Below are 111872 nucleotides of genomic sequence, written 5' to 3'. Positions count from 1 at the left end.
TTGGAGTTGTTCGATTTCGTGGTGGGATGTGATTCCGGCTTTGGCGGCAAGCCCGCGCCGGGGCAGTTGCTGGCGTTTGTCGATCAATGCGGTTTGACGCCGGGGCGGGTTGCCATGGTGGGCGATAGTTTGCATGATCTGGATGCGGGCCGTGCGGCGGGGATGCATGCAGTTGCCGTGTTGACCGGGATAGCTCTGCGCGCCGATCTGGAGGCCCATGCCGACGTGGTTTTGACCGATATCAGCGAATTGGCGGCTTGGATTGACGCTTTGGCGGCGGTCTAACCGAGGCGCCGGATAAAAACGACACATTTACGTCGGGAACGTGGTGCGCTAAGGCACTGCGTTTCGTTCATCTTAGGCACCAGCAGCGGCCACGGTTGTGGTTGCAGGAATGGAGACGCCAGATGAGCGATGACGCAAGCCGCAAACGCATTCGTGCCGGGGGTCGGGCGGGCAACAAAAGCCGGGCGGGCTCGGCGGTGATTGACCAGATGCCGTGGCGGATTCCGGTGAATAATGATCGCCCGATTGAGCCGTTGGACGCCGATGGTGTGCAGGCGGTGCATAAAGCGACGATGCGGATTTTGAAGGAAATCGGCATCGAGTTTCTGAACCCGGAAGCGGTGGCTTATCTCAAGCAGGCTGGCTGCGTGGTGAATGGCACCAACGTCAAGATGGACGAAGATTTCGTCATGGAGATGCTTTCGCATGCGCCGGAAAGCTTCACCATCACGCCGCGTAATCCGGAGCGTGAGCTGATCATGGGCGGCAAGCATATGCTGTTTGTGAATGTGTCTTCTCCGCCCAATGCCTGGGATCTGGAGCGTGGCAAGCGGACTGGCGACTTTGAGACGTTCAAGGAATTCATGAAACTGACGCAGTATTTCAACTGCATCCATGTCGCGGGCGGCTATCCGGTGGAGCCGGTGGATATTCATGCCTCGGTGCGGCATCTGGACTGTTTGTATGAAAAGCTGACGCTGACCGATAAGGTGGTGCACGCTTATTCGCTGGGAGCCGAGCGGGTTGAGGATGTGATGGAGATGGTCCGCATCGCGGGCGGTCTTTCGCACGACGAATTCGACGCCAAGCCGCGGATGTATACCAACATCAACTCGGTCTCGCCGTTGCAGCATGATTATCCGATGCTGGATGGCGCGATGCGGTTGGCCAAACGCGGGCAACCCGTTGTGATCACGCCGTTTACCTTGGCGGGGGCGATGGCACCTGTCACCATGTCGGGGGCGGTGTCGCTGTCTTTGGCGGAAGGTTTGGCCGGGGTGGCCTTGCTGCAATATATCAATCCGGGCTGCCCGGTGGCGTTGGGGACGTTCACCTCGAACGTCGATATGAAATCGGGGGCGCCGGCGTTTGGTACGCCGGAATATATGCGCGCGACGCAGATGACCGGGCAGTTGGTGCGGTTTTATGGGCTTCCGCTGCGCTCGTCTGGCACCTGTGCGGCCAACGTGCCGGATGGGCAGGCGATGTGGGAAACCTCCAACAGCCTGTGGGCGGCGGTGCAAAGCCGCACCAACATGGTCTATCACGCGGCGGGTTGGTTGGAGGGCGGGCTGATCGCAAGTCCCGAGAAGTTCATCATGGACTGTGAAGTGTTGCAGATGATCCAGCGCTATTTTGAGGATGCGGTGGTGGCGGTGACGCCGGATGATCTGGCGTTTGACGCGATCAAGGCGGTTGGCCCCGGCGGGCATTACTTTGGTTGCCAGCACACGCAAGACCGCTACGCCACGGCGTTTTATGCGCCGATCGTGTCGGATTGGCGGAATTATGAAGCGTGGCAGCAGGATGGTTCGATCTGGACGGTGGAGCGCGCGCATCGGATCTACAAACAGATCATCGCGGAATTTGAAGCACCCGAGATGAACGGCAATGATCAGGAAGCGCTGCGGCAGTTTGTGGCCAAGCGCAAGCAAGAGGGTGGCGCACCGACCGATTTCTGATTGCTGGTAAGGGGTTAGGATGGGCCTGTGCGGATTTCCGCGCGGGCCGTTTTGCGTTTTTGGCGTGTGCTTGTGCCGGGGTGGCAAATCGGGGAAGCTCGGCGCAAGCCTTCGGGCATTTGGCAATTATTAATGCCCTGCGCTTACAGTCGGGGAGAATCATTTGCGAGTATCCCGATGCACGGCCTGATCAACCGCTCGATCCAGTGTTTTCTGCGCGACACCTATGGGGCGGCCAGCTGGTCTGCGATTGCGCGCATGGCGGGGCTCGGCTTTGACAATTTTGAACCGCTGCTGATCTATGACACGGCGCTGACCGAAAGCGTGATTGACGCCGCCGCCCGACATTTGCAGCGGCCCCGTGAGACGGTGTTAGAGGATTTGGGCACTTATCTGGTGTCGCATCCCAATCTTGAGGCGCTGCGCCGGCTGTTGCGCTTTGGCGGGGTGAGTTTTCAGGATTTCCTGCACTCGATGGAAGATTTGCCGGAACACGGCCGCTTGGGTCTGCCCGACCTGGAGGTGCCGGAATTCACCCTGATGGATCAGGGCGAGGGGCGGTTTTTGCTGCATGTCTCGCGGCTGATTGAGGGCGTGGGGCATGTGACGGTGGGGCTTTTGCGGGCGATGGCGGATGATTATGGCGCGCTGGTGGTGTTGGATCATGTGGGCGTTGAGGCGGGGCGTGAGGTGGTGGCGGTGCATCTGCTTGACCATGCTTTTGCCGAGGGGCGGCGGTTTGAACTCGCCATGCCGGAGGCTTAGGTGATGCCGGGGGTTGCGTTAAACAAGGCGGCGCTGTCGCGAATGATGCTGATGCATGTTGGGCTGAACGCGGCGGGCAAAATCAACTCGATAGGGCCGACCTTGGTCAAGCTGATTGAGGGGCCGCTGCCGTTGGGGGTGGGGTTTCTGAAAGTGTTTTCGGTGCGCCGACCTGCCGGGATCACCTCGATGGAGGATCTGCGGGCGCGGGCCGGGGTGCGGTTGCATGTCGATCTGCGCGGCAAGGGCGATACGTTTCGTGGGCTGGCGATGCCAACGAGTGATGGCGGGATGCTGCTGAATCTGTCGTTTGGCATCCGGTTGATTGAGGCGGTGCGGCAACATGCGCTGACCGATGCGGATTTTGCCGCGACCGATATGGCGGTGGAAATGCTGTATCTGGTCGAGGTCAAGCAGGCGGTGATGACCGAGTTGCGGCGGCTGAACCTGAGCCTTTTGGGCGCGAAGGCGACGGCGGAGGAACAGGCGCTGACCGACACGCTGACGGGCTTGCGCAACCGGCGGGCGCTGGAAGTGTCGCTGCCCGCGCTGATCGGGCAGGGCGTGGCGTTTGGCTTGATGCATATTGATCTGGATTACTTCAAACAGGTCAACGACAGCCTGGGACATGCAGCGGGGGATGAGGTGCTGCGCGAGGTGGCGAAAGCGCTGGTGGTGGAAACACGGGCGTCGGACATGGTGGCACGGGTGGGCGGCGATGAATTTGTCGTGCTGCTGCCGGGGCTGTCGGACTCGGTGCGCTTGAAGCAGATTGCGCGGCGGATCATTGAACGCTTGACGCAACCGATTGATTTTGAAGGATCTCCATGCCGGATTTCGGCCTCGATTGGGTTGACGATTTCGACACTATATGATCCGCCCGAGGCCGAGCGGATGCTGAGCGATGCCGATGCGGCGCTTTATGCCTCAAAGCGGGCAGGGCGGGCGCAGGCGCAGTTTTATCAGCCGACAGGGGATGATTTACTGTCGGCTTGAGGCTTCTGGCGGTCAGACTGCCAGAAATTCTTTCACGAAAGCCGTGGCGGGGCGGGCGCGGATGTCTTGCGGGCGGCCTATTTGTTCAATCCGGCCCATCGACATCACGACGACCAGATCGGCGAGTTCCATTGCTTCGTCTTGGTCATGGGTGACGAAGATTGTGGTCAACCCGGTGGTGTCGTGAATCTCGCGCAGGCCCGCGCGGAGTTCTTTGCGCACGCGGGCGTCTAATGCGCCGAAGGGCTCGTCGAGCAGCAGCATCCGGGGCTCGATGGCAAGCGCGCGGGCGAGGGCGACGCGTTGGCATTGACCGCCGGAAAGCTGGCTGGGATAGCGTGCGCCGATGTCGGGCAGTTGGATCAGCTCCAGCAGTTTGGTGACGCGGCGGGCGATTTCGGCCTTGGCGGGTCGCCCGGCGCGGGGGCGGGCACGCAAGCCGTAGGCGATGTTCTCGAATACTGTCATGTGGCGGAACAAAGCGTAGGATTGGAACACAAAGCCTGCGCGGCGGTCTTGCACTGTGAGGTTGGTGGCGTCCGAGGCGTCGAACAGAACCCGGCCTGCGGTCGGGAATTCGAGGCCGCCGAGGATGCGCAGCAGGGTGGTTTTGCCGGACCCCGAGGGGCCGAGCAGCGCCACCAAAGCGCCCGAGGGGATCGACAGCGAGACGGGGTGCAGGGCTGCCGTCGCGCCGAACTCTTTGGAAATCTGATCAATTTCGATTTGCATGGTTTGGCCTTTCAGGGACGGTGTGCGGCGGCAAGCTGATCGGCAAAGCGCCATTCCAGCAGGGTTTTCAGGGTGAGGGTCAGCAGCGCCAATAGTGCAAGTACGGCGGCGAGGCTGAAGGCAGAGACCGAGAGATATTCGTTGTACAGCATCTCAATGGTGATCGGCATGGTGGCGGTTTGGCCGCGGATTTTGCCCGAGACCACTGCGACTGCGCCGAACTCACCCATGGCGCGGGCGTTGCAAAGCAGCACGCCGTAGAGCAGCGCCCAGCGGATGTTGGGCAAAGTGACGGTGAAGAAGATGCGCCAGCCGGAGGCTCCGAGGGTGAGGGCGGCTTCCTCCTCGGCCTTGCCTTGTTCGATCATCACCGGGATCAACTCGCGTGCAACAAAAGGGAAGGTCACGAACATCGAGGCGAGGATGATCGAGGGCAGGGCGAAGACGATGGGGTAGCCATGGGCGACCATCCAGCCGCCAACAGCGGTGTTTGCGCCGAAGGTAAGCACCAAGCAGAGGCCCGCGACGACCGGAGAAACCGAGAATGGCAGGTCGATGAGGGTGATCAGCAAGGCTTTGCCGCGAAAGTCGTATTTGGTGATGAACCATGCCGCTGCGATGCCGAAGACGGCGTTAAGGGGGACCGCGACGGCGGCGACGATGAGGGTGAGTTTGATTGCAGAAGACGCCTCGGGGTTGGCGAGGGATTTGACGGCTTCGATGGCACCTTTCGAGAGGGCCTCGGCGAAGACGGCGACGAGGGGGGCGAACAGCAAAAGCGCGAGGAATAGCACGACGACCGCGATCAGGCCGAACCGGAAGCCGGGGAATTCGGTGGTGACCGGGCGATGCGCTTGCGAACCTGTGGGTTTCGGCCAGTGGTGGGTGGGGGTGTCAGACATAGCCAATCCTCCGGCGGCTGAGAACTTGGATGGCGTTGATCAGCAAAAGCATTGCGAAGGAAATCACCAGCATGGCGATGCCGATGGCGGTGGCACCGACATAGTTGAATTCTTCCAGTTTGATGACGATCAGCAAGGGCGCGATCTCGGTTTTCAGGGGGATGTTGCCCGCGATGAAGATTACCGAGCCATATTCGCCAACCGCACGGGCGAGCGAGAGGGCAAAGCCTGTCATTGCCGCGGGGGCCAGCATGGGAAGGACGACGCGGCGCAGGGTGTAGGCGCGGGTGGCGCCGAGGGTGGCGGACGCTTCTTCTACCTCACGCTCGATTTCTTCGACGACGGGTTGCACGGTGCGGGTCACAAAAGGCAGGCCGACGAAGATGAGGGCGATCAGGATGCCCCATTGGGTATAGGCGATCTTGAAGCCGAGGTCGCGGGCAATGGAGCCAAACGCGCCGTTGGGGGCATATAGGGCGGTCAAAGCGATGCCTGCGACGGCGGTGGGTAGCGCGAAGGGGAGGTCAACGGCGGCGTCGAGCAGGCGGCGGCCGGGGAAGCGGTAGCGCACCAAGACCCAGGCGAGGGCGACACCGAAGACTAGGTTGATCAGGGCGGCGATGAAGGATAGCCGGAACGACAGGAACAATGCGCCCCAGATGCGGGGGGTGTTCACCTCGGTCCAGAGGGCAGGAAAACCGGCAGTGGCGCCCTTCAAGAGAAGGGCGCCGATTGGCAGCAAGACCACCAGAGACAGCAGGGTGAGGGTGATCCCGGCACTAAGGGCCATGCCGGGAAGCGGGGATCTGTTGATCAGCGGTCTGCTCATGGGGCGTTACTTCGCGGTGTAGATTTGATCGAAGGTGCCGCCGTCGGCGAAGTGGGTTTTCTGTGCCTCGGCCCAGCCGCCAAAGTGGGAAATATCTACCAATTCGAGTTTCGGGAAGCGGGCAACGTCAGCCGGATCGGCTTTCGAGGTATCCCAGCCACGGTAGTAGTCTTTGAAGATGATGGCTTGGGCTTCGGGGGTGTAGAGGAAGTTCAGGTAAGCCTTGGCCAGTTTGCGCTGATCGTCGTTGTGAATGTTGGCCTCAACCAAGGCGACGGGCGGTTCGGCGAGGATCGAGAGCGAGGGCACGACGATATCAAACTGATCGTCGCCAAGCTCTTTTTCAGCCAAGTAGGCCTCGTTCTCCCAAGCCAGCAGCACATCACCGATGCCGCGCTGGGCGAACGTGGTGGTGGCGTCGCGTGCACCTTTGTCCAGCACTGGCACATGCTCCAGCAGGGTTTTGACAAAGGCTTGCGGGTCTTGGCCGTTCTTTTCTGCCCAAGCCCAAGCGGCGAGGTAGTTCCAGCGCGCGCCTCCGCTCGTTTTCGGGTTCGGGGTGATGACTTCAACGCCATCTTTCACCAGATCGCCCCAGTCTTTGATGCCCTTCGGGTTGCCTTCACGGACGAGGAACACGATGGTCGAGGTATAGGGTGAGGAATTGTGCGGCAGTTTCGACTGCCAATCGGCGGGCAGTTTGCCTTCCTTGGCGATCTTGTCGATGTCGGCGGCGAGGGCCAGTGTGACGACCTGGGCATCCAGACCTTCGATCACCGCGCGGGCTTGTGCGCCCGAACCGCCGTGGCTGGCCTCAATCGTCGGAGCCGGGTTGCCTGCGGCGGTGTAGCTTTCGATGAAGGCTGCGTTCAGGTCTTTGTAAAGTTCGCGCGTTGGGTCGTAGCTGACGTTCAGCAGGGTTTCGGCGTGGACTTCTTGCGCTGCCGAAAAGCTGAGATAGAGCGCCGAAAGTGCAATAAGGGCAGCCTTGCCGAGCCAGTTTTCGCGCACTGGGAAGCCAACGAAGTCGCGCTCGCCGGTGGTGATGGTGACGCGGCCATCTGCATGGCGCTGGGTGAGGGTGCCTTGGGCCGTCACGGTCCCTGCAACGGTGATGGTGGTGAGCATTGGTTTCTCCTGCGGGATGGGATGGCGTTTCGCCGGGAAAGGAAGGGCGGGGATGAACCCGAGAATGGGGGCGGTCATCTTGCGTAGGGGTCCAAGGGCTCGACGCGGGTTTCCCACAGGCGGGCATCGCGGCCGTCGAGCAATTCTTGCACCGCAGCTTGCGGATCGCGGGTGAAGCGGACCAGCGGGCTGCCCGAGACGCGGTGGGCGCGTCCGGTGCGGCGGTCGATCAGAGAAACCTGATAGGCGCAGGACATCGGCGCCGCATGGCTGAAGTCTGATTGGGGTGCTGCGAACATGGTGGTCTCCCTCTGGATTAGTTGGGTAGGGTCGAGTGTGTCGATACCCTTAATAACGACAGAGTTAGTCGAGTTTAGCAACGGAAAAATAACGCTCTTTTTTGTCGTGATTTTAGAAGAAAATTCTCCCTGCTTTATTCTCAATGGGTTGAGGGGATGAAGAGATGGTTTTCGTAGATATAATTGTTTTAAAACAATAGTTTATCGTACTTTTGAAATATATCACGATAAAGATGGTAGACATTTAGAATTTTTGCCTCATCCTAGGTGCAGAACCAGAAGGGGAACGGCTATGGCCGAACTTGATCAGATTGATCGCAAGATTATCGCCGAGTTGATGCGCGATGCGACGCTGCCGGTGGCGCAGATTGCCGACCGGGTGGGGCTATCACAGACGCCATGCTGGAAGCGGATTCAACGGCTTGAGGCCACTGGCATTGTCACCGGACGGGTGGCAATGGTGGACCCGGCGCGGCTTGGCTTTGGCCTGACGGTGTTTGTCGAGGTCGAAGCGGTGGATCATTCCGCCGAGTGGCGCGATGCCTTTATGAAGGCGACCGAGGCGATTCCTGAGATCATGGAAGTCTACCGGATGGCCGGAGAGATGGATTATCTGCTGCGGGTCTCGGTCGGCGATACGGCGGATTTTGACGGGCTCTACAAGCGCCTCACCGATGCGGTGGCGATCAAGAATTTCACCTCGCATTTCGTGATGGAGCGGATGAAGTATGGTACTGCCTATCCGGTGGATACGCAGCGCCGTTAATTGAGGCGCGTGCGCAGGAAGGTTTCGGCCAATGCCACGCCCGCGGGGGTGATGGTGTGACCGACGCCGGGCAGCAGATGGAGAGTGGTCTGCACGCCCGCTGCGGTCAGGGCGGCTTCGGCTGTGGTGGCCTCGGTGATCGGCATCACCGGATCGGTAGTACCGTGGATCAGCAGAACCGGGGTTTTTAACGCTGGCGTCAGCGGCGTTGGGCTGGCGAGGCGCAGCGAGAAGGCGACGACTGCGCCAACGGGCCAGCGGCCGGAGGCGACGGCATCCAGCGCCATGATCGAGCCTTGCGAGAAGCCGATCAGGGCGACGTTGTGGAGTTGGTTTTGCAGGCCATGGGTTTCGATGAGGGCACTGAGCGTCGCGTTGAAACTGGCGCGGGCTTCGGCGACTCGGTTGGGGCGATTGGCTCCGGTAACGTCGGTGATCGAGAACCACTGGCGGCCCGGCCCACCTTGGTCAAAGCGGTGTGGGGCGTCAGGGCTGGCGTATTCCGCACCGATATTTTGCGCGATGTGTTGGCCGATCGGGGCCAGATCCGCGCCGTTGCTGCCGACACCATGCAGCATGATCAACAGCTTGCTCATGCTTTGTCCCAAGGCAGCAGGGGTCCAACCGGGACAAGACCCAGCGGGTTCAGGGTTTTGATCGAGTAGTAGCCGCGTTTGATATGTTCGATGCTGACGGTGTCGCGGACGCCGGGTAGGGCCAGGATGCGCAGCATATAGGCTTGCAGGTGCGGGTAGTCGGCGATGCGTTTCAGGTTGGTTTTGAACAAGCCGTGGTAGGCGGCGTCAAAGCGGATCAGGCTGACGAAGGCGCGAATGTCAGTTTCGGTGAATGGCGCGCCGTGCAGATAGGGGCGATTGTCGGACAAGCGTGCCTCTAGGCTGTCGAGCGTGGCGAATACGTCCGCGAAGGCGGCTTCGTAGGCGGCCTGTGTGGTAGCAAATCCGGCGCGGTAGACGCCGTTGTTCAGAGCCGGGTAGATCTGATCGTTCAGCGCGTCGATCTCAGATCGTAGGGCCTCGGGGTAAAGGTCGGGGCCAGTGGCAAGGCTGCCGAAGCCGGAGTTGAGCATCCGCAGAATGTCGGCGGATTCGTTGTTGACCAGCGTGTCGGTGTGTTTGTCCCACAGCACCGGGACGGTGGCGCGGCCCGAGACATGGGCATCGGCGCGGGTGTAAACTTCGTGCATATAGGTGGCGTTGTGGAGATGATCGGCGGTGCTGCCGGGGTAGGTGCCGAAGCGCCAGCCTTGATCGGTGAGGGTGGGTTCGACCACGGACACGGTGATCGCCGACTCTAAGCCTTTGAGTTTGCGCGCTATCAAAGTGCGTGACGCCCAAGGGCAGATCAGCGCGACGTAGAGGTGATAGCGCCCGGCCTCGGCCTTGAAGCCGGAGGAACCATCCGGGGTGATCCAGTTGCGGAACGTCGATTGTTGGCGCACGAAGCCGCCTTCGGCATCCTTGGCCTGCACGGGCTGCCAGTTTTCCTGCCATTTTCCATCGACCAGCATCTTACACCGCCTTTGGTGACAGGGTGATCGGGGTGCCCCATGGGTCGGCCAGGGCGGCGGGCAGTTTGGCGCGCAGCGCGGAGAGGGGTTCGGCATCGGCGAGGATTTCCAGATCGGCGAGGCCCGTCGAGGGGAAATTGCGCTTGCCGGCCCCCCGGCTGTTCCAAGTGTTGGTGGCGATGTGGTGGTGGTATCCGCCTGCGCCGTAGAAGGCGGCGCCAGGGTAATGCGTGGTGATCGCAAAGCCAAGATCGCCGTTGTAGAAGGCTTCCGCCTCGGGGACCGATCCGGTTTGCAGATGGACGTGGCCGATCACGGTGCCCTCGGGACTTTCGGTGAACGGGGCTTTGGCGGCGGCGGCGAGGTTGTTCAGATCAAGGCCGTTGGTGGCCATTTGGATCTGGCCGTTTTGGGTTTTCCATGCAGAGCGCGGACGGTCGATATAGACCTCAATGCCGTTGCCCTCGGGGTCTGACAGATAAATCGCTTCGCTGACGAGGTGGTCGGAGGCACCCTCCAGCGGCAGTTGGCTGTCAGAAGCGTGCAGCAGCCATGCGCCAAGATCGGCACGGCTGGGCAGCAGGAAAGCGGTGTGAAACAGGCCGGCTTCTTTGGGGCTGCGGCGGCGGGCGGTTTTGTCGGCGCGCAGTTCCAGCAGGGGGGTGTTGCCCGCGCCAAGGCGCAGGGTTTCGCCATCATTGCTAAGTTCAGTCAAGCCAAGTGCTTGTTTGTAAAACGAACCGACACGCCCGATGTCATTCACCGTCAAGGCGACGCGGCCGATTTCCAAGGGTGCAGATGCAGTGGACATGTCGGTTCTCCGAAAGTTTTGGGGTTAGCCGCGGCGACCAAGCGATGCGGCACCGTCGCCGAGCAGGGATTGCACCACAAGGGCGATGATCCAGAATGCGGGATATTCCCAGCCACCGTTCTCGTTGGTGAAGAAGAAACCAGCGGCGAAATGCACGGTGACGATGGCCCCGAGCAGCACAGGAATCAGGGCGAGAGAGACGATGCGGGTGCGGTATCCGGCGATCAAGGCGAGGCCGCCGAGCACTTCAACGGCGATGATCAGATAAGCGAGCGGGCCGGGCAGGCCGATGCTTTGGAAGAAGCCAGCGGTGCCAGCGGGGGTGAAGACGAAGATTTTCAGGCCAGCATGGGCGAGGAACAGGCCGCCGAGGGCGAGGCGCAGGATCAGGGCGGCGAGGTCGGTCTGGCTGGTGGATTGGGAAGGTAGGGCGGTCATTGCGGTTATCCTTTGGGTTTGGATTGATGAGCGCAATATGGCTCTTTCCGATTGGATTGATAATCTTGCCAAATGGAAGATCATTCCGTCCGATTTGGAAGGGGTGTGCTGGGGTGCGGCAGATGTTGCACCAGAAAATCAATCAGCACCCGCATCTTCAGCGCCAGATGCCGACCAGAGGGATACAGCGCAAACACCCCCATCGGCGGTTCTTCATAAGCGGCCAGCAGGCGGACGAGGCGGCCACTGGCAAGGCTATCGGCCAGAACAAAATCGGGGGATGAGGCGATGCCAAGCCCGGATTCGGCGGCGATCATACAGGCGGAAGCGTTGGAAAACGTCAGCCGTCCCATGACGGCAACACGTTGATTTTGCGCAAAAGTCCAACGCAGCGGGTCGCGGTAATTAGTGTCGATCAGACAGTCATGCCCGGCCAAATCTTGCGGTGTTTGCGGAACACCCCGTGCGACAAGATAGGCTGGGGAGGCCGCCACGATCAGTTGCGAGTTGCACAGTTTGCGCGCGATCAGTGTGGTGTCGCCGGGTTTACCGACCCGCACCGCCATATCGAACCCCTCATCGACAAGGTTCACAAGGCGGTCTGAGAAATGCACATCCAGCGCAATCTCGGGATAGGCTTTGGCAAAATCGGCAAGGCGGGGGGCAGCCGGATGGTGCCAAAGCTTAGGGGCGCGCTGAGCCGGATCTTCCCGCGTGGCAACAGGGCGGCGTTGCGGGTTTCGGTATCGAGCGCGTCAAATTCATCGAGCAGGCTGCGCAGACGGTCGAAATAGGCCTGTCCGGCTTCGGTCGCGGCCAGCGCGCGGGTGGTGCGGTGCAACAGCCGCACGCCAAGCTCGGCTTCAAGCTTTGAGACCAGCTTGGAGGCTTGGCCGGAACTGGTGCCCAAGCGCTGTGCTGCGGCGGCAAAACTGCCGGTTTCCAGCACGGTGACGAACATCCGCTCGCTGATCAGCCGATCCATTGGCGCGCTTTCGCTGGGGAATTCAGTGAAGACTAGTGCGATTGCTGCGGTTTTGGAAGGAAGATGCTTAACTTAACGGTGAAGCCCAAGCGATGGGTTTCATTCATAAATTAAGGGAAGTGGCAGCCCGTAGGGGAGTCGAACCCCTCTTACCAGAATGAAAATCTGGTGTCCTAACCGATAGACGAACGGGCCACTGCGGCGGTTCCTAAGCGGTTGGCGCGCGGGGTTCAAGGGGGAAAAACCGATTTATCGGTCGATTTTTGCGCCCATCAGCGCGATGGCCTGCTGGTACACCTTGGCGGCGTTCCATTCTTTGATCACCGCGAAGTTCGGCTCGCCTTCCTGATAGCCCAGCCCAGGTTGCCAGCCCTTCTGGCGCAGGTAGTTTGCGGTGGTGGAGAGCGCGTCGGTGAGGTTGGTCAGATCAATCCGGCCATCGCCGTTGCCGTCCTGACCATATTGCAGCGCATTGCCGGGCAGGAACTGGGTGTGGCCGAGCTCGCCATGCTTTGCGCCGACAGATTTGGCGCTGATCGAGCCTTGATCGACCAGCAGCAGCGCGCCGATCAGATGCGGGCGGAAGAAATCTGTGCGGCGGCAGTCGAAGGTCAGGGTGGCGATGGCCGAGACGACATTGGTGTCACCCATGAAATTGCCAAAGCCGGTTTCCATCCCGTGGATGGCGAGCAAGACGCCTGCGGGCACACCATATTGCGCCTCAAGCCCTGCATAGAAGTCGGGATTCTTCTTTTCGCGTGCGCGGCCCTGCGAAATGATCGCATCGGCGCCGCGCACGGACAGGAATTTTTGTAGGGTGTATTTGAAGCTTTTCTGGTTGCGATCCGCCGCGATGGTGGCTTTGGAATAGCTTGCGCCCATCAGCGCCGCTCGGCCGGCTTCGCCGACGCCCTCGGCTTTGGCCTCTTGCGCCATATCGACCTTCCACGCGTCAAACCCTGATGAGGTGTTGCTGCAGGTGGCTGCCAAGGCGGGGGCGGTTAAAGTCAGTGAAAAAAGCATTGCGGTCAAAGATTTGGTCAACACGGTCTGCATCCAACAAGGAAAGATTGTGGGCAGAATAGCCGGGCTGTCGCGCGGCGCAAGGGGGCTGAAATTATTCAGCGATGTCAGGGTATTGGGAGAAGTGGCAGCCCGTAGGGGAGTCGAACCCCTCTTACCAGAATGAAAATCTGGTGTCCTAACCGATAGACGAACGGGCCACTGTGGTGCGGCGGTGTTTAAGGGCAGATTTGGCGCTTCGCAAGAGGAAAAATCATGCTTTTGCCGCATCCTCCAGGCGAAATTGCACCTTTGTGCGACCGCCCCATGTGTTCAGCTCTAGCCGTCCGGCCAAGTGAAAGCGTTGGTGGCCGGGGTTTTCCAACGCGGGGCCGAGGTCGGTGTCAAAAGCCCCAAACGCAATGCCTTCGAGGCGGGCACCCATGCTGTCGCCGAAGCTGATTTTCAGGTGTTTTTCGCCGATGCGGCGGGTGGTGACATTGGTGTCGGCGAAGGCAAAGCGCGGGGCTGGGGCGGAGGCTCCGAACGGGCCTGCGGACTCAATCTGTTCGACAAATCCCGGGGTTGCGGCGGTTGGCATCAGCAGGCTGTCAATGCGCAGATCCTCGCGCCCGCCCGCGCCTGCGCCTTGTTTGGCGAGCAGTTCGGAAAGGCGTTCCATCGCGGCTTCGAGTTTATCGCGCGCCACCGTCAGACCTGCGGCCATTTTGTGACCGCCGCCTTTCAGCAGCAGACCTTCGGTGGTCAGACGATGAATCGCCGCGCCGAGATCGACGCCGGTGACGGAGCGGGCGGAACCTTTGCCTTCGTTGCCATCAAAACCGATCACCACGGCGGGGCGATGACTGGCTTCTTTCAGCCGGGCCGCGACGATGCCAACGACGCCGGGGTGCCAGCCGTCGCCTGCGGCCCAGACCAAGGGGCCGTCCAAGCCGCGCATTTCGGCTTGCGAGAGGGCTTCTTCTCGCACCCGGGCCTCGATATCGCGGCGCTCGGTATTCAAGAGGTCAAGTTTTTCGGCCAAGGCGGTTGCCTCGGTTGGGCTATCTGTGGACAGCAGACGCGCGCCAAGGTCGGCTTGGCCAATGCGGCCGCCCGCGTTGACGCGGGGGCCGAGCAGGAAGCCAAGCGCGTATGGGGTGGGGGCTTGGTCCATGCGGGCGATATCGGCGAGGGCGCGCAGGCCTACACGTTCGCGGCGGGCCATCACCTTGAGGCCTTGGCGCACGAAGGCGCGGTTGACGCCGATCAGCGGGGCGACATCGGCGACGGTGGCGAGGGCGACGAGATCAAGCAGCGCCATCAGATCGGGGCCTTGGCTGCCGTCGGCGCGCAGTTGGCGGTTGGCCTCGACCAGCATCAGGAACACCACGGAGGCAGCGCACAGGTGGCCGAGGTCGCCGTCCTCATCCTGACGGTTGGGGTTTACCACGGCGAAGGCGGGGGGGAGGGTTTCTGCGCCGAGGTGGTGATCTAAGACCACCACGTCACATTTGGCGGCGGCGATGGGATCAAAGCTGAGGGTGCCACAATCGATGCAGAGGATCAGGTCGTGTTTGCTACCCAGTTCGGCCATGGCGGGCACGTTGGGGCCGTAGCCTTCGTCAATACGGTCGGGGATGTAGAGGGTGGCTGTAGCACCCATCGCGCGCAGCCAGATGATGAGAAGGGCGGCGGAGGAGCCGCCATCGACATCATAATCGGCAAAGATTGCAATGTGTTGGCGGGTTTTCAGGGCGTATAGGAAGCGGGCGGCGGCCTTGGCCATATCGCGCAGTTTCAGCGGATCTGGCAGCAGATCGCGCAGTTGCGGGGCGAGAAAGGCCGGGGCGTCTTGCGGCGTGACGCCGCGCGCGACAAGGGTGGCGCAGAGGGCGAGAGGCAGGCGGGTGAGTTGCGCCATCGCCTCGGCCAGACGCTCGGCCTCATCGCCGGGGCCGATCCAGCGGCGCTGGGTCAGCGAATGGTCAACCGAGAGAAAGGCGCGCTCTGTCATGGTTTGGGTGTGCCTGACAGAGCGGCGCGGAGCAAGGCGGAATTTGAGAAATTCCGGCACGATTTCCGTATCGGAAATCGGTTGTGCCCTTATTTCATTGGGCTTTTGTACAACATCCGGCGCACTGATCCGGTTTTCGAGCGCATCAGGATCGTCTCGGTCGTCACCCATCCCGGTTCGATCTTGATGCCTTGCAGGATCGAGCCTTGGGTGACGCCAGTGGCCGCGAAGATCACGTCGGCGGTGACCATCTCATCGCGGGTGTAAATGCGGTTCAGATCGGTGATGCCTGCCTTGTAGGCGCGGGCCTTTTCATCGTCATTGCGGAAGAGCAGCTTGCCGTAGATCTGGCCGCCCATGCATTTCAGCGCCGATGCTGCCAGCACGCCTTCGGGTGCGCCGCCGGAGCCCATATACATATCAATCCCGGTGATTTCGCTTTCTGCGCAATGGATAACGCCTGCGACGTCGCCATCGGTGATCAGGCGGATGGCGGCCCCGGTGGAGCGGACTTCGGCGATCAACGCCTCATGCCGGGGGCGCTCCAAGATGCAGACGGTGATCTCATCCGCGGCCACACCCTTGGCGCGGGCGAGGGCGCGGACGCGGGCAGCGGGCGGCATGTCGAGGGTGACGGTGTCGGGGGCGTAGCCGGGGCCGATGGCGAGTTTTTCCATGTAGACATCGGGGGCGTGCAGCAGGGTGCCGCGCGGGGCCATCGCGATCACGGTGAGGGCGTTGGGCATATCTTTGGCGGTCAGCGTGGTGCCTTCCAGCGGATCGAGCGCGATGTCCACCGCCGGACCGTTTCCGGTGCCGACTTCTTCACCTATATAGAGCATCGGGGCCTCGTCGCGTTCGCCTTCGCCGATCACCACGACGCCAGCAATATCCAGCAAATTCAACTGGTCGCGCATGGCGTTGACCGCCGCCTGATCCGCCGCTTTCTCATCGCCGCGCCCGATCAGCTTGGCGGAGGCCAAAGCTGCCGCCTCGGAGACGCGGGCGAGGCCGAGGGAAAGCAGGCGGTCTTGGAATTCGGTGACGTCGGCCATGAGATATCCTTGCGGGAAAATGGGGTTTTCCCTCGTCTAGCCGGGGGCGGCGTAGGCGGCAAGGATGGTGGCGCTAACAGTTTGAGGACGCTGAGGTAATCTGCCGAGTTGCAAGGTTTTGCGGCGTATTCTCGCTGTGCTTTCCCCGTGCTGACGCGGGTCGGAGGAAGCCAGCGTTAATCTAGCCTTTGCGAATCGCGGTCAGACTTCCTCGATGCGCAACGCGACGGAGGCGCCGACCATGACACCCGTGGCGGCAAAGCGCCCGGTGGCGTGGTCGATGTCGGCGCGGGTGGCTTTGTGAGTGACGATCAGCACGGTGGCTTTGTCGCCTTCGTGGTCATATTGGCGCATCTGGTCGATGGAGACGCCGGCGTCGCCGAGGCAGGTGGCAATTTTCGCCAGTGCGCCGGGTTTGTCGAGCAGGGTCATGCGCAGGTAGTAGCTGGCGGGTGTCGCGGATTGCGCGGCCTGTGGTTTTGCCAAAGTGCTGGCAGGCTGGCCGAAGGTGGGCAGACGGAGGCCGCGCGCGATGTCGAGCACGTCGGACATCACGGCAGAGGCGGTGGGGCCCATGCCTGCACCGGGGCCGCGCAGCACGATCTGGCCGACAGAATCGCCTTCAAGGACGACCATGTTGGTGCCGCCTTGCAACTGGCCCAGTGGGCTGTCGGCGGGCACGAGGCAGGGGGTCATGCGTTGCTCGAGGCCTCGCCCGGTCATTTGCGCCACACCCAACAGTTTGATGCGGTAGCCCATGTCGGCGGCGAGTTTGATGTCGTCGATCGAGATCGCGCCGATGCCTTCGAGTTCGACCGCATCGAAGCTGACTTGGGTGCCGAAGGCGATAGCGGCGAGGAGGCTGAGTTTATGGCCCGCGTCGATGCCGCCAACGTCTAGGTTTGGGTCGGCCTCTAAATAGCCAAGCTGTTGGGCGGCGTCGAAGACCTCGGCGTAGGACAGGCCTTCGTTCTGCATCCGGGTCAAGATGTAGTTGCACGAGCCGTTCATCACGCCCATCACGCGTTTGATCTGGTTGGCGGCCAACCCTTCGGTCAGCGCCTTGATCACCGGGATACCACCTGCGACGGCGGCTTCAAAGCGGATGACGCGGCCTGCGGACTCAGCCGCGAGGGCGAGGGCTTGGCCGTGGTGGGCGAGCAGGGCTTTGTTGGCGGTGACCACATCTTTGCCTGCGGCGATGGCTGCCTCGGTTGCCAGTTTGGCGGCGCCTTCGTGGCCGCCCATCACCTCGACAAACACGTCGATATCGGCGCGTTGGGCCAGCGCCACGGGATCGGTTTCCCATGCATAACCAGACAGATCAGCATCGCGGTTCTTGGATTTATCGCGGGCGGAGACGGCGGTGATCTGCACGGCGCGTCCAGTGCGTTTGGCGATCAGATCGGCGTGCGCTTGCACGATCTTCACCACACCAATGCCCACGGTGCCAAGACCAGCGAGACCAATGCGCAGGGGTTTGGCAGACATGAGGGGACTCCGTTTCAGATTGCTTGCGCCGGGTGTTAGCCGATGGCGTGGCGCTGCGCAACGCGGGCGTTGTGAGGTTATTGGCTGGGGCTTTCGGCGCGCAGGGTTGCGGCGCGGGCTTTCAAGAGTGCGGCTTGGCCAGCCAGCGGATCGGCGGGGCCTGTCTGATTGGTGCCAGCGATCAGTTGATCGGTGGGGAGCAGGGAGGGTGTGGGCAGATTGGTGCGGGCGCCTGCATCCACTTCAGGGAATTGGGCACAGGCGGAGAGGGCGAGGATCAGGAGGAGGGCGCGCGTCATGCCGGGGAGCATAACGCGCGGTTGGTTCAGGTTCAATGCGCAGGCTGAGCTGCTAGAGCGGTTTGCGTTTATCTTGAATCAGAATTCGCGCTAAGACCTGCGCGAATTCTGATACCCTTTGCGTCAGATAAAACGCAAACCGCTTTAATGCGCAGGTTTGATGAAGGTGCCGTTGCGCAACTCGGTCATGGCTTGTTGCAACTCGGCTTGGGTATTCATCACGATGGGGCCGTGCCATGCGACGGGCTCTTGGATCGGCGCGCCAGACACCAGCAGGAAGCGGATGCCGTTTGGGCCAGCTTGCACGGTGATTTCGTCGCCGCGGCCAAACTCGATCAGCGTGCGGTTGCCGGAGAGATCGCGGATGTTGAGTTCCTCACCCTTATATTCCTTTTCGAGCAGCACGCCGCGCGGATTGGAACTGTCGGCGAATTTACCGGCACCTTCAAAGATATAGGCGAAGGCGTGACGGCGGGTATCTATCTTGAAAGTCTTTTTCCTTTCCGGCGGCACATAGACGTCAAGGTATTGCGGATCGGCGGCGATGCCATCGACCGGGCCGGTTTTGCCCCAGAACGAGCCTACGATCACCTTCACGATGGAGCCGTCGTCATCCATGATTTCCGGGATGTCGTTGGATTTCACGTCTTGGTAGCGCGGTGGGGTCATCTTCAGACTCGAGGGCAGGTTGGCCCACAGTTGGAAGCCATGCATCTGGCCCTTGGCGTTACCTTTCGGCATTTCCTGATGCAGGATGCCGGAGCCTGCGGTCATCCATTGCACATCGCCGCCTTTGAGGGTGCCGCGATTGCCAAGGCTGTCGCCATGCTCAACCGCGCCCGCAAGGACATAGGTGATGGTTTCAATGCCGCGATGCGGGTGCCACGGAAAGCCCGCCATGTAATCACGCGGGGTTTCGCCGCGGAAATCATCGAACAGCAGGAAGGGGTCGAATTGGGTCGGATCGCCAAAGCCGAAGGCACGGTGCAGATGCACGCCTGCGCCTTCGATATGCGGCTGGGCTGTGGATTGGCTGAGAACGGGGCGGAGGGACATGGCAGGCTCCTTTGATTACGTTGTCCCCAAGGTAAGTCCGGTGCGTATTTGCAGCAAGGCGTGAACGCACAGGTCTTATGTGCGGATTTGCGGAGGATGTCAGGGGTGATCGGGTGTAACGATCAGGAGCAGGTTACACCCGTCATGCACAGCTTGGGGATGAAGCGCGGGCGTGTCACTACGAATTGCTTCAGTACTTCATCATTCATGCCGACGTCGAAGGCGGGGTGATAGCTGACCTCGGTTTCGACGATGATCACGCGGTCGCCATCGGCCATTTTGGGGATGCGGTAGGCGTAATAGGCGATGGTCGTGGTGGTCAGTTGCAGCATGGCGCCATCGGGCGAGCGCGACCAGTCGACCTCAAACCGCGCGTTGACGGCCGACCATGTCACCTCGGTGACGCGGATTTTCACGGTTTGATCGCCGTCGATCAGGTAGCGCATCAGATCGCGCATCCCGGTGACGTAATTGGTCGGCAGGGTGACCATCTCACGCGAGATCATATCCGAAATGGTGTAGGCGGCCTTTTGCGCGGTGTTGACCGAGCGGAAAGCATCCCAATAGACGAACAGCGCGAGGTAGGACCAGAGCATGAAGGGCAGCACGATGATGGCCTCGGCCATCAGCACGCCGCTTTCGTCGCGGCCAAAACGGCGGAACATGTTGCGGAGCGATTTCATGATGTTCCCCTCAACTCGGTTCGGTCACAAAGGCCGAAGTCGCAATCACGCCATAGCCGCCGTGACCGTCTTTCGGCAGGCCAAGGCCGATACCGGTGGTGGGAAACAGCGCGTCCTGCACAACGCAGACCCGAATCAGCATGATGTCATTCTGCTGGCCGATTTGCAGCGCAGTGACAGGCTGGATATCTTCTGAGCGGTCGATGCAAGCGACGCCAGTGGTGGGCAGCGCCCAGCTTGTGGTGCTGATCCGGGTCATCTCGATGGTGATGTTGGCCTGACAATCCTTGAAGATCACCGTGCGTTTGCAAATCTCGGTTTTCAGCAGTGCGGCGTCGGGCAGGGTGTAATGGCCCAAGCGCAGCTCTCGCATCGTCATATCGACGGATTGTTCCAGCATGATCGAGCGGATCATCAGCAGGCCACTTTCAAACGAGGCCATGAAGATGGTGATCAAGAGCGGTACCGCGAGGACGAATTCCAACGCGGCGGTGCCGTCCTCGCGGCGAAACGCATGGCTTAGGCGTTTGAACCAGCGGATCATTGCGTCAACCTCAACTGGCTGATGTTGCTGGCAATGGCACGGAAGGCGGTGCGGATTTGCAGGCCAGAGGCATTGAAGTAGTGCGCTGCCGAGGTCGAACAGTTCCGGATCTGGGTCTGGCCGTTGGTTGGCGCTTCAAACGCGATGCCATAGACGATCACGCCCTGACCTTTCGCCAGCCCGCAAATCTGTTGCAACTGGCTGTCCATCGTGGTGGTTAGGGTTTTACTGCGGAAGAGGCCCATCCGGTTGGTATATTCGGTGTTGCGCGCCGTTGTGGTGCTGCCCAAGGCGCGGGCGTAGAACTGCCATGCGACATAGCTGAGGCGCATCGCGCCCCAAACCTGCGGCCAAGTTTGTTGGGTGTAGGTGCCACTGTTGGTCGAGTTAGTCCACGGAACAGCTTGGAACTTGCTCAGATGCGGCACCCAATATTTGTTGCTGGCCAAGCTGGCATGATAGATTGAATAGTTACCGTCGCTGTTGCTTTTGTAGATGTCGGACAGCCCGCTTTTGTAGGCCCCGTTGACGCGTTCTTCGGCGAAATGCTCACCATCGGTCATCAGCACGATCACCTTCATCGCCTCGGGATCGGTGAAGCTGAACGGACGCCCGCTGAGATCGCCCGCCATTTTGCCTGTGGCAATCAGCTGGGTGTACATGGTGGAGGCGGATGGGTCCATCAAAGCCAGACCCCATTTCAGCCCAGCATTGATTGAGGTCGCCCCAACCGCCGTCAGACCGTTGATCTGCCCTTGAAGGGTTGAGATCGTCTCGGCGGGTAGGCGGATGATGTTGCCAGCAATCGGCGGGCACCAGACGTTGCCGTTGTTGTTGATGGCATGGTATCCGATGGCATAGTTGGTGTCGGTGTAAGCCACCCAAGAATTGGTCTGGTTGGTGGTGGAATAGGTGTCGGCGTGGGCGGTCATCGACATCACTGTATTGGTCGGTAGTGCTGTGGCATTGTAGACGGTGCTGGGCATGTCCACGCATTGCACGTTGGTCACGCCCGGATCATCGGTGAGGCCAGTGTATTTCGCGCGCAGGTCGGGGCCGATGTTGACCTGTCCGTTGAATGGCACCAGCCCGATCGAGATTTTATGCTCGGCATCGCTGGACAGCACGGTGTCGACGAATTCATTGGCGGCGGTCTTCAGATTGACCAACTTGCTGTTGGAGGCCATCGAGCCCGACACGTCGAGCACCAGCATGATCTCGACATTGGTGACGCGTTGCTCGGCCATCGAATGGCCCAGAGCATCCAACTTGTCCTGACCGATCAGATGCAGGAAATAGGGGTCGGTGGCGGCGGCGGCATCGGCGGTGACGTTTCGGAAGTTCATGCCCTCGGACACGGTGACGCCTTTGAGATATTTGTCCATTCCCGCCTTGGTGAAGTAATCTGCCACCACGTTCTTTGGGTCCAGCGTTTGGGTCAGCGAAGCCGAGGCCAGCGTGGCGCGGTCGAGGGTGTTTTGCAGCGTGGTGCGGGTTTGCTCATAGCGCATCAGGTCGACCGCGAGGCCTCCCATCATCACCATCAGCAGGAACAGGGTGAGCGCCAGAATGGTCAGCGATCCGTCTTGCGCCACCCAAAAACGTCTCAACACCGCAATGCGCGGTTTGATTTGGCCACAACCCTGATTTCCAACGTTCGCTCTGAACATGGACATACCCCAACTCCGGCTCGCGGCTTGCGGTGCGGGGCACCGGGCGGCGAAGCATAGAAACACACCTTGAAACGGCATAAAGCGCGTGGGCTTGGGCAAAACTATGGCTTTGGTGTTTCAGATTGTGGGCAGCTTGTGGCGAAATCCACGATTCCGGCGACAAACTGCGCCGATGGGGGGGATTGTTGAGTGGTTTGGCGCAATCGTAGGGAGATTCGACACAATCGTAGATAGAATGACCCAAATTGGCTTTTACGATTGCCGAATGGACAGAGCCAAGCAGTGGACGGTGCGAATCGGGGCTGATGAATGACTGGGGCATTGGTTTTGACCGATGCGGAAAAGGAGTGCCCCCGATGCCGGGATCGGGGGCGCTTGTGTTACTGCGTCAACTTCAACTGGGTCAGATTCGAGGCGATGGTACGGAACGCAGCCTGAATCTCGGGCCCGTTCTGTGCGTCGAAGTAATGGGCCGCTGAGGTGGAGCATTGCAGGATCTGCGCTTTGCCGTTGCTCGGGGCCTCGAACGCGATGCCATAGACCAGCACGTTGTTCTGCTTGGCCTGTCCGCAGCTTTGTTGCAGCGAGGCGTCCATGCCGCTGACCGAGTCATAGGTCTGCACCATGTCGTTCATCTGATTGGTGTAGATCGTGCTGCGCGCGGTATTGGTGCTGCCCAAAGCGCGGGCGTAGAATTGCCACGCGACATAGCTGACCTTCAGATTGGTCCAAACGGTTTCCCAGTTCTGCTGCACACCGCCATTGTAGGGAGTGGCTGACCAGGTCCCCAGATGCGGCACCCAGTATTTGTTGCCGGCATGCGCGGCCTGATACACCGAATAATCCCCACCGCTGCTTTTATAGATCGGCGAGGGGCCGGTCTTATAGCTATCGGTGACGCGGTTGTGGGCAACATGCTCGCCATCGGTCATCAACACGACGACTTTCATCGACTCGGGGTCGGTGTAATTGAACGGGCGACCTGCAAGGTTTGCCCCCATCTGGCCCGCGCCGATCAACTCATTATACATGCCGCGCGCCGAAGGGTCGAGCAGCGACACGCCCCATTTCATCCCCAGAGTGATCGAGGTGTTGCCGCCTGCGACAAGGCCATTGATCTGGGATTTCAGCACGCTGGCGTCCTGGCTGGGCAGGCGCACGATATTGGCAGGCTGCTTGGTGCAGAAGACAGAGGCATAGTTCGGCAGTGCAGAGCTGGAGGTTGGCGAGACAGCGGCATTGGTCTGGCTGGCGCCATAGTAATGGTCGGCATAGGCCATCATCGGCAAATCGACATTGCGCGGGATGCCGGGGGCGCTGAACACCGAAGATGGCAGCTCAAGGCAGTTCACATCAGCCACACCATGTAAGTTGACCGCCTGATACTTGGCGCGCAGCACCGAGCCGAGGTTCACCTGCGCATTATAGGGCACGATGGAGATCGAAATGCGGTGATTGGGATCGTTGGCCAGCATGTTGTCGACAAACTCGGCAGCGGCGATCTTGAGGTTGGCGATCTTGGCCCCGCTCATCGAACCCGAGACGTCCAGCACCAGCGCGATTTCGACATTAGTGATGGCTTGCTCGGCCCCAGACGTGCCAAGGGCGTCAAATTTGTTGATGCCGATCAGGTGCATGAAGAATGGCTTGGTATCGACGCGGCCCTTCGAAACGACGCTGCGCGAATTCAACGACTGCACGACTTGCACGCCTTGCAGGTCAGTCCCAAAACCGGCCTTGTCGACACAATCTGTGACCACCGATTGCGGATCAAGACTCTGGTCAAGGCTGGCCGCCATCAGGGTGCAGCGATCCAGTGTGTTTTGCAGGGCGGTGCGGGTCTGCTCATAGCGCATCATGTCGACCGCAAAGCCGCCCATCATCGCCATCAGCAAGAACAGCACCAGCGCGAAAATGATCAGCGAGCCGTCTTCGTCGCGGCGAAACTGCTGGCTGCGATTAACCAGATTGCGCATCAGAGCGCGGGGGGAGGGGGCCATAACCACGGTATCTTCCTTTACAAGCCACATCGGATGCTGCCCCCGCAAACACATCCTTTCGCCACTTTGCTGCCCAGAAGTTGTGGCAAAATTGTGGCAACATGGGCAAGCAGGGGGCATTGTGGGGTGGCTGGAAACACTGGCCATGCAGGGGTTTTACTGTGGCGAAACCGGAGACGATCTACTTTCGCATAGGTTGTATGGATCGCCACACTATCGCCCATTTTGTGTAATCCCGAATCACTTTTGGTCAAAAGCGGCTCAAATCTGCTTACAATGTGTGCTGGTTTATTAAGCAAACGGCGGTAGGTGTTGGGGGAGCGCAACGGGCGCTCTGCCGGGAGAGAGACGGCATTTTGGGAGGACGACCATGAGCGTTGCAGGCGAGCCGAGTTTTCGCGAATCCGTAGATATGATGTTTCGGCGGGCGACCGCGCTGATGGACCTTGGCCCCGGTCTTCAGGAAAAAATCCGGGTGTGTAACTCGACCTATACCGTGCGGTTTGGCGTGCGGTTGCGCGGCAAGATTGAGACCTTTGTCGGCTATCGCTCGGTTCATTCCGAACATATGGAACCGGTCAAAGGCGGCATCCGCTATTCGCTGGGCGTCAATCAGGATGAGGTGGAAGCGCTGGCGGCGCTGATGACCTATAAATGCGCTTTGGTGGAGACGCCGTTTGGCGGATCAAAAGGCGGTCTGTGCATAGATCCGCGCGCTTGGGATGAGCATGAGTTGGAGCAGATCACCCGCCGCTTTGCCTATGAGCTGATCAAACGCGACCTGATCAATCCGGCGCAGAACGTGCCAGCCCCAGATATGGGAACCGGTGAGCGCGAAATGGCGTGGATCGCCGACCAATATGCCCGGATGAACACCACCGACATCAACGCCAAGGCCTGTGTCACCGGCAAGCCGCCGCATGCAGGCGGTATTCAGGGGCGTGTGGAAGCGACGGGCCGCGGCGTGCAATATGCGCTGCGCGAGTTCTTCCGCAACCCGGAGGATGCGGCGATGGCGGGGTTATCGGGCGATCTGGATGGCAAGCGGGTGGTGGTTCAGGGTCTGGGCAACGTTGGCTATCACGCGGCGAAGTTTCTGTCGGAAGAAGATGGTGCCAAGGTGATCGCGATCATCGAACGTGATGGCGCCTTGGTGAATGAAGACGGCATCGACGTTGAAGACGTGCGGCAATGGATGAATCGCAACGATGGCTTGCTCGCGGCCTATCCCAAGGCCAAGCATGTCGTTGACGGTGCCAAGGTGCTGGAAATGGCCTGCGATATCCTGATCCCGGCGGCGCTGGAGGGGGTGATCAACCTTTCCAACGCGGCGCGGATTCAAGCGCCGTTGATCGTCGAGGCCGCCAATGGCCCGATCACCTATGGCGCGGATGAAGTGTTGCGCGCCAAGGGCTGCGTGATCATTCCCGATATGTATGCCAATGCGGGCGGCGTCACGGTGTCTTATTTTGAATGGGTGAAGAACCTGTCCCACATCCGCTTTGGCCGGATGCAGAGGCGCGCCGAGGAAGGCCGCTCGCGGATTTTGGTCGAGGAGTTGGAGCGGCTGTCGAATGATCAGCATCTCGGCTGGCAGTTGACGCCGGATTTCAAGAAGAAGTTCCTGCAAGGTTCGGATGAGTTGGCGCTGGTGCGCTCAGGGCTCGATGACACCATGCGCACGGCCTATCAGGCGATGCGCGAGGTTTGGCACGGTCGGCCCGAAGTCGGCGATCTGCGGGTGGCGGCTTATATCGTGTCGATCGGGCGCATTGCGGCGACCTATAAATCGAAGGGGCTGTAAGGGCTTTCATCTCGGCTCAAATATCCCCGCCGGAGGCTCCTTTGGCCAAGGCTAGAGCCTCCGGCGGGGATATTTAGACCAAGATGAAACGCTGAAGGCTTGATAGGCTTGCGACACCATTTGTCGCGGATGGCACAGTTATTCGGGTTTGGCTGTTGAATAACCCACGCAAAGCGGGTTCACTTGCCCGCAGCTAGGCAAGGAGCCACCCCATGCGTTATTCCGGGTTGAAGGTGATCACCGAAGGGTTGTTCGGCAACAAGGGCTGGGGGCCTGCATGGCGCAATCCGACACCTAAGGCCGAGTATGATGCGATTATCATTGGCGGCGGCGGGCATGGGCTTTCGACCGCCTATTATCTGGCGAAGAACCACGGGCTGACCAATATCGCGGTGTTGGAAAAGGGCTATCTCGGGTCAGGCAATATCGGGCGCAACACCACGATTGTGCGGGCGAATTACTACATGCCGGGAAATTCCGAGTTCTACAGCCATTCCTTGAAGCTGTGGGAAGGGCTTGAGGCCGAACTCAACTATAACGTCATGCACAGCCAACGCGGCCAGTTGATCTTGGCGCATTCGGACGGGCAGCGCGATACCCTCGCGCGGCGCGGCAATGCGATGATCAATCAGGGCGATGATGCTGAACTCTGGACGCTGGATCAGGTCAAGGATTTCGCACCCTATTTGGACTTCGCGCAGACCCGGTTCCCGATTTATGGCGGGTTGATGCACAAGCGGGGTGGGACGGCGCGGCATGATGCGGTGGCTTGGGGTTATGCGCGCGGCGCGGATCGGCGGGGCGTTGATCTGATTCAGAACTGCGAAGTCACCGGGATTGATATTGAGAACGGGGTTGTGCGGGGCGTGCAGACCACGCGCGGGGCGATCCGTGCCAAGAAGGTTGGGATGGTTGTGGCGGGGCGGTCTTCGCAGGTCGCGGCGATGGCGGGGATGCGGTTGCCGATTGAAAGCCATGTGTTGCAGGCTTTCGTGACCGAAGGGCTGAAGCCGATCATTGATTCTGTGATCAGCTTCGGGATGGGGCACTTCTATATCAGCCAGTCCGACAAGGGCGGCTTGGTGTTCGGCGGCGATCTCGATTTCTATTCCAGCTACGCGGCGCGGGGCAATTTGCCGATGGTCGAGCATGTGATGGAAGCCGCGATGACGTTGATGCCGATGATCGGACGGGCCAAGGTGCTGCGGTCTTGGGGCGGGATTATGGATATGACCCCTGATGGATCGCCGGTCATCGACAAGACCCATGTCGAGGGGCTGTTTGTCGACGCGGGCTGGAACTATGGCGGCTTCAAAGCGGCTCCGGCGAGTGGCTGGTGTATGGCGCATCTGATGGCTACCGGGGAAAGCCACGAGGTCGCGCGGCGCTTCCGTCTGGATCGTTTCCGCTCGGGCCATGTGATCGACGAAGAAGCCACCGGCAGCCAACATAATTTGCACTGAGATGAGTGTGATGTATTGGTCTTTACCCTTGGCAGCGTTGGTTTTTCTCGCCAGTCCAGCGACGCCGATTGCTGCGGTTTGCTTGGAAAGGTCAGGCGAATTTGGGAGCAATGGCGTGTTTGATTGGTGCCGCACATCGGGTGAAATTCGTAGCGTCGTGGGCGGCGACAATTCTACTGTGGCACGCTCTCCTAACCCTGTTCTTGGCGGCGATTCTGAAACAGGCCCGATCGCACGCTACGAGATTGCTCTGCATTCAGACTCGGGTTCGGTGCCTTCAGAGGGCGGACTTGCGTTGTTGAACACCACGCTGACCCACAGGGTTTGCAGCAGCTTCGATCTTCGTCAGTTCATAACTTCGGGCGCAACTGTGGTTTTTGATCTGCTGCTTGTCACGAAACCGCAGAACCCGTTGAATTTCGAAGATCGAAAACTTGTTTCATCTGTCACCGTCGCAACCTGTGAGGCCCTCTGATGCGTATACCTTGCCCCCTTTGTGGCACTCGGGATCGGCGCGAGTTTTATTACTACGGGTCCGAGGACTATCTGAAGCGGCCCAGCGATCAGGGGATGGTGGAGGATTTAGATAACCATTTGTTCCTGCGTGATAATCCGGCGGGGGTGATGCGGGATGTCTGGTATCACGAGGCGGGCTGTGGGGCTTGGATGGTGGTGACGCGGAACACGATTAGCCATGAGGTTCTGGGATCAGAACTGGTTGCCAAGCAGAAGGAGGCCTGAACATGCGGATTGCAGGTAAGGGGCTGATTGATCGGACAAAGCCAGTTTCGTTTAAGTTTGATGGCAAGGCCTATCAGGGCTTTAAGGGCGATACGGTGGCTTCGGCTTTGCTCGCCAACGGGGTGAAGCTGGTCGGGCGGTCGTTCAAATATCACCGCCCGCGTGGGGTTTTGACGGCTGGCTCGGAAGAACCCAATGCGATGATCGAGGTGATTGGGGCGTCGAACCAGACCCCCAATGTGCGCGCCACGGTGCAAGAGATTTTTGAAGGGCTGAACACCCGCTCGCAGAACCGTTGGCCCAGCTTGCGGTTCGATGTGATGGCGGTGAACGATATGGTGTCGCCGTTCCTGTCGGCGGGTTTTTACTACAAGACCTTCATGTGGCCGCGCGCGTTTTGGGAGGCGATTTACGAGCCGATCATCCGGCGGGCGGCGGGACTTGGCAGTCTGTCGGGCAAGCATGATGAGGGGCATTACGAAAAGGCCTTTGCGTTTTGCGATGTGCTGGTGATCGGCGCTGGGCCTAGCGGTTTGATGGCGGCGTTGGAGGCGGCGCGGGCAGGGGCGGATGTGATCTTGTGCGAGGAGGATCGGCTTTTGGGCGGTCGTCTGCTGGCCGATGACGCGCATCTGGATGGCAAGCCTGCGGGCGAATGGGTGGCGGCGGTTGAGGCTGAGTTGAAGGCGCTGCCGAATGTGCGGATCATGCCGCGCACCACGGTAACGGGGGCTTACGACGGCGGGCAATTCTCGGCGGTTGAGCGGGTGGGGCTGCATAAGGGGCCGCGCCCGGATTTGCCGCGCGAGTGTTTCTGGCGGATCACGGCCGCGCGGACAGTGCTGGCGGCCGGGGCGTTGGAGCGGTCTATCGCCTTTCCGATGAACGATCGGCCGGGGATCATGCTGGCTTCTGCGGTGCAGACTTATCTCAATAAATTCGGTGTGGTGCCGGGCAAGCGGGTGACTTTGTTCGCCAACAACGATGGTGCGCGGGCTGTGGCGCGGCAGTTGATGGCGGCGGGCGTGACGGTTGCGGCGATTTTGGACAGCCGGACGGATGCGAGCGCCGTTGAGGATTGCCCGGTGTATCTGGGCGCGCAAGTCACCGATACCAAGGGTCGTTTGGGGTTGCGGGCGATCACGGGCACCCATGTTGGCGGTGAATTCGCGCTGGAAACGGATTTGCTGGCGGTTTCCGGCGGCTGGAACCCGACGCTGCATATCACCTGCCATCTGAACGGCCGGCCTCGGTGGGAGGCGTCTTTGGCGGCGTTTGTGCCTTTGGCAGATGCGGTGCCGAATTTGCAGGCGGCAGGGGCGTGCAATGGGGTGTTCGATACGCTGGGCTGTTTGCGCGAAGGCCAAGCGGCGGCGCGGGCGGCGTTGCGCGGGCTGAATATCGCGGCGGCGGATGCGGCTTTGCCGACTGCCGAGGGGTTGCCTTATGTGATCGCGCCCCTGTGGCAGGTGGCCGGCAAGGGCCGGGCTTGGCTTGATTTTGCCAATGATGTGACGACCAAGGATGTGAAGCTGGCAGCGCAGGAGGGCTATGCTTCTGTCGAGCATATGAAGCGCTACACCACGCAGGGCATGGCGCCGGATCAGGGCAAAAACTCGAATGTGGGCGCGCTGGCGGTGCTGGCGGATACCACGGGGCGCGGGATTCCCGAGACGGGGACAACGACGTTCAGGCCGCCGTTTATTCCCACGTCGATTGCGGCGATGGGGGCGGGCGGGCGCGGCAATGGTTTTGCGCCGCAACGGTTTTTGACCTCGGATCAGGCCAGCCGCGACCGGGCTGCGCCGATGATTGAGGCCGGGTTGTGGTATCGGCCCAGCTATTTCCCGAAGCCGGGCGAGACGAGTTGGCTAGACTCCTGCAATCGTGAGATTGGCTATGTGCGGGGCGCGGTTGGGGTCTGCGATGTCTCGACCTTGGGTAAGATTGATATTCAGGGCAAGGACGCGGGGCGGTTCCTAGATCTGGTTTATACCAATACTTTCAGCACCTTGTCGGTGGGTCGGGTGCGGTACGGGCTGATGCTGCGGGCGGATGGCTATGTGCTGGACGATGGCACCTCGGCGCGACTGGGGCAGGATCACTACCTGATGACCACGACCACGGCGGCGGCGGGTCTGGTGATGCGGCATCTGGATTTCGTGCATCAAAGCGAATGTGCCGATTGGGATGTGCGGTTTATCTCGGTGACGGAGTCCTGGGCGCAGTTTGCGGTGGCAGGACCGATGGCGCGGGCTTTGCTGAACGGCTATCTCGATCAGCCTTTGGGCGACTTCCCGTTCATGGCGACGGGGGCGGTGACAGTGGGCGGCGTGCAAGCGCGATTGTTCCGCATCAGCTTTTCGGGCGAGGAAGGCTATGAGATTGCGGTGCCGACGCGATATGGTGAGGCGTTGTTCCGTGACCTTGTGGCACGGGCCGAAACCATGGGCGGCGGGCCTTACGGGATGGAAGCGCTGAACGTGTTGCGGATCGAAAAGGGCCTGATCACTCATGCCGAGATTGATGGCCGGGCGACGGCGTTTGATATTGGCGCAGCGAAGATGCTGTCAGCGAAGAAGGACTGCATCGGGAAATTGGCGGCCTCGCGCCCCGGATTGATTGGGCCTGAGCGGGCGCAGATGGTCGGGTTGAAGCCGTTGTCGGCAGAAAAGATCACCTCGGGGGCGCATTTGTTCATTCCGGGCGCGGATTTGAACCGGGTGAACTCGCAAGGTCATATCAGTTCGGTCGGCTATTCGCCGATGTTTGACCGCGATCTGGCCTTGGGCTTTCTGGTGAATGGTCGCGCATGGCATGGCGAGACGGTGCGCGTGGTGGACCGGCTGCGCGGCATTGATGTGCTGGCCGAGGTTTGTGATCCGGTGTTCCACGACAAAGACGGGGAGAAATTGCGTGCCTGAATTGATCGCAAAGACCGCTTTGGCGGGGAAGAAGCTGGTGGTGTCTGGGACGGTGCTGGCCGAGGTGGATCATGGTATGGTCAGCTCGATTGCGCCCTATCCAGGGCAGGAGGATGTGGTCGGTAACGCTTTGAAGCCGCTGGGCTTTGGCTTTCCTGCGGTGAATAGTTTTGCGATGAACGGCGTGGCGATGATCGCTTGGGCGGGGCGTGAGCAAGCGTTTTTGGTTGGCGCCGATTGCCCGGATTTAAGCGGTTTGGCGGCGGTGACGGATCAATCCGGTGGCTGGGTTAGTCTGTCTTTGCAGGGGCCGTTGGCGGTGCAGGCATTGGCGCGCTATGTGCCGATGGATTTGCGGCTTGTCGCATTCCCGGTGGGTATGGCGGCGCGCACCCCGCTTTACCATATGTCGATGGTGCTTTTGCGGGTGGCCGAGGATGGCTTCCGGCTGATGCTGTTCCGCTCGATGGCGCGGACGGCGTGGCACGAGATTGAGGTGGCACTGAAAACCTTGGCGGCGCGGGCGGCGTGATGCTGACGGCGGCGGATTTGGGCGCGCTGACGACGTTTCGGCGTGAGTTGCATCGTTTCCCTGAGGTATCGCGCGAGGAATCCGCGACTGCCGCGCGGATCGTGCAGGCGTTGGCGGTGCTTCAGCCCGATCAGGTGGTGACGGACTTGGGCGGCTACGGTGTGGCTGCGGTGTTCAACGGTTCGGCCGATGGTCCGACGGTTTTGTTCCGCGCCGAACTCGATGCGCTGCCGATTGAGGAACTGTCGGTGGCTGCGCACCGCTCGACGATTCCCGGCAAGGGGCATCTGTGCGGGCATGACGGGCATATGACTTTGCTGATGGGGCTGGGGCGGCTGATCGCACGTCAAAGGCCCGCGCGGGGCAGGGTGGTGCTGATGTTCCAACCCGCCGAGGAGGATGGCTCGGGGGCTGCTGCGGTGGTGGCCGATCCGCGCTTTGCGGTCTTGCGGCCAGATTGGGCGTTCTCGATCCACAACATGCCGGGGCTGCCGTTTGGGTATTCCGCGTTGAAAGCGGGGGCAGTGAATTGCGCCTCGCAGGGGCTGAAGATCACGCTGACGGGCAAGACTGCCCATGCGTCTTTGCCGGAAACTGGGCTGTCGCCTGCATTGGCCTTGGCGCGGCTGATCCCGGCGATTTCGGCTTTGGGGCGGGGTGGGCCGCTTGGGCCTGAGTACCGACTGGTCACGATCACCCATGCACGGCTGGGGGAGGCGGCGTTCGGGATTGCACCCGGAGAGGCGGAAGTCTGGGCGACCTTGCGTACGATGGAAGATGGTCAGATGGCGGCTTTGCGTGGGGCCGCGATGGATCTGGCGCGGGCAGAGGCAACCGCGCAGGGGCTTGGTATTCGGTTCAGCCATCACGATGATTTCGCGGCCTCGGTGAATGATGTGCAGGCGACGGGGCATTTGGCCCGCGCGCTGGAGGCTTTGGCAATGCCCTATGATATGGGCGATCTACCGATGCGGGCGTCGGAGGATTTCGGGCGGTTTGGGCAGGGTGGCACCCGCTCGGCGATGCTGTTTCTGGGCGTGGGGGAGGATCATCCGGCGCTGCATAACCCGGATTATGATTTCCCTGATGCGCTTACCCCGCTGGGGGTACAGATTTTTGATCGGGTGCTGCGCAATCTGCTGGGCTGAACCTGTGTCCACGCGTGGACAGGTGGGCCTCTTATATGAATCAATGGGTTACCGGGGGGTTGTTCAGACTCTCTTAAGCTTTGTCCGCAAAAGGTTGCCTGCGCCACGCCGTGCCCCTTCAAACTTTTGCCAACGCTGCGCCCTGCACTGGACAGCGCACCCATCAGACCTGATATAACGGGGCATGAGTCTGCCACCCGGTTTCCTTGACGAACTGCGCACCCGCGTCTCGCTGTCCTCGGTTGTGGGCAGGAAAGTGACGTGGGATCCGCGCAAGTCCAACCAAGGCAAGGGCGACATGTGGGCGCCTTGCCCGTTCCATCAGGAAAAATCCGCCAGCTTCCACGTCGATGACCGCAAGGGGTTTTACTATTGCTTTGGCTGCCATGCCAAAGGCGATGCAGTGACCTTTATCAAGGAAACTGACAACCTTGGCTTCATGGAGGCGGTCGAGGTTCTGGCGCGCGAGGCCGGGATGCCGATGCCTGCGCGCGATCCACGAGCAGCACAGGTGGCGGACAGGCGCACGCAGCTGGTTGAGGTGATGGAGGAGGCGGTGAAGTGGTTCCGCCTGCAGCTGCGCACCTCTGCGGCATCCGAGGCGCGGGCGTATCTCGCCAAGCGCGGGTTATCGGTGGAGGCGCAGGATCGGTGGGAGATCGGCTTTGCACCGGATCAGCGGCAGGGGTTGTATCTGGCGCTGCGGCAAAAGGGCGTGGCGGATGATTTGATCGTCGCGTCAGGGGTTTGTGCCAAGCCGGATGATGGCGGCGCGCCTTATGACCGCTTTCGAGGGCGGATCATTTTTCCGATCCGCGATGGCCGGGGCAGGGCGATTTCCTTGGGCGGTCGGGCGATGGACCCCAACGCGCGGGCGAAATATCTGAATGGGCCGGAAACGGAGTTGTTTGATAAAGGGCGCAGCCTGTTCAACCATGCCCCGGCGCGGGAGGCTTCCGGTAAGGGCGCGGCTTTGGTCGTGGCCGAGGGTTACATGGATGTGATTGCGCTGTCCGAGGCGGGTTTCAAGGCCTCGGTCGCGCCTTTGGGCACGGCAGTGACGGAAGATCAGTTGCGGCTGATGTGGCGGATTTCCGATGAGCCAATCATTGCTTTGGATGGCGATACGGCGGGGATTCGGGCGGCGTTGCGGGTGATTGATCTGGCGTTGCCGCTGTTGGAGGCCGGGAAGGGTTTGCGCTTTGCCGTGCTGCCGGGGGGAATGGACCCGGATGATTTGCTCCGCGCGCAGGGGGCGGGCGCGATGAAAGCCGTGCTGGATCAGGCGGTGCCGATGGTCAAACTGCTGTGGCAGCGCGAGATTGAGGGCAAGCAATTTGACAGTCCCGAGCGCAAGGCCGCCTTGGACAAATCCCTGCGCGCGCATCTGAAGCGCATCGCCGATCCGTCGATCCGCAGCCATTATGGCGAGGATATCAAGCAGTTGCGCTGGGAGTTGTTTGGGCAGCGTCCGCGCGCAGCCAGACCCTTTATCGCGCGCCAGCCGGGGCAGAAGGGGCGCTTTGGGTCGACGGTTGAAATGCCGCCTGTAGCGTCTACCAAGGATTCCATGCTCGCCGCGGCTCCCGAACGCGCCGAGGAAGTCTTGCGCGAGGCGGTGATTTTAGCGGTGCTGATTTTTCATCCCCGGCTGATCCGGCGCTTTGAATCTGCGCTGGAACGCATGGAGTTGATCGGAGACGGCCACCATGCCCTGCGCGGCCAACTGCTGATCGGGCATGATGCCGAGCCTGCCCAGCTTTATGACCAAATTCAGCAGGCAGCGCCCGCTGCCCTTGATGCGCTGCTCGCCCGCCCCCATGTTCAAATCGCACCGCCGGTCAGAAACCGCACCGACAGCGAGCTTGCCGAATTTTGCATTGCCGAGGCTCTGACGCATCTGGAAGCCAGCCGGGGCGCGCAGCGGGAGATTGCCGAGGCAATGGAGGATATCGAAGGTTTGGCCGATGAAGGCCTGACTTGGCGTCTGTCCCAAGCCAATGTGGCGCGGTTTTCGGCCTCTGCTGGCCCGAAAGGCAAAACGGCCGAGGCGGTTATGGCCAGTAATGGCGTGCAGATGGATAAGGACGAATTGGAAGGGGCCCGCAGCTTGTGGGACAGCATCCAGTTCTCTAAGGACGGCCCGAAGCGTTAGATCACGGGGATTTCACTGATTCGGCTTTCCCCTGCCGTGATTCGCGCTATTGATTCGATTGACTGACTCTGATTCGCTATTTCGACCCGACCACCCCGTTTTGACCTAGGAGCGCTCATGGCCTCGAAAGACACCGACGACGGCAAACCCGAAGCCGATGAGGCGGACGTTTCCCTTGATATGAGCCAAGCGGCCGTCAAGAAAATGATCGCCGACGCGCGTGAGCGGGGCTACATCACCTACGAGCAGCTCAACAACGTGATGCCGCCTGAACAGGTGTCGTCCGAGCAAATCGAAGATGTGATGTCGATGCTGTCCGAGATGGGCATCAACGTCATTGAAGACGAGGATGTTGAGGAAGGCGAGCCTGCGGTTGGCGGCGATCTGGTGGAAACCGGGTCCGGCGCGCGCGATGTGGCGGTTGTTACCACCACGACCGAAGCGCTGGACCGCACCGATGACCCGGTGCGGATGTATCTGCGCGAGATGGGCTCGGTTGAACTGCTGTCGCGCGAAGGCGAGATCGCGATTGCCAAGCGCATCGAGGCGGGCCGCAACACGATGATCGCCGGGCTTTGTGAAAGCCCGCTGACGTTTCAGGCGATCATCATCTGGCGCGACGAACTTTTGTCAGAAGACATTCTGCTGCGCGACGTGATTGATCTGGAGGCCACCTTTGGGCGGTCTTTGGATGGCGAGGAAGGTCTGGTTGGCGCGGATCTGGAAGGCGTCGATGTCGAAGCTGCGCCGCGTCGGGCAGGCGGGGACGAGCCGGAGTTGGATGCGGACGGCAATCCGCTGATGCGCTCGGATGATGACGACGACGAGGATGATGGCACCTCGATGTCGCTGGCTGCGATGGAAGCGGCGTTGAAGCCGAAGGTGCTGGAAACGCTCGACCTGATCGCGCGTGATTACACCAAGCTGGCCGAAATGCAGGATCTGAGGATGTCTGCAACCCTGTCGGAAAAGTCGCGGTTCTCGGCCACCGAGGAAACCGCCTATCAGAAATTGCGCAGTGAAATCGTGGTGTTGGTGAACGAACTTCACCTGCACAACAACCGGATTGAAGCGCTAATTGACCAGCTTTATGGCATCAACCGCAAGATCATGGCGATTAACTCCGGCATGGTAAAGTTGGCCGATGCCGCGCGGATCAACCGCCGCGAGTTCATCGACGAATATCAAGGCTATGAGCTTGACCCGAATTGGCTGGACAAAATGGCCGCCAAGTCTGGCCGAGGCTGGCAGGCGTTGATCGAGAAAAGCCGTGAGAAGGTCGAAGATTTACGCGCCGAGATGGCGCAGGTCGGCACCTATATCGGCGTCGATATTTCCGAATTCCGCCGCATTGTGAACCAAGTGCAGAAGGGCGAGAAAGAAGCCCGTCAGGCCAAGAAGGAAATGGTCGAAGCCAACCTGCGTCTGGTGATCTCGATTGCGAAGAAATACACCAACCGCGGTTTGCAATTCCTTGATCTTATTCAGGAAGGCAATATCGGCCTGATGAAGGCGGTGGACAAGTTCGAATATCGCCGGGGATATAAGTTCTCGACTTATGCGACTTGGTGGATCAGGCAGGCGATCACCCGCTCCATCGCCGATCAGGCCCGCACCATCCGTATTCCGGTGCATATGATCGAGACGATCAACAAGCTGGTCCGCACCGGTCGGCAAATGCTGCACGAAATTGGCCGCGAGCCGACACCGGAAGAATTGGCTGAAAAGCTGCAAATGCCGTTGGAAAAAGTGCGCAAGGTGATGAAGATCGCCAAAGAGCCGATTTCCTTGGAAACCCCGATTGGCGACGAAGAAGACAGCCAACTGGGCGACTTCATCGAAGACAAGAACGCGATCCTGCCGCTGGATTCGGCTATTCAGGAAAACCTGAAAGAGACGACGACTCGGGTTCTGGCCTCGCTGACGCCGCGCGAAGAACGTGTGCTACGGATGCGGTTTGGGATTGGCATGAACACCGATCACACGCTGGAAGAAGTCGGCCAGCAGTTCAGCGTGACTCGCGAACGTATCCGCCAGATCGAAGCGAAGGCTTTGCGCAAGCTGAAACACCCGAGCCGTTCGCGCAAGTTGCGGTCGTTCCTCGACCAGTGACATCGGTTGGCTTCATATCCAAAAGCGCGCCATGATCGGCGCGCTTTTTCTTTTTGTGCTGGGCATGCTGGGCTTCATGCAGGCTCCGGCATGGCTTATTTTGCCCTTTGCCGCCGCGATGGTCTTGATCTCGCGGTTTATTCCGCTGATCGGGCGTATCGGCTGGATGGGCAGGGCGATAATCTCATTGGCGATCACTGCAATGGTTTACGGCGTCGGGGCCTCGCTTGGCGCAGGGCCGTCGGGTTGAAATTTCTAAGGAATGGTAGGTCCGGAGGGACTCGAACCCCCAACCAAGGCGTTATGAGCGCCCTGCTCTAACCATTGAGCTACAGACCCATTCTGCCTTTGCCTATCAGATGCGGGGGCGGGGTCAAGGTTTGGGGTGACAAAACCGTGCCAGAGTGCGGCGCTTGCGTTGCGCGCGCGAGCCGGATGGCTTATGGGGGCGGCAACTGCCTTTCAGCTTGGGGAATCTGCACATGAGTACCGGACACAATGGCCTGACCTATGCCGATGCGGGCGTGGATATTGATGCGGGCAATGCTTTGGTAGAGCGGATCAAACCTGCGGCAAAGCGCACGCAACGACCGGGCACGATGTCGGGTTTGGGCGGCTTTGGCGCGCTGTTTGATCTGAAGGCGGCGGGTTACACCGACCCGATTTTGGTGGCGGCGACGGATGGCGTGGGCACCAAGCTGCGGATTGCGATTGATACTGGCCGCGTTGACACCATCGGCGTTGATCTGGTGGCGATGTGTGTCAACGATCTGGTCTGTCAGGGGGCCGAGCCGTTGTTGTTCCTGGATTATTTCGCCACTGGCAAGCTGGACGTTGAGGAAGCGACGCGCATCATCAACGGCATTGCGGCGGGTTGTGAGGCGAGCGGTTGCGCGTTGATCGGTGGCGAGACCGCCGAGATGCCGGGGATGTATCACAAGGGCGATTTCGATCTGGCCGGGTTCGCGGTGGGCGCGATGGAGCGCGGGGCGGATTTGCCTTCGGGCGTGGTTGAGGGCGATGTGCTGCTGGGGTTGACCTCGAACGGGGTGCATTCCAACGGCTATTCCTTTGTGCGCAAGGTGGTGGAGCTGTCGGGGCTGGGCTGGGATGCGGCGTCGCCGTTCTCGGACGGGACTTTGGGCGAGGCATTGCTCGCGCCGACGCGGCTTTATGTGAAACAGGCTTTGGCTGGTGTGCGGGCAGGCGGCGTGCATGCTTTGGCGCATATCACGGGCGGCGGTTTGACGGAAAATCCGCCGCGGGTGATCCCGGAGGGGTTGGCGTGTGAGATTGATCTGTCGACTTGGGATCTGCCGGGTGTGTTCCGGTGGCTGGCTGTGACCGCCAATATGAGCGAGACTGAACTGTTGAAAACCTTCAACTGCGGCATTGGGATGATTGCGGTAGTGGCGGCTGATCGGGCTGAGGCTTTAAGCGATTTGCTGCGGGCTGAGGGGGAGACGGTTGTGGTTATGGGTCGCGTTGTTGCGGGCGAGGGCGTGATCTACAAGGGCCGTCTGCTGTGAAACGCGTCGCCGTCCTGATTTCCGGGGGCGGCTCTAACATGCTGGCACTGCTGCGCGATATGGTGGGGGATCATCCGGCGCGCGCGGTGTTTGTAGGCTCTAACGACCCAACCGCGCCGGGGTTGCTGCACGCGGCTGCGATGGGGGTCGCGGTGGCGGCGGTGGATCATCGGCCTTTTGGTCGGGATCGAACGGCGTTTGAAGCTGCTTTGCTGGAACCGATTTTGGCCTCTGAACCCGACATTCTCTGCCTTGCTGGCTTCATGCGAGTGTTGACGCCGGAGTTTGTACGCCGCTTTGAAGGGCGGATGCTGAACATTCACCCCTCGCTGTTGCCGAAGTATCCGGGGCTGCACACCCATGCCCGAGCTTTGGCGGCGGGGGATGCTGAGGCGGGTTGTTCGGTGCATGAGGTGACGGCGGAACTCGATGCCGGGCCGATTTTGGGCCAAGCGCGGGTTGCTGTTTTACCTGGTGACACTGAGGCCGATCTGTCGGCGCGGGTGTTGGTGCTGGAGCATAGGTTGTATCCAGCGGTGTTGCGGCGGTTTGCGGCTGGGGATCGTAGCAGGCTGGACCTGTAACGGGGGGCCTACTCGGGGGGCATCGAGCCCCCGCTCGAAGGCTTTGACACGGGTTGTGGGACTTGAGTTTTTCCTGTGGCGTGGTGCGAGCTGTGGCTTGGGATGCCTCCGGCGGGAGTATTTCGAAAAGAGCAAAGGCTTGTTTGTTCGCGATTTGGCAAGGCAGCGCGGGTTTGGGGTGTCACCTTTGGCGTTGGGGCTGTGGCGCTGGAGCCTTCCTTCCTAGTATTTGGCTACCAGCAAGCGCTTGGGCTTTTCTTGCTCTGCAATGCTGCCTATAGCGGAAGGGCGGGATACCCCCGTGAGCCCTTTGCGAAAGACGCCCATGCGCACGATCACCACCACCGAAGACCTCGCCGCTTTTTGTGCAGCCGCGAAGTCGAAGCCCTTCGTCACCATTGATACCGAATTTCTGCGGGAGCGGACCTATTGGTCAAAGCTATGTCTGATCCAGATGGCTCTGCCCGGCAAGGACGGCGACGCGGTGCTGATCGACCCGATTGAGGGGTCTGCGATGTCGATGGAGCCTCTGTATGATCTGTTTCGCCACGAGGCGACGGTCAAGGTGTTCCATGCCGCCCGGCAGGATTTGGAAATCTTTTTCGTGGAAGGCAATGTGTTCCCGAAGCCGTTGTTTGACACACAGGTCGCGGCGATGGTCTGTGGCTTTGGTGAGCAGGTCGGCTATGAGACTTTGGTGAAAAAGATCGCCAAGGAGAATTTGGATAAAACCTCGCGGTTTACCGATTGGTCGCGCCGGCCGCTGACCTCGGCGCAGAGCGAATATGCTTTGGCGGATGTGACGCATTTGCGGGTGATCTATGAGTTTCTGGCCGCACAACTGGCGAAGAACGGGCGGCAGGCGTGGGTGGAGGAGGAGCTTTCGGTTCTGACGGATCCCGCGACCTATACTGTGCATCCCGAGGAGGCTTGGTTGCGGGTGAAGACGCGCACCACCTCGGGGCGGTTCTTGGGCGTGGTCAAGGAATTGGCGCGGTTTCGCGAAGAATATGCGCAGGGCAACAACGTACCGCGCAGCCGGGTGATGAAGGACGATGCCTTGTTGGAGCTGGCCTCGACCCGGCCGACCAATGTTGAGGAATTGGGCCGCTCGCGGTTGTTGCTGCGTGAGGGACGCAAGACCGAGATTGCCGAGGGGATACTGGCGGCGATCAAGGCGGGAATGGAGATGCGGCAGGAAGATTTACCGAAACCGGATCTCTCAAAAGATCAGATGCAGGTCAATCCGGCTTTGGCGGATTTGCTGCGGGTGTTGTTGAAGGCGAAATCCGAGAGTCTGGGTGTGGCGCCTAAATTGATCGCCTCTGCCTCGGATTTGGACGCGATTGCCGCCGGAGAGCGTAATCTGGAGACGCTGAAGGGCTGGCGCGCCGAGGCGTTTGGCGATGACGCGATGCGGCTCTGCCGGGGGGAGATTGCGCTGTCGGCGAAGGGCAATGACGTGCGGGTGGTGCGGATTTAACCCCGCACCCTCAGCTTACCTGCTGCTGGCGCGGGCATTGCTGGCACCTTGCACGACGATCTGATTGATCTGTTGCAGTTTGATGTCGGACAGGTTGTAGGCCACTGTAATCTCGCGCGATTGTTGGTTGACCACGGCTGCCGACCCCACGGGTGGGAAGACGTGGAATTCCAGCACCAACGTGCCTTTTTCATCCAAAGGCTGCGGCACCAGTTCGGCGCTCCAGAAGCCTTGCGTCGGTGGCAGGCCGGTGGCACGCACGATCGCCCCGCCGGGATAGGACTCGATCTTCATCGACAGCACATTTGCAACCAACGGGCGCGGGTCGGCGGGGGTCTCAGTGTTGACCACCTCAACAGGGGCCGAGCGTTTGAACCATTTGAATGGGTTCAGGCGGCTTGAAAAGCCACCACATGCGGTCATGGCGGTCAAAGCAAGAATGGCGATGGGCAGGCGAAAGCGCATATGGGCATCCCTTTGGCGTTACAAGATCGGTAGCCGATTGGCGGCGGTTTGAAAAGCCCGCTTGGGCTGGACGTTTGGGCTGGGGCGCACTACCTCGGGGGGAGAGATGGAGAGACGCATGGCCACGCCCGCCTTTGAAGAAATCGCCGAGACCTTTGAGTTCCTTGATGACTGGGAGGAGCGCTATCGCCATGTGATTGATTTGGGCAAAGCGATGCCTGCGTTGGACGACAGCTTTAAGGTGCCCGCGCTGAAGGTTGATGGCTGTGCCAGTCAGGTTTGGCTGCGCCCGATGATCGCCGAGGGGCGGTTTGAGTTTCAGGGCGAGTCGGATGCGATGATCGTGCGCGGCTTGATCGCGGTGCTGCACGCGCTTTATGCGGGGTTGCCGCTGGCTGAGGTGGCGCAGGTCGATGCCCATGCAGAATTTGGGCGGCTGGGGCTGAACGATCATTTGTCGTCGCAGCGCTCGAACGGGGTGCGGGCGATGGTGGAGCGGATCCGGAAAGTCGCGGCGGAGGCTTAACGCTTAGATCTTTTCGGCTTAGGCCAGCGTGACCTTGTCGGGGTAGAAGGCAAGGTGGCCCGCGATCTGTTCCATGCCGGGGATTGGCGCCTCATAAGACCAAACAGCGTTCTCCAGCGGGCCTTGTGGCGTTTTGATCGCGTAATAGCTGCAGAGGCCCTTATGCGGGCAGGTGGTTTGGCGCGTGGTTTTTTCTAGCAGGCTCATGTCGATGTCGGCGCGCGGGATGTAGAGGACGGGTGGGTGGCTGCCCTCTTTCAGCTCAAGTGCGTTGCGGGTTTCGCCTAAGCGCGTGCCGCCCGCTGTGATTGTCAACGGGCGATCTTGCGGGGTGATCGTAATGTAAGCCATGCGCGCCTCCTGCGGTTGGCAGAAGGGTAGTGCGGTTTGCGGGCTTTACAATGGGGCGCAGGCGGCTTGGCACCATGCGAGCGCTTCGGCAGACAGGCGCGGCGTAAGCTTTTCCAAGGTTGCGGCGTGGTAGGCGTTGAGCCAATCGCGATCACCGGGGGACAGTTCGGCAGTCAGGATCAGGCGGCGATCAAACGGCACGAAGGTCAGGGTTTCAAAGCTGAGCTGGTTGCGCTCATCATCGCCGCCGGGCAGTTTGGGCGCGGGCTGCACCACGATCAGGTTTTCCAGCCGGATGCCAAACTCACCCTCGCGGTAATAGCCCGGCTCGTTTGACAGGATCATGCCGGGTTCAAGGGGGACTTCCGAGATGCGGCTCAGCCGCTGCGGGCCTTCATGCACCGACAGGAAGGCACCAACGCCATGGCCGGTGCCGTGGTTGAAATCCTGCCCTGCCAGCCACAAAGCATAGCGCGCGAGGGGGTCAAGATCACGACCGGCATAGCCTGCGGGCCAACGCACACGGCTGATCGCGATGGTGCCTTGCAGGACGCGGGTGAAGCAGGCGCGGGCGTAGTCGCCGGGGTCGCCGACGGCAATGGTGCGGGTGATGTCAGTGGTGCCGTCCAGATATTGCGCCCCAGAATCCACCAGCAACAATTCATTGCGGCCAATCGCGCGGTTGGACTGTTCGGTGACGCGGTAATGCATGATCGCGCCATTCGGGCCCGATCCGCAAATCGTGTCGAAGCTGATGTCATGCAGCACATTGGTGGCGCGGCGGAAGCCTTCAAGCGCACACACCACGTCGATCTCGGACAGGCCGCCTTTCGGGGTCTGTTGATCCAGCCAGCAGAGGAATTCTACCACCGCCGCGCCATCGCGCAGATGGGCTTCGCGCATGCCCTCGATTTCGGCGGCGGTTTTCTTGGCTTTCGGCAGACGGCAGGGATCGTCGCCCCAAGCCACGGCGAGGCCTGCCTCGGTCAGTTCGGTTGAGACGGCCAGTGGGGCGGTGCCACGATCGACCCGGACGGCACCCAGCAATGTGCGCAGGGCGGGCACGAAGGCCGAAACCGGGCGCAGCAGCACATCGCTGCCCAGATGGGCGCGGGTGGCATCGTCGAATTTCTCGGCATCGGCGAATAGAGTGACATGGGCATTTTCATGCAGGATGGCAAAGCCGTGCAGCACCGGATTGCGCGGCACATCCGCGCCTCGGATGTTCAACAGCCAACAAAGGCTGTCGGGCAGAGTGATCACCGCCGCTGTCTGGCCTGCCGCGTGCAAGCCTTCTGCCAGCCGCGCACGTTTCTGCGCGCTGGTTTCTCCTGCAAGGCTGTCGGGATGCGCAAAGGCGCGGCCGAGCGGAGCCGTCGGCTGATCTGGCCAAATCCGGTCGATCTGATTGGTGCAGGCGCGCAGGATCACCCCGGTGCCATCCAAAGCGACCTCAATCTTGGCAATTTCATCGGCGGTATGCAGCCATGGGTCAAAGCCCACCAAACCCTCGGTCAGGTTTTGTTTCAGCCATGCCCCGGCGCTGATCTCGGGCCAAGGCACTGGGGTGAAATGCTCAAGGTCAACCTGACCCTTGACCTGCGTGCGATAGCGCCCGTCGATGAACACGCCCGCGATATTGGGGAGAACGATGCAAAACCCCGCCGATCCGGTAAACCCGGTCAGCCATTGCAACCGCTCATCACGGGCGGCGACATATTCGCCCTGATGCACATCGGCGCGCGGCACAAGGAAGCCGGACAGCCCCTCGGTGGCCAGAACCTGACGCAAAGCCGCCAGACGGGCGGGGCCCTGCGCTGGCGAGGCGTGGGTGTCGAAGCTTTGAAACATGGTTGGTCCTCTGTGCTCAAATATCTTCGGATGCGCGCGGGTGAGCGGCCTTACCCGGCCCGACGCATCCCCAGCGCCTTAGCGCGTTTCCTTGGATCAACCTCAAACAGCCCGGCGAGTTGTTCGGTCATCGCACCCGCCAGTTGTTCGACATCGGTGATGGTGACGGCGCGTTGATAATAGCGGGTCACGTCATGGCCGATGCCGATGGCGATCAGCTCGACCGCCTTCTTGCGCTCGACCATGGCGATCACATCGCGCAGGTGTTTTTCAAGGAAATTCGCGGGGTTCACCGATAGGGTGCTGTCATCGACGGGCGCGCCATCCGAGATCACCATCAGGATGCGGCGGGCTTCGGGGCGGGCCATCATGCGGCGGTGCGCCCATTCCAGTGCCTCGCCGTCGATGTTTTCTTTCAAGAGGCCCTCTTTCATCATCAGGCCCAAGTTGGGGCGCACCCTGCGCCATGGCGCATCGGCGGATTTGTAGATGATGTGGCGCAGATCGTTCAGGCGGCCCGGTTGTTGGGCGCGGCCCTGTGCCAGCCACCGCTCACGGGATTGGCCACCTTTCCAAGCCCGGGTGGTGAAGCCGAGGATTTCAACCTTGACCGAACAGCGTTCCAGCGTGCGCGCCAAGACATCGGCGCAGATCGCGGCGATGGAGATTGGGCGGCCGCGCATCGAGCCGGAGTTGTCGATCAAGAGTGTCACGCAAGTGTCGCGGAATTCGGTGTCTTTTTCCTGTTTGAAGCTGAGGGGTGTGGTGGGATTGGCGATGACGCGCGCCAGACGGCCCGCATCCAGCGTGCCTTCTTCCAGATCGAACAGCCATGAGCGGTTTTGCTGCGCCTGCAAGCGGCGTTGCAACTTGTTTGCCAAACGGCTGACAGCACCTTTCAGCGGGTCCAACTGCTGGTCGAGATAGGCGCGCAGGCGTTCGAGTTCGGCAGGTTCGGCCAGATCTTCGGCTTTGATTTCCTCATCGAAATCCGTGGTGTAGACGGTATAGTTCGGGTCTGCGTCGGAATAGGGCGCGGGGGGCGGGGGATCAAGCGGGGCTTCGCCTTCGGGCAGTTCGGCCTCGTCACCTTGCTCCATATCCGCCGAGTCTTCCATGGTGACTTGGGCTTGGGATTGGTCTTGCTGGTCTTCTTGCGATTGCTCGGGCGAGGCTTCGCTATCTTCCGAATCCTGCTCCTCGGACCCTTCCGAATCCGGTGCGTCTTGATCCTCTTGCGCTTCGTCGCCAGACTCGTCCTCGTCCGGCTGGTCGGGGTCGTCGCCTAGCTGGTCGCCGTAGCCCAAATCCGCGATCACCTTGCGGGCAAGGCGGGCGAAGGCGGCTTGATTGTCCAGCACATCATCGAGAGTGTTCAACGTACCCGAGGCTTGGCCCTCGATGAAGTCGCGCCACATCTCCATGACATTGGCGGCACCTTTCGGCATGTCTCGGCCTGTGGCCAGATGGCGGACAAGGTAGCCTGCGGCGACGGAAAGCGGGGCATCCTCACGCTTGGTGATCTGGGCATAGCCTTTGCGATCCGCTTCATAGGCGATTTTGGCGTCAATGTTGCCAGCGGTGCCAGGCATGGCGCGGGCACCGACAGCTTCGCAACGGGCGGTTTCCATCGCGTCATAGATTTCGCGCGCAAGCGGGCCGGTGGGGGCGTATTTCGTCGCGGTGGACTCATTATGGAACTTGCGGCGGAGCGCGAAAGCGTCGGCGGTGCCACGGGCGAGCAAAACCTCATCCCGCGTCATCCGTCGGCTGACCTGCGGCAGGCGGATGCCTTCCTTGTTCATCCCCGCCGGATCGACCGAATAGGTTACGGTCATTTCGGGATCGTTGGCCATGGTCTTGGTGGCCTCAGCCAAGGCCTTCTTGAACGGATCGGCGGGGTTGTCGGTGGGTTTATTCATGATCCGTCCCGATATGGGTAGGGCGGGACTCGCCCCGCCATTGTCGAGCAAGGCGGGGTGAACCCCGCCCTACATTACTTCATCGCCATGGATGCCGCTGACTCCGGCAGTTCTTCTGCAAAACAACGCTGGTAGAACTCCGCCACCGTCTGACGCTCCAACTCATCGCATTTGTTCAGGAACGACAGGCGGAAGGCGTAGCCAACGTTGCGGAAGATCTCGGCATTTTCGGCCCAGTTCAGCACAGTGCGGGGCGACATCACGGTGGAAAGATCGCCGTTCATAAAGGCGGTGCGGGTCAGGTCGGCGACGGTGACCATCTGGCTGATCACCTTGCGGCCTTTCTCGGTGTTGTAGTGCGGGCGCTTGGCCAGAACGATGGCAGCTTCGGCGTCGTGGCTGAGGTAGTTCAGCGTCGCAACCAGCGACCAACGGTCCATCTGTGCTTGGTTGATCTGCTGGGTGCCGTGGTAAAGGCCGGTGGTGTCGCCAAGACCCACTGTGTTCGCGGTGGCAAACAGGCGGAACGACGGGTGCGGGGTGATGATTTCGTTCTGATCCAGCAGCGTCAGCTTGCCGTCATGCTCCAGCACGCGCTGGATCACGAACATCACGTCGGCGCGGCCTGCGTCGTATTCATCAAACACGATGGCGACGGGGTTGCGCAAAGCCCACGGCAGGATGCCTTCGTGGAATTCGGTGACTTGCTTGCCGTCGCGCAGCTTGATCGCGTCTTTGCCGATCAGGTCGATGCGGGAGATGTGGGAGTCGAGGTTCACCCGCACCGTCGGCCAGTTCAGCCGCGCGCCGACCTGTTCGATATGCGTCGATTTGCCCGTGCCGTGATAGCCTTGGATCATCACGCGGCGATTGTAGGCGTAGCCCGCCAAAATCGCCAAAGTGGTGTCGGGGTCGAATTTATAGGTCGGGTCAATCGCAGGCACCCGGTCGGTGGCTTCGGCAAACCCTTTCACCTTCATGTCGGTGTCGATGCCAAAGACCTCGCGAACCGAGATTTCTTCGGTGGGTTTCATAATCGTATCTGCCATTTGCCCGTCGCCCATATCAAACTGGCGGGCTTTGGCCCGCGATCCTGTCCGTTTGTGGAACATAACGGGCAGGGCCGCAAGGGCAAGGGATCACGCGATTTCCGTTCTGCTTCGCTTCTGCGTGAGAAGATGAAACTTATCGGCGTGAGGCCCCGTTGTTAGGATACAATCCCCGGACCTAAGAGGAGAAATGCCATGCGCCGCCGCAGTTTTCTAGCCTCCGTTGCAGCCCTTGCTTTGGCCTCGCCGCTGCGGGCTGAGACGTTTGAAATCACCCTGAGCGAGGCCGAATGGCGGGCCAAGCTGAGCGATATGCAATATCGCGTGCTGCGTGAGGCTGAGACTGAACGGGCGGGGTCAAGTCCGCTGAACGATGAACACCGCAAGGGGACGTTCCTGTGTGCGGGCTGCGATTTGCCGCTGTACGCTTCGGAGACAAAGTTTGATAGCGGCACCGGTTGGCCGTCGTTTTTCCAGCCGTTGGATGGGGCGATTGGCACTCAAGACGATAGCAGCCTGTTCGCCACCCGTACCGAGGTACATTGCCGCCGCTGTGGCGGGCATCTGGGCCATGTGTTTGACGATGGGCCGAAACCCACCGGATTGCGCTATTGCATGAACGGGGCGGCGCTGAAATTTGTGCCCGCGTGAGACGGGCGGGGAAATTTCGCGCGGCGTGCAGCGCGTAGGATAGACAGCGCAGGGCTTGCCCGCTACCGATAGGGCCAAGCGGGAAGATGCCCGCGCCGCTTTCGGAGTGCTTGCATTTGGTCAAACCAGCCTCACCCCTGACGATTTCCGCCACCGAAACCCTAAAGCGGCTACTGGATGGCCCCCCGGATGCGGCGCGGCTGGAGCAGGCGTTTCGGCATCTGGCGAAGTGGCGGTCAGAGTTGATTTCCAACACTCTGGTCGAACGCTCTGGCACCAAGGTGTTGTCGGGGCCGTTCAAGGGCATGGACTATCCGGTGCGGGCCTCGGAAGGCTCGCGGTCGGCGCGACTTTTGGGGGCCTATGAGGCAAGTTTGGCTCCGGTGATTGAGGAGATTGTCACCAAAGCCTATCCTGTGGTGATCGACGTCGGCTCAGCAGAGGGCTATTACGCCGTAGGTCTGGCGCGGCGGTTGCCAAAAGCGCGGGTGCTGGCGCGCGATGCCAATCCGAAAGCGCAGGCTTTGTGTGCCGCGTTGGCTGCGGCGAATGGCGTGGCGGAGCGGGTGGAGATCGGTGGGCTGATGAATCATGCCGATTTCGATCTTTGCAAGCAGCAGAAAACGCTGGTGGTTTGCGATATTGAAGGGGCAGAGGGCGAGTTGCTGGATCCTGTGCGTGCGCCCGGCCTGCGCTCGGCGGATATTCTGGTGGAATCGCATGACTGCATCCGGCACGGCCTCAGCCATCTGATTGTTGAGCGATTCAAAGCCACTCACCACATCCGGGTTATTGGGCGGCGCTTGGACGATTCCGGGCTGCCGGATTGGATGGAGGTGCTCAGCGATCTGGATCGGCTGGTGGCATTGTGGGAATGGCGATCCGGCCCGACACCTTGGCTATGGATGGTGAAGAAATGAGCGGGGACGCAACGACTGAGCCGCGCAAGGCCGAGATAGGGCGAAACGCCGCGATCTGGTATGCGCAGGATGGCTTTGATCCGACCGCCAAGGGCATCAACGGGCGCAGGGTGGCGGGCGAGTCGTTCCTCAAGGGCTTTGTGCGTCATGCCGATGTCGAGGAATTCGTGCTGCTGGCGCATGGCGCAGGCGAAATCGAACCCGTCAAAGCCTTGGCGGCGGAATTGCGCCCTAGTAAAGCGGTGCGCCACGCACCCTTGCTGCGGCCGAATACCATTGCGCCAGTGCAGACGGTATTTTTCCCCAGCCCGAATTACGTCAGTGAAAGCTGGCGTCGGGCGGCCTATGGCACAGCGGCGTGGTCGATTTGCGGCATCACCCACACCACCTCGACCCATGCGGTGATGCAGGGGTTTTTCGATCTGCGGATGGCACCTGTCACCGATTGGGATGCGGTGATCTGCACCAGTCAGTCGGTGCTGTCGTCGGTGACCTATCAGATGGACCGGATTGATGATCACATTCGGGCGCATCTGAAAGCGGTGCCACCGCCGCGCCCGATGCTGCCGGTGATCCCTTTGGGTGTGCATTGCGCGGATTTTGAACCCGATGCCGCCAAGGGGGCGGCGTTGCGGGCGAAACTGGGCGCGGGGCCGCAGGATGTGGTGTTCACCACCATCGCGCGGCTGACCCCGCATGAGAAATTCGACCCGCTCCCGATCTATCTTGCGATGCAAGCGGCACAGCGACAGCTACCGGGGCAAAAGCTGTTCGTGGCGTTCTGCGGGCAGTTCCGCGATGACTTTTCGCGCAAAGTGTTCACCGAAGGGGCAGCCAAGCTGATGCCGGATGTGGGCTTTGCCTTGCTGGATGGCGCGTCAGCCGATGACCGCAAGGCGGCTTTGTCCGGCGCGGATGTGTTCATGTTCCTGATTGATAACATTCAGGAAACCTTTGGCTTGGCTCCGTTGGAGGGCATGGCGGCGGGGCTGCCGCTGCTGGTGTCTGACTGGGATGGCATGAAAGATACCGTCTCTAATGATGTCGGCTTCCGCATCACCACCCGCACCCTGCCGGGGCAGTATTACGCGCAAGAGGCTTTGCGCTATCAGGGCGGCACTGACAGCTATGTGCAGTATTGCGCCTCAACCTCGGCGCTGACCGAATTGGATTTGCCGGAACTGACGGCGCGGATTTTGCAACTGGCGCGCGACCCGGATTTGCGCCGCCGCATGGGCGCTGCTGGCAAAGCGCGGGTGCAGGCCATGTATGATTGGGCGCAAGTGGTGCCGCAGATGCAGGCGCTTTGGGGCGAGCAGGATGCGCGTCGCAAGGCTGGCACCGCACAATCGCTGCGCTACAAGGCCGACGTGCTGCCGATTGCGCCCTCGCCGATGCATCTGTTCGGCAGCTATCCGACCGAGCAAGTCACCTTTGAGAAAACCCGGCTGGTGCTGGCCGACCCGACCGGGCGGCCCAGCCTGACCGATGTTTTGGCTACCCGGAATTATCAGGGGCTCAAGCGCGTATTTGCCGCCCCCGACCATATCGCGCAGGTGCTGCGGGCGGTGATTGCGGCGGGACCTGCGGGCTGTGATTTTGCGCAGTTAGAGGCCGGATCGGGGCTTAAGGGTGCGCCCGTTGAGCGGATTGCGATCTGGCTTTTGAAATATGGCTTCGTGCGGAGGGCGTAAATCCGCCGTTCCGCCGAGGCGTTATTCTTTGAAATAGCGGCTGTCTTTGATCTGATCCCACGCCCAGACCACCTCTTGCAGACGGTCTTCGTCGCTGCGATCCCCGCCGTTCATATCCGGATGAAGATCTTTCACCAAGCCTTTGTATTGCTTGCGAATCTCGGTCTTGGTCCAAGTATCGCGGGCATCCAGAATCTCCACGGCTTTGCGCTCGGTCGCGGGCAGCTTGCGGGTGGCGTTTGACGTCGGCTTGCCGGGGTTGCGGGTGGCGTTGTCGCCTAGCAAAGACATCGGATCATCAACGCCAACACGGTGCCAAGCGTTGCCGTCGTCTTTCTTGCTGAACGGTTTGGTTTCGCGTTCCCACAGACGGTCTTTTTCCAGCAGTTTCTGGAATTCTTCATCCGTGGCATTGCCAAAGAAATTCCATTTCAGGTTATATTCGCGGATGTGATCGCGGCAGAACCAGAAAAACTCGTCCAAGTGATCAGGCGATTTGGGCGCGCGGTAAGCCCCCTTATCTTTGCAGCCGGGAAAGTCGCAGGCCTTGTTCGAGGTTTCAAACGCCCCCGACATGCCCCGGCGCGTGGTTTTGCGCTTGGCTTTGTCTGACGAGACGCGGATATCAAACTCAAATGGCGGACGAGTGGACATGCAGAGGCCTTTCCGAACTGAAGGCAAGACATTAGAGGTTTGAGCGGCAGATAGAAGGGGCAAAGGCGAAAAATGAGCATTGAGAGTGAGTTGATTGCGCGGTTGACGATCACTTTTTCACCAAGCCGGCTGGAGGTGGTCAATGAAAGCCACAAACATGCGGGCCATGGCGGCGATGATGGCTCGGGCGAGAGCCATTTTGCGGTGCTGATCCGGGCGGATGCACTGGCCGCTCTAAGCCGGGTGGCGCGGCATCGGGCGGTGCAAAAGGCACTGGGCGATTTGAACCAGCGCATTCACGCGCTGGCTTTGGATATTGGCTAAGCTTTGGTTTCACCGCCTGCTCATCGCTCCCTTGCGGCCCCTTTTCGCTGAAGCGAGAAAGCCGCAAGGCTTGATGAGCCGCCCGTCAGCCGCGCGCCTTCAACTGCAGGCGGCGGGCGTGCAGCACGGGTTCGGTGTAGCCCGAGGGCTGCTCACGCCCTTTGAACACCAGATCGCAGGCGGCTTGATAGGCGATGCCGTCAAAGCCGGGGGCCATTGGATGATAGGCGGGGTCGCCCGCGTTTTGGCGATCAACAACGGCGGCCATTTTTCGCATTGCGGCATCGACTTGGGCTTCCGAGACGATGCCATGGTGCAGCCAGTTGGCGATGTGTTGCGCGGAAATCCGGCAGGTGGCGCGGTCTTCCATCAGGCCGATGTCATTGATGTCAGGTACTTTTGAGCAGCCGACGCCCTGATCAATCCAGCGCACGACGTAGCCGAGGATGCCTTGGGCGTTGTTCTCAACCTCACGCAAGACCTGCGCTTCGGTCCATTTCTGATAGGTCGCCAGCGGAATTTCCAGCACGGTTTCGACATAGCCTCGCCGCCCGCCTGCTTTCAGCTTGGCCTGAACGGCGGCCACGTCAACCTTATGATAATGCAGCACATGTAGCGTGGCTGCTGTCGGAGAAGGCACCCAAGCGCAACTGGCCCCGGCCTTCGGATGTTCGATCTTCTGCTCCAGCATTGCGGCCATCAGATCGGGGGCTGCCCACATGCCCTTACCAATCTGGGCGCGACCTTGCAGACCACATTCCAAACCAATATCGACGTTCTGGTTCTCATACGCGCCGATCCAAGCCTTGCGCTTGATGAAGTCTTTGCGGCTAAACGCGCCGGCTTCCATCGAGGTGTGAATCTCATCGCCGGTGCGGTCCAGAAAGCCGGTGTTGATGAAGGCAAGGCGGTGCTGTGCAGCACGGATGCAGGCCTTCAGGTTGACCGAGGTGCGGCGTTCTTCATCCATCACGCCCAGCTTGACCGTGTTCGCGGGCAGGCCCAGGATGGATTCAATCTTGCTAAAACACTGATCTGCAAAGGAAACCTCCTCTGGTCCGTGCATCTTGGGCTTAACCACATAGACCGAGCCGCATTGCGAGTTGCGCAGGCCGTCGGTCTTTTTCAGATCATGCATGGCGATCAAGCTGGTGATCAGCCCGTCCATCAGTCCCTCAAAAATCTCGGACCCATCGGGCAGCAGAATCGCCGGATTGGTCATCAGATGGCCGACATTGCGGATCCACAACAGCGCGCGGCCTTTCACGGTCAGCGTGCCACCATCGGGCGCGGTAAAGACGCGGTCGGGGTTCAACGCGCGGGTGATTTTCCGGCCACCTTTATCAAGGTCAGCCGTCAAGGTGCCCTGCATCAGCCCCAGCCAGTTGGCATAGGCGAGGGTTTTATCCTCACCATCGACGCAGGCCACCGAATCCTCGCAATCCATGATCGCCGACAGCGCGGATTCCAGCACCACATCGGCGAGTTGTGCCTGATCGCGGCTGCCGATCGGGTGGGCGCGGTCGAACACCAACTCGACATGCAACCCATTGTTAACCAACAGCACCGAGTCCGGGGCTTTCGGATTACCCTTGTAGCCCGCGAATTTTGCAGGATTCGCCAGTGGCAGATCATCGACCAGCAGCGCACCGTTGGAGACATAATAGCGCCGCACATCGGCGTGGCTGGTGCCTTGGATCGGAAAGGCCTCGTCCAGAAATACCCGCGCGCGGGCCACGACACGGGCGCCACGACCGCGGTCATAACCGCCAGCGGGCGCAGGGCTTCCCATCGCATCGGTGCCATACAGCGCGTCATAAAGGCTGCCCCAGCGCGCATTGGCAGCGTTCAAAGCATAGCGGGCATTGGTGATTGGCACCACCAACTGCGGGCCAGAAATGCGAGCGATTTCGGCATCCACATTCTCGGTGTCGATCTGAAAATCATCACCCTCTGGCAGCAAATAGCCGATTTCGCTGAGGAAATCCTTATACGCGACCGGATCATGCGGCGCGTTGCGGTGGCTGTGGTGCCAGTGGTCGATCTGGGATTGCAGCGTTTCGCGCTTCGCCAGAAGGCCGCGGTTCACAGCCCCTTCGGTTTGTGCCAGATCGGCCATGCCCACCCAAAACTGATCCGCCGAGACCCCGGTGCCCGGCAGGGCATGCGTTTCAAGGAAATCCGCCAGAACCTGATCCACCTGCAAACCATGCCGTGTGACGCGCGTAACCATCGGACCCCCGCTGTTTGGCTTTTGTTAGCCGATAGCAGAAATGCTGCGGCTGGGAAAGTTTTGTGGGCCGAGATTTTCTCGGAAAAGGCGAAAACACTTTTCGGGAATGCATGGCAATGGCAGGATTTCGCGCAATGCTTAGTGATATAGCTAAGTTTATCTTTGCGTTCTGCTGGAGGCATGTTAGTTAGCCATATGGCTAAACATGATCCCGACCTTTCGCTGATTTTTCAGGCTTTGTCCGACCCGACCCGGCGCGGCTTTCTGGCGCGCTTGGGCCAAGGGGCGGTTCCGGTCTCGGAACTGGCGCGCCCGACGGGTTTGGCTCTGCCGACGGTGATGCGCCACCTTAGTGTACTAGAGGCGGCGGCGCTGATCAGCACCGAAAAGACCGGGCGCACCCGGATGTGTCATGCCCGTCCCGAAACTTTGGCCGCCACCGAAGGGTGGCTGGCTGATCAGCGCGCAGTGTGGGAGGCGCGGACTGACCGCTTGGAAGCTTATGTGGCTAAATTGATGAAGGAGTCCTGAAGATGACACTCGATTTGAACCCCGAAACCGATCTGGTGCTAGTGCGCGAGATCAACGCGCCGCGCGAAATCCTGTATAAATGCTGGACCACGCCGGAGCATCTTGTGCATTGGTTCGTGCCGAAACCGCATAAGGTCACGGCCTGCTCTTTGGACGTGCGGCCCGGCGGCAAGTGCAATACGACCTTTGAGGTTGACGGCACCGAGATGGAAAACAACGGAGTGTATCTTGAGGTGATCCCGAATGAAAAGCTGGTGTTCACAGATACTTACACGGAAGGTTGGAAACCAAATCCTGAGCCCTTCATGACGGCGATCCTGACCTTTGAAGACATCGGCAATGGTCGCACACGCTATACGGCGGTGGCGCGGCATCGCAGCAAAGAGACGGCGGAAAGCCACAAGCAGATGGGCTTTTACGACGGTTGGGGCACGGTGGTGACGCAATTGGAGGAATATGCGCAGGGGCTCAAGTGATGCAAGACCGCCAGATTATTTTGACCCGGCTGATTGCTGCTCCGGCGGCGAAGGTCTGGCAATGCTGGACTGATCCCGCGATCCTGCCGCGCTGGTTTGGGCCGGAAGGCTATTCCTGCGTCACCAAGGAGATTGATCTGCAGCAGGGAGGGTTGTGGCGGTTTGACATGATCGGGCCGGATGGCAAGATCTGGGCGAACCGGCATCGCTATACGCTGTTTGATCCTCTGAAGCGCTTGGAATTCCTGTTGGACGGCGATGACGACAGCGCACCGCCGATGGAGGTTGTGGTGGTGCTAGAGGCTGAGGCTGACAGCACGCGGATCACCCAGACCATGACCTTTCCAAGTGTCGAGATGTGCCAAGGTGCGCTGGCGTTTGGCGCGGATCGGTTGGGGCAAACCACTTTGGCCAAGCTGGAGGCAGCGGCGCAGAAGTTGTGATTTTCGATTTAAGAGAAACTAGGGCCGGGGCTTTGCCTCGGCCTTGGTTTTGCGGCAGAGGTCGGAGCAGTATTTCACTTGATCCCACACCTTCTCCCATGCCTTGCGCCAGACCATTGGCCGTCCGCAACTGGCGCAGGTTTTGACGGGGAGGTCAGCCTTCTGCCGCATTTTTGGCATTACAGATCAAGACTGAGCTGGCCATGAATGGGCTGTGTGCGTTTGGGAGCGCGGGAGGCGTGACGCTCGATAATCTCAACAACTTCGGCGCGGGCAACGGGTTTGCGACGCATCCCCCAGACCGCCTCGCGCGCGTCGCGTTGCGCGGTGGTGACATCGACAATCGGCTCGGGATAGCGGCGGCCCAAGATACGTCCAGCCCCTGACCACCGCCAAGGGGCTTGCAGATAAGCATCTGGAACGATTGATAATTCTGGAATCCAGCGCCGGGTGAACGCGCCTGTTGGGTCTTGATCAAACCCCTGCTTCACCGGGTTATAGATGCGCGGGATGTTCATGCCTGTGGTGCCCGATTGCATCTGCACCTGCGGCCAGTGGATGCCGGGTTCATAATCGGTAAACCGACGCGCAAGCACCGCCCCGGTGACGCGCCAATCCAGCCAGAGGTGATACGACGCACAGGCCATCACCATGGCGCGGGCGCGGAAATTCAGCCAGCCAGTGGCCGCCAGATAGCGCAGGCAGGCATCCAGAAACGGCAGGCCGGTCTCGCCATTCTCCCAAGCGTGAAGTCGGGCCGGATCGCTGCTGCGGCGCAGCAATTCGGCAGACGATTGCAGGCAGCGGGTCTCGATATTCGGCTGATCTTCCAGCTTTTGGATGAAATGGTCGCGCCACGCCAAGCGCGCTTGAAAGCTGCTGAGCGCTCCACCCCAGCGTCCGCCGGGGTATTCGGCTGCGCGGGTTTGCGCGGCCTGCACCACCTCGCGCAGCGACAGGCTGCCGAGGGCGATATGCGGGGAAAGTCGAGAGCAGGCACGCTCGGCAGTCAAAGGCGAGGACATCGCCGAGCGGTAGGGTGCGCCGCGGTGAGTGAGGAAAGAGTCCAGAAGATCAATGCCTTGCACCCGCCCCCCGAGTTGGCGATGCGCGCATTTATCCTCGGTCAACCGCAGGGCGCGGGTCGTGGGGATCAGGCCGGGTTCCAACCCCGGCAGGGCGTTCAGGGCGGGGGGGGCAAGTTGCTCTGCAGCCATGAAGGTATCGCGGCGGCTTTGCCACTGATCACGGCTGGAAAGGCGACGGACCACACCGGATTGTGGCACCTCATCCCAGATGATGCCCGCGCTGCACGCCCATGCCGCGATGCGGCGGTCACGGGCGTAGGTGAAGGCATTGCCGGTTTCCTCATGCGACACAATGCGGGTGATGTTTTGCTGGCGGCACAGGCGTTCCAGCACGTGGTGGGCCTCGCCGACGCGCACCAACAGGGGGGCTCCGAGAGTACCAAGCTGAATGCGCAAATCCTCCAGACATTCCGCCGTGAACGCCCATTGCCGGGCAGAGGTGTCGGGCAGCGCCCAGTAATCCGGCTCGACAATATACAGCGGCAACACCGCGCCGAACCCCGCCGCATGGGCGAGCGCCGGGTGGTCGTGGGCGCGCAGATCGCGTTTGAACCAAATGAGAACATTCATGGAACATAGAGATAGCGGGGGAATTGGCGCTGTAAAGGGAGGATGCGGGGGAGGGAGGGGTGTGCATTGGTTTAATACGCTGAAATCATGAATACTTTCGGATATGTCATCAGTATTTTATGCGTCTGATTTCTGCACATACGCTCTATGGCGGGTTGGGATTGGGCATCGGCGTTAACCCTAGGTCGCGAATCGGGGGGGGGGGACGTGGCGCAGAATGAAAAGGAAGTGGCCAAAGGCTAATCGGAAAGCATGCACTCATGTCTGGATATTTTGGCCAATGTGAAAGCATGAGAGGGCGCGCTTGGCTCTTGCGCCTCCCCGACGATTGCGAAACCTTGGCGCAAAGGAGACCACCATGCCTGCAGATGATCCACGCACCATTCACTTGGCCGACTACCAAGCCTACAGCCATCTGCTTGATCGGGTAGAGTTGACGTTCAAGCTGCATCCAACGGCCACGCGGGTTTTGGCCCGGCTGCATTTGGCCCCCAATCCGGCGGCGCGGGCAGGGCAGGATTTGCGGCTGGATGGCGAGGGGCTGCGGCTAATGTCTTGCGTGGTGGATGGCAGGGCGGTGCAGGCGAGCCTCGATGCAACCGGATTGACGCTGGCGGCGGCCTTGCTGCCTGCGGGCGCGTTCGTGCTGGAAACCGAGGTCGAAATTGCGCCCGAGGGCAACACTGCGCTGGAGGGGCTTTATATGTCGAAAGGCATGTATTGCACCCAATGTGAGGCGGAGGGCTTTCGCAAAATCACCTATTACCCTGACCGCCCCGATGTGATGGCGCGGTTTCATGTGCGGATTGAAAGCGATTTGCCGGTGCTTTTATCAAACGGCAACCCAGAGGGGCAGGGCGCGGGATGGGCGGAGTGGGATGATCCCTGGCCGAAGCCCAGCTATCTGTTTGCGCTGGTGGCGGGGGATTTGCGTGCGCATCCTGGAGCATTTACCACGATGGAGGGGCGTGATGTCGGCCTGAACATCTGGGTGCGGCCGGGCGATGAGGGGCGTTGTGCTTGGGGGATGCAGGCCCTGAAAGCCTCGATGGCTTGGGATGAGCGGGTCTATGGGCGCGCCTACGACTTGGACATTTTCAACATTGTTGCCGTCGATGACTTCAATATGGGCGCGATGGAGAACAAAGGGTTGAACATTTTCAACTCTAAGGCCGTGCTTGCCAGCCCCGAAACCGCGACGGATGATGACTTTGCGCGGGTCGAAGCGATCATCGCGCATGAGTATTTCCACAACTGGACCGGCAATCGCATCACCTGCCGGGATTGGTTTCAGCTTTGCCTGAAAGAAGGGCTGACGGTGTTTCGCGATCAGCAGTTCTCGGGCGATCTGCGCAGCCATGCGGTGAAGCGCATTGAAGATGTGCTGATGTTGCGGGCACGGCAATTCCGCGAGGATGGCGGGCCTTTGGCGCATGCGGTGCGGCCTGACAGCTTTGTTGAGATCAACAATTTCTACACCGCGACGGTCTATGAAAAGGGTGCCGAGGTGATCGGGATGCTGAAACGCCTCGTCGGTGATGCCGATTATGCGCGCGCGCTGGATCTGTATTTTGACCGCCATGATGGGCAGGCGGCGACGATTGAAGACTGGTTGACCGTGTTTGAAGACACAACGGGCCGCGATCTGAGCCAGTTCAAGCGCTGGTATACCGAGGCCGGGACGCCGAGGCTGACTGTGAGCGAAGATTGGGCGGATGGCACCTATACGCTGACCTTGGCGCAGGAAAATCCGGCCACGCCGGGGCAGGCGCAAAAGGGCGCGAAGGTGATCCCGGTCGCGGTGGGGCTGTTGAACCCGAACGGTGATGAGGTGGTGCCGACGACGGTGCTGGAACTGACCAAGGCCAAGCAAAGCTTTGCGTTCAAGGGCTTGGCCTCGCGCCCAGTGGCGTCGATCTTGCGGGGGTTTTCGGCTCCGGTGATCTTGGAGCGCAGCGTGTCTGCGGCAGAACGGGCGTTTTTGCTCGCAAACGACACCGATCCGTTCAATCGTTGGGAGGCCGGGCGCAGTCTTGCCAAAGATGTGCTGGCACGGATGATCGTCGATGGGGCCGCGCCGGGGGCAGATTTGCTGGATGGGCTGGCGCGACTGGCGTTTGATGAAAGCTTAGACCCGGCGTTCCGGGCGCTGTGTTTGCGGCTGCCGGGGGAAGACGACATGGCGGCGACTTTGTACGCCGCTGGCCATGTGCCTGATCCATCACGAATTTATCTGGAACGGCGGGCGTTGCAGCAGGCTTTGGCGCAGCGCTTGGCGTCTGGGTTGCCGGGGTTGGAACTGGCGTGCCGGGTGCCGGGAGCATTCTCGCCGGATGCGGCGGCTGCGGGCAAGCGGGCGCTGCGCTTGGTCGCCTTGGGGCTACTGGCGCGGCTAGATGGCGGGACAGGCGCGCGGGCGGCTTATGCCTCGGCGGACAATATGACCGAGAGTTTCGGCAGTTTGGCGATTTTGCTGGATATTGGCACCGGAGAAGCCGAATTCGCGGATTTCGCCGCCAAATGGCAGGGCGACAGGCTGGTTTTGGACAAATGGTTCGCGGTGCAGGTCGCGGCGGCGGACCCCGAGGCTGTGGCGGGGGTGGTGCGGCGCTTGACGGCGCGCCCCGATTTCGACTGGAAAAACCCCAACCGCTTCCGCGCGGTGATTGGCGCGCTGTCGGGCAATCACGCAGGTTTCCATCATGCCACTGGCGACGGTTACGCCCTGCTTGCCGATTGGCTGATCAAGCTGGACCCCCTGAACCCGCAAACCGCCTCGCGGATGTCAACGGCGTTTGAATCTTGGCCACGCTATGATGCCGACCGTCAAGCGCTGATGCGCGGCGCGTTGCAGCGGATCATGGCAGCGCCGGAGCTGTCGCGCGATCTGTCTGAAATGGTCGGGCGGATGCTAGGTTAGGCCCGCTTGACCTCTCATAAGCCATTCGGCAATCTGCAGAAATAGCCACGATGGAGTGATAAGTGCCCTTTGTTCTTGGTTTGGTGTGTATCATCGTGGCCGCTTATTTCTGGTCAGCGCGGGCGCGCAACGCCCGCGTGGTGGCCGAGGATCTGGTCGGCATGGCAGGCGATGTGATGATCGCCGCGCGGCGCTTCGGTTTTCGGCGGCGGGCAAATATCCATCCTGTCGAGTCGCTCGACGATGCCGATGCGGCCATCGCGGCGGTGGGGATCGCGTTTCTGGAACTGGGCGGCTTGCCCTCGGTCGAGCAGCAAAATGCGCTGATCCGCAGTCTGCAAAGCCATCTGGGGCAGGGTCATGATCAGGCGCAAGAGGCGGTTATTCTGGGCCGCTGGCTGGTCAGTGAATGTGGCGGCGCGCAGGCCGGGTTTGATCGCTTGGCGCGCAGGCTTTACAAATTGCGCGGCCATGCCGGGTTTGAGCCTTTGATGCTGGTTTTGCGCGATGTGGGGCAGGCGGCGGGCAATCTGTCACCACGGCAATCCGAGGCGCTGGCGCAGCTATCCTCGGTGTTCCGGCTGCGTCAGGTGTAACGACAAAACCCCTTAGCCGCGATCTTTCTGCGATTGTGAGGCGGCTGCGCGTTTGACTGGCATCGCGCAATACGCCTGTTTGCCTGTCCATGCCGCGATATCGGCGCGCACCTTGGCCTTGCTCATCGGACCCCAGTCGCGGGCCACGCCCCGGTTGCCCTTACCCGACACCATGCCATCGCGGCCAACTTGCCGGGCGATGATCTTCACCGCGCAGTCGAGATTGGCAGCCCCGCTTTTCAATTCTTTCCCGGTATTCGCCTCACAGCGATAGGCATTGGCGGTCTGGGTCGAAATCTGCATTAGCCCGAAATAACGCCCGGCCCCTGCGGCCTTCGCGTTATAGCCGCTTTCGTATTTCGCCACCGCCGACATCACGCCCACCCAAAACGCGCGGCGGTCGTCCATCGAGGCGCTCTCGTAGCCGGGGCACCATGTCTGAATATCATCGGGAACTTGGGCTGCCAATTTGCTGTCGTATTTCTCAACCGAGACCAGCGCCGCATTGGTCCAGCTTGCCGCTTCGGGAACGTGATCCCAGCGCATTTTTGGCAAAACCTCGGCCATCAGGGCCGGAGCGAAGCCGAAAAACAACAGGGAGAAAGCCGCGCCGAAGAGGGAAGTGATCCGCATTAGTCCGTCACAAGTTGCGCCGCACCAGCATGGCGACCTACCGCGTATCGGGGCGAATCGGGCATCCGGCAAGTTTTGCGGGCCTGTGTCGGCCAATATCGGCAGGTTTCCGCCCGCGCCACCCTTGCAGCAACCGCCCCGCCTGCCTAAACAGGGGGCGAAAACCACGGAGACCCGCCATGCTTGATCTGACTTATGAAGCGCCGAAACCGAAGCTGATCGCGGGCGTCAAGCATGATTGGGAGCTGGTGATTGGCATGGAAATCCATGCGCAGGTGTCGTCCAACTCCAAGCTGTTCTCGGGGGCTTCAACCCAAGTGGGGGCCGAGCCGAACTCCAACGTCGCCTTCGTTGACGCCGCGATGCCGGGGATGCTGCCGGTGATCAACGAGTTTTGCATTGAGCAAGCCGTGCGCACCGGCTTGGGGCTGAAGGCGCAGATCAACCTGCGCTCGGCGTTTGACCGCAAGAATTATTTCTACCCCGATCTGCCGCAAGGCTATCAGATTTCGCAGCTGTATCATCCGATCGTGGGTGAGGGCGAAGTACTGGTGGAATTGTCGCCGGGCGTAGCCCGTCTGGTGCGGGTGGAGCGAATTCATCTGGAACAGGACGCGGGCAAAAGCATCCACGACATGGACCCGACGATGTCTTTCGTCGATTTCAACCGCACCGGGGTGGCACTGATGGAGATCGTTTCCCGCCCCGATATTCGCGGGCCGGAGGAGGCGGCTGCCTATGTCGTCAAGCTGCGGCAAATCCTGCGCTATCTGGGAACCTGCGATGGCAACATGCAGAACGGGAATTTGAGGGCCGATGTGAACGTCTCGGTCTGCCGGGTTGGCCAGTATGAGAAATACCAAGCCAGCCAAGACTTTAGCCATCTCGGCACGCGGTGCGAGATCAAGAATATGAACTCGATGAAGTTCATCCAACTGGCGATTGACTACGAGGCGCGTCGGCAGATTGCCATTCTGGAGGATGGCGGTTCGGTCACGCAAGAAACCCGGCTCTATGATCCGGACAAGAACGAAACCCGGTCGATGCGCAGCAAGGAAGAAGCGCATGACTACCGCTATTTCCCGTGCCCCGATCTGCTGCCGTTGGAGATTGAACAGGCTTGGGTGGATGACATTGCAGCCGCGATGCCGGAACTGCCGGATGCCAAGAAAGCCCGCTTCATGGGTGATTTTGGCCTGACCGATTACGATGCCAATGTGCTGACCGCTGATCTGGAATCGGCTGGCTTCTTCGAGGCTGTGGCGCAGGGGCGCGATGGCAAGCAGGCGGCGAACTGGGTGATCAACGAACTTTTTGGCCGTTTGAACAAAGAAGGTAAGGCGATCACCGACAGCCCGGTGTCGACCGCGCAACTCGGTGGCGTGCTGGATTTGATCGCCAAAGGCACGATCAGCGGCAAGATGGCGAAGGATTTGTTCGAGATCATCTGGACCGAGGGCGGCGATCCGGCGGAAGTCGCGGCAGCGCACGGTATGCAGCAGGTCACTGATACCGGCGCGATCGAGGCAGCTTTGGATGCGCTGATCGCCGCAAACCCCGATCAAGTGGAAAAGGCCCGCGTCAACGCCAAACTGGCGGGGTGGTTCACCGGGCAAGTGCTGAAATCCACCGGCGGCAAGGCCAATCCGGCTGTGGTCAACGCGATGGTGGCGCAAAAACTCGGACTCTGAGCCTCGGCTTTATGATCCGTGCGGTCGGGCACAGCCGAGCGGTATTTCTTCTAGACATTTAATGCCTCCAATTTATATTGATATCAATCTAAATTGGAGGCCAGCATGACCGCGACCCTGTTTTACTCGCGCAATCCCAACCCGCGCCTTGCCGTGGCCGTGGCGCGGCATCTGAATTCCGAGGTGGTGTTTGAATTTGCCTCGCCGTTTAGCCCGGCGCAGAGCGCGAAATTTCGCGCCCTGAACCCCAGTTTGCGCATCCCGATCTTGCTGGAGAACGGCGATTCTTTGTGGGAAGCGGACGCAATCGCCTGCCGTCTTTCAATGCAGGCAGGATCAGATTTTTGGCGAATGGGCGATGAGATGCCCGAGATGATCCGCTGGATTTCTTGGGGTAAAGCCTATTTCGTTCAAGCCTGCGACGTGGTGCATTTCGAGCGCGGCACCAAGCAGCGCTACGGCTTTGGCCCGATTGATCCGGCGGTGCTGGCGCAGGGCTTGGCGGATTTTCACGAACATGCAGCACAACTGGATGCGCATCTGGTGGGTCGGGATTACCTGCTCGACAGCGGCCTCAGCTATGCCGATTTCCGCATGGCAAGCTATCTCGCGTTCAATGATGTGGCTGACCTACCAATGGCGGATTACCCGCAGATCGACGCATGGTATCGGCGGATTGCCGCGCTGCCTGCTTGGGCTGATCCCTTCGCTGGGCTGGATGCGCCAGAGTTGCCGCCGATTGCGGGCAAGGGCTAGCTGACTTCGTGCAAATACCCACTGCATCTAGTGCTGTGGCGAAATCCGCGCGCGGTGGGCCGAATGTCCTTTCTGTGATTGGCCTTACCCGGCGTTGTTCGTATTATGCCGCCCATATCTTCAGGAGCGACCCGATGCAGCGTTACGAATACAAAGTGATTCCCGCCCCCCGCCGGGGTGAAAAATCGCGCGGGGTCAAAACCATTGAAGACCGTTTTGCGCTGACCTTGACGCTTGTGATGAACGATTTGGGCCGTGACGGCTGGGACTATGTCCGCGCCGATACGCTGCCCGTTGACGAGCGGGCAGGCTTTACTGGGGGCACTAAAACCACCTTCCAGAACGTGCTGGTGTTTCGCCGTCTGATCGAGGCTGAGGCCTCGACGGCGCGACCTCTGCTGGCCGTGGAAGAAATCTCCGCCGTGCCACGTTTGGGCCCGGCTGAGGTGCCTGTAGGTCCGGCTCCGGCTTTGGGGCCAGCGAATGGCCCGGCACCTGCCGCACCCGGCTTGGCGGCTGAGTGATCAACCTGCGGCTTTAAGGGCCTCTGGCAAGGCGGCTTCAAACGCCGCAAGGGCGGCCTCATCGCCCAGACTGACGCGGATGCAGCGGTCCAGTGGGGCCACCCCCGGCATCCGCACAAAAATCCCCCGCCCCAGCAGTTCGGCGAGGACTCGGCGGGCGTAATCGCCGTCGCGGCCACAATCCATCGTGATGAAATTGGTGGCCGAGGGCAGCGGGATCAAGCCGTTGGCGCGGGCGATGCCGTTCAGGCGGGTGCGGGCGGTGGCGACCTTGGCGCAGATTTCGGCCAGGTAGGCTTGATCCTGCAAGGCGGCTAAAGCCCCCGCTTGTGCCACGCGGCCCAGCCCAAAATGGTTGCGAACCTTATCGAAGGCGATAGCCAGCGGGGCCGAGGTGATCGCGTAACCGACCCGCAGGCCTGCGAGGCCGTGGGCTTTCGAAAACGTCCGGAAGCGGATCAGGTTGGGTGTGTCGGCGGGGATTTCTGGTGCGGTGCCTTCCGGGGCAAGGTCGATATAGGCTTCATCCAGCACCAGCAGGGTCTCAGCGGGCAGGTTTGCGAGAAGATCTTTGATCGCAGTTCCGGGGTGGTGGCTGCCCATCGGATTGTCGGGGTTGGCAAGGTAGAGCATGCGGGCTTGGGTTTGCCGCGCCAGATCCAGCAGGGCCTGCGGGTCTTCGTGGTCAGCCCTATAGGGCGCGCGATGAAGGCTGCCGCCGTAGCCTGCGACGTGGAAGTTAAAGGTGGGATAGGCGCCGAGGCTGGTCACCACGGGGGTGCCGGGTTCAACGATCAGGCGGGCGAGGTAGCCGAGCAGGCCGTCGATGCCTTCTCCGGCGACGATGTTTTCGGGGGCGCAGCCGTGATGTTGGGCGAGGGCGGCTTTGAGAGCGTGGACCTCGGGGTCGCCGTACATCCAGGCTTCCGAGGCCGCTTTTTGCATGGCTTTGATTGCGGCGGGGGAGGGGCCGAAGATCGACTCGTTCGCCCCGAGGCGGGCGATGAAAGGATGGCCTTGGCAGCGCTCTTGCGTCTCGGGTCCGGTGAAGGGGACGGTGGAGGGCAGGGAGGTGGCGAGCGGGGTGAGGATGGGGGCTTTCATAGCCGGGATTTGGGGGGATTTTTGCGGGGCTGGCAAGGGGGATTTGGCGGTCGAGGGGGGTGGTCCCAACTCGGGACCAAAAAATGTTTTGTATTATCAGATAGTTGGGGTGGTCACGTTAAGGGATTTTTAATGATTTGCTAACGATTGGTGGGTTTCAGCCACCCTACCGCAGAAATTTGCGGCGGGCTTCTTCTGCGATGGCTTGGCGCATTTCGATCTCGGCGAGTTTCGCCATGGCAGCTTTGCGCTGTGCCTCATCACTCAGGGAGGCGAGATGGGCCCGTTGTTCGGCGGCTTGCTTTTTCAGGGTGATTTCTTCGGGCAGAACGCCGGCTTCGGCCATGATGCGGAAGCCTACGGCGTCGCCCGCACTGACAAAGGCATCGCCGGGACGGTCGGGCAGGGGCTGGCCTTCGCCCTTCAGGCCTTGCAGCTCGCCCTTGGCGCGGGCTTTGGCGATTTGGCGTTCAGCGAGTTTGTTGAGCCAGGACATCGGGGCCTCCATTTTGGGAAATGTAGGTGCTTGGGGCGGTTGTGGAAAGGGGGGCTGTCTGCCCCCCTCGCCTGTGCCGGGGTCACCTCCCGAGGATATTTATGCCAATGTGAAACTGCGCAGGTCAGTTCGTTATTGGAGCCCGAATGATCGCGCGGAGTCAGCCAATCTCGGCGAGCCGTTTCAGCGCGGCTTGCAGTTTGGCGGCTTCATCTTCGCGCAGGGCGAGGTTGGCTTTGGCCTCGTCCACCACTTCCTCGGGAGCAGAGGCGGCGAAGTTGGGGTTGTTCAGACGACCTTTCAGCCCGCCGATTTCTTTCGCAAGCTTGTCCATGGTCTTGGTCAGGCGGGCTTTTTCCTCGGCAATGTCGATCAGGCCCGCGAGCGGGATGCTGAGGCTGGCACCTTCGACCGCGACGGCGATGGAGCCTTTTGGGGCTGGGCCTTCGGTGAGGGTGTCGATGCGAGCGAGGCGTTTGATCAAGGCCTCGTTGCGCGTCCAAGCTGTGCGGGCGGCGGGGGAGAGGTCGGTCGCCACCAGATCGCATTTCAGCCCGACGGGGACGTGGACTTGGGCGCGGGCGGAGCGGATTTCTTCGATCAGACTGGTGACGAAGCCCATTTCCGTGGCGGCCTCGGTGTTGATCAATTCCGCGCCGTAGGTCGGCCAATCGGTGTGGACCAGCAATTTGGCGCGGGTGCCGGTGGTGCCCCAGAGGTCTTCGGTGATGAAGGGCATCATCGGGTGCAGCAGGATCATCGACTGATCCAGCACCCATGCCATTGTGGCGCGGGTTTCGGGGGCGTCGGGGCCGTCAAACAGCGGTTTGGCGAATTCGACATACCAGTCGCAGACCTTGCCCCAGACGAATTTGTACAGCGCGTCGGCGGCGTTATCGAAGCGGTAGTCTTTCAGGGCAGCGTTGACTTCCGAGAGGGCTTTGGCGGTTTCGCCGATGATCCATTGGTTCGCGGTGGCGGTGGCTTTGGGGGGTTGCGCTTGGGTTTTATGACCCTCCCACACGCCGTTCATTTCGGCAAAGCGGCAGGCGTTCCACAATTTGGTGCCGAAGTTGCGGTAGCCTGCGATGCGGGCGGTGTCGAGTTTTAGCACGCCACCAAGCGAGGCCATCGCGGCATTGGAGAAGCGCAGGGCGTCGGCACCGAATTCGTCGATGATTTCAAGCGGGTCGATGACGTTGCCCAAGGATTTGGACATTTTCTTGCCCTTGGCGTCGCGGACGAGGCCGTGCAGGTAGACGGTTTTGAACGGCACTTCATCGACCACGGCCAGTTGCATCATCATCATGCGGGCGACCCAGAAGAAGATGATATCGGCCCCGGTGATCAGGGTCGAGGTGGGGAAATACTTTTGCAGTTCAGGCGTTTGCTCGGGCCAGCCAAGGGTGCCGATCGGCCAGAGACCGGAGGAGAACCATGTGTCGAGGACGTCGGGGTCGCGCCAGATCGGGTAGGCAAGATGGGTCGGGTCTTGGCTGAGATTGTAATCGGCCAGTGACTGCGCGAGCAGCGTCGCGGCAGCGTGACGGTCTGCAACCTCAACGATCCGGGCATTGTTCAGAGGATGCGGCAGGGCCGCAAGATCGTCGCGAAACCGCTCACTCACCGTTGCAAATTCGGCGGCGCAATGGTGGCGAGCCTCGCGGTCAACATGACCGCCGTCGCCGAGGAAGTTGAGAATTTCGACTTCATCCAGCGCGTCGTCGCCTTCATCATCCGCAAAGTCGGGGGCGTCGAGGTTCAGGCCATACCAAACCGGAATCTGGTGGCCCCACCACAACTGCCGCGAGATGCACCAAGGCTCGATATTCTCCAGCCAGTGGAAATAGGTTTTCTCGCCCGATTCCGGGATGATTTTGGTGGCACCCGAGCGCACGGCATCCAGCGCGGGGCCGACGATTTTGGCGGTATCGACGAACCATTGGTCGGTCAGCATCGGTTCGATGACGACTTTGGAGCGGTCGCCGAAGGGCTGCATGATTTTTTTCGCCTCGACAAACGGCTCGCGCGTCAGGTGTTCCGATCCGGTTTCGGGGTCGATTTCGGAATGCAGGGTCGAGACGCAGAGGCCAAGCGCGTTGATGTCGGCGACGACCTGTTTGCGGGCCTCAAACCGATCCAAGCCCCGGTATTTTTCGGGCACGAGGTTGAGGGCGTCGACTTCATTTTCGTCCGTAGGCGAACCCGCCGCGATTTCGCGGGCGCGCTTCACCGCGTCGGCATAGGGGGCACCGTCGGCGCGCATCGTCGCACGGGTGTCCATCAGGCGATACATCGGCAGGGTGTTGCGCTTGGCGACCTGATAGTCGTTGAAATCATGCGCGCCGGTGATTTTCACCGCACCCGAGCCGAAGGTCGGGTCGGGGTATTCATCGGCGATGATCGGGATCAGGCGGTCACAGAGCGGCAGGTGGACCATCTTGCCGATGATGCTTTGGTAGCGCGCGTCAGAGGGATGCACGGCAACCGCGCCATCGCCCAGCATGGTTTCGGGACGGGTGGTGGCGATGGAGATGTAGTTGCGCATTTCGCGCAGGGTGACGTGACCTTCGGCGTCTTTTTCAATATATTCATAGCTTTGCTTGTCGGCTAGGATATATTTGAAATGCCACATATGGCCTGCGACCTCGATATTCTCGACCTCAAGGTCGGAAATCGCAGTTTCAAAATGCGGGTCCCAGTTGACCAGACGCTTGCCGCGATAGATCAGGCCCTTGTTATACATATCCACGAAGACCTTGATCACGGCGTCGTGGAAATTGCCATCCTCGCCTGCGGGCGCACCGGGGGCGCCGGACATGGTGAACGCTTCGCGGTCCCAGTCGCAGGAGGCGCCAAGCCGTTGCAGCTGCCCAATGATGGTGCCGCGCGATTTGACCTTTTGCTGCCAGACCCGGGCGAGGAATTTTTCGCGCCCCATGGTGCGGCGGTTGGGTTCTTGGTGTTCGGCCATGTCGCGCTCGGTCACCATCTGGGTCGCGATGCCCGCATGATCGGTGCCGACCTGCCAAAGCGTGTCATGGCCCTGCATACGGTGCCAGCGGATCAGGATATCCTGCAGCGTGTTGTTAAAGGCATGGCCCATGTGCAAGGAGCCGGTGACGTTCGGCGGCGGGATCATGATGGAAAACGCTTCCGCGCCTGGCTTGGCATTCGCGCCGACGCGGCCGACCTTTTGGTCGATCCACAGCGCGGATATCCGGGCCTCGGCCTCGGCGGGGGAGAAGGTCTTTTCCATGGGCATTTTGGGCATCCTTAAAGCACTGGCTTGCCATACATAATCAAGCGGACAAGGCCAAGCGCCAGATGGCTTGCTGTTTTGAAAATACTCCCGCGTGGCGCGCTTCTCCCGCAACCCAAAGCGCAGCACTTGTCGGCATATGGCGGCAGCGCGGCTGAGAGGGGGCTCGATGCCCCCCGAGGCCGCCCCTGTTTCAGGTCAAGCCGGACCCACCAGCGCAAAACCTGCGCCGCTGGGGTCGGTGCAGTGGATAATGAACGCGCCGCCGGGGACTTCGGCGGGGCCGTGCAGCACTTGGCCGCCGGCGGCTTTGACCGCCTCAACTGCCGCGCTCACCGACGGGATGCCGAAATACACCGTCCATGCTGCCGGGCCTGCTTTGCCCGCCTCGGTGAAGATGCCGCCGATGTCCTGACCATCGCGGTTGATCACGGTATAGACCATAGTCGGCCCCATCTGCATTGCACGGGTCTGCGCCCAACCGAACAGCGCGCCGTAGAAGGTCAGAGCGGCCGCGCTGTCGGGGGTGGCGAGGTCGTGCCAGTTGCCATGGCCGGATTTCTTCTGATCAAACGCGCCGCCTGCCGTGCCATCTGCCATAGGCTGCGGTTGCAGGATGCCGAACGGAGCCCCCTGCGGATCAATCAGCACCGAAAACCGTCCGGTGCCGGGAATATCGGTGGGCGGCACCACCACGCTTGCGCTCAAGGCTTTGGCCTTTGCCACCGTGGCATCGGCATCATCGACGGCGGTGTAAGCGGTCCAAGCCACCGGCATACCGGGATCTGGCGCAAACAGCCCCGCCACCATAGCGCCATCGCGCGAGGCCAGCAGATAGGTCATCCCCGGCATCCCGCTGTCGGCCCATGTCCAGCCCAGAAGGCCCGCGTAGAAACCCTTGACGGCATCAGGATCGGGGCTGGCCAGTTCATACCAGCAGGGCAGACCGTGAAAGGACATGGGAACCTCCGTTGATTGTTTGATATCAATGTAAGTCCATTCACCACGTCGTTGCAATTTAATTCCCTGCTGGGCGTGGCGGATGCTCGGAAACCTGCCAATCGGAACGGGCGGCGATTGTTCTGGCGGGCTGTGGGGGCGTGGCTTAGGCTGGGCCAGTCCGACTGTGATCGGACGCAGGGCGTGGTGCAAGGTTTGCATAAGACTGATTTGGAGCGTTTGCGGCGGCGGTTCAGCTTTCTGAAGGCTAGTCTGTTTGGCGTGGCGGTCTTGGCGGTGACGGTATTTCTGACCGCTAGTCCTGTGATCCACGACCTGCGTTCGGGCTGGGCGTTACGGTTTGACGGCGAGGATACGACCGGACAGGTCACGCGCCTATGGCACCACGGAAGCGGCAAAAACCGCGAAATGTTTGTTGCCTACGCGTTTGACGTCGACGGGCAGCGCTTTAGCGGTGAAAACGCGGTGGATGATACGCTGTTCTGGTCTTTGTCTAACGGTGACCCGATTGCGCTGCGCTATGGCAAGGATGATCCGCAGCTTTCCGCGATCACTATTTTCGGCGAACATCGCGGGCTGCGAGCATTGGCGCTCTGTGTCTTGCTCGTCGTGGTTCTGGTGCTCCTGCTCGCAGCGCTCTCCAGCCGGATAGAGGCGGCGTATCGGGTGACCTATCTGCGCAAAGCCGGTGTGCAACGCTCTGCTGTGGTGACCCGCTATGTCCATGCCCCCGGCTTTTCTGACGGCAGTGTGTCCAGCATCTTGTGGCAAGATGAGACGGGCGCGGCGGGGCAAAGCTGGATGATGGCCGCAACCCGCTTGCCCGGTCTTGGCGCAAAGATCACGGTTTACGCTGATCCAGAGGACAAATTGTCCACCATATGGGACGGCGAGTTTGGCAAGGGTTAAACCGCCCGGTCCAGCCTCGTGCTCAGATGGATCAGGCTTTCCGAAGATTTCACCCCGGTCAAAGCCCCGATCTGGTCCAGCACCTGATCCAGCAGTTGCGTGTTGCTGGCTGCGATTTGCAGCAGCAGATCGAAGCGGCCCGAGGTGGTGAACACCCGCTCAACCTCGCCTATGCCCTTGAGGCGGGTGAGAATTGCCGCCTGAGAGCGCGGCTCGATGGTCAGCAGCACAGAGGCGCGCAGGCGGCCTTGCCGGGCGGCCTCGCCCAGCTTCAACGTATAGCCCGCGATGACGCCGGATGTCTCTAACCGCTCCAACCGGGCCTGAATGGTGGAGCGTGCCACCTTCAAACGCCGCGCCAAAGTCGCCACCGACATGCGTGCATCCGCCCCCAGCAGCGTCAGAATGTTGCGATCCAGCTCATCCATACAATATGTATCCTTTTTTGGTTATTATAACGAAGAAATCCAACAGTTATATAGTTTTGTTCGGTGAAGTTGTACCGCATATGCGGCATCCTAAGTTGCAGGAAAAGGGCGGCTCATACGCACCTGGCCTGGTTGGAAAACCTTGCTGGTGCCCGTGCCTTGGCCATTGATTTGGCGGCAACGAAAGGGGACTCGCATCTTGTTGGCAGAAAGGAATACGCCGATGGGACTGTCCAAAACGATCTGGACCAATCCGACCGAATATCTGCGCAATCAGCAGCCGGAGAATCCCGTGCTGTTCTTTGCACCGCAGGCTGTCCAAGCGGTTGCCCGTAAATTTCTTGATGGATTTCCTGGGCTTGTGACCTATGCGGTCAAATCGAACCCCGGTGAGGAAGTCATCGAAAACCTGATCGCCGCGGGCGTCAAAGGGTTTGACTGCGCCTCGCCGTTTGAGATCGACCTGATCCGGCGCTTGGCGCCCGATGCGGCGATCCATTACAACAACCCCGTGCGTTCGCGTGCCGAGATCGCCCATGCGGTGGCGCGGAAGGTGAAATCCTACTCGGTTGATTCGGCGAGCGAATTGGCCAAGTTGATTGAGATGGTGCCGACCGACAACTGTGAGATTTCGGTGCGCTTCAAGCTGCCGGTGGCGGGCGCTGCCTATAACTTCGGCGCGAAGTTTGGCGCGACCGAGGATGTGGCGGTTGAGTTGCTGAAAGTGGTGGCGGCTGCGGGCTATATCGCCTCGATCACCTTCCATCCCGGCACGCAATGCACCGATCCGGCGGCTTGGGCATCGTATATCCGTGAGGCTGCGGTGATTGCGAAGCGTGCTGGCGTGAAGATCGCGCGGCTGAATGTTGGCGGCGGTTTTCCGAACCATCGGGCTGAGGGCGTGTTGCCGCAGTTGGATGAGACCTTCGCCACCATTGACCGGGTGGCGACTGAGGCTTTTGGCACCGAGCGCCCGATGCTGATCTGCGAGCCGGGGCGTGCGATGTGCGGCGATGCGTTCACACTGGCGGCTAAGGTCAAGGCCGTGCGCGACGATATGCATGTATTCCTGAACGACGGTGTCTATGGCTCGCTGTTTGAGCTGGGCCAGATCGGCATCATCGACCGGATCGCGGTGCTGTCGCCGGAAGGGCAGCGCCGCACGGGGGCGATCCTGCCGCGGATTTGCTTCGGGCCGACCTGCGATTCGGTGGATCGGCTGCCCGGCGATGTGCCGTTCCCGGCCGATATTGCCGAGGGTGATTATGTCATCGTGCATGGCATGGGGGCCTATTCGACCGTGACCAACAGCCGCTTCAACGGCTTTGGCGAGTTGGGCATGGTGACGGTGCTGTCACAAAAGCTTTAACTTCATCGTAAACTGGTTAACCTACGCTCTCGGCAGGGAAACTTGCCGAGAGCGTTTTGGTTTTTTGGGTTACAGGAGGCGGCACTGTCGCTGTTCAACCGGATCAGACATTGGTGGCGCGGTCATCCGACCGTTGAGACCGAACCCGCAGCACCACCGCCACCGGGGCGCAAGCGCGGGGTGGTGGATCATGTGATCATTCTGGATGGCACCCTTTCGTCGCTCGACGATGGGCAGGAGGGAAATTGTGGCTTGATTTTCAAGCTGTTGACCGAAAATGGCCACTCTGCGCATCGCACGGTGTATTACGAGCCGGGTATCCAGTGGCAAGGTTGGCGGCATGGAATGAATCTTGTGCAGGGGCGCGGCATCAACCGCCAGATCCGCCGCGCTTATGGTTGGCTCGCCAGTCGCTACCGCGAGGGCGACCGGATTTACCTGATCGGCTATTCGCGCGGGGCGTTTGCCGTGCGATCTTTGGCGGGGGTTATCGACCGGGTCGGGCTTTTGAAACGCGAATATGCCACCGAGCGCGGCGTGACCTTGGCCTATCGCCACTACCGCCTCGACAGCCATCCTCGGGCCAGTCAGGCGTTCTCGCACCGGTTTTGCCATCTGGAGGCGCCGATCCAGATGGTCGGGGTGTTTGACACGGTGAAAGCTTTGGGGCTGCGCTTGCCGCTGTTGTGGATGCTGACCGAGCAGCAGCACCAGTTTCACAACCACCATCTGGGCAGTTCCATTCGGCATGGATTTCATGCGCTGGCGATGGATGAAACCCGCGCGGTGTTCGAGCCGGTGCTCTGGGAATGTCCGCCGGGTTGGGAAAGTGATGTGCAACAGATGTGGTTTCGCGGCGCGCATGGCGATATTGGCGGCATGATCGGCGATGATCTGGCGGCCCGACCTTTGGCGAATATCCCGCTGGTCTGGATGCTGGAGCGAGCAGAAAGCGTTGGATTGGCCCTGCCAGAGGGCTGGCGGGCGCGGTTTCCCTGCGATGCGAACGCCCCGATGGTGGGCACGATGCGCGGCTGGGGGATGTGGTTTCTGCTGCGCCACCGCCGCGCGATCGGGCGCGATCCATCCGAGCAGGTGCATCCTTCGGCGCAGCAGCCGAGGCGGGCGGGTTGGCTGCCGTGGCCACTGGCGCGCGGGCGATAAGCGGTTTGCCTTTGTCGCCGTTTTGGCTTTGCCTGTTTGGTTTTGATCAAATAGCTTGGACCAAAATGGAGAGCCCAAATGCGCACTGTCACCGTCGCCGCCACGCAATTTGCCTGTAGTTGGGATTTGCCCACCAATGTGGATCGGGCCGAGGCTTTGATCCGCGCGGCGGCGGGCAAAGGCGCGCAAGTGGTTCTGATCCAAGAGCTGTTCGCCGCCCCCTATTTCTGCATCGAGCAACTGCCGCAGTATTTCGCGCTGGCGGCTCCGATGGAAGGCCATCCGCTGATCGCGCGGTTCTCAGCCTTGGCGCGGGAATTGGGCGTGGTGCTGCCCTGTTCGTATTTTGAGAAGGCGGGGCAGGCTTATTTCAATTCGATGGCGATGATTGATGCGGATGGTCGTGTGCTGGGGAATTACCGCAAGACCCATATTCCGCAGGGGCCCGGCTACGAGGAGAAGTACTATTTCTCGCCGGGCGATACTGGTTATCGGGTGTGGGATACCGGCTTTGGGCGGATTGGTGTGGGGATTTGCTGGGATCAGTGGTTCCCGGAATGCGCGCGCGCGATGGCGCTGATGGGGGCCGAGATGCTTTTGTATCCCACCGCGATTGGTTCGGAACCGCCGAGCCCCGGCTATGACAGCCAGCCGCATTGGGAGATATGTATGCGTGGTCATGCCGGGTCAAACATCATGCCAGTGATTGCCTCAAACCGGATCGGGCGCGAAGTGGCACCGGGCGGGCGTGAGGTGACGTTTTACGGGTCGAGTTTTATCTCGGACCACACCGGGCAGGTGCTGGCGAAAGCGGGGCGGGAGGCCGAGGAGGTGCTGACCGCCACGTTCGATCTGGACGCGATTGCCGATTTGCGCGCGTCTTGGGGATTGTTCCGCGATCGTCGGCCTGAGACGTATCGGGCGGTGGCGAGCTTGGACGGCTCAGCCTAGCTGGGTATAGGCCCAGACGAGGCTCAGTAAAATCGGCTGATGAATGAGGTAAATCAGCAGGCTGTGCTGACCGGGCCAGCTTAGGATTTGCACCCATTTTCCCGAAGGTTTGCCCGCCAGCCTTGCCCAAAGTCCGGTTTGGCTGCCGGTTTTGCCCAAGGCGATGCCTGCGAGAACCGCACCAAACCATGGGAAGATCGGCTCAAAATCCATCGCGGTCGCGGGGTCAAGGCTTAGACCAATGAAGCGCAAAAGTGGGGCGGTCAGCGCCTGGGTGTGCCAGTGGTAGCTGCCGTAGATGAACACAGCGGCGAGGGCGGCGGTGACGATGGCGGGCAGGCGGAGGGTGATCAGGCCGAGCAGGCTATAAAGGGCTATGGCATGTAAGATGCCGAAATAGACGTAGAATTCCGGCATGGCGATACGGGTGGCGATGCTGACCAGCAGGGCTGCCCCGGCGATTTTGGCAAAGCGTCGCCAGAAGGCGGGCCAGCGGATCGCTTGGCCATGCGCCAGCCAAAGGCCGATCCCAGATAACAATAGGAAGCTGCCTGCGACGATTCGGGCGTGGAAGTAGAAGGTGGGCGTTTGGGCGTATTCGTAGGGGATCAGGCCGAACATCAGCAGATCATAGCTGAAATGGAAGGCGGCCATACCGATCAGGGCCAGCGTGCGGGCGAGATCAAGCAGCGGAATACGGTTGGTTTGCGGCATGGGACCCTCAAAAATCAGGGAATACGTCGCAGTTTGGCCCGCAAGTGGCAAGGGCGGCTTGCGCCGCCCTTGGGTCATTCAGCGGTGTTTCACATCAACGTAATCGCGCTGTTTTTCGCCGATATAAAGCTGACGCGGGCGACCGATCTTTTGGTTTTTCTCGGCGATCATCTCTTTCCACTGCGAAATCCAGCCGACGGTGCGCGAAATCGCGAAAATCGGCGTGAACATCGAGGTTGGGAAGCCCATCGCATCGAGGATGATGCCGGAATAGAAATCGACGTTCGGATACAGCTTTTTCGAGATGAAATAATCATCCGACAAAGCGATGCGTTCGAGTTCCTTGGCGACTTGCAGGGTCGGGTTGTTGTGAATCCCGAGAAGCTCCAACACTTCATCCGCCGATTCCTTCATCACCGTCGCGCGGGGATCGAAGTTTTTATAGACGCGGTGGCCAAAGCCCATCAGACGGAAGCCCGAGTTCTTGTCTTTGGCCTTGGCGATATATTCCGGGATGCGATCCACGGTGCCAATTTCGCGCAGCATTTCGAGGCAGGCTTGGTTCGCACCACCATGCGCCGGACCCCAAAGGCAGGCGATGCCAGCGGCGATGCAGGCGAAGGGGTTGGCGCCCGAAGACCCGGCCAGACGCACGGTCGAGGTCGAAGCGTTCTGCTCGTGATCGGCGTGCAGCATCATGATCCGGTCCATCGCTTTGGCGAGAATCGGGTTCACATGATAATCTTCCGCCGGAACAGCAAAACACATGTTCAGGAAGTTGCCCGAGTAGGACAGGGAATTCTTTGGATAAACAAAGGGTTGTCCGACAGAGTATTTATAGGCCATCGCGGCAATCGTCGGCAATTTGGCGATCATGCGGATGGCTGCAACCTCACGCTGCCATTCGTCATTGATGTCCAAGCTGTCGTGATAGAACGCCGACATAGCCCCAACCACACCGACCATGGTGGCCATCGGATGCGCATCGCGGCGGAAGCCGCGGAAGAAGTTGTGCATCTGTTCATGCACCATGGTGTGACGAGTCACGCGGCCTTCAAAATCAGACAGTTGCGCGGCATTCGGCAACTGACCGTAGAGCAACAGGTAGCACATTTCGAGATAGCTCGATTTGTGCGCCAGTTGTTCGATCGGATAGCCGCGATGCAACAGCTCGCCCTTATCCCCGTCGATATAGGTGATCGCACTTTCGCAAGCGGCGGTCGAGGTGAAGCCGGGGTCAAAAGTAAAGACATCAGCTTGGTCATAAAGCTTACGGATATCAACAACATCCGGGCCCAGAGTGGGCGAGTATACCGGCAGGTCGTAGGATTTTCCGTCAAGGCTTAACGTGGCAGTCTTGGTCTGTTCGGCCATCTTTCATCCCCCAATAAAAGCCATCCCTACGGCAGAGGGTTGGCCCGCGTTCCGGTTCGGCAGGGGTTGCGCGGATCAGGCCGCCGCATCCTCCAGCCGGGCAATCGTCTCATCATGACCGATGACCAGCATCATGTCATACACACTCGGCGTCACAGTACGCCCCGCCAAGGCCGCGCGCAGGGGGCTGGCAAGTTTGCCAAAACCGATCCCGTTTTCTGCGGCAACTTGGTTAAGGATCGGCTCCAACGCATCCTTTGTCCAGCTAGCATTTTGCAGCTGCGGCGTCAATGTTTTCAGTATACCACGGGATACCGTATCCAAAGATTTGCCCGAAGCCTCATCGGGTTGGACCGGACGTGAAATCAGCGCAAAGTGAACCTTTTCAATCAGTTCCGGGAAGGTCTTCGCACGATCTTTGACGCAGTAGAGTGCGGATTTGAGCAGGGTGTTCTGCGTATTTGTGAGTGCAGGTTTGCCTGCCGCCACCAGATAGGCGGTCAATTCATGCAGCAGTGCAGCATCGTCGGCCATCGCGATGTGATGGCCGCAGGTGTTTTCCAGCTTTTTGAAATCGAGGCGCGCGGGGGAGCGACCGATGCCGTCGAGATCAAACATCTGCAAGGCTTCCGCGGTGGTAAAAATCTCGGCATCGCCATGCGCCCAGCCTAGGCGGGTGAGGTAGTTGCGCATCCCCGCCGCCGGATAGCCCATCGCTTGATATTCCTCGACCCCGGTCGCACCATGGCGCTTCGACAGCTTTTTGCCGTCGGGGCCATGGATCAGCGGAATATGCGCCCAGACTGGTATCTCCCAGCCCATCGCATCGTAGATCATTTGCTGGCGGGCGGAGTTGTTCAGATGGTCATCCCCGCGAATGACATGAGTGACGCCCATGTCGTGATCGTCGACCACAACGGCCAACATATAAGTCGGCGTAGCATCGGACCGTAAACAAATCATATCATCGAGCGAAGAGTTCTGGATCACCACGCGGCCTTGCACGGTGTCTTCGATCACGGTTTCGCCCGTGCGCGGAGCCTTCATGCGGATCACATAAGGCGCGTCGGGGAAGGTGGCGGGATCGGCGTCGCGCCACGGGCTTTGGAACAAAGCGTAAGAGCCGCGCGCTTCGGCCTCGGCGCGAAAGGCGGCGATTTCTTCCTGCGTGCTGAAGCACTTATAGGCGGTGCCGCGTGCCAGCATCGCATAGGCGACCTCGGCATGGCGGTCTTTGCGGTCAAACTGGCTGACCACATCGCCATCCCAATCCAGACCCAGCCAGGTCAGCCCGCGCAGGATGGCTGCGGTGGCTTCGGGGGTGGAGCGCTCGCGGTCGGTGTCCTCGATCCGCAGCAGGAATTTGCCGCCCCGGCCGCGCGCGTAAAGCCAGTTGAACAAAGCCGTGCGTCCGCCGCCGATGTGCAGATAGCCGGTGGGCGAGGGGGCGAAGCGGGTGACAACGGGGCGGGACATGGGCGGGTTAACCTTTCAGAAACCTTATCGGCAGTAGGATCGCGGCAGCTTTAGGCAAATGCGAGGGGCAAAACAAGGTGGTGGCACGCCCGGTCAACGTTCTGAACATGTTGCTGTGGCCGCTGCATGCGCTGGCAGAGGCGCGCGGGCTGCTGTTCGCGTGGGTGCCGGTGTTTCTGGGCTGCGGCATTGCTGCATGGTTTGCGCTGCCGTTTGAGCCCGGTTTGGCGTTCTACGGGCTTTGCGCGGGCATGGTTCTGGTGCTTATCCTGCTGCATCGCTTTGGGCCGGAGTTGTGGCATCCACCGCTGGTTGCGCTAGCTTGTGTGCTTGTGGGGATGCTGGCGGCGGGTGTCCGGGCGCATCTGGCGGCGGCCCCGATGCTGGAGCAGCGCTATTATGGCGCGGTGCAGGGGCGGGTGATCAACATCGACCGCTCGCAGTCGGATGCGCTGCGGATCACCTTGGATCAGGTGGTTTTGCAGGATTTACCCCCGGCGAAAACCCCGCTGAACGTACGGATTTCCCTGCATAGTCAAGATGTTAAATTTAATCCGGGGCAGGTCGTTTTGCTGACCGCCTCGCTGGCCGCACCCGAGGGACCTGCCGAACCAGGTGGCTTTGATTTCCGCCGTATGGCGTATTTTCAGCAGTTGGGCGCGGTCGGCTATACGCGCAGTCCGGTATTACTCTGGGCCGAAGCTGCCCCCGGCACGCAAATAATCAACCGACTGCGCACCGACCTTACCCGTGCGATGATTGCAGCGGTGCCGTCTGAGGCGGGGGCGTTTGCGACGGGTGCTATGACCGGGGATCGCTCGGCGATTTCCTTGGATACCGTGCAGGCGCTGCGCGATTCGAACCTTGCGCATTTACTGGCGATTTCGGGGATGAACATGGCGTTCATCACCGGTTTTGTGTTTGCCTTGCTGCGCTACGGGCTGGCGCTGATCCCGCCCGTGGCGCTGCGGGTGAATTCGAAAAAGGTCGCGGCAGTGGCGGCCTTTGCGGTGGCGCTGTTTTATCTGCTGCTGTCGGGGGCGAATGTGGCGACGGTGCGGGCGTTTTTGATGGTCTGCGTGATGCTGGGGGCGGTGCTTTTGGACAGGCGAGGCTTGACCATGCGCTCGGTGGCGTTGGCCGGGGTGATCTTGCTGTTGGCGCAACCGGAAAGCTTGCTGGAGCCGGGGTTTCAGCTCTCATTTGCCGCGACAGTCGTGCTGATCGCAGGGTTTTCGGCCTTGGATCGGCAGATTTTGCGCGAAAAGCTGCCGCGCTGGCTGATGCCGGTGTTCACGTTGGTGCTGACCTCGGTGCTGGCGGGGCTGGCCACCGCACCCTTTGCTGCGGCGACTTTCAACCGGTTTACCGATTACGGCCTGCTCGCCAATCTGCTGACCGTGCCGATGATGTCGGTGCTGATGGCGGCGGGGGCGATGGCGGCGCTGCTGGCTCCGATTGGTCTGGCAGGCCCGGCCTTGTGGGTGATGGAGCAGGCGGGGGCTTGGATTTTGTTTGTCGCGCATTGGGTGGCAAAGCTGGAAGGCGCGGTGACGCCGATTGTGCAGCCGGGGCCTATGGTGATGCCGCTGATCACTTTTGCAGGCGTCTGGGCTGTGCTTTGGCGCGGGCAGGCGCGTTGGGCGGCAGTGGCACCACTGGTTTTGGGGCTGGCGCTGTGGGCCACCACCACGCGGCCTAGCTTGCTGATTTCCAGCGATGGCGCGCTGGTTGGGGTGATGGGCGAACAGGGCCGGGCGCTGTCAGTGGCGCGTGGTGCGGGGTTTACCGCCGAGAATTGGCTGCAAGACGACGGCGATTTGGCTGTGCAGACAGAGGCTTACGCAAGGGCGGGGTTTTCGGGGTCAAACGGCGCACGGGCGTTTGACTTGGGCGGTTGGCGGGGGGTGGCGCTCAGCGGCAAGGCGGCGGGGGAGGCCTTGGTCGCCGCTTGTGCGCAGGCCGATCTGGTGGTGATGCCCGCAGCGGTGATCCCCGTTGTTCCTAAGCCGAAGGGCTGCATCGTCATAGATCGAACCATGCTGGATCAAACTGGGTCTTTGGCGCTTTCGGTGCAGGATGGGCGTTTGCTCGTGCAGCCCACTCGTGCCGCCCAACGTATCTGGATGGCAGGAAAACCAATCTGGCAGGACCGCAGCCTTGCCAAACCGGGCGCGCTTTTGGCGCGTCAGTAGCTGCGGATCAACCCGACAAGGCGACCCTGCACCTTGACCATATGATCCGGGAACACACGGGTTTCATAGGCGGGGTTTGCGGCTTCCAAAGCGATCATGCTGCCGCGACGGCGGAAACGCTTCAGCGTGGCTTCAGCATCCTCGACCAAAGCGACAACGATGTCGCCGTTCTCAGCGGTGATCTGTTCGCGGATCACCACGATATCACCATCGTTGATCCCAGCCTCGATCATCGAATCGCCTTTGACTTCAAGCGCATAGTGTTGGCCGTTGCCCGAAAGCATCGACCCCGGCACCGCCACATGATGCGAAATGTGCGAAATCGCCTCAATCGGCACGCCAGCGGCGATACGGCCCATCACCGGAATTTCCATCGCGTAAACGCCCGCAATCGGCATCGCTTGGCGCGGCGGATCGACCTTGTCGCCCTTGATCAACTTCGGCGAGAAGCCGGGTTTTTCCATCGCTTCTGGAAGTTTCAGAATTTCCAAAGCGCGGGCGCGGTGGGCAAGGCGGCGAATGAAGCCGCGTTCTTCCAGCGCCGTGATCAGGCGGTGGATGCCGGATTTCGAGCGCAGATCCAGTGCGTCTTTCATTTCATCAAACGACGGCGGCACCCCGTCTTTATCCATGCGGGTTTTGATGAAATCCAGAAGTTCCAGTTGCTTACGCGTCAGCATGCCACAGCCTTTATGCAGGTGTTGTTGCTATGTTCTGCCCGTGTTCTTGCTTTGTGTCAAGCGGTTTGCGGCACCGCGCTAGATTGCGATGTAGTTCACCATCTCACCCGCGCCGCGCGGCCCGTCGCCCATCGGGCGGATCAAAAGCGCGTTGGCCTCGGTCAGAATCGTCAGCAAAGCGGAATCCTGACGCTCAAATGCCGTCACGGTGGGTTGACCGTTTTCGACCGTGAGCCGCGCGCGCATATAGTGGTCGCGCGGGCCATTGGCGGGTTGATCTGTGCCGAGGCGGGCGCTCAGGACCTGCGGTTCGGGGGTAAGGCCCAGCATGGCTTTCAGCATCGGCACCATGAACAGATGGCCGCAGACGATGGCGGAAACCGGATTGCCGGGTAGTCCAAGCATCGGGATTCCTAAGACTTTCCCGGCCATCAGCGGTTTGCCCGGGCGCATGGCGATTTGCCAGAAGGCACGCTCCAGCCCTAGATCGGTGGCAACTTTGCCGACCAGATCGTGATCGCCCACCGACGCGCCGCCAATGGTGACGATCAGATCAGCGCCTTCGGTCAGGCCGAATACCGTGCGCAAGCTGGCTTCGGTATCGCGGGCAATCGGCAGCATCCGCGCTTCCCCGCCCGCCGCTTCGACCAGTGCGGCAAGGGCAAAGGTGTTGGAGGCGATGATCTGGTCGGGGCCGGGGGTCTCGCCGGGCATCACCAATTCATCCCCGGATGCCATCACGGCGACAATGGGGCGGCGGCGGACGGTAACGTCAGGCACGTTCATTGCGGCCAAGAGGGCGAGGTCGTTGGGGCGCAGCAGGCGCGGCGATAGGGCTTGGCCGCGCAGGAAATCTTGGCCACGCGGGCGGATATTGTCGCCGGATTTGGCGGGCTTGCTTAGGGTGATTTGGTCGCCATTGCGGCTGATGTCTTCTTGGATCGCCACGCTGAGCGCCCCTTCGGGTAGCGGAGCGCCGGTGAAGATGCGGATGGCTTGCTGAGGTTGGACCGCGCCTTGGAATGCGTGACCTGCGCCGGATTCACCGATGACGGTGAAGCTTTCACCGGGCATGGCGGGGCGGCCCAAAGCGTAGCCATCCATTGCCGAGGCGTCGAAGGGCGGCTGTGTCAACTGAGCAGTGGCAGCCGTCGCCATCACGCGGTTATGGGCGCGGCGCAGGGGGACGGTTTCGGTGTCGGTGAGGGCTGCAAGCGCAAGGCAGCGGGCGAGCGCGTCTTCAACCGATATCATAGCTTTGTCTCATAACGTCCTGATTTTCCGCCATCTTTCAGGATCAAATGGACGCCTTCGATCGACATGGATTTCTCGACCGCCTTGACCATATCGTAGATCGTCAGGCAGGCGATGGAGACAGCGGTCAAGGCCTCCATTTCAACCCCGGTTTGGCCACCGGTTTTCACTGTCGCCTCAACCACGATACCCGGCAGGCTGGCATCGGGAGTCAGATCCAGTGACACTTTGGTGATCGGTAATGGGTGGCACAAAGGGATCAGATCGGCGGTTTTCTTCGCGGCCATGATGCCCGCCAGACGGGCGACGCCCAGCACGTCGCCCTTTTTGGCGCGGCCTTCGGTGATCAAAGCCAAGGTCTCGGCGGACATTTTCACCGCCCCCCGCGCCACGGCAATGCGGGCGGTCACGGGTTTGTCGGAGACATCGACCATATGGGCGCGGCCTTGGTCGTCGAAATGCGTGAGGCCGGTTTCTTCGCTCATACCCCGGCCTCTGAGGTTAAGGGCTTGGTCAGGATTGCTTTTGTGGCTGCGGTTACATCGTCTTGCCGCATCAAAGCCTCACCGATCAGGAAGCAGCGCGCACCGTAGGCGGCGACATCGGCGAGATCGCCGGGGGTGAACAGGCCGGATTCCGAGACGATCAGCCGGTCGTCCGGCACATAGCGGGCGAGTTGGCGGGTGGTGTCCAGCGTGACCTCAAACGTATGCAGATTGCGGTTGTTGATGCCCATCAGCGGGGATTTCAACAGACAGGCGCGGTCCAGTTCGGCGCGGTCGTGGACTTCCAGCAGCACATCCATGCCTTGCTCGAAAGCGGCGGCCTCCAATTCGGCGGCTTGGGCGTCGGACAAAGACGCCAAGATGATCAGGATGCAATCGGCGTGCAGGGCGCGGGATTCGACGACTTGGTAGGGGTCGTAGAGGAAATCTTTGCGCAGGCAGGGCAGAGTTGTGGCCTGTGACGCTTCCGTCAGGAAGGCATCATCGCCTTGAAAGCTGGGCGCGTCGGTCAGCACCGAAAGGCAGGTTGCGCCGCCCGCCTCGTACGCCCGTGCGAGTTCAGCCGGGTGAAAATCGGCGCGGATCAAGCCTTTGGACGGGCTGGCTTTTTTGATTTCGGCAATCAGGCCATAGCCTGAGATTGCAGCATCCGACAAAGCCTTGGCAAAACCGCGCGGAGGTGGTGCCGCGCGGGCAGCTTGTTCGAGGTCTGCCAACGCGACTTGGGCCTTGCGGTCAGCAATTTCGTCCAGCTTATAGGCTTTGATGCGGTCTAGAATGGTGGTCATATGCGCCCTATTGATTGGTCAGACGCTTCAGCGCCTCGATTTTGCCGCGCGCGGCACCGGAGTCGATGGAAGCGCGGGCGATTTCAACGCCTTCTTTCAAGCTAGTGGCTTTGTCTGCCACCACAAGCGCTGCGGCGGCATTAAGTAGCACCGCATCACGGAAGCCACCTTTCGCGCCATCGAGCAGGGCACGAAAGGCGACGGCATTTTCGGAGGGCGTGCCGCCTTGGATCGCCTCGAAGGGGTAGATCGAGAGTCCCGCGTCTTCTGGGTGCAAGGTAAACTCGCGCACAGCGCCATTTTCGAGTGCAGCTACGGCGGTGGGCGCTGCGATGGAAATTTCATCCGAACCGTCACCACCATGCACCAGCCATGCTTTTTCGCTGCCCAAAGCCAGCAAAGTTTCGGCCATCGGGCGGATCAGGGCGGGGGAGAATGCGCCCGTGAGCTGGCGTTTAACGCCTGCCGGATTGGTCAGCGGGCCAAGGATGTTAAAGATCGTCCGCGTGCCCAACTCGGCGCGCACCGGCATGACATGGCGGGTGGCGGGGTGGTGCATCGGAGCCATCATAAAGCCAATGCCCGCTTCGTTCAGACAACGCTCCACCACTTCGGGACCGACCATGACATTCAGGCCCATCTCGGTCAACGCATCTGCTGCACCGGATTTCGACGACAGGTTGCGGTTGCCGTGTTTGGCCACGACTACGCCCGCGCCCGCGACCACAAAGGCGGTGGCGGTTGAGATGTTCAGTGTGCCTTTGCCATCGCCCCCGGTGCCGACAATGTCGATGGCCCCTTCGGGTGCACGCACGGCGTTGCATTTGCTGCGCATGACGCTGGCGGCTGCGGCATATTCATCTACCGTCTCACCACGCACCCGTAGCGCCATAAGGAAACCGCCGACTTGCGCGGGGGTTGCCGCACCGTCAAACAGCGCGCCAAACGCGGCTTCGGCCTCGGCACGGGTCAAAGCGCGGGTGGCGGCCACGCCGATCAGCGGTTTGAGAATATCGCTCATGCGGGCACACGGGCCCGAGCGGAGTCGAGGAAATTCTTCAGCAACTGATGCCCGTGTTCCGAGGCGATAGATTCGGGGTGAAACTGCACGCCCTCGATCAGCTTTTCTTTGTGGCGCAGGCCCATGATGGTGCCGTCTTCCAGCCAAGCGGTGACCTCAAGGCAATCGGGCAGGCTTTCTTTCTCGACCACCAAGGAATGATAACGGGTGGCCAGAAACGGCGAGGGCAGGTCGCGGAACATGCCGCCACCGTGGTGATGCATCGCACCCATCTTGCCATGCACGATCTCGTGGCAGCGGATCACCTTGCCGCCAAACGCCTCACCAATGGTCTGATGGCCCAGGCAGACGCCCAAAAGCGGCACATCGGCCATCGCGGCGGCTTTGGTCAGCGGGATGCAGATGCCCGCCGAAGCCGGATCGCAGGGGCCGGGCGACAGCACGATCAACTCAGGAGCCAGCGCAAGCGCGTCTTGCACCGACATCGCATCATTGCGCACCACGCGCACATCCGCGCCCAACTCGCCCAAGTAATGGACGAGATTGTAGGTAAAGCTGTCATAGTTGTCGATGAGCAGGAGCATCTTGCAAGGTCCGGACGGAAAAGGGGATGAAGGCGGCGGCGGTTCGGTTTATAGAGGGGCCAAGGTTTGCGGGCCCCCGATGGATGTCGGCTATAGATGGGCCTAGCGGCAAAGCGGCGTCAAGGGCAAGTGGCGCTCATAACGGGTGGAGACAGGTATGATCCGGAATTTCGTGACAGGGATCGTCGTAGGTGGCGTGGTTGCGGGGGCTGGGCTGGGGGTTGTTTCGCAACTGACGCCGCTGCCGCACGGGCGTGCGCAGCTGGTGGCGGATCAGAGCAAGCCTGTGGTGGCCGCGCCAGAGGCTGCGATGGTGCCCAAGCCAGAGGCGGTGAAGCCTGCGCCTGCGCCGGCGGATGCGGCTGGGGTGATAGTGCCAGAGTCGGCACCTGCGCCAAAGGCGGCGATGCCTGTGACGAAGCCTGCTGCGGAAACGATGCCTCTTGCTGAAGAGACACCGCCTGCACTGCCAGAGCCGGAGGCACCCGCACCCAAACCTGCCGCACCTGTGGCCGAGGCGCTGTCCCCTTTGCCCGAAGCGCCGCAACCCGAGGCTGCGGCACCTGTGGCCCCGAAGACCAGCGCTGAACTGCCCGATATGCCTGCCAAACCCCCGGTCGCGAGTGTCGAGGCCCCGGCGGCGCTGAACGATCCCGGTTCTACTGCTGCGGCACCTCAGGTGCAGGCGGGGACAGAGGCCGCCCCGGCTCCGGCCAGCCCGGGCGCTTTGGCGGGGGATATCGGCACCGATGCAGCCCCGGCTCCGGCCGATCTGCCGCCGCCCGCGCCGCAAGAAGCCGCCGAGACGCTGCTGACGCCCGCGCCTGCTCCCGCAGAGCCCACATCGCCGTCGATGCTGGTGCTGGATCCGGCACCCGCTGTCCCTGAGGTCGCCGTGGTGGTGCCAGAGCCTGCGCCGGAGGCTGCCGCGAATAACTTGCCAAAACTGCTCGACACCAGCCAGCCGGAAACTTTGGCCCCCAGCGTTGGGCTGACCAAATCCGTCGATGGCGTGACGGTCGGGCGGCTGCCGAGCATTGCCGAGCCCGCGCCGCCCGCCGATCCGAGCACGGCGGCGGAACCTGTGCCTGCCACTGACACCCGCCCCATCGCGCAATATGCGGCGGAGTTCAGCAATGATCTGGGCAAGCCGTTGTTTGCGGTACTGCTGGTCGACAGTGGGGCCGCCGATCTGGACCGGGCCAAGCTGGCGGCACTGCCGTTTCCGGTCAGTTTCGTGATTGATCCGCTCAATCCGGGGGCGGCTGCTGCGGAGGCTGTGTATCGCGCGGCAGGCAAAGAGGTGGTGATGCTGGCGGCGGGGATCCCGGCGGGGGCGACTGCGGGCGATCTGGAGCAGACCTTTCAGGCCAATGCGGCGGTGCTGCCCGAGGCGGTCGCGGTGATGGATATTGGCGCGCAGGGCTTTCAGGACAACCGGCCGCTGGCGACGATGGTGGTGCCGATCATCAAGGATCAGGGTCGTGGTTTGGTGACCTTTGATGCGGGGCTGAACGCGGCGGATCAGGTGGCGCGGCGCGAGGATGTGGCGGCGGCGGTGATCTTCCGTGACTTGGACGGCGCAGGCGAGGATACGCCGCTGATCCGGCGCTATCTGGACCGCGCGGCGTTCAAGGCGGCGCAGGAGGGCCGGGTTGTGGTGGTGGGCACCACGCGGCCCGAGACGATTGCGGCCCTGATAGAATGGTCGATTGAGGGCAAGGGGGCCGCGGTGGCTTTGGCTCCGATTACGGCTGTGCTCGCGGTAAAATAGGGCCGTCCACGCGTGGACACCTGCCTCATTCATGAGAAATCAATGGGTTAAGCGAGGGCTGTTCACGCTTTCTTAACATTTGCCCGCGTGCTTGGCATCAGCGTCGGATGCCTCCGGCGGGGATATTTAAGCCAATGTGAAATTGCAGAGCCAATATCGGATTTGCTCTTTCTGAAATACTCCCGCCGGAGGCATCCCAGGCTTGTGTGCAGCACTGCCCTTGCCGAAAGTTTCCCCGGCAGCGCCGCAGAGTGAGGTTTGAGGCGGATTATGAAACGTGCTGGGGGCACGTTTCACCGCCGAATGGATGGCCCCCGAGGCGGCACCTGTTTTCAGGTCAGAGGTTGCCTTTGCGCACGAACAGACCGGCATCTTCGGCGGCGCGGCGCAGGGCGCGGGATTTGTTGACGGTTTCTTGGTATTCGGATTCGGGGTCGCTGTCGTAGACCACGCCGCCGCCTGCCTGAATATAAAGCGTCTCATCCTTCAAGACGGCGGTGCGCAGCGCGATGCAGAAATCCATTTCGCCATTTCCCGCAAAATAGCCGACGCCGCCGCCATAGACGCCGCGTTTTTCAGGCTCAAGTTCGTCAATGATTTCCATCGCGCGCACTTTGGGCGCACCAGACACTGTGCCTGCGGGCAGGCCTGCGAGCAGGGCTGACAGCGCATCTTCACCGTCGGCGATTTGGCCCACCACGTTGGAGACGATGTGCATGACGTGGCTGTAGCGTTCGATGATGAATTTCTCGGTGGGGCGCACGGTGCCGACTTTCGCCACCCGGCCCACGTCGTTGCGGCCGAGATCAAGCAGCATCAGGTGTTCGGCGAGTTCTTTTTTATCGGCCAGCAGGTCCAACTCCAGCGCCTTGTCTTCTTCTGGCGTAGCCCCGCGCATCCGCGTGCCTGCGATGGGGCGCACGGTGACTTCGCCGTCGCGCAGGCGGACGAGGATTTCGGGACTTGCGCCAATGACTTGGAAGCCGCCGAAGTTGAAGAAGAACATGAACGGCGACGGGTTGGTGCGGCGCAAGCTGCGATACAAAGCGAAGGGCGGCAGGGTGAAACTTTGCGCCCAGCGTTGGCTTGGCACCACTTGGAAGATATCGCCGGCGCGGATGTAGTCTTTCGCCTTTTCGACGGCTTGCTTGTAGCCTTCGTGGGTGAAATTCGATTTCATTTCGCCCACGGTTGCGGCCTCGCCCAGATCGCGTTGCGCGGCAGGCGCGCGGTCGAGGTCGCGCAGGGCGTCCATCACCCGCTCGGCGGCTTGGGCATAGGCGGCGCGGGCGGAAAGGCCGGAGGCGGCCCAAGCCGGGGCGACAAGGGTGACTTCGCCTTTCACACCGTCCAGAACGGCGACGACCGAGGGGCGCATCAGCACGGCATCGGGCAGGCCCAAGGGATCGGGGTTGATGTTGGGCAGGTGCTCGACGAGGCGGATCATGTCATAGCCAAGATAGCCAAACAGGCCGGAGGCAATCGCGGGCAGACCCTCGGGTAGATCAACGCGGGATTCGGCGATCAGGGCGCGCATGCTGTCCAGTGGCGCGCCGGGCAAGGTGGTGAAAGCCTGCGGATCAAAGCGGGCGTCGCGGTTGATCGAGGCCGTGGTGCCGTGGCATTTCCAGATCAGATCGGGCTTCATGCCGACCACCGAATAGCGGCCGCGCACCTCGCCGCCTGTGACCGATTCCAGCATGAAGGTGTCGGTGCGGGCCTCGGCCAGTTTCAGCATCAGGCTGACGGGGGTATCGAGATCAGCGGCCAAGCGGGCATAGACCAGTTGGTTGTGACCCTGCGCCCAGCCGCGTTCAAACTGTTCAAAGGATGGCAGAAGGTTCATCGCATCGCCTTGGTTTTGTGATCAGGTCTTAGCTGTTGATCTGGTCTTAGTTGTTCATCTGGGCATGGACCGCGTTGATCGCGGCTTGGTCCAAGGTGATTCCTGCAGAGGCGGTCAGGGCGGCGGTGTACAGCGCCATCACGTCATCGGAAATTGCACGGCCCGCGTTGACGTTGATGGCATCGCGCAAGGTGGTGGCGTCTTCGCCTGTGGTGGCGGCAGCGCTGATAGCGTTGAGCTGCACCACGGCGGCGAAACCGGGGGCTTCAATCACCCGCAGATCGTTCGGCTGCATCTGGAACACCGCTTCTATCAAGCTGGGCGGGGCGTCTTTCACGACACCTTGACGGTCGATCTGGGTGGTGCGCGACACGATGCCGAAAGCACCGAGGCTGGCACCGCCTTCGACCGCCGACTTGATCCGGGTGGCCTCGTCGCCAAGCGCTTTGGCGAGGGCGTCGGCTTGCGCAGCAGCGGTGACTTTTTCTTTGACCTTGTCGAAGGGCAGCGGCGCGGGCGGCAGAGTGCTGTCGAGCTGCATCGCCACGAGGCCGCCGTCGTCCAGCACGATGGCTTCGGGAAAATCGCCCTCGGCCATGCTGGCGGCGGTGTCGCGGAAGCCTTTGTAGGCGGTGATCGGGTCGTTGTCGTCGGCACCGGCGGCATAATCGGTGGTCGCCAAGGTCAAGCCCTGCTCTTTGGCGACATCGGCGAGGGTCGCGCCGCCTGCAAGCGCGTCATCGACCGCTTCGACTTTGCCCGAGATTTCCTTGCGGGCGGATTCGAGTTGCTGCTCCAGCGCCAGATCGGGCTTGGCTTGCTCAAAGCTGGTTTCTTGCGCGGCAAGGATCGCATTCATGCGGAAAAGGGCCGGGCCGATCGAGGACGGGAACGGGCCGACCACGCCAGGTTCTTTCAGCGCGAAGACGGCGTCACCTGCTGCGGCAAGTTCCTTTTGCGACACGTCACCCATGTCGACATCATCAAGGCTCAGGTTACGCTCTTTCACCAGATCATCGAACGAAGTGCCTGCGTCGATGCGGGCCTTTGCGGCGGTGGCATCGGCTTCGGTGGCGAAGGCGAGGCGCTCGACAAGGCGTTTTTCCGGGATGATATAGGTGGAAAGGCGCGCTTCGTAGGTGGCTTTGAGGGCAGCTTCGTCCAAGGGCATGTCTTTGGCGAGGGTATCCGGCAGCAAGGCGACATAAGCGATGCGTTTGGCCTCGGGCCGGGTGTAGCTGTCGATATGAGCTTGGTAATAGGCTTGCAGATCGGCATCGCTCAGTGGCGGCATCGGTTTGGTCAGGGATTTTTCGGTGAGGCGCAGCATCGAGAAGCCGCGCTGCTCACCGGCCCAAGCGGCGATGGTGTCGGTCAGGGTTTGCGGCGGGGTGAGGCCGCTGGAGATCGCGGTTTGCAAGAGTTGCCGGGCGGTGTCGGCGCGCAGGCCTGCCTCAAAGCTGGATTCGGTCAGGTTGTTCTGGCGCAGAACCTCGCGGTAGGTGGTGCGGTCAAAGCCATCGACGCCTTGAAAGCTGGGGATCGCCGAGACTTTGCTGGCGACCGAAGCATCACCGACCGACAGGCCGATGCGATCAGCTTCATTGTCCAACGCGGCGCGGTCCATCACCTGTTGCAGCACTTGGCGGTCGAGGCCGATGGCTTGGGCTTGTTGCAGGGTGACGGGTTGGCCGATTTGCTTGGAGAAGCCGTCCATGGCTTGGCGCAGCGAACGGGCATAGTCGTTGACGTCGATTTTGCGATCCCCGACCGTGCCGATCGAGGCGGTGCCGCCGCCGAAATTGGTGACGCCAAAGCCGCCCAGACCGCCGACGATCATCGCAAGCAGCACCCATGCCATAACGGACCCGCCCCGGCGCTTTTTCTGCGGGGTGTCGTCGGAGGTATTAGGTGTCTTGGCCATGGGTCTGCCTGTCTTACAAAGGTTTGGCCGCTTGTCTAAGCGGTTGCGGGGATGGGGGCAAGAGTGGGGTGGGGACTGGCTGATGCTATGGTTGGGTCGAGGGCTGCACCACCACTGTCTCCCAGCCATCGTATTGCACGCCGGAGTTTTGCGCCGCATTGATCAGGACGGGAGTCAGGGTGCGGAATGTGGCCATTGTCACCAGCATTTCGCGAGACAGCACGATGCCTTCGGGCGATGTCACCAAATGGTCGACGGAAAATCCGTGGGTCTGAAGGTCGGCGGCAAGCTTGTCGAGCGATGCCCGTGGCCCATAGAACCAGAAATCGGTCTTCCGTGCAGCGCTGCCGTTGTCGCCGTTTTTCTCAAGATTCATGATTACGCTTTGGTCACCGGCTAACTGGATGTCGATAGCGGTTGGCGTGACAAGCTGGATCAATGGCAGCCGATCCACCACGGCTTCGGCAGCGCAGGAATAGCCGCTGATCGGGGTGGCATCGAGGATGGGTGACAGATCGAGCAGGTTGGGGTGCACGACGAAAATGCGGCGCTGATCTTGGCCGGTGACACTCGCGATGTGGATGGCACCCGCTGCGCGCAGCGCAGCGTCGGCTGCAATCCTGTCCTCGAGCGCGTAGAGCCGTGCGATGTCTTGAGGCATCCCCATGTAGCTGACGCTATCGGCGCGGCAGACTACGGCAGTGGCGTGGCCGGTTTGCAGCAGGGTCTGCGCCTGTGGGTTGTCCTTCAGGGCCAAAACGACGAGTGACATTCCGTCGGACGCCACGCGGTCGTAGATTATCCAGCTATCGCCGTCTGCGGCGGCGTCATTCTGGGCAACAAGCGGTTGCGATAAGGCAACAAGCCCGATGATCAGCGAGAAAATCTTCTTTATCACGTCGGTGTCCTGCAGTTTTGCTGCGCCTGTTCTGCCAGTTGGCCCTTGCTTGCTGCTAGCCCTTGAACGCTGCCAGCCTTCGGAATGTCTCGGCTATACCCGCTTGATCGACATTGGCGAAGGCGATGCGGATTTGGCGTTTGCCTGCCTCGGAGCCTTTTGGTTGGAACATGGTGCCGGGGAGCATCAGGAGGCCAGCCTCAGCCACAAGGCGTTTGCAGAGGGCGTCTGATGCCAGCGGGTAGGGGTGTTCGACATAGGCGAAATAGGCGCCGCAGCCGAGCAGTTTCCAGTCGGGCAGGGCGGAGAAGCCTGCGACCATCGCGGCGCGGCGGGCGAGGATTTCGGCGCGTTCACCTGCGAGCCATTGGGCGAGGTTTTGCATGCCCCAGAGGGCGCCGATCTGGCCCAACTGGCTGGGGCAGATCGCGACGGTATCGAGAAATTTCTCGATCTGGAACAGGCGTTCGGCGGAGGCGGTGACGGCCCCGACCCGGTGGCCGGTCAGGCGGTAGGCTTTCGAGAAGCTGTAAAGCTGGATCAGGGTGTCGTGCCAGTCGGGGTCTGTGAACAGGTCATGGGCGCGGCCTGAGCGGCTGTCGAAATCGCGATAGGTCTCATCGACGATCAGGGCGAGGCCGCGCGCGCGGCAGAGGTCGCGGAAGGCGGTGAGGGTTTCCGCCGGATATTCGACGCCGCCGGGGTTATTGGGGCTGACGAGGACGATGGCGCGGGTGCGCTCAGTGATCAATGCTGCGGCGGCTTCTGCTTCGGGGATCAGGCCGGGGCCTGCGGAGAGGGGCACGGTTTTAACCCCTTGCATATCCAGCCACATTTTGTGGTTGAAATACCACGGCGTCGGCAAGATCACCTCATCGCCCGCGCCTGCCAGAGTGGACATCACCGCGCAGAAGGCTTGGTTGCAGCCTTGGGTGATCGCGGTTTGGCTTTCCAGCACGGTGCCGCCGTAGGCAACACTCCATTGCTTTGCCACTTCGGCACGTAGGGCGGGCAGGCCTAGCACTGGGCCGTAAAGATGGGCGTCGGGATTGTTCAGTGCGGCATCGGCCAAAGCCTGTCGCAGACCCAACGGCGGGCTTTCGACGGGGGCGGCTTGGCTGATGTTGATCAGCGGGCGCTCGGGCGGGAAGGTCACACCGGCCAGCCAGCGCCGCGCCTCCATCACCGGCGGCGGATCGGTGGCAGCCATGGCTGGGTTGAGGGGGTGGATCATCTTGGGTGCCTCCTTGCCGGCCCCGCTTCGGCGGGCGTCATTGCTTTGCGCCGCAGTGTTGACGGATGCGGGCCTGAGTTCAAGCGAGAAGCGTTCGCGCGGCACTGTCCCTTATCCCCTCGCCGCCCCGGCCTTGAGCCGGGGCGGCGAGGGGATAAGGGGTAGGTCTTAGAGCGCGGCGGCCTTGGCGCGGCGCTTGACTTTCAGGGCTTTGTATTCCTGCCAGACCAGTGCGATCATCATCAGATCGAAGAACGCCAGCAGCAGCAGGAACGGCGAGCCTGAGTGCTGAAACTCAAACAGTTGGTAAATCACGAAGCCCGACAGCACCACCATCGCCGCCGGATAAGCCCAGAGGATGCGGGCCCAGAGCATCACCACCATCGCCAGTTTCAGCCCGCCATGCAGCAGCAGATACCAGCCGTAGAAGTCTTGGGTGGCAACCGGAAAGCCCTCCATCGCGCGTTGGGTCCAAGCGGCGAGGGTGTCGGTGGGGTGCTCGGCGATCTGGTAATGGGTCAGCCAGTAGAGCAGCCGCGCTATGGGGGCATTTGGGGTCAAAAGCAGGCCGAGGCCCGCCAGAAACTCGGCGGAACACAGCAAGCCCTTGATCGCAAGGCTGGTCTCGAACAGCCAATGCAGCACGCGGGCTTTGCTGGGGCGGGCGGGGGCTTTCATGCTTAGAGGCCCTGCGTCTGCCGGAACTGTATCAAGGCGGCGCGCACGGGGCAGGGGCAGACGAGCATGAGGCGGCCTTTCCGTTGCCCAGAGGTTGGGCACGCGGATATGGCGCAGATAGCAGCGCGGTTGCAAGCCCTGTTACAAAGGCCTCAAGCAGCCGTCATCTGGGGCTGGGGGTCAGTCTGCGCCGCGGAAGGGTTGGACGTATTGCAGCGCCATATCCCACGGAAAGAAGATCCAAGTGTCTTGGCTGACCTCGGTGATATAGCTGTCGACCTGCGGCTTGCCGGAAGGTTTGGCGTAGACGGTGGCGAAATGCGCGTTGGGGTAGAGTTTGCGCACGACTTCCAGCGTTTTGCCCGAATCCACCAGATCATCGACGATCAGAATCCCGGTGCCGTCGCCCATCAGATCGGCCTGCGGGGCTTTGATGATTTGCGGCACAGCCCCTTGGGTCTGGTGGTTGTAGCTTTTGATCGAGATGGTATCGACGCGGCGGATGTCCAACTCGCGTGCGACGATCATCGCTGGCACCAGACCGCCTCGGGTGATGCCGACCACGGCTTTCCACGCGCCACCGTCCGGGCCTTTGCCATCGAGCCGCCACGCCAGCGCCCGGCTGTCGCGGTGCATCTGATCCCAACTGACGTGAAAGCCTTTTTCATGCGGCAAGCGGTCGTTCATGGCGGGCCCTTTCAGGTGGCGGCGATCTTGAGGCCAAGGATGGCAAGCATACCACCAAAGCATCGGTCGATGATGGATTTCAGGCTGATATAGGCGGCCTTTGAGCGGTGGAAGGAAAAGATGCGGGCCACAACCGTGTTCCAGATCGTCTCATTCAGGAACACCACTGTGAGCAGGGCGGCGTAGACCCATGCCGGGGTGTGCGGCGGTACGGTGCCGACGAAGATCGCCGAGAACAGAACGGCGGGCTTGGGGTTGGCAAGTTGGGTAATCAGGCCGAGGCGGAACGCCGACCAAGCGGTGCGCGGCGGGCGCGTGGTTTCTGACATGTCCAGCGGCTGATCAGCGGATTTCCACATGCCCCAGGCCATGTAGATCAGATAGAGCCCGCCCACGATTTTCAGCGCGTAAAGCAAGGCGGGAGCTGCTTGGAACACCAGGTTCAGGCCAAACAGCGCCGCCATCGCCCAGACCACGCCACCGATACCGATGCCGCAGGCTAAGAAAAACCCGGTGCGCAGGCCCTCGATCACACCAGTGCGCGCCGACATCAGCACGGCGGGGCCGGGGCTAATGGCCACCATCAGATGCAGGAAGGCGACGGCGAGGAAGGCGGTGAGGGTCATCGGTTTGCTCCCTATGGGTTGCGCGGGCTTAGTCCTTACGGCCGGTCACTGCGTCAATATCCGGGGCATCGACGGCTTTCATGCCGACGACATGATAGCCCGCATCGACATGCAGGTTCTCGCCGGTGGTGCCAGAGCCGAGATCGGACAGCAGGTAAAGTGCCGCCTTGCCGACTTCCTCTTGCGTGACATTGCGACGCAGCGGGCTGTTGAGTTCGTTCCACTTCATGATGTAGCGGAAATCGCCGATACCGCTGGCAGCCAAGGTTTTGATCGGGCCTGCCGAGATTGCGTTGACCCGGATGCCGTCTTTGCCAAGGTCTTCGGCGAGGTATTTGACGCTCGCCTCAAGACCGGCTTTGGCCACGCCCATCACGTTGTAATGCGGCATGACTTTTTCGGCACCGTAATAGGTGAGTGTCAGCAAAGAGCCGCCTTCGTTCATCATCGCAGCTGCACGTTGGCAGACGGCGGTGAAGGAATAGACCGAAATATCCATTGTCATCAGGAAGTTGGCGCGGCTGGTGTCGACATAGCGACCGCGCAACTCGGCCTTGTCCGAGAAGCCGATGGCGTGGACGACGAAATCGATCTTGCCCCACAGTTCGGCCAGATGCGCGAACAAAGCGTCGATCGAGGCTTCATCCGCCACGTCACATTCAACGAAAGTGTTCATGCCGATCGAGGCGGCGAGGGGCTCCACCCGCTTTTTCAAAGCCTCGCCCTGATAGGAAAACGCAATCTCAGCACCTTGCGCGGCAATGGCTTGTGCTATGCCCCAAGCGATGGATTTGTCATTGGCCAGCCCCATGATCAGCCCACGTTTGCCCGCCATAAGCGGGCCCGTCACGAGTCCAGTTGACATTCGGTCTTCCCCGTCCACCTTATTTCCTGAAAAAGCTGTGTAGGCGAAAGGTTGCTCTGCATCAAGAGAGAGCGTCAGGGCGAAGTTTGGGCCGCAGGTTTGGCCCCGGAAGGAAAGATCATGGACAGAAGCGGAATTTTTGCGGGCGATGACCCGTTTGCGCTGGCGAAAAGCTGGTTGACGGCGGCGGAAGCCACCGAACCGAACGATCCCAATGCGATTGCGCTGGCGACGGTGGACCCGGACGGGTTGCCGAATGTGAGGATGGTTTTGCTGAAGGATATCGAGCCTGCCTCTTTCGTGTTTTACACCAACTATGGCTCGGCCAAGGGCCGCGAGTTGGACGCTTCCGGCAAGGTGGCCTTTGTGCTGCATTGGAAAAGCCTGCGCCGTCAGATTCGGGTGCGCGGTTTGGTCAGCCGTGAGGAGGGCAAGCCTGCGGATGACTATTACGCCAGCCGCAGTCTGAAGTCGCGGTTGGGGGCTTGGGCCTCGGATCAATCGCAGCCACTTTCCTCCCGGCTGAGTTTGATGGCAGAGGTGGCAAAAGTCACCGCCGCTAAGGGGGCAAATCCCACACGCCCGCCGTTCTGGGGCGGCTTCCGCATTGTTCCTTTAGAGATGGAGTTCTGGGCTGACGGCAACTTCAGGTTGCATGATCGCTTTCGATGGTCACGTCAAGCTATTGATAAACCGTGGGAAATTTTGCGCCTTAACCCGTAAATTTCACGAAGCGTGAAATGATCTGTGCATAAATGCAGAAAAAATAGCACTTGCAACGCCGGGGAATATGACCGCATGACTAGGCCTTAAGGGGCTTTATCTGGGGAAACGGCCTTCTATGAATGATGAAGAAATGGACGTGCAAATTCTGCACGGCCTCGTGAAGTGGTTCGATCCAGCCAAGGGTTTTGGCTTTATAGTCGCAGAGGGACACTCTGGGGATATATTGCTCCATGCCAATGTGCTGCGGAATTATGGGCAAAGCTCGGTCGCTGATGGCGCCGGGATCACGGTAAAAGTGCAACAAACCCAACGGGGTGTGCAAGCGGTGGAGGTCGTGAAGATCGAACCTCCGGCTGGGGCGGTGTTTCCCTTGGGGGAGGATACCGAGCATACAACGCCGGAAGAAATCGCGATCCTGCCGATGGAACCGGCGCGGGTGAAGTGGTTCGACAAGGGCAAGGGCTTTGGCTTTGCCAATGTGTTTGGCCGCAACGAAGATGTTTTCGTGCATGTCGAAGTGCTGCGCCATTCCGGTTTTGCCGATCTTTCAGCGGGCGAGGCGGTCTGCCTGCGCATCGTTGAAGGCAAACGCGGGCGTATGGCGGTGCAGGTGTTGTCATGGGAAGCGGCGGTTCATCTCTGATCGTGTTGGCTTTGGTGTTTGGGGGGGCTGCCCATGCGGGTTGCGCCCCTGATACCGTTGAGCTGCGCGGACCCTCGGGCGTGCAGCGGTTTTCGGTGGAAATCGCCGATTCCGAGGCAGAGCGCAGTCAGGGCTTGATGTTTCGCGAAAAGATGCCCGCTTCGGCGGGGATGCTGTTTGTTTATGAGCAGCCGAAACACGCCTATTTCTGGATGAAAAACACCTTGTTGCCGTTGGATATGGTGTTCGCCGATGCCTCTGGGCTGGTGACGGCAGTCCATAGCGACGCCATGCCGATGGACGAGACGCCGATTGATGGCGGCGCGGGCGTGGCCGTGGTGTTGGAGATCAACGCAGGCTTGGCCAAGCGGATGGGGATTGCGCCGGGGGTGGTGCTGCGCAGCGCGGCTTTGGATCAATCTGTCGCGGCGTGGCGTTGTTCGGACGAGTAAGCCGTTTCGCTGATTTGCAAATCAAATGGCTTTGACACGGCTAGAAGTGCTTTAGCGACTTTTCAATCCCGATAAAGCGCGTTATGAGGCTGGCAGTCGGGGCGTAGCGCAGTCTGGTAGCGCATCTGGTTTGGGACCAGAGGGCCGGGGGTTCAAATCCTCTCGCCCCGACCAATTTCCCAAAATTGCCAATGTCTTCTCAATATTATGATGCGAACAGCGCGCAGGGCATCTGATGTGTTGCCTTGTCCGAGCGGAGCGGGCAGGCCATATCTGTGGCAAAGGAGCCCCGCGATGATCCAGTTTGACAATTCCTATGTGCGCGATCTGCCCGGCACATATCTGCGGCAAGCGCCGGATGTGGCGCCTGCGCCCGCGCTGGTGGTGCTGAATGAGCCGCTGGCGGCGGAATTGGGCCTGATGATCGACGACCCGGCTGGCTGGTTCTCCGGTGCCGTGGTGCCGGAGGGCGCTGAACCTGCGGCTTTGGCCTATGCCGGGCATCAGTTTGGCGGGTTCTCGCCCAGTTTGGGCGACGGGCGGGCGCATCTGTTGGGTGAGTTCCTTGGGTCAGACGGGCGGCGCTGGGATTTGCAGCTGAAAGGCTCCGGCCGCACGCCGTTTTCGCGCGGCGGCGATGGCAAGGCGGCACTGGGGCCGATGCTGCGGGAATATCTGATTTCCGAGGCGATGGCGGCGTTGCGCATCCCCACGACTCGGTCATTGGCGGTGGTGACGACGGGTGAGCAGGTTTTGCGCGAAGCGGGGCCTCTGCCGGGGGCGGTGGTGGCGCGGGTGGCGGCAAGCCATGTCCGGGTCGGCACGTTTCAATTTTTCCACGCGCGTGGCGAGGTGGATAAGCTGCGGGCCTTGTTGGATTATACCATTGCGCGGCATTATCCGGGGGTGGAGGGCGCGCTGGGACTGTTCGATGCGGTTGTGGCGGCGCAAGCGCGGTTGATCGCGCAATGGATGGGGGTGGGCTTCATCCATGGCGTGATGAACACTGATAATATGGCGCTGTCGGGCGAGACGATTGACTATGGGCCCTGCGCGTTCATGGAGGCCTATGCGCCGGGGACGGTGTTTTCCTCGATTGATCGGCAGGGGCGCTATGCCTATGCCAATCAGCCGCTGATTCTGGGCTGGAATCTGGCGCGTCTGGCCGAGACTTTGCTGCCGTTTTTCGATGTGGATGCCGAGCGCGCGATCGATCTGGCGAACGCGCGGCTGGAGGGGATCGCTGAGATTTATCGGGTGGAATGGGTCGCGGTGATGCGGGCCAAGCTGGGGTTGCTCGGCGAAGATGCGGGCGACGGCGCGCTGGCGGATGATTTTCTGCTGGCGATCCAAGGGGTTGATTGGACGCTGGCGTTTCGGCGTCTGGCGTGGGCGGTGGAGGATGAGGCCGCCCTTTTGTCCTTGTTCGAAGATGGCGCGGCAATCAAAGCTTGGCTGCCACGCTGGCGCGCACGGCTGCAGGAGGACGCGGCGGTCGCGATGTTGGCGGTAAACCCAGCCGTTATTCCGCGCAATCATCTAGTGGAGGCTGCACTGGAGGCGGCGACTTTGGGCGATCTGATGCCGTTTCAGGCGCTGTTGGTGCAGGTGCGCGATCCGTTTGCGACGGAAGCGGGGCGCGAGGGGTTCACCCTGCCCGCACCGACGGGGTTTGGCCGCTATGTCACCTATTGCGGCACCTGAGCCCGGCAGCGTGACGGGGGGCGGAATTCGCGCGAATTCCGGCACGATTTCCGCGCGGAAATCGGCGTGGTGTGGGCTGGGGCGTTGACGGATGGCTTCTGTCTAGGCAGGGTAGCGCGATGAATCCGAGGTCTGATATCCATGACAGGTTGGCGGCCTCGTTGCGTGAGGCGCGCAAGGCGCGTGGGCTGAGCCTTGATGCGGTGGCCAAGCTATCCGGGGTCAGCCGATCCATGGTCAGCCAGATTGAGCGGGGGGAATCCTCGCCGACCGTGGCGACCTTGTGGAACCTGACGCAGGCCTTGCAGGTGGATTTCGCCGGGCTTTTGGAGGGCCGACCCGAGGTGGGGATCGAAGTGATCCGCGCGGGTGCTGCTCCGGTGATCGGCGGCCGTGGTGTTGGGGTTTCCATCCGTATCCTGTCGCCCGCCGATGCGGTGGGCGAGCATGAGGTGTATGATTTGCGCTTGGCTGCCAATGGCTTGCTGGAATCCGAGCCACATTCTGCGGGCTGCCGCGAGCATCTGACGGTGATCGAAGGCCAGATCCGTGTGCGCTCGGGTGAGGATGAGCAGGTGTTGGGGCCGGGCGATACCGCGCGTTATCCGGCGGACCGCGATCATGCGATTGCGGCCGAGGCGGGTGCTGCGCGGGCTTTGCTGATCGTGCAGGATAGTTGAGGCGGGCGGGGGCTAGCCCCCGCACCCCCAGGATATTTAGGCCAATGTGAAATGGAATCCGGTTGAGCGGACGGATTTCCGTTATGTTGACTTTCACTTTGGTCTGCGGTTATATCCGTTAAGTTGGAGGAAATTCTGCCATGACAGATACACGCTTTCTAAACCATTTGCGCACTACGCTTGCCGGGATTGAGGCCGATGGGCTGATGAAACGGGAGCGGTTGATTGAGGGTGGTCAAGGCGCGCGGGTGCGGGTGGCGGGGCGCGAGATGCTCAACCTTTGCGCCAACAATTATCTGGGCTTGGCGGATGATCCTCGGCTGGTGCAGGCTGCCAAGGCGGCGATGGACAGCCACGGCTATGGCATGGCCTCGGTGCGCTTCATTTGTGGGACGCAAGATTTGCATCGCCAGTTGGAGACGCGGATTGCGGATTACCTCGGGATGGAAGATTCGATCCTGTTTGCCGCCTGTTTTGACGCCAATGGCGGGCTGTTTGAGCCGCTGTTGGGCGAGGCGGATGCGATTGTCTCGGACAGCCTTAACCACGCCTCGATCATTGACGGCGTGCGGCTGTGCAAGGCCAAGCGCTATCGCTTTGCCAATAACGACATGGTCGATCTTGAGGTGCAGCTTGCGACCGCCGTGAGGGATGGTGCGCGGTTTATCATGATTGCGACCGATGGTGTGTTTTCGATGGACGGCACCCTCGCCAACTTGCCCGCGATTGCCGCTTTGGCCGAGAAATACGGCGCGTTGACCATGGTGGATGATTGCCATGCCACCGGGTTCATGGGGCCGCAGGGGCGGGGGACGCCGTTTCATGCCGGGGTGAAGGTTGACGTGTTGACCGGGACTTTGGGCAAGGCGCTTGGCGGGGCTTTGGGCGGCTATATCGCCGGACCGCAGCCAATGGTTGATTTGCTCAGGCAGCGGGCGCGGCCATATTTGTTCTCTAATGCTCTGCCGCCTGCGGTGGTTGGGGCGGCACTTGTGGCGTTGGATATTGTGGAGGGCGCGGATGATCTGCGCGCGCAGTTGTTCCACAATGCCGCCTATTGGCGGGCGGGGTTGGAGGCGATTGGCTTCCGGCTGCTGCCCGGTGAGCATCCGATTGTGCCGGTCATGTTGGGCGACGCACCGCTTGCGCAGAGTTTTGCGCGGGCGCTGGATGCGCGCGGGGTGATGGTTTCGGCGTTTTTCTATCCGGTGGTGCCGCATGGTGGGGCGCGGATCAGGACGCAGATGAACGCTGCGCTAACCGTGGATGATTTGGATTTTGCGCTGGCGGCGTTTGAGGCGGCGGGTAGGGAAGTGAGGGCGATCCGATGAAGGCTTTGGTCAAGGCGAAGGCGGAAGTTGGGCTTTGGATGCAAGAGCGTGCCGTGCCCGAGATTGGGCCGGAGGACGTGTTGATCAAGGTGAAGAAGACCGGGATCTGCGGCACCGATATTCACATCTGGAACTGGGATGAATGGGCGGCTCGGACGGTGCCTGTTGGCCTTGTGACCGGGCATGAGTTTGCTGGCGAGATCGTGGCAAAGGGGACTTTGGTTGAGGGGCTGGCGATTGGTCAGCGTTGTTCGGGCGAGGGGCATTTGATTGGCAAGCTTTCCCGGCAATCTCGGGCGGGAAAGTTCCATCTGGACCCAGCGACGCGGGGGATTGGGGTGAATGAGCCGGGGGCGTTCGCGGAATATCTGCGGCTGCCTGCATTCAATGTGGTGCCTTTACCGGATAGCATTGATGATGAGATTGGCGCGATCCTCGATCCGCTGGGCAATGCGGTGCATACGGCCTTGAGTTTTGATCTGGTCGGCGAGGATGTTTTGATCACCGGGGCGGGGCCGATCGGGATCATGGCAGCGGCGGTGGCGCGGCATGTTGGGGCGCGGCATGTGGTGATCACGGATATTAATCCGGCGCGGTTGAAGCTGGCGGCGGAAGTGGCGGATGTGACGCCGGTGAATGTGGCTTCCGAGGATTTGAAGGATGTGATGGCGCGGTTGAAGATCGTACAGGGCTTTGATGTTGGCATGGAAATGTCGGGCAATCAGCGCGGCTTGGATCAGATGATCGAGGCCTTGGTGATGGGCGGCAAGATTGCGATGTTGGGGATTCCGCCGGGGAAATCTCCGGTCGATTGGAGCCGGATTGTGTTCAAGGCGATCACCATCAAAGGGGTTTATGGGCGCGAGATTTTCGAGACCTGGTACAAGATGATCGCGATGCTGGAGAATGGGTTGGACGTTCGGAAAGTCATCACTCACCGCTTTGGGGTGGATGAGTTTCAGACCGGGTTTGAGGTGATGCGGTCGGGGCAGTCGGGCAAGGTGGTGCTGGACTGGGCGTGAGCTGTCCGCGTGTGGACAGGCTGTCTGTCTGTGGAAAATCAAGGGGTTAAGCGGGGCTTGTTCAGACCTTGTTAACCGTTGTGCGGGTTTTGCGTTGGGGAGGGGAGGCGGAACACGCCTCCCCTTCGTGCGTTTATTCGGCCTGATCGGCGGGTTTGGCGTTGAGCATGGCGTATTTTTCTTCGCCAAGGCGGCCCAGCAAACCAAGCTGAGTCTCCAGAAAGTCTATGTGACCTTCCTCATCGGCGGTCAATTCGTCAAACAGCGCGCGGGTGACGAAATCGCCGACCTGATCGCAGTAGCGCCGCGCCTCGATATAGAGGGTGCGGGCTTCATGCTCGGCGGCAAGGTCACATTCCAGCGTCTCACGCACGGTTTGGCCGATCCGCAGAGAATCCAGTTTTTGCAGGTTGGGATGGCCTTCGAGAAAGATGATCCGGGTGATCAGCCTGTCAGCGTGGTGCATCTCTTCGATGCTTTCGGCCCGGCTTTTCGCGGCCAGATGGCCCAGGCCCCAATCATCTTGCAGGCGGTAATGCAGCCAATACTGGCTGACGGCGGTCAGTTCAGAGCGCAGCGCCGCGTTGAGATACTCTATGACTTTGGGGTCGCCCTTCATGGGACATTCCTTTCACGCTGCGCAAATTCGGCGTCTGGGGGCCAGACGCCACCGCCGATACAACGCCGAAATTCGCAGATTGACGCATCGTGTCAAGGAACAAGGGCATACAGCCGCCGCAGTCGGCGCGTTTGCCCAAAGCATGATAGATTTTTCCCGGCGTGATGATCGTGTCGGGGTCGGACGCGCGCATCCAATCGACGGCGGCGCGGATGTCATGATCCGAAATAGCTTGGCAGTGGCAGACGATCACGAGGGGCACCGTATGTCGAAAAGCGGTTTGCCGGGGTAACCTAGCGAAATGGTAAGAAATGTAAACCTGATTCTTTTAGTTGGATATAGCGGGTTAAAGCTTTGGCGCGGCAGAGTGGCGGCATTGCGCACCAAGCTGGCCTCAGCCAATGTCTCAAATGTATCCCATTGGCGGTGCCGTGATGATCGCGCGGCCCGCGCCACACTATGAAACCCGACTGACCCATCAGGAAAGCCCGACCGTGACAGATATTGCTCAGTTGTTTCAGGATCAGCTTGCGCAGGCGCAGATATGGCAGACGTCGATTCAGCGCATGCTGGATTTGGCGGCGGCTGCGGTTTTTGCCGTGACGGGGGCGCTGGTCGCGTCGCGCAAGCAGATGGATATCGTGGGATTTCTGTGGCTTGGGGTGGTGACAGGGGTGGGCGGCGGCACGTTGCGTGATCTGCTTCTGGGCGTTCCGGTGTTCTGGGTGATTGATCCGGCCCCGGTTGCGGTCTGTCTGGCGGTTGCGGCGCTGGTGCATTTTGGCGCGCATCTGCTGGGCTCGCGCTACCGGGTGGTGCTGTATCTGGACGCGTTCGGCATGGCTTTGGTCACGATTGCGGGCACCAGCAAGGGTTTGGATGCGGGGGCGGGGCCGCTGGTTGCTGTGGTCATGGGGGTGATCACGGCGGCCTTCGGCGGCATTATCCGCGATTTGCTGGGACAAGAGCCGTCGATTCTACTGCGGCGGGAAATCTATGTGTCGGCCTCGGCAGTGGGCGCGGTGCTGTTTGTCGGGCTGATTGCGCTTGGTTTTTCGCGCGATGCGGCGATGACGGTGGGATTGACGGCGGCTTGCCTGATCCGGGTTCTGGCCATTCGCTTTGACTGGGCGCTGCCAGTATTTCGCCCGCGCCCCGAGCGCCCACCGCTTTGATAAGGTGTCAGGATTTCGGGGAACCTATGGAGGCGGGTATCGCTACCATAGCCATTGATAATAAAAGATAAAATCTGAGAGTCCGTCACATTTACCGCCGTTCCCTAAAGTGATGAATCGGGAAACGAACCGACGAATGCGGATCTTAGTTGCGCTACATCTCATTGTTGGACGCAGTTTCGGCGGCGGGTAGCACGATTGCCCGCCGCCGATCCGATTCGAGTCCACACTAGCCCAGTTTGACGTGGACCGATGCGGAAGGGTTTGCAGCCGCCGCCGTGGCGATGCCCAGCCGGGTGTTACCGCTGGAGGTCGTCGTCGCCAGTTCGGTTGTAGCGTCATAGTAGACGACAGCGCCAAGGCCGATGGCTTGGGCATTAACCTTGGGCACCGAAAAGACGCCTTTTGTGACAAGATCCAGATCGGCACCAGAAGCGGCGTCACCAGCCGCAATGCCGATAAACGCGCCGACGATAACAACATCACCAGACGCCACAGCGGCTGGGCTCGGCATGGTCAAGGTATCACCCGGTTGAATGTAGTTTTTCATGCTCAGAGTCCTTTCGAGGTTTGGAAGCGGACTGTTGCGTGCCGCTGAATTGGTGCAAGTTCGGCGTCGATCGCCGCAATGGCTTTCGCCATCTCAGAGTCTGATTTGTATTCGATCTCTTCGCCAGTGGAGTCGCGGGCGCGACGGGTGCCACTATAGCGGGCTTCCTTCAGCCGGTCGCGCCATTCAGCAAGTTTTGAATGAAGCGCCTGTTGATTCATTGGCATATCAGGCACCCGCGTTCCGATAGGCGCCGCGGTGATCAACGGCACCAGCGCCGAAGTCCAACACGACACGGAATTCACGGCCCAGAGTTTCCCAGCCGTCGCGGCTAGACAATTGCGGACCCGGCGCGCTGGACAGGTAAGCATATTCCAGCACGGGTGCGCTGGCAGGATCGGCGAAAACATACCAGCCGTTACCCGTGATCCGGGGTTCAACAAGCAGGCTCAGCTTCCCGCCAAACGGGTTGGCGTCACCAGTCGTCGTGGCGTTGATCGTCGTCAACAGCTTTTCAGCTGCGGTTTCAAGCGTCGGCCCAACCAGCAAATACTTCGGTACCACGTTCACCGGAGTCGCGCCGTCCAAGCCCTTTTGGGTGCGCATGGCAAGACGCGCGGCCGAAAGTGTAGCTTCCGACAAAGCAACCCCAGCGCCCGCTAGGTTGCCGTGGGTGGCGTGAAACAGGTTTTCCCCATCGGACAGCTTAACACCGCCGCCTGCGTTTGCCGTCAATAGGGCAATGAGCTGGCCAGCTTCGGTTTCAGCTGCGGCGCGGCCCATCATCTCGCCCCAGCGCCCGAATGCGCCTAGGTCGTCATTGATAATTGCCTTGCGCGAAAGTGCGAACGTGCCGCCGAAGGTTTCTAGGGCGTAACCTTCCTTCGCTTCTGCGGTGGAGATGGCTTTGATCTCGCCCGCCTCCGTCACCTTCTGAAGCCCGCTGAACTCGCCCAACTTTAGGATAGACAGCGCGCGGAAGTCCGAGGCGGTGCGTTGGCGTGCCAAAGCCTTCAGGGCCGATTGTGCGGCCTGATAGGCGTTTGCCAGCACGCGATTGCCGGCACCGGTCAGCAGTTGGGGGAAGTCGCTGGTGGTGTGCATTGCACGGGTCAACAGTTCTTCGGCCCCAAGATTGCGAACGGACACGCCAGAAGATGCCAGCGCTTCGCGGGCAAGATCATGCAGGCCCAAAGTCATGAATGGGCGGGCAGCATCGGAAGGGGCGGTGCCCATCATGCGGCAAGCCAAAGCTTCAGACTGGTGCCCGCGATTCAGTGCCGGGTCGTCATTCGCGGGCGCGGCGGTGCGAATGGTTGCTGCCGTGCGTTTCTGCCGTGCTGCAAGCGCGGTTTCCCGCGCGTCGTCGATCACTTCGGCGTCGGAAAGCACTTCGCCCGCATCTTGCATCCGCGTTCCCCATTCATCGGTAAGGGCGGGATGGGCGGTGCGGCAACGCTGAATAAGTGCGGCGCGATCTTCGGTTTCTACATCTTTGGGCATTTTGCAGTCCTTCTTTTGCCGCACGCCCGCGTTCGGGTCGGCGGGATTTGAGGTAAGAGTCACTTCCGTAAGCGTTGCGCGGGTTGCGGATTTCACGCGCTGCCCGCCTTCGCGGCGGGTTGCCCATCCGGCCACGCGGTAGCCGATTGAGATTCCACGCAAGGTGCCGTCCGCGATGCGCTGCCCGATCGGGGCAACGTCTTCGGCGGCAGACAACTGCAGGTCAGCCACGATAGAGTCGCCTTCGCGCCGAATGGCCAAAGTTCGCCCAAGGATCGCCCGAACAGTTGCGGTGTTGTGGGAGTCCAGCACCGGCAGGCTTTGCGCCGATAAGTCGAAAGCTTCGGCGGGCAACACTTCCGCGAAAGGCCCGGTTGCATCTTGGCGCATCACCGGAGTCGCCGTGGCAATCACAGCGCTAAACGTGCGGGTTTCGGCGTTGTAAGAATTTGCCTGAAAATCCGCTTGTCGGGTCAGGGTATCAGAGACTCTTTCGTTCACTTTTGGATTCCCTTTTGTTCTTGCGACGTTTCGCCGTTGGCAGGGCGCTGGAAGGCATCGGCCGCAATCTCGGCATCAAGATCAGCCAAAGCCCATCCGCGTTCTGCGACAGCTTTCTTGCGGCTGGTGAGCCCAGCTTCCAATTCTGCAACGGTTGCCTGAGTATCCTTGAGCGGGTCCACCTGAAGCGGCCGCGGTGGCAACCATTCTACCTTGAGGAAGCGTCGCGGGTCGGCTTCGAAGTCGGCAAGATCACCAGCAACGGCAGCCCATTCGATAACCAAACGCCAAATCGGATTCAGCATTTGCGGCACAAAAACGTGGTACTGCGTTTGCTCGACTCTTTGACGGAAGGGTAGAAGGCCAGCCCGCAAGCTGGAATAGTTTGCATCCGATAGGTCGCCGGAAAGCATATATTCTGGCATCCCCAATCCGGCCGCGAGTTGCCGCAAGCCCAATTTCAGTAGGGGTTCCACCTGCGATACTTGGGAAGGCGTGGCGAATCTTACATCCCAGCCGCCTGTCAGTTTTTGCAGCGTGCCAGGTTCAAGGCTGGGCTGGGATTCGCCTTCGAATGGATCATCGCCGCCGGTTGCATTCGGGTTCACCACAAACCCGGCAAACATCGCCGCGACCTTCGCGCCCATCTGCAAAGCGTCCTGGAGTTGGTCCAATTCGTTCGCGGGCAAAATGATCGGGGCAAGCCATGAAACGCCACGCACTTGGCCAGCGCCAAGCGGCTTGAAAACGTGTAGGACATTTTCAGCAGCAATGCGGATTGGCGTTCCGGTTGTTGCGAATACATCGGTAGGCCGCGCGGGCAGCACGTGATAGGCGGCGCGCGTGCCATCGGCATTGAATTCAACGCCTGAGACAATGAATCTCCCTTCACCAAGATCGCGAGTCATGGACTCGTCTACCAGCTCGGGCGGGATTAAGCGCAGATGCGGCCCCATCTCGGAGTCGATAATCTGGGCGAAGGCTTCACCGTCTACCACAAGCGCGCGGGCAATTTCAGCCTGAAGCCCCCAGAAATCTGTACGTCCATCTGCATCGGCAGTTTCCGCCCAGACATTGAACGCCGCCACCCCATCAGCTTCGCCGGTTGGCACGATACCAGATCCGACAAGTGCCCCTGTTAGGTTTCCTACGGCATTCGCAATCCATGCGTTATTTGCAGCGGCGTAGCGGGCACGGTCGCGCAGGGTAGGTCCCGCCAACATGGTTTCGGTGCCAGTGCGCCCGAATGAGCCAATGCCGAAACCGCGACGGCCGCCGGCTGCACCGTCAAAGCGGCGAACTTGCGGAGGTTGCGCAGGCGTGCGGCGGAACAGATCAAGGATGCCCAATCGGATTAATCCTTAGTCATCGGTGGCAGGAATTGCGCGATAATGTTGGCAGCGGGTAGGGTGAAGCGAGCAATCTCCATGCCAGTTTCTTGCCCGCGTTGCTGCAGTGCTGACTCGACCTTTTCGCTGGCGGATGTGTCTTTTTTCCAGTCAGCCTGAACGCTGACAGATCGGTCTGCCGTCATAATAATGTGCAGCGCGAAAACTTCTCCGTTCTCGACACGCTCAATTGCTTCGTCGGATTGGCTAAGTCCAACGAAACCACCGCGAGTCGGTTTGCGGCGTGTACCAGAACCGCTCAACCACCGGGTCAGTGAATCAATGGTAGTTCTAGGAATACCAAACTCGGCTGCAATGTGGGCAAGCCTAATCGTTACCGCCCCACCACGGTCATATAGAAAAACGCGGCCATGCTGCGAAATTGGAGGAAGGAAGTGCCGTTGCACCAGATTGCGAAGCGATTTTTCGTAAGCTGTGAACTGTTCGACTTCGATTCCGTCGATGCCAGCAGCAAAAGCGGCGATCTGGGCTAGCGTGAATTCTGACATTCTCTGATCTCCTGTTCGGCTTTATATCTCATAAATGAGTTGACGAGTCAATGACCCTGTGGCAAGGTTAGCGAGTCCAAAGTTCGTATCATCGCAGGGGGCGGGAAGCCGCCCTTTGCAGCTCAAGGTTTGGCGGGGCAGGGGATTCATCTCCCCTCATGCCACGCGGCCGATGATCGGGGGTCAGAGTCCGAGGCGTCGGTATTGGCGGCGGCGCGGCATATGAACCGCCGCCGCCATTCAACTTAGATGGAGTCCGCATGATCAATCTAGAGTCATCCGCAAAGATTGATCAGCGCTTTAGCAACAGATTTCCAAAGCGTCATTTTTGGCTTCGGCCCGCAACATTTGAAGAACGTGTGACCCTAGCCGAAGCTTCCCCCGCCGGTGCATCCCTTTGCATCGCAATCGCGAAGCGCGGCGGCGATTTCTTTGCAATCCCGTTCTGGTCGTTATCCAGCGACGTTGCCGATGCAACAGAAGACGCCGCTGCAATGGTGATAGCTCGGGCTGCGCAGGCCGTCCGCGAAGGATCTCTTGCGATGATTGCGCCAATGCGGTCGGGTCGCTGACTTTCACCTTAAACGTGACTTTCACTTTATAAGTTTATGGAAATAAAAGATTTTTTGTGGAATGATGATTCTATCGAAACAGATGGAGTTGGAAATGACATATTCAATGCAGTGCCAAGCGGGGCGCGATCATGCTACCAAAATAATGCAGGAAGTCGCGCAAACTCGGAATCTGCCCAAGATGGCGAGGGCAATACGCGAAGCCGCGGAGGACGAGACCGGTTACGGCGCTGGGTTCCTGTTTGGGATCAGCGATGAGGTGGTAAAATGAACGTCTGCTTTGAATTGAGTGGCTCGATTCTATTTCAATGCGAGATGAGTAGCGTTCCACAAATCGGATCAGTTGTTAGATTGCGGACGCAGCAATACAAAAAAGGGCTTTATGCCGGATCTTTTATTGAATTTGAAGTAGGCCGTCACGATGCGCCGACTTTCGATCTGATCGAGAATGTATGTTACATTTCGGTAAATGGTTACACAGTTATTGAGCTTGGGCCTAAGCCCGAGGGCGATTAGCCTCCAGAAAGCCAACGACTCTTGATCAAACCTGCCACCTTCTTAGGCGCCGCGGCGCTGGAAACTTCGGCCTGCCGCGCTTCTACCTTCTGCCCGATCAACTGCCGTGCGGCCCAAGCGTAACAAGTTGCGTCCAAGGTCTCAGCACGCCGCCCCTTAACCCTTTCAAACCGTGCCTCAGGCCGGCCGCGTGTATAACGGATCATGCGGCGTTCGCTTGCGAGCTGTTCAAAAAAGATCGCTTGCAGCACTTCGGAAAACCTTAAGCCCTGAGCACGCGCTAGGCGGTTGAATAGTTGCGATTTCAGTGCGTCCACGCCAGCGAGCCATAGCATCTGCCCCTTGGTGCCGCTGCGCTGCAGGAAGGGGCGTGAAAAGCCCGCTACGCCCTTAATCGAGACCACACGCCGCCCGAACCGTGGCCGGGTGAAGGCGTGAACTATTTCAGTGTGGCCCCCATCGCCGGAATCGATGCAAGCGGCGTCAATTCGGATCGTACCACCAGAAGGGTGTTGCCAAGTCTGCCGCAACAGCGAGTCCAGATCAGCCCAAACGGCCTCCCCGTCGATCGGCCCCCAGAAGACTTCGTGCCCAAGTGCGAAAAGCTCGGTTTCGCCGTGGCCCAAGATGACGGCTTCTAGACGGTCGTCCTGGCAATCGACTCCTACAGTCAGCCAAAGCACTTCAGGCGGTAAGGCTTCGAGGCTGAAGGCTTCACGCCGCTGGAATAGCTCATGTTCATCGAGATCCTGGCCTTCAGTTTTCCAAGGCTGCCCCAAAATCGTATTAACGAACGGCTGCAAGGTTTCCGGGCTGCGTTTAGCCTGCAAGAATTCGGCCGCCAACTTCCCCCATCGCGCGTTGAAATGGGGGCTGATCAGGCAATTTACAGCGAAGCCAGCGTGCCCTTTTATCTCTGGTGCGGTTGCCCGCCAATGTCCATTTGCCACCATTTCCGGCTTAAACCGCTCTTCGACAATGCAGCCATTGCGGGGGCAAACCCAATGCGCCAATTCCGGTTTGGCTTCAGGCCATTGGATTGCCTCCCATTTGATTTCTGCAAACTCGCCGCACGATGGGCAGAGGCATTCATAGATCCTTTGATCGGACTCAGAATAAAGGCGGGTTATTGGCCCATAATCGAAAATGGGAGTCGAGCCCGCCAAAATTTTGCGGTCGCGAAAGGTCATTGTTCGCATCTCTGCCAACTTGATCGGGTCGCCTTCTTGGGTGATTTCGTAGCCGTCTATTTCGTCCATAGCGAGGAATCGCGTTGTATGGCGGCGAAGGTTGCGCGGTGACTTCGCTGCAAGGAACTTAAGGCTACCGCCTGAAAAGCGCCGCGCAAGCATGGTAGATCGGCCCGAATCGTCGGCATCGTCGGAAAGCAAGCCGCGAAGCGCGGGCGATGCCTCAAACATGGATTCTAGTTCTACTGAAAAATCTCTAGCATCATCTGCGGTACCTTGTAGCGCGATGATGGGGGCAGGGCTGTTTGCAACAAAACTGGCAATGGTCGCGCTTAACCATTGCGTGTAGCCAATTCGCGCGCCCTTCAGGATTGTCAGGCGTTCAATTTCTGGATCTTCAATGGCTTCGCACCAGCCGCGCTGGAAAGGCCAAAGCTCCATGCGCCCAGGAAGGGCGGATGCGCTGGCGGGAATGTAGACCGTGGACTCAATCCACTGTGCGAGCGGCACATGCGGCGGTGGGCGAAGGGCTTGCAGGGCGTTCCTGCGAACGATTTCAATTCCCATCGGCCAAACCCTCCAGCACCTTGCGGATTTCCCGATCGAGAGTTGCCGTGTCGGTTGCTGTCAGGTGTGGCAGGACAGCGCCGCAGCGCGACGGCACGGCCAGCAAAGCGTTGCGGATATCTCGCAAGATCGCAGCCCATTGGCGAGTCACAGCATCCGACTCCACCAGATCGCCGCTTTCCCGCTTCACGCGGGTTTCTTCTTTATCAGCCTGGGCGCGGGTTAAGCGCAGCTTTTCCGCTTTGAGGTCATCGCCACCCTCGGCCGGTCGCCCAGCCCGTACAGCGCCTTCCTGAAGCCGTGAGACGTAACGCTTCACCGATGCCGCAACATCGAACTGCCCGCGGCCTGACCGAACGAAAACACCGTCGCGTGCCAAGGTCCGAATTCGAGACGAGGCAAGGCCCAGAAAATCAGAAATTTGAGCTTCTGACATTGTTGCAGGGATGCCAGATGCGACAGGCCCTATTTGCGCGTCGGCTAGAAGGTCGCTTAAGTCGGATGCGCTATGGCCCATCATGCGGCCCCACTTCTCTGGAAAAATTTGTAAAGCGTCTTCTTTTGGGGTCTGAGATACCCGCGGTAGCCCACCCCTCGGGTAGTACCTTGGCGATTGCCCACTGAATAGCCCCTAGATTTGTAGACGCCTTGCTTGGTAATTTTGGAAGCAAGGAGGACGATATGTCCACGAACAAATTCACAGATGAGTTCAAGCGCGATGCGGTCGCACAGGTCGAGGATCGGGGCTACCCGGTGCGCGAGGTGGCCGAGCGATTGGGGGTCAGCACCAAGTCGATCTACACATGGCAGAAGCAGTTTTCGCGGCCCGCAAAGGTGATCCAAGAGGTCGATGCGCAAGCTGATGAGATCCGCCGGTTGAAGCGAGATCTGCTGCGGGTCACGGAGGAACGGGACATCCTAAAAAAGGCGACCGCATACTTCGCCAGGGAATCCCGGTGAGGTATGCGTTTATCGCCGAACACCGGCCAATCTTTGCCGTCAGGGCTATGTGCCGGATGCTGGCCGTTCATCCGAGCGGCTTCTATGCATGGCTGCGTGAACCTTTTTGTCAGCGTGCGCTGGAGGATCAGCGCCAAACGGTGCTGTTGAAGCAGGCTTGGGATGACAGCGGCGAGGTCTATGGA

108 protein-coding genes, 4 tRNA genes and 1 pseudogene (1 of these 113 running past the window's edge) are annotated in these 111872 nt (G+C 60.6%); 48 read left to right on the top strand and 65 right to left on the bottom strand.

The features are described from left to right. The 4 genes from AKV04_RS19045 to AKV04_RS19030 form a co-directional block, all read left to right on the top strand. Positions 1-285, top strand: partial view of an HAD family hydrolase gene (locus AKV04_RS19045; RefSeq protein WP_082351752.1) — the final stretch only. It extends 402 nt beyond the left edge of the window; the window shows 285 of its 687 coding nt (coding positions 403-687); the start codon falls outside the window, past its left edge; it ends in the stop codon at positions 283-285. Positions 286-407: 122 nt separating this feature from the next. Continuing rightward, positions 408-1967, top strand: a complete 1560-nt coding sequence (locus tag AKV04_RS19040) for a trimethylamine methyltransferase family protein (RefSeq protein WP_054007982.1) — start codon at positions 408-410, stop codon at positions 1965-1967. Positions 1968-2144: 177 nt separating this feature from the next. Then, positions 2145-2732, top strand: a complete 588-nt coding sequence (locus AKV04_RS19035) for a heme NO-binding domain-containing protein (protein ID WP_054007981.1) — start codon at positions 2145-2147, stop codon at positions 2730-2732. 3 nt (positions 2733-2735) lie between these two features. Continuing rightward, positions 2736-3728 carry a GGDEF domain-containing protein gene (locus AKV04_RS19030; RefSeq protein WP_054007980.1) on the top strand — a complete coding sequence of 331 codons (993 nt, stop codon included), beginning with the start codon at positions 2736-2738 and terminating at the stop codon, positions 3726-3728. Positions 3729-3740: 12 nt separating this feature from the next. Here the strand turns inward: AKV04_RS19030 and AKV04_RS19025 are convergent, their stop codons facing one another. The 5 genes from AKV04_RS19025 to AKV04_RS19005 form a co-directional block, all read right to left on the bottom strand. Continuing rightward, on the bottom strand, positions 3741-4460 hold the full coding sequence (locus AKV04_RS19025; RefSeq protein ID WP_054007979.1) for a sulfate/molybdate ABC transporter ATP-binding protein: 720 nt from the start codon (positions 4458-4460) through the stop codon (positions 3741-3743). Positions 4461-4471: 11 nt separating this feature from the next. Beyond that, the gene (cysW, locus tag AKV04_RS19020) at positions 4472-5362 is read right to left on the bottom strand and encodes a sulfate ABC transporter permease subunit CysW (RefSeq protein ID WP_054007978.1); all 891 of its coding nucleotides are present in this window, start codon (positions 5360-5362) and stop codon (positions 4472-4474) included. Continuing rightward, positions 5355-6191, bottom strand: coding sequence for a sulfate ABC transporter permease subunit CysT (cysT, locus tag AKV04_RS19015; protein ID WP_054007977.1), 837 nt, complete (start codon positions 6189-6191; stop codon positions 5355-5357). Before cysT ends, cysW begins: the two co-directional genes overlap by 8 nt. Before the next feature lie 6 nt (positions 6192-6197). Then, complete coding sequence (locus AKV04_RS19010) at positions 6198-7319, bottom strand: sulfate ABC transporter substrate-binding protein (protein WP_054008052.1); 1122 nt, start codon at positions 7317-7319, stop codon at positions 6198-6200. Between the two features lie 74 nt (positions 7320-7393). After that, positions 7394-7618 carry a hypothetical protein gene (locus AKV04_RS19005; protein ID WP_235815710.1) on the bottom strand — a complete coding sequence of 75 codons (225 nt, stop codon included), beginning with the start codon at positions 7616-7618 and terminating at the stop codon, positions 7394-7396. A 292-nt stretch (positions 7619-7910) separates the two neighbouring features. Between AKV04_RS19005 and AKV04_RS19000 the strand changes: the two genes are divergently transcribed. Further along, positions 7911-8384 (top strand): Lrp/AsnC family transcriptional regulator, encoded by a 474-nt coding sequence (locus AKV04_RS19000; RefSeq protein WP_054007976.1) that lies wholly within the window; start codon positions 7911-7913, stop codon positions 8382-8384. On the opposite strand, the gene AKV04_RS18995 is transcribed toward AKV04_RS19000, so the two are convergent. The 18 genes from AKV04_RS18995 to AKV04_RS18910 form a co-directional block, all read right to left on the bottom strand. Continuing rightward, the gene (locus AKV04_RS18995; RefSeq protein ID WP_054007975.1) at positions 8381-8980 is read right to left on the bottom strand and encodes an alpha/beta hydrolase; all 600 of its coding nucleotides are present in this window, start codon (positions 8978-8980) and stop codon (positions 8381-8383) included. The two genes, AKV04_RS19000 and AKV04_RS18995, sit on opposite strands and share 4 nt — an antisense overlap. Further along, complete coding sequence (locus AKV04_RS18990) at positions 8977-9915, bottom strand: glutathione S-transferase family protein (protein ID WP_054007974.1); 939 nt, start codon at positions 9913-9915, stop codon at positions 8977-8979. The genes AKV04_RS18995 and AKV04_RS18990 overlap by 4 nt, the downstream gene beginning before the upstream one ends. A 1-nt stretch (position 9916) precedes the next feature. After that, positions 9917-10726, bottom strand: coding sequence for a VOC family protein (locus tag AKV04_RS18985; protein ID WP_054007973.1), 810 nt, complete (start codon positions 10724-10726; stop codon positions 9917-9919). A gap of 24 nt (positions 10727-10750) precedes the next feature. Then, positions 10751-11164: a DoxX family protein gene (locus tag AKV04_RS18980; protein WP_054007972.1), complete on the bottom strand. Its 414-nt coding sequence runs from the start codon at positions 11162-11164 to the stop codon at positions 10751-10753. An 80-nt stretch (positions 11165-11244) separates the two neighbouring features. Further along, positions 11245-11778, bottom strand: a complete 534-nt coding sequence (locus tag AKV04_RS27290; RefSeq protein ID WP_235815709.1) for a substrate binding domain-containing protein — start codon at positions 11776-11778, stop codon at positions 11245-11247. Continuing rightward, positions 11754-12149, bottom strand: coding sequence for a LysR family transcriptional regulator (locus tag AKV04_RS27285; RefSeq protein ID WP_235815708.1), 396 nt, complete (start codon positions 12147-12149; stop codon positions 11754-11756). Before AKV04_RS27285 ends, AKV04_RS27290 begins: the two co-directional genes overlap by 25 nt. Before the next feature lie 120 nt (positions 12150-12269). After that, positions 12270-12344, bottom strand: a tRNA-Glu gene (locus AKV04_RS18970). A 54-nt stretch (positions 12345-12398) separates the two neighbouring features. Beyond that, on the bottom strand, positions 12399-13205 hold the full coding sequence (locus AKV04_RS18965) for a lytic murein transglycosylase (protein ID WP_054007971.1): 807 nt from the start codon (positions 13203-13205) through the stop codon (positions 12399-12401). 92 nt (positions 13206-13297) lie between these two features. Then, positions 13298-13372: transfer RNA gene (locus tag AKV04_RS18960), tRNA-Glu, on the bottom strand. A gap of 53 nt (positions 13373-13425) precedes the next feature. After that, positions 13426-15168 (bottom strand): single-stranded-DNA-specific exonuclease RecJ, encoded by a 1743-nt coding sequence (gene recJ, locus AKV04_RS18955; protein WP_054007970.1) that lies wholly within the window; start codon positions 15166-15168, stop codon positions 13426-13428. Between the two features lie 89 nt (positions 15169-15257). Further along, entirely contained in the window at positions 15258-16223 is a 966-nt protein-coding gene (gene glpX, locus AKV04_RS18950) for a class II fructose-bisphosphatase (RefSeq protein ID WP_054007969.1), read from the bottom strand. 201 nt (positions 16224-16424) lie between these two features. After that, the gene (locus tag AKV04_RS18945) at positions 16425-17714 is read right to left on the bottom strand and encodes a homoserine dehydrogenase (protein WP_054007968.1); all 1290 of its coding nucleotides are present in this window, start codon (positions 17712-17714) and stop codon (positions 16425-16427) included. A gap of 77 nt (positions 17715-17791) precedes the next feature. Further along, on the bottom strand, positions 17792-18013 hold the full coding sequence (locus AKV04_RS18940; RefSeq protein ID WP_156317677.1) for a hypothetical protein: 222 nt from the start codon (positions 18011-18013) through the stop codon (positions 17792-17794). Positions 18014-18157: 144 nt separating this feature from the next. Then, complete coding sequence (locus AKV04_RS18935; RefSeq protein WP_054007966.1) at positions 18158-19069, bottom strand: pirin family protein; 912 nt, start codon at positions 19067-19069, stop codon at positions 18158-18160. Positions 19070-19191: 122 nt separating this feature from the next. Next, complete coding sequence (locus AKV04_RS18930) at positions 19192-19752, bottom strand: TadE/TadG family type IV pilus assembly protein (RefSeq protein WP_156317675.1); 561 nt, start codon at positions 19750-19752, stop codon at positions 19192-19194. Positions 19753-19762: 10 nt separating this feature from the next. Further along, positions 19763-20296: a TadE/TadG family type IV pilus assembly protein gene (locus AKV04_RS18925; RefSeq protein ID WP_054007964.1), complete on the bottom strand. Its 534-nt coding sequence runs from the start codon at positions 20294-20296 to the stop codon at positions 19763-19765. Next, positions 20293-21906 carry a TadE/TadG family type IV pilus assembly protein gene (locus AKV04_RS18920; protein WP_162232913.1) on the bottom strand — a complete coding sequence of 538 codons (1614 nt, stop codon included), beginning with the start codon at positions 21904-21906 and terminating at the stop codon, positions 20293-20295. Before AKV04_RS18920 ends, AKV04_RS18925 begins: the two co-directional genes overlap by 4 nt. A 443-nt stretch (positions 21907-22349) precedes the next feature. Further along, the gene (locus AKV04_RS18910; RefSeq protein ID WP_054007961.1) at positions 22350-23999 is read right to left on the bottom strand and encodes a TadE/TadG family type IV pilus assembly protein; all 1650 of its coding nucleotides are present in this window, start codon (positions 23997-23999) and stop codon (positions 22350-22352) included. A gap of 340 nt (positions 24000-24339) precedes the next feature. On the opposite strand from AKV04_RS18910, the gene AKV04_RS18905 reads away from it, so the two are divergent. The 10 genes from AKV04_RS18905 to AKV04_RS18860 all read left to right on the top strand — a co-directional run bounded on the left by AKV04_RS18905 (position 24340) and on the right by AKV04_RS18860 (position 37098). Beyond that, positions 24340-25773, top strand: a complete 1434-nt coding sequence (locus tag AKV04_RS18905) for a Glu/Leu/Phe/Val family dehydrogenase (RefSeq protein WP_054007960.1) — start codon at positions 24340-24342, stop codon at positions 25771-25773. Positions 25774-25985: 212 nt separating this feature from the next. Continuing rightward, entirely contained in the window at positions 25986-27236 is a 1251-nt protein-coding gene (locus tag AKV04_RS18900; protein WP_054007959.1) for a sarcosine oxidase subunit beta family protein, read from the top strand. A gap of 10 nt (positions 27237-27246) precedes the next feature. After that, a complete protein-coding gene (locus AKV04_RS18895) occupies positions 27247-27711 on the top strand; it encodes a hypothetical protein (RefSeq protein WP_156317671.1) in 465 nt (154 codons plus the stop codon). Then, a complete protein-coding gene (locus tag AKV04_RS18890) occupies positions 27711-27977 on the top strand; it encodes a sarcosine oxidase subunit delta (protein ID WP_054007957.1) in 267 nt (88 codons plus the stop codon). The genes AKV04_RS18895 and AKV04_RS18890 overlap by 1 nt, the downstream gene beginning before the upstream one ends. Positions 27978-27979: 2 nt before the next feature. Further along, complete coding sequence (locus AKV04_RS18885; protein WP_054007956.1) at positions 27980-30901, top strand: sarcosine oxidase subunit alpha family protein; 2922 nt, start codon at positions 27980-27982, stop codon at positions 30899-30901. Further along, entirely contained in the window at positions 30894-31433 is a 540-nt protein-coding gene (locus tag AKV04_RS18880) for a sarcosine oxidase subunit gamma (RefSeq protein ID WP_054007955.1), read from the top strand. Before AKV04_RS18885 ends, AKV04_RS18880 begins: the two co-directional genes overlap by 8 nt. Continuing rightward, positions 31433-32581, top strand: a complete 1149-nt coding sequence (locus AKV04_RS18875; RefSeq protein WP_054007954.1) for an amidohydrolase — start codon at positions 31433-31435, stop codon at positions 32579-32581. Before AKV04_RS18880 ends, AKV04_RS18875 begins: the two co-directional genes overlap by 1 nt. 184 nt (positions 32582-32765) lie before the next feature. Further along, positions 32766-34736 carry a DNA primase gene (gene dnaG, locus AKV04_RS18870; RefSeq protein ID WP_054007953.1) on the top strand — a complete coding sequence of 657 codons (1971 nt, stop codon included), beginning with the start codon at positions 32766-32768 and terminating at the stop codon, positions 34734-34736. 117 nt (positions 34737-34853) lie between these two features. After that, on the top strand, positions 34854-36848 hold the full coding sequence (gene rpoD / locus AKV04_RS18865) for an RNA polymerase sigma factor RpoD (RefSeq protein ID WP_054007952.1): 1995 nt from the start codon (positions 34854-34856) through the stop codon (positions 36846-36848). Positions 36849-36879: 31 nt separating this feature from the next. Next, positions 36880-37098 (top strand): hypothetical protein, encoded by a 219-nt coding sequence (locus tag AKV04_RS18860; protein ID WP_054007951.1) that lies wholly within the window; start codon positions 36880-36882, stop codon positions 37096-37098. 13 nt (positions 37099-37111) lie between these two features. Here AKV04_RS18860 and AKV04_RS18855 read toward each other — a convergent pair. Beyond that, positions 37112-37187, bottom strand: a tRNA-Ile gene (locus AKV04_RS18855). A gap of 143 nt (positions 37188-37330) precedes the next feature. Between AKV04_RS18855 and purM the strand changes: the two genes are divergently transcribed. The 3 genes from purM to rnd all read left to right on the top strand — a co-directional run bounded on the left by purM (position 37331) and on the right by rnd (position 40444). Next, a complete protein-coding gene (gene purM / locus AKV04_RS18850; RefSeq protein WP_054007950.1) occupies positions 37331-38377 on the top strand; it encodes a phosphoribosylformylglycinamidine cyclo-ligase in 1047 nt (348 codons plus the stop codon). Next, positions 38374-38961 carry a phosphoribosylglycinamide formyltransferase gene (gene purN, locus AKV04_RS18845; RefSeq protein WP_054007949.1) on the top strand — a complete coding sequence of 196 codons (588 nt, stop codon included), beginning with the start codon at positions 38374-38376 and terminating at the stop codon, positions 38959-38961. Before purM ends, purN begins: the two co-directional genes overlap by 4 nt. Positions 38962-39286: 325 nt before the next feature. Next, on the top strand, positions 39287-40444 hold the full coding sequence (rnd, locus tag AKV04_RS18840) for a ribonuclease D (protein WP_054007948.1): 1158 nt from the start codon (positions 39287-39289) through the stop codon (positions 40442-40444). A gap of 15 nt (positions 40445-40459) precedes the next feature. Here rnd and AKV04_RS18835 read toward each other — a convergent pair whose 3' ends face one another. Next, on the bottom strand, positions 40460-40909 hold the full coding sequence (locus AKV04_RS18835) for a hypothetical protein (RefSeq protein ID WP_235815707.1): 450 nt from the start codon (positions 40907-40909) through the stop codon (positions 40460-40462). A 118-nt stretch (positions 40910-41027) separates the two neighbouring features. Between AKV04_RS18835 and AKV04_RS18830 the strand changes: the two genes are divergently transcribed. Then, positions 41028-41435: a SufE family protein gene (locus tag AKV04_RS18830; protein ID WP_054007947.1), complete on the top strand. Its 408-nt coding sequence runs from the start codon at positions 41028-41030 to the stop codon at positions 41433-41435. A gap of 18 nt (positions 41436-41453) precedes the next feature. On the opposite strand, the gene AKV04_RS18825 is transcribed toward AKV04_RS18830, so the two are convergent. The 4 genes from AKV04_RS18825 to cobS form a co-directional block, all read right to left on the bottom strand. Continuing rightward, entirely contained in the window at positions 41454-41786 is a 333-nt protein-coding gene (locus AKV04_RS18825) for a DUF427 domain-containing protein (RefSeq protein WP_054007946.1), read from the bottom strand. Positions 41787-41831: 45 nt separating this feature from the next. Next, on the bottom strand, positions 41832-43637 hold the full coding sequence (locus tag AKV04_RS18820; protein ID WP_054007945.1) for an aminopeptidase P family protein: 1806 nt from the start codon (positions 43635-43637) through the stop codon (positions 41832-41834). Positions 43638-43687: 50 nt separating this feature from the next. After that, positions 43688-45559, bottom strand: a complete 1872-nt coding sequence (gene cobT, locus AKV04_RS18815; RefSeq protein ID WP_054007944.1) for a cobaltochelatase subunit CobT — start codon at positions 45557-45559, stop codon at positions 43688-43690. 74 nt (positions 45560-45633) lie between these two features. Beyond that, positions 45634-46608 (bottom strand): cobaltochelatase subunit CobS, encoded by a 975-nt coding sequence (gene cobS / locus AKV04_RS18810; RefSeq protein ID WP_162232912.1) that lies wholly within the window; start codon positions 46606-46608, stop codon positions 45634-45636. Between the two features lie 195 nt (positions 46609-46803). Between cobS and msrB the strand changes: the two genes are divergently transcribed. The 3 genes from msrB (at position 46804) to AKV04_RS18795 (ending at position 49873) form a co-directional block, all read left to right on the top strand. Next, the gene (gene msrB / locus AKV04_RS18805; RefSeq protein WP_054007943.1) at positions 46804-47259 is read left to right on the top strand and encodes a peptide-methionine (R)-S-oxide reductase MsrB; all 456 of its coding nucleotides are present in this window, start codon (positions 46804-46806) and stop codon (positions 47257-47259) included. A gap of 86 nt (positions 47260-47345) precedes the next feature. Further along, positions 47346-48179 (top strand): class I SAM-dependent methyltransferase, encoded by an 834-nt coding sequence (locus AKV04_RS18800; RefSeq protein ID WP_054007942.1) that lies wholly within the window; start codon positions 47346-47348, stop codon positions 48177-48179. Next, complete coding sequence (locus tag AKV04_RS18795) at positions 48176-49873, top strand: glycosyltransferase family 4 protein (protein WP_054007941.1); 1698 nt, start codon at positions 48176-48178, stop codon at positions 49871-49873. The genes AKV04_RS18800 and AKV04_RS18795 overlap by 4 nt, the downstream gene beginning before the upstream one ends. Positions 49874-49894: 21 nt before the next feature. On the opposite strand, the gene AKV04_RS18790 is transcribed toward AKV04_RS18795, so the two are convergent. Next, positions 49895-50527, bottom strand: coding sequence for a DnaJ domain-containing protein (locus AKV04_RS18790; RefSeq protein WP_054007940.1), 633 nt, complete (start codon positions 50525-50527; stop codon positions 49895-49897). Between the two features lie 72 nt (positions 50528-50599). Between AKV04_RS18790 and AKV04_RS18785 the strand changes: the two genes are divergently transcribed. Continuing rightward, positions 50600-50851, top strand: a complete 252-nt coding sequence (locus AKV04_RS18785) for a BolA family protein (protein ID WP_054007939.1) — start codon at positions 50600-50602, stop codon at positions 50849-50851. A gap of 85 nt (positions 50852-50936) precedes the next feature. Here the strand turns inward: AKV04_RS18785 and AKV04_RS18780 are convergent, their stop codons facing one another. Continuing rightward, on the bottom strand, positions 50937-53084 hold the full coding sequence (locus tag AKV04_RS18780; protein ID WP_054007938.1) for a malate synthase G: 2148 nt from the start codon (positions 53082-53084) through the stop codon (positions 50937-50939). A 195-nt stretch (positions 53085-53279) separates the two neighbouring features. Between AKV04_RS18780 and AKV04_RS18775 the strand changes: the two genes are divergently transcribed. The 3 genes from AKV04_RS18775 to AKV04_RS18765 are packed head-to-tail and all read left to right on the top strand — an operon-like array spanning position 53280 to position 54534. Further along, positions 53280-53615 (top strand): ArsR/SmtB family transcription factor, encoded by a 336-nt coding sequence (locus tag AKV04_RS18775; RefSeq protein ID WP_054007937.1) that lies wholly within the window; start codon positions 53280-53282, stop codon positions 53613-53615. 2 nt (positions 53616-53617) lie between these two features. After that, positions 53618-54091 (top strand): SRPBCC family protein, encoded by a 474-nt coding sequence (locus AKV04_RS18770; RefSeq protein ID WP_054007936.1) that lies wholly within the window; start codon positions 53618-53620, stop codon positions 54089-54091. Continuing rightward, positions 54091-54534, top strand: coding sequence for an SRPBCC domain-containing protein (locus AKV04_RS18765; protein ID WP_054007935.1), 444 nt, complete (start codon positions 54091-54093; stop codon positions 54532-54534). The genes AKV04_RS18770 and AKV04_RS18765 overlap by 1 nt, the downstream gene beginning before the upstream one ends. 18 nt (positions 54535-54552) lie before the next feature. On the opposite strand, the gene AKV04_RS25750 is transcribed toward AKV04_RS18765, so the two are convergent. Next, positions 54553-54705 (bottom strand): DUF2256 domain-containing protein, encoded by a 153-nt coding sequence (locus tag AKV04_RS25750; RefSeq protein ID WP_328287159.1) that lies wholly within the window; start codon positions 54703-54705, stop codon positions 54553-54555. An 8-nt stretch (positions 54706-54713) separates the two neighbouring features. After that, on the bottom strand, positions 54714-56192 hold the full coding sequence (locus AKV04_RS18760) for an FAD-binding domain-containing protein (RefSeq protein WP_054007934.1): 1479 nt from the start codon (positions 56190-56192) through the stop codon (positions 54714-54716). A 358-nt stretch (positions 56193-56550) separates the two neighbouring features. Between AKV04_RS18760 and pepN the strand changes: the two genes are divergently transcribed. After that, complete coding sequence (gene pepN, locus AKV04_RS18755) at positions 56551-59112, top strand: aminopeptidase N (protein WP_054007933.1); 2562 nt, start codon at positions 56551-56553, stop codon at positions 59110-59112. Positions 59113-59174: 62 nt separating this feature from the next. After that, entirely contained in the window at positions 59175-59708 is a 534-nt protein-coding gene (locus tag AKV04_RS18750) for a hypothetical protein (protein ID WP_054007932.1), read from the top strand. Positions 59709-59720: 12 nt separating this feature from the next. On the opposite strand, the gene AKV04_RS18745 is transcribed toward AKV04_RS18750, so the two are convergent. Next, positions 59721-60341, bottom strand: a complete 621-nt coding sequence (locus AKV04_RS18745; RefSeq protein ID WP_054007931.1) for a transglycosylase SLT domain-containing protein — start codon at positions 60339-60341, stop codon at positions 59721-59723. A gap of 179 nt (positions 60342-60520) precedes the next feature. On the opposite strand from AKV04_RS18745, the gene gatB reads away from it, so the two are divergent. The 3 genes from gatB to AKV04_RS18730 all read left to right on the top strand — a co-directional run bounded on the left by gatB (position 60521) and on the right by AKV04_RS18730 (position 63312). Further along, positions 60521-62032 carry an Asp-tRNA(Asn)/Glu-tRNA(Gln) amidotransferase subunit GatB gene (gene gatB, locus AKV04_RS18740; protein ID WP_054007930.1) on the top strand — a complete coding sequence of 504 codons (1512 nt, stop codon included), beginning with the start codon at positions 60521-60523 and terminating at the stop codon, positions 62030-62032. A 105-nt stretch (positions 62033-62137) separates the two neighbouring features. Continuing rightward, complete coding sequence (locus tag AKV04_RS18735) at positions 62138-62788, top strand: glutathione S-transferase family protein (protein WP_054007929.1); 651 nt, start codon at positions 62138-62140, stop codon at positions 62786-62788. A gap of 134 nt (positions 62789-62922) precedes the next feature. Further along, a complete protein-coding gene (locus AKV04_RS18730) occupies positions 62923-63312 on the top strand; it encodes a hypothetical protein (RefSeq protein ID WP_054008048.1) in 390 nt (129 codons plus the stop codon). Here AKV04_RS18730 and AKV04_RS18725 read toward each other — a convergent pair whose 3' ends face one another. From AKV04_RS18725 to AKV04_RS18710, 4 genes are all read right to left on the bottom strand, one after another. Further along, positions 63313-64416 carry a pyridoxal phosphate-dependent aminotransferase gene (locus tag AKV04_RS18725; protein WP_054007928.1) on the bottom strand — a complete coding sequence of 368 codons (1104 nt, stop codon included), beginning with the start codon at positions 64414-64416 and terminating at the stop codon, positions 63313-63315. Between the two features lie 166 nt (positions 64417-64582). After that, positions 64583-64912: a DnaJ family domain-containing protein gene (locus tag AKV04_RS18720; RefSeq protein ID WP_235815706.1), complete on the bottom strand. Its 330-nt coding sequence runs from the start codon at positions 64910-64912 to the stop codon at positions 64583-64585. Between the two features lie 160 nt (positions 64913-65072). Then, positions 65073-68177: a valine--tRNA ligase gene (locus AKV04_RS18715; RefSeq protein ID WP_054008047.1), complete on the bottom strand. Its 3105-nt coding sequence runs from the start codon at positions 68175-68177 to the stop codon at positions 65073-65075. A 195-nt stretch (positions 68178-68372) separates the two neighbouring features. After that, positions 68373-69134, bottom strand: coding sequence for a VOC family protein (locus AKV04_RS18710; RefSeq protein ID WP_054007926.1), 762 nt, complete (start codon positions 69132-69134; stop codon positions 68373-68375). A gap of 195 nt (positions 69135-69329) precedes the next feature. Here AKV04_RS18710 and AKV04_RS18705 point away from each other — a divergent pair, with 195 nt between their 5' ends. Beyond that, a complete protein-coding gene (locus AKV04_RS18705; protein ID WP_162232911.1) occupies positions 69330-70043 on the top strand; it encodes a DUF3592 domain-containing protein in 714 nt (237 codons plus the stop codon). On the opposite strand, the gene AKV04_RS18700 is transcribed toward AKV04_RS18705, so the two are convergent. Beyond that, a complete protein-coding gene (locus tag AKV04_RS18700) occupies positions 70040-70471 on the bottom strand; it encodes an Lrp/AsnC family transcriptional regulator (RefSeq protein WP_054007924.1) in 432 nt (143 codons plus the stop codon). The genes AKV04_RS18705 and AKV04_RS18700 overlap by 4 nt on opposite strands. 223 nt (positions 70472-70694) lie before the next feature. Between AKV04_RS18700 and AKV04_RS18695 the strand changes: the two genes are divergently transcribed. The 3 genes from AKV04_RS18695 (at position 70695) to aguB (ending at position 73955) form a co-directional block, all read left to right on the top strand. Then, positions 70695-71840 carry a type III PLP-dependent enzyme gene (locus tag AKV04_RS18695; RefSeq protein WP_054007923.1) on the top strand — a complete coding sequence of 382 codons (1146 nt, stop codon included), beginning with the start codon at positions 70695-70697 and terminating at the stop codon, positions 71838-71840. Between the two features lie 84 nt (positions 71841-71924). Next, positions 71925-73004 (top strand): DUF2235 domain-containing protein, encoded by a 1080-nt coding sequence (locus tag AKV04_RS18690; RefSeq protein WP_054008046.1) that lies wholly within the window; start codon positions 71925-71927, stop codon positions 73002-73004. Positions 73005-73082: 78 nt separating this feature from the next. Further along, the gene (gene aguB / locus AKV04_RS18685; protein ID WP_054007922.1) at positions 73083-73955 is read left to right on the top strand and encodes an N-carbamoylputrescine amidase; all 873 of its coding nucleotides are present in this window, start codon (positions 73083-73085) and stop codon (positions 73953-73955) included. Here the strand turns inward: aguB and AKV04_RS18680 are convergent. The 3 genes from AKV04_RS18680 to gltX form a co-directional block, all read right to left on the bottom strand. Then, a complete protein-coding gene (locus AKV04_RS18680) occupies positions 73947-74669 on the bottom strand; it encodes a heparan-alpha-glucosaminide N-acetyltransferase (protein ID WP_162232910.1) in 723 nt (240 codons plus the stop codon). The two genes, aguB and AKV04_RS18680, sit on opposite strands and share 9 nt — an antisense overlap. Before the next feature lie 78 nt (positions 74670-74747). Beyond that, complete coding sequence (gene gltA, locus AKV04_RS18675) at positions 74748-76043, bottom strand: citrate synthase (RefSeq protein WP_054007920.1); 1296 nt, start codon at positions 76041-76043, stop codon at positions 74748-74750. A 75-nt stretch (positions 76044-76118) separates the two neighbouring features. Next, entirely contained in the window at positions 76119-77519 is a 1401-nt protein-coding gene (gene gltX / locus AKV04_RS18670) for a glutamate--tRNA ligase (RefSeq protein WP_054007919.1), read from the bottom strand. 80 nt (positions 77520-77599) lie between these two features. On the opposite strand from gltX, the gene AKV04_RS18665 reads away from it, so the two are divergent. Then, positions 77600-79714, top strand: coding sequence for a ComEC/Rec2 family competence protein (locus tag AKV04_RS18665; RefSeq protein ID WP_235815705.1), 2115 nt, complete (start codon positions 77600-77602; stop codon positions 79712-79714). Here the strand turns inward: AKV04_RS18665 and lexA are convergent. The 6 genes from lexA to AKV04_RS18635 all read right to left on the bottom strand — a co-directional run bounded on the left by lexA (position 79708) and on the right by AKV04_RS18635 (position 84547). After that, entirely contained in the window at positions 79708-80394 is a 687-nt protein-coding gene (lexA, locus tag AKV04_RS18660; RefSeq protein WP_054007918.1) for a transcriptional repressor LexA, read from the bottom strand. The two genes, AKV04_RS18665 and lexA, sit on opposite strands and share 7 nt — an antisense overlap. A gap of 78 nt (positions 80395-80472) precedes the next feature. Further along, entirely contained in the window at positions 80473-81648 is a 1176-nt protein-coding gene (locus tag AKV04_RS18655) for a molybdopterin molybdotransferase MoeA (protein ID WP_054007917.1), read from the bottom strand. Next, positions 81645-82133 carry a cyclic pyranopterin monophosphate synthase MoaC gene (gene moaC, locus AKV04_RS18650; protein ID WP_054007916.1) on the bottom strand — a complete coding sequence of 163 codons (489 nt, stop codon included), beginning with the start codon at positions 82131-82133 and terminating at the stop codon, positions 81645-81647. The genes AKV04_RS18655 and moaC overlap by 4 nt, the downstream gene beginning before the upstream one ends. After that, complete coding sequence (gene trpC / locus AKV04_RS18645; protein WP_054007915.1) at positions 82130-82942, bottom strand: indole-3-glycerol phosphate synthase TrpC; 813 nt, start codon at positions 82940-82942, stop codon at positions 82130-82132. The genes moaC and trpC overlap by 4 nt, the downstream gene beginning before the upstream one ends. A 7-nt stretch (positions 82943-82949) precedes the next feature. Continuing rightward, positions 82950-83963: an anthranilate phosphoribosyltransferase gene (trpD, locus tag AKV04_RS18640; protein WP_054007914.1), complete on the bottom strand. Its 1014-nt coding sequence runs from the start codon at positions 83961-83963 to the stop codon at positions 82950-82952. Further along, entirely contained in the window at positions 83960-84547 is a 588-nt protein-coding gene (locus AKV04_RS18635) for an anthranilate synthase component II (RefSeq protein WP_054007913.1), read from the bottom strand. The genes trpD and AKV04_RS18635 overlap by 4 nt, the downstream gene beginning before the upstream one ends. A 157-nt stretch (positions 84548-84704) precedes the next feature. On the opposite strand from AKV04_RS18635, the gene AKV04_RS18630 reads away from it, so the two are divergent. Continuing rightward, entirely contained in the window at positions 84705-86321 is a 1617-nt protein-coding gene (locus AKV04_RS18630) for a polysaccharide deacteylase family 2 protein (RefSeq protein ID WP_054007912.1), read from the top strand. A 337-nt stretch (positions 86322-86658) separates the two neighbouring features. Here AKV04_RS18630 and trpE read toward each other — a convergent pair whose 3' ends face one another. The 8 genes from trpE to fabI form a co-directional block, all read right to left on the bottom strand. Beyond that, positions 86659-88167: an anthranilate synthase component I gene (gene trpE / locus AKV04_RS18625; RefSeq protein WP_054007911.1), complete on the bottom strand. Its 1509-nt coding sequence runs from the start codon at positions 88165-88167 to the stop codon at positions 86659-86661. A 46-nt stretch (positions 88168-88213) separates the two neighbouring features. Further along, positions 88214-90091, bottom strand: a complete 1878-nt coding sequence (locus AKV04_RS18620) for a SurA N-terminal domain-containing protein (RefSeq protein WP_054007910.1) — start codon at positions 90089-90091, stop codon at positions 88214-88216. A gap of 85 nt (positions 90092-90176) precedes the next feature. Beyond that, positions 90177-90989, bottom strand: a complete 813-nt coding sequence (locus tag AKV04_RS18615) for a ribonuclease E inhibitor RraB (RefSeq protein ID WP_054007909.1) — start codon at positions 90987-90989, stop codon at positions 90177-90179. Positions 90990-91044: 55 nt separating this feature from the next. Beyond that, positions 91045-92223: an aminotransferase gene (locus AKV04_RS18610; RefSeq protein WP_054008044.1), complete on the bottom strand. Its 1179-nt coding sequence runs from the start codon at positions 92221-92223 to the stop codon at positions 91045-91047. A gap of 168 nt (positions 92224-92391) precedes the next feature. Continuing rightward, positions 92392-92901, bottom strand: a complete 510-nt coding sequence (locus tag AKV04_RS18605; protein WP_054007908.1) for a DUF2127 domain-containing protein — start codon at positions 92899-92901, stop codon at positions 92392-92394. A 180-nt stretch (positions 92902-93081) separates the two neighbouring features. After that, positions 93082-93588, bottom strand: a complete 507-nt coding sequence (gene gpt, locus AKV04_RS18600) for a xanthine phosphoribosyltransferase (protein WP_054007907.1) — start codon at positions 93586-93588, stop codon at positions 93082-93084. An 11-nt stretch (positions 93589-93599) separates the two neighbouring features. Then, positions 93600-94214 carry a LysE family translocator gene (locus AKV04_RS18595; protein ID WP_054007906.1) on the bottom strand — a complete coding sequence of 205 codons (615 nt, stop codon included), beginning with the start codon at positions 94212-94214 and terminating at the stop codon, positions 93600-93602. A 28-nt stretch (positions 94215-94242) separates the two neighbouring features. Continuing rightward, positions 94243-95079, bottom strand: coding sequence for an enoyl-ACP reductase FabI (gene fabI, locus AKV04_RS18590; protein WP_202905658.1), 837 nt, complete (start codon positions 95077-95079; stop codon positions 94243-94245). 120 nt (positions 95080-95199) lie between these two features. Here fabI and pdxH point away from each other — a divergent pair, with 120 nt between their 5' ends. From pdxH to tdh, 8 genes are all read left to right on the top strand, one after another. Beyond that, positions 95200-95802 carry a pyridoxamine 5'-phosphate oxidase gene (gene pdxH, locus AKV04_RS18585; protein ID WP_156317670.1) on the top strand — a complete coding sequence of 201 codons (603 nt, stop codon included), beginning with the start codon at positions 95200-95202 and terminating at the stop codon, positions 95800-95802. 118 nt (positions 95803-95920) lie between these two features. Beyond that, the gene (locus AKV04_RS18580) at positions 95921-96448 is read left to right on the top strand and encodes a cold-shock protein (protein ID WP_054007905.1); all 528 of its coding nucleotides are present in this window, start codon (positions 95921-95923) and stop codon (positions 96446-96448) included. Beyond that, complete coding sequence (locus AKV04_RS18575; RefSeq protein WP_054007904.1) at positions 96424-96900, top strand: DUF192 domain-containing protein; 477 nt, start codon at positions 96424-96426, stop codon at positions 96898-96900. Before AKV04_RS18580 ends, AKV04_RS18575 begins: the two co-directional genes overlap by 25 nt. Before the next feature lie 97 nt (positions 96901-96997). After that, a tRNA-Pro gene (locus tag AKV04_RS18570) sits at positions 96998-97074 on the top strand. Positions 97075-97194: 120 nt separating this feature from the next. Then, the gene (locus tag AKV04_RS18565; protein WP_054007903.1) at positions 97195-98604 is read left to right on the top strand and encodes a protein adenylyltransferase SelO; all 1410 of its coding nucleotides are present in this window, start codon (positions 97195-97197) and stop codon (positions 98602-98604) included. 119 nt (positions 98605-98723) lie between these two features. Further along, positions 98724-99284, top strand: coding sequence for a helix-turn-helix domain-containing protein (locus AKV04_RS18560; RefSeq protein ID WP_054007902.1), 561 nt, complete (start codon positions 98724-98726; stop codon positions 99282-99284). Between the two features lie 140 nt (positions 99285-99424). After that, positions 99425-100615: a glycine C-acetyltransferase gene (locus AKV04_RS18555; protein WP_054007901.1), complete on the top strand. Its 1191-nt coding sequence runs from the start codon at positions 99425-99427 to the stop codon at positions 100613-100615. Further along, entirely contained in the window at positions 100612-101637 is a 1026-nt protein-coding gene (tdh, locus tag AKV04_RS18550) for an L-threonine 3-dehydrogenase (RefSeq protein ID WP_054007900.1), read from the top strand. The genes AKV04_RS18555 and tdh overlap by 4 nt, the downstream gene beginning before the upstream one ends. Positions 101638-101770: 133 nt before the next feature. On the opposite strand, the gene bfr is transcribed toward tdh, so the two are convergent. Together bfr and AKV04_RS25745 are read right to left on the bottom strand one after the other, a co-directional pair. After that, positions 101771-102256, bottom strand: coding sequence for a bacterioferritin (gene bfr / locus AKV04_RS18545; protein ID WP_054007899.1), 486 nt, complete (start codon positions 102254-102256; stop codon positions 101771-101773). Beyond that, entirely contained in the window at positions 102204-102509 is a 306-nt protein-coding gene (locus tag AKV04_RS25745; RefSeq protein ID WP_082351737.1) for a (2Fe-2S)-binding protein, read from the bottom strand. The genes bfr and AKV04_RS25745 overlap by 53 nt, the downstream gene beginning before the upstream one ends. A gap of 181 nt (positions 102510-102690) precedes the next feature. Between AKV04_RS25745 and AKV04_RS18535 the strand changes: the two genes are divergently transcribed. Beyond that, positions 102691-103431 carry a trimeric intracellular cation channel family protein gene (locus AKV04_RS18535; protein ID WP_235815704.1) on the top strand — a complete coding sequence of 247 codons (741 nt, stop codon included), beginning with the start codon at positions 102691-102693 and terminating at the stop codon, positions 103429-103431. Positions 103432-103660: 229 nt separating this feature from the next. Here the strand turns inward: AKV04_RS18535 and AKV04_RS18530 are convergent, their stop codons facing one another. Genes AKV04_RS18530 through AKV04_RS18510 form a run of 5 tightly spaced genes read right to left on the bottom strand, consistent with a single transcriptional unit; the run spans position 103661 to position 107882 of the window. Then, positions 103661-103981 (bottom strand): DUF2190 family protein, encoded by a 321-nt coding sequence (locus AKV04_RS18530; RefSeq protein WP_054007897.1) that lies wholly within the window; start codon positions 103979-103981, stop codon positions 103661-103663. Positions 103982-103983: 2 nt separating this feature from the next. Then, the gene (locus AKV04_RS18525) at positions 103984-104202 is read right to left on the bottom strand and encodes a phage head-tail joining protein (RefSeq protein WP_054007896.1); all 219 of its coding nucleotides are present in this window, start codon (positions 104200-104202) and stop codon (positions 103984-103986) included. A 7-nt stretch (positions 104203-104209) separates the two neighbouring features. Then, positions 104210-105985 carry a prohead protease/major capsid protein fusion protein gene (locus AKV04_RS18520; RefSeq protein WP_054007895.1) on the bottom strand — a complete coding sequence of 592 codons (1776 nt, stop codon included), beginning with the start codon at positions 105983-105985 and terminating at the stop codon, positions 104210-104212. Beyond that, complete coding sequence (locus tag AKV04_RS18515) at positions 105982-107334, bottom strand: phage portal protein (RefSeq protein ID WP_054007894.1); 1353 nt, start codon at positions 107332-107334, stop codon at positions 105982-105984. Before AKV04_RS18515 ends, AKV04_RS18520 begins: the two co-directional genes overlap by 4 nt. Before the next feature lie 5 nt (positions 107335-107339). Then, complete coding sequence (locus AKV04_RS18510) at positions 107340-107882, bottom strand: hypothetical protein (protein WP_054007893.1); 543 nt, start codon at positions 107880-107882, stop codon at positions 107340-107342. A 260-nt stretch (positions 107883-108142) separates the two neighbouring features. Here AKV04_RS18510 and AKV04_RS18505 point away from each other — a divergent pair, with 260 nt between their 5' ends. After that, on the top strand, positions 108143-108454 hold the full coding sequence (locus AKV04_RS18505; RefSeq protein ID WP_156317668.1) for a hypothetical protein: 312 nt from the start codon (positions 108143-108145) through the stop codon (positions 108452-108454). 512 nt (positions 108455-108966) lie between these two features. Here AKV04_RS18505 and AKV04_RS18495 read toward each other — a convergent pair. Then, complete coding sequence (locus AKV04_RS18495) at positions 108967-110727, bottom strand: phage terminase large subunit family protein (protein ID WP_054007890.1); 1761 nt, start codon at positions 110725-110727, stop codon at positions 108967-108969. Then, a complete protein-coding gene (locus AKV04_RS18490) occupies positions 110717-111163 on the bottom strand; it encodes a terminase small subunit (protein ID WP_054007889.1) in 447 nt (148 codons plus the stop codon). Before AKV04_RS18490 ends, AKV04_RS18495 begins: the two co-directional genes overlap by 11 nt. Before the next feature lie 245 nt (positions 111164-111408). Between AKV04_RS18490 and AKV04_RS27280 the strand changes: the two are divergent. Further along, positions 111409-111872 (top strand): annotated as a pseudogene (locus tag AKV04_RS27280) (transposase); the annotation flags it as partial.

Origin of the sequence: Cypionkella psychrotolerans (assembly GCF_001294535.1) — a bacterium.
Classification (GTDB): domain Bacteria; phylum Pseudomonadota; class Alphaproteobacteria; order Rhodobacterales; family Rhodobacteraceae; genus Cypionkella; species Cypionkella psychrotolerans.
The sequence above is the reverse complement of the archived record's forward strand: the minus strand, read 5'-3'. Positions and strand labels throughout refer to the sequence as shown.

What these genes read in the sequence shown, in the direction of transcription:
- AKV04_RS19040 (WP_054007982.1), top strand. Translation starts at nt 408, where the DNA reads ATGAGCGATGACGCAAGCCGCAAACGCATTCGTGCCGGGGGTCGGGCG.
- AKV04_RS19035 (WP_054007981.1), top strand. Translation starts at nt 2,145, where the DNA reads ATGCACGGCCTGATCAACCGCTCGATCCAGTGTTTTCTGCGCGACACC.
- AKV04_RS19030 (WP_054007980.1), top strand. Translation starts at nt 2,736, where the DNA reads ATGCCGGGGGTTGCGTTAAACAAGGCGGCGCTGTCGCGAATGATGCTG.
- AKV04_RS19025 (WP_054007979.1), bottom strand. Translation starts at nt 4,460, where the DNA reads ATGCAAATCGAAATTGATCAGATTTCCAAAGAGTTCGGCGCGACGGCA.
- cysW (WP_054007978.1), bottom strand. Translation starts at nt 5,362, where the DNA reads ATGTCTGACACCCCCACCCACCACTGGCCGAAACCCACAGGTTCGCAA.
- cysT (WP_054007977.1), bottom strand. Translation starts at nt 6,191, where the DNA reads ATGAGCAGACCGCTGATCAACAGATCCCCGCTTCCCGGCATGGCCCTT.
- AKV04_RS19010 (WP_054008052.1), bottom strand. Translation starts at nt 7,319, where the DNA reads ATGCTCACCACCATCACCGTTGCAGGGACCGTGACGGCCCAAGGCACC.
- AKV04_RS19005 (WP_235815710.1), bottom strand. Translation starts at nt 7,618, where the DNA reads ATGTTCGCAGCACCCCAATCAGACTTCAGCCATGCGGCGCCGATGTCC.
- AKV04_RS19000 (WP_054007976.1), top strand. Translation starts at nt 7,911, where the DNA reads ATGGCCGAACTTGATCAGATTGATCGCAAGATTATCGCCGAGTTGATG.
- AKV04_RS18995 (WP_054007975.1), bottom strand. Translation starts at nt 8,980, where the DNA reads ATGAGCAAGCTGTTGATCATGCTGCATGGTGTCGGCAGCAACGGCGCG.
- AKV04_RS18990 (WP_054007974.1), bottom strand. Translation starts at nt 9,915, where the DNA reads ATGCTGGTCGATGGAAAATGGCAGGAAAACTGGCAGCCCGTGCAGGCC.
- AKV04_RS18985 (WP_054007973.1), bottom strand. Translation starts at nt 10,726, where the DNA reads ATGTCCACTGCATCTGCACCCTTGGAAATCGGCCGCGTCGCCTTGACG.
- AKV04_RS18980 (WP_054007972.1), bottom strand. Translation starts at nt 11,164, where the DNA reads ATGACCGCCCTACCTTCCCAATCCACCAGCCAGACCGACCTCGCCGCC.
- AKV04_RS27285 (WP_235815708.1), bottom strand. Translation starts at nt 12,149, where the DNA reads ATGGATCGGCTGATCAGCGAGCGGATGTTCGTCACCGTGCTGGAAACC.
- AKV04_RS18965 (WP_054007971.1), bottom strand. Translation starts at nt 13,205, where the DNA reads ATGCAGACCGTGTTGACCAAATCTTTGACCGCAATGCTTTTTTCACTG.
- recJ (WP_054007970.1), bottom strand. Translation starts at nt 15,168, where the DNA reads ATGACAGAGCGCGCCTTTCTCTCGGTTGACCATTCGCTGACCCAGCGC.
- glpX (WP_054007969.1), bottom strand. Translation starts at nt 16,223, where the DNA reads ATGGCCGACGTCACCGAATTCCAAGACCGCCTGCTTTCCCTCGGCCTC.
- AKV04_RS18945 (WP_054007968.1), bottom strand. Translation starts at nt 17,714, where the DNA reads ATGTCTGCCAAACCCCTGCGCATTGGTCTCGCTGGTCTTGGCACCGTG.
- AKV04_RS18940 (WP_156317677.1), bottom strand. Translation starts at nt 18,013, where the DNA reads ATGACGCGCGCCCTCCTCCTGATCCTCGCCCTCTCCGCCTGTGCCCAA.
- AKV04_RS18935 (WP_054007966.1), bottom strand. Translation starts at nt 19,069, where the DNA reads ATGTCCCTCCGCCCCGTTCTCAGCCAATCCACAGCCCAGCCGCATATC.
- AKV04_RS18930 (WP_156317675.1), bottom strand. Translation starts at nt 19,752, where the DNA reads ATGAAATCGCTCCGCAACATGTTCCGCCGTTTTGGCCGCGACGAAAGC.
- AKV04_RS18925 (WP_054007964.1), bottom strand. Translation starts at nt 20,296, where the DNA reads ATGATCCGCTGGTTCAAACGCCTAAGCCATGCGTTTCGCCGCGAGGAC.
- AKV04_RS18910 (WP_054007961.1), bottom strand. Translation starts at nt 23,999, where the DNA reads ATGTGGCTTGTAAAGGAAGATACCGTGGTTATGGCCCCCTCCCCCCGC.
- AKV04_RS18905 (WP_054007960.1), top strand. Translation starts at nt 24,340, where the DNA reads ATGAGCGTTGCAGGCGAGCCGAGTTTTCGCGAATCCGTAGATATGATG.
- AKV04_RS18900 (WP_054007959.1), top strand. Translation starts at nt 25,986, where the DNA reads ATGCGTTATTCCGGGTTGAAGGTGATCACCGAAGGGTTGTTCGGCAAC.
- AKV04_RS18895 (WP_156317671.1), top strand. Translation starts at nt 27,247, where the DNA reads ATGTATTGGTCTTTACCCTTGGCAGCGTTGGTTTTTCTCGCCAGTCCA.
- AKV04_RS18890 (WP_054007957.1), top strand. Translation starts at nt 27,711, where the DNA reads ATGCGTATACCTTGCCCCCTTTGTGGCACTCGGGATCGGCGCGAGTTT.
- AKV04_RS18885 (WP_054007956.1), top strand. Translation starts at nt 27,980, where the DNA reads ATGCGGATTGCAGGTAAGGGGCTGATTGATCGGACAAAGCCAGTTTCG.
- AKV04_RS18875 (WP_054007954.1), top strand. Translation starts at nt 31,433, where the DNA reads ATGCTGACGGCGGCGGATTTGGGCGCGCTGACGACGTTTCGGCGTGAG.
- dnaG (WP_054007953.1), top strand. Translation starts at nt 32,766, where the DNA reads ATGAGTCTGCCACCCGGTTTCCTTGACGAACTGCGCACCCGCGTCTCG.
- rpoD (WP_054007952.1), top strand. Translation starts at nt 34,854, where the DNA reads ATGGCCTCGAAAGACACCGACGACGGCAAACCCGAAGCCGATGAGGCG.
- AKV04_RS18860 (WP_054007951.1), top strand. Translation starts at nt 36,880, where the DNA reads ATGATCGGCGCGCTTTTTCTTTTTGTGCTGGGCATGCTGGGCTTCATG.
- purM (WP_054007950.1), top strand. Translation starts at nt 37,331, where the DNA reads ATGAGTACCGGACACAATGGCCTGACCTATGCCGATGCGGGCGTGGAT.
- rnd (WP_054007948.1), top strand. Translation starts at nt 39,287, where the DNA reads ATGCGCACGATCACCACCACCGAAGACCTCGCCGCTTTTTGTGCAGCC.
- AKV04_RS18835 (WP_235815707.1), bottom strand. Translation starts at nt 40,909, where the DNA reads ATGCGCTTTCGCCTGCCCATCGCCATTCTTGCTTTGACCGCCATGACC.
- AKV04_RS18830 (WP_054007947.1), top strand. Translation starts at nt 41,028, where the DNA reads ATGGCCACGCCCGCCTTTGAAGAAATCGCCGAGACCTTTGAGTTCCTT.
- AKV04_RS18825 (WP_054007946.1), bottom strand. Translation starts at nt 41,786, where the DNA reads ATGGCTTACATTACGATCACCCCGCAAGATCGCCCGTTGACAATCACA.
- AKV04_RS18820 (WP_054007945.1), bottom strand. Translation starts at nt 43,637, where the DNA reads ATGTTTCAAAGCTTCGACACCCACGCCTCGCCAGCGCAGGGCCCCGCC.
- cobT (WP_054007944.1), bottom strand. Translation starts at nt 45,559, where the DNA reads ATGAATAAACCCACCGACAACCCCGCCGATCCGTTCAAGAAGGCCTTG.
- cobS (WP_162232912.1), bottom strand. Translation starts at nt 46,608, where the DNA reads ATGGCAGATACGATTATGAAACCCACCGAAGAAATCTCGGTTCGCGAG.
- msrB (WP_054007943.1), top strand. Translation starts at nt 46,804, where the DNA reads ATGCGCCGCCGCAGTTTTCTAGCCTCCGTTGCAGCCCTTGCTTTGGCC.
- AKV04_RS18800 (WP_054007942.1), top strand. Translation starts at nt 47,346, where the DNA reads ATGCCCGCGCCGCTTTCGGAGTGCTTGCATTTGGTCAAACCAGCCTCA.
- AKV04_RS18795 (WP_054007941.1), top strand. Translation starts at nt 48,176, where the DNA reads ATGAGCGGGGACGCAACGACTGAGCCGCGCAAGGCCGAGATAGGGCGA.
- AKV04_RS18790 (WP_054007940.1), bottom strand. Translation starts at nt 50,527, where the DNA reads ATGTCCACTCGTCCGCCATTTGAGTTTGATATCCGCGTCTCGTCAGAC.
- AKV04_RS18785 (WP_054007939.1), top strand. Translation starts at nt 50,600, where the DNA reads ATGAGCATTGAGAGTGAGTTGATTGCGCGGTTGACGATCACTTTTTCA.
- AKV04_RS18780 (WP_054007938.1), bottom strand. Translation starts at nt 53,084, where the DNA reads ATGGTTACGCGCGTCACACGGCATGGTTTGCAGGTGGATCAGGTTCTG.
- AKV04_RS18775 (WP_054007937.1), top strand. Translation starts at nt 53,280, where the DNA reads ATGGCTAAACATGATCCCGACCTTTCGCTGATTTTTCAGGCTTTGTCC.
- AKV04_RS18770 (WP_054007936.1), top strand. Translation starts at nt 53,618, where the DNA reads ATGACACTCGATTTGAACCCCGAAACCGATCTGGTGCTAGTGCGCGAG.
- AKV04_RS18765 (WP_054007935.1), top strand. Translation starts at nt 54,091, where the DNA reads ATGCAAGACCGCCAGATTATTTTGACCCGGCTGATTGCTGCTCCGGCG.
- AKV04_RS25750 (WP_328287159.1), bottom strand. Translation starts at nt 54,705, where the DNA reads ATGCGGCAGAAGGCTGACCTCCCCGTCAAAACCTGCGCCAGTTGCGGA.
- AKV04_RS18760 (WP_054007934.1), bottom strand. Translation starts at nt 56,192, where the DNA reads ATGAATGTTCTCATTTGGTTCAAACGCGATCTGCGCGCCCACGACCAC.
- pepN (WP_054007933.1), top strand. Translation starts at nt 56,551, where the DNA reads ATGCCTGCAGATGATCCACGCACCATTCACTTGGCCGACTACCAAGCC.
- AKV04_RS18745 (WP_054007931.1), bottom strand. Translation starts at nt 60,341, where the DNA reads ATGCGGATCACTTCCCTCTTCGGCGCGGCTTTCTCCCTGTTGTTTTTC.
- gatB (WP_054007930.1), top strand. Translation starts at nt 60,521, where the DNA reads ATGCTTGATCTGACTTATGAAGCGCCGAAACCGAAGCTGATCGCGGGC.
- AKV04_RS18735 (WP_054007929.1), top strand. Translation starts at nt 62,138, where the DNA reads ATGACCGCGACCCTGTTTTACTCGCGCAATCCCAACCCGCGCCTTGCC.
- AKV04_RS18730 (WP_054008048.1), top strand. Translation starts at nt 62,923, where the DNA reads ATGCAGCGTTACGAATACAAAGTGATTCCCGCCCCCCGCCGGGGTGAA.
- AKV04_RS18725 (WP_054007928.1), bottom strand. Translation starts at nt 64,416, where the DNA reads ATGAAAGCCCCCATCCTCACCCCGCTCGCCACCTCCCTGCCCTCCACC.
- AKV04_RS18720 (WP_235815706.1), bottom strand. Translation starts at nt 64,912, where the DNA reads ATGTCCTGGCTCAACAAACTCGCTGAACGCCAAATCGCCAAAGCCCGC.
- AKV04_RS18715 (WP_054008047.1), bottom strand. Translation starts at nt 68,177, where the DNA reads ATGCCCATGGAAAAGACCTTCTCCCCCGCCGAGGCCGAGGCCCGGATA.
- AKV04_RS18710 (WP_054007926.1), bottom strand. Translation starts at nt 69,134, where the DNA reads ATGTCCTTTCACGGTCTGCCCTGCTGGTATGAACTGGCCAGCCCCGAT.
- AKV04_RS18700 (WP_054007924.1), bottom strand. Translation starts at nt 70,471, where the DNA reads ATGGATGAGCTGGATCGCAACATTCTGACGCTGCTGGGGGCGGATGCA.
- AKV04_RS18695 (WP_054007923.1), top strand. Translation starts at nt 70,695, where the DNA reads ATGGGACTGTCCAAAACGATCTGGACCAATCCGACCGAATATCTGCGC.
- aguB (WP_054007922.1), top strand. Translation starts at nt 73,083, where the DNA reads ATGCGCACTGTCACCGTCGCCGCCACGCAATTTGCCTGTAGTTGGGAT.
- AKV04_RS18680 (WP_162232910.1), bottom strand. Translation starts at nt 74,669, where the DNA reads ATGCCGCAAACCAACCGTATTCCGCTGCTTGATCTCGCCCGCACGCTG.
- gltA (WP_054007920.1), bottom strand. Translation starts at nt 76,043, where the DNA reads ATGGCCGAACAGACCAAGACTGCCACGTTAAGCCTTGACGGAAAATCC.
- gltX (WP_054007919.1), bottom strand. Translation starts at nt 77,519, where the DNA reads ATGTCCCGCCCCGTTGTCACCCGCTTCGCCCCCTCGCCCACCGGCTAT.
- lexA (WP_054007918.1), bottom strand. Translation starts at nt 80,394, where the DNA reads ATGCTGACGCGTAAGCAACTGGAACTTCTGGATTTCATCAAAACCCGC.
- AKV04_RS18655 (WP_054007917.1), bottom strand. Translation starts at nt 81,648, where the DNA reads ATGATATCGGTTGAAGACGCGCTCGCCCGCTGCCTTGCGCTTGCAGCC.
- moaC (WP_054007916.1), bottom strand. Translation starts at nt 82,133, where the DNA reads ATGAGCGAAGAAACCGGCCTCACGCATTTCGACGACCAAGGCCGCGCC.
- trpC (WP_054007915.1), bottom strand. Translation starts at nt 82,942, where the DNA reads ATGACCACCATTCTAGACCGCATCAAAGCCTATAAGCTGGACGAAATT.
- trpD (WP_054007914.1), bottom strand. Translation starts at nt 83,963, where the DNA reads ATGAGCGATATTCTCAAACCGCTGATCGGCGTGGCCGCCACCCGCGCT.
- AKV04_RS18635 (WP_054007913.1), bottom strand. Translation starts at nt 84,547, where the DNA reads ATGCTCCTGCTCATCGACAACTATGACAGCTTTACCTACAATCTCGTC.
- AKV04_RS18630 (WP_054007912.1), top strand. Translation starts at nt 84,705, where the DNA reads ATGATCCGGAATTTCGTGACAGGGATCGTCGTAGGTGGCGTGGTTGCG.
- trpE (WP_054007911.1), bottom strand. Translation starts at nt 88,167, where the DNA reads ATGAACCTTCTGCCATCCTTTGAACAGTTTGAACGCGGCTGGGCGCAG.
- AKV04_RS18620 (WP_054007910.1), bottom strand. Translation starts at nt 90,091, where the DNA reads ATGGCCAAGACACCTAATACCTCCGACGACACCCCGCAGAAAAAGCGC.
- AKV04_RS18610 (WP_054008044.1), bottom strand. Translation starts at nt 92,223, where the DNA reads ATGATCCACCCCCTCAACCCAGCCATGGCTGCCACCGATCCGCCGCCG.
- AKV04_RS18605 (WP_054007908.1), bottom strand. Translation starts at nt 92,901, where the DNA reads ATGAAAGCCCCCGCCCGCCCCAGCAAAGCCCGCGTGCTGCATTGGCTG.
- gpt (WP_054007907.1), bottom strand. Translation starts at nt 93,588, where the DNA reads ATGAACGACCGCTTGCCGCATGAAAAAGGCTTTCACGTCAGTTGGGAT.
- AKV04_RS18595 (WP_054007906.1), bottom strand. Translation starts at nt 94,214, where the DNA reads ATGACCCTCACCGCCTTCCTCGCCGTCGCCTTCCTGCATCTGATGGTG.
- fabI (WP_202905658.1), bottom strand. Translation starts at nt 95,079, where the DNA reads ATGTCAACTGGACTCGTGACGGGCCCGCTTATGGCGGGCAAACGTGGG.
- pdxH (WP_156317670.1), top strand. Translation starts at nt 95,200, where the DNA reads ATGGACAGAAGCGGAATTTTTGCGGGCGATGACCCGTTTGCGCTGGCG.
- AKV04_RS18580 (WP_054007905.1), top strand. Translation starts at nt 95,921, where the DNA reads ATGAATGATGAAGAAATGGACGTGCAAATTCTGCACGGCCTCGTGAAG.
- AKV04_RS18575 (WP_054007904.1), top strand. Translation starts at nt 96,424, where the DNA reads ATGGGAAGCGGCGGTTCATCTCTGATCGTGTTGGCTTTGGTGTTTGGG.
- AKV04_RS18565 (WP_054007903.1), top strand. Translation starts at nt 97,195, where the DNA reads ATGATCCAGTTTGACAATTCCTATGTGCGCGATCTGCCCGGCACATAT.
- AKV04_RS18560 (WP_054007902.1), top strand. Translation starts at nt 98,724, where the DNA reads ATGAATCCGAGGTCTGATATCCATGACAGGTTGGCGGCCTCGTTGCGT.
- AKV04_RS18555 (WP_054007901.1), top strand. Translation starts at nt 99,425, where the DNA reads ATGACAGATACACGCTTTCTAAACCATTTGCGCACTACGCTTGCCGGG.
- tdh (WP_054007900.1), top strand. Translation starts at nt 100,612, where the DNA reads ATGAAGGCTTTGGTCAAGGCGAAGGCGGAAGTTGGGCTTTGGATGCAA.
- bfr (WP_054007899.1), bottom strand. Translation starts at nt 102,256, where the DNA reads ATGAAGGGCGACCCCAAAGTCATAGAGTATCTCAACGCGGCGCTGCGC.
- AKV04_RS18535 (WP_235815704.1), top strand. Translation starts at nt 102,691, where the DNA reads ATGATCGCGCGGCCCGCGCCACACTATGAAACCCGACTGACCCATCAG.
- AKV04_RS18530 (WP_054007897.1), bottom strand. Translation starts at nt 103,981, where the DNA reads ATGAAAAACTACATTCAACCGGGTGATACCTTGACCATGCCGAGCCCA.
- AKV04_RS18525 (WP_054007896.1), bottom strand. Translation starts at nt 104,202, where the DNA reads ATGAATCAACAGGCGCTTCATTCAAAACTTGCTGAATGGCGCGACCGG.
- AKV04_RS18510 (WP_054007893.1), bottom strand. Translation starts at nt 107,882, where the DNA reads ATGTCAGAATTCACGCTAGCCCAGATCGCCGCTTTTGCTGCTGGCATC.
- AKV04_RS18505 (WP_156317668.1), top strand. Translation starts at nt 108,143, where the DNA reads ATGATCAATCTAGAGTCATCCGCAAAGATTGATCAGCGCTTTAGCAAC.
- AKV04_RS18495 (WP_054007890.1), bottom strand. Translation starts at nt 110,727, where the DNA reads ATGGGAATTGAAATCGTTCGCAGGAACGCCCTGCAAGCCCTTCGCCCA.
- AKV04_RS18490 (WP_054007889.1), bottom strand. Translation starts at nt 111,163, where the DNA reads ATGTCAGAAGCTCAAATTTCTGATTTTCTGGGCCTTGCCTCGTCTCGA.